The following is a 113917-nucleotide window of genomic DNA, read 5'->3' on the forward strand; positions in this document are numbered from 1 at the left end:
GGGTCCGCCGTATCCCAGAATATGCCCTTTACTCGGCGTCGGTGCGACCGGCACGGACCTCTTTCTCAAACTCGTTGTACTCGCGGATGTATTCGCTCTCGTCGTAGTGCTCACTGGCAAGGCACAGCAGCACCGAGTCGGGGCTGAAATCATACATTTCTTTCCACGCCATGCGGGGAATGTACACGCCGGTGCGGGGGCGGTTGAGGCAGAACACCACCTCATTGCCCAGACCGTCCATCACCTTGACCTTACTCTTGCCCGCCACGTTGACCAGCACAAACTCGCTGCGGCGGTTGGCATGGCGGCCCCGGATAATGTCGGGGTCGGAACCGTAAATGTAAAAGACACGCTGGATGGCAAAGGGGATGTCTTTCTCCCCCTCCACAACGACCAGGTTGCCCCGCTCGTCCCCGTGTTCGGCAAACTCGATAAAGCAGGCGCTGTTGGTGATCTCCATGGTGTGCTTCTCCTTTCTGTGGTGCGGGCGGTCAGACACAGCCCGGGCGATAGGCATTGATGGTGCGGATGACCTTCTCCTGTTCCTCCGCCGTCATGCCGTTGTACATGGGCAGGCTCAGCACCTCCCCGGCATAGCGCTCGGCAATGGGGAAATCTCCCCGGTGGTAGCCCAGGCTTGCGTAGGCCTCGCTGAGATGGGGCGGGATGGGATAGTGGATGATGGTGCCGATGTCGTTTTTGTCCAGCCAGGCAGCCAGCTCATCCCGGAAGCCGGGCAGATGCACCACATACTGGTGCCAGGAGCTGTCCGCCCCCGGACGGATACGGGGCTTGATAAGGCCGGGCAGGTTGAGCCCCGCGTCGTAGCGGGCGGCAATGCGGCAGCGCTCCTCATTGAAGTCCTGCAGATACTTGAGTTTGACCCGCAGCAGGCCCGCCTGCAGCTCGTCCAGGCGGCTGTTGGCGCCCACCACTTTATTATGATAGCGGCGGTCGCTGCCGTAATTGCGGAACACCCGGCAGCGGGCGGCAATGTCGTCGTCGTTGGTGGTGATGCAGCCTGCATCGCCAAAGGCACCGCAGCCCTTGGTGGGATAGAAGCTGAAGCAGCCGATATCACCGATGGAGCCGGTGACCTGACCTTTCCAGTGATTGCCGTGGCTCTGGGCGCAGTCCTCCACCACTTTCAGGTCGTGGCGGCGGGCAATGTCCATGATTTTGTCCATGTCGCAGCTCTGGCCGTAGAGATGCACCGCCAGGATGGCTTTGGTGCGGGGGGTGATGGCAGCCTCGATCTTGCCGGCGTCGATGTTGTCATACTGGTCCGGCTCCACAAAGACCGGCGTGGCCCCGTTGATGGTGATGCCCATGACGCAGGCAATGTAGGCGTTGGCGCTGACGATGACCTCGTCCCCCGCCCCGATGTTCAGCAGGCGGAAAGCGATCCACAGGGCATCCAGCCCCGACGCCAGGCCCACGCAGTGCTTTGCCCCCACCATGGCGGCCCATTCCTTCTCAAAGGCTTCCACCTCGCGGCCCAGGATGTACCATCCGCTGCGAAGCACTTCGATGGCTTTCGACTCATATTCGGCCGCGTGCAGGCCGTACTGCCGCCCCAGATCGTTGGGCATGATCCGCATGGCTGTGCCTCCTCAAAATTTTATGCATTCCGGGGGTCTCCCGGGGATATCTATGTGTTTTTTCATTATACCATATCCGCACCGGTATGCAAAGCGGGCGGACCAGTGCACAAAAAGTCCCCGGCCGAAGATTTTCCCGGCCGGGGACTTTGTTTTCACTGTAAATACCCAATTACAGGGCGCAGGGGGTAAAGCCGTCCTTGCCCAGCACCAGGACCTTGTCATAGCCCAGGGCCTTGAGGCCGGCGGCAGCCTGCTCATAGCCTGCGGTCAGGGCGTTGGCGGAGTGAGCGTCGGCGGTGATGATCACGTTGCCGCTCAGTGCCAGCCAGTCCTTCAGAATGGCATCGGAGGGGAAGAATTCATCCCGGAAGCCGCGGTGCACCGCGCTGGTGTTGACTTCCAGCACACAGCGGTTGCGTGCCGCCACAGCCAGGGCGTCTGCCGCTGCCTTTTTGTAGCGGGGGTCGTTCTCGTCAAAGAACTTGCCGTCGCCGTTGATCTTTTTGATGAGGTCGAAGTGGCCCAGAATGGTGGGGTGCTTTTCCGCCACCTTGGCCACGTTGGCAAAGTAGGCTTCCGCCACTGCCAGTCCGTCGCCGTCAAAGTCGTCGCGGATGCAGGCGGCCAGGTCGGACTCGCGCCAGTCGATCTCATAGTATTTGCCGGTCTTGGGGCCCCGGACATAGTGGGTGGAGCCGATCCAGTAATCGTATTTCGACGGATCATCGTCGGAATACAGATCCCATTCCAGCCCGTAGAGAATATCCATCTTGCCCTGGTATTGCTTTTTCAGCCGGGCAGCCTCGCCCTTGTACTGGGCGGTGCGGGCCGGGCTCATGCAGTATTCCAGATCGCACGGGGTGTGGCTGTGGCCCGAGAAGCCCAGGGTCTTCATCCCTGCGCGCCAGGCGGTGACCGCCAGTTCGTCCATTGTGTTTTTGCCGTCACACAGCTTGGTGTGGACATGTACCGAGCTGAGCATGTATTCGCCTGCCATTACTGCATCCTCTCCTGCTTTACTTTATGGTCGATCACATGACGTTTTTCCAGTTCTTTGGTGATATCCTCCACCGAGATGCCCAGTTCGATCATCAAAACCATCACATGGTAGGCAAGGTCGCTGATCTCATAGATCGTCTCTTCCCTGTCCTTTTTTGCCCCGGCAATGATGACCTCGGTGCTTTCCTCGCCCACCTTTTTCAGGATCTTCTCGATGCCTTTGTCAAAGAGGTAGGTGGTGTAGCTGCCCTCCTTGGGGTCGGTCTTGCGGCCCTCGATGAGCTCATACAGCCCCTGCCAGGTGAACTGCTTCAGTTCCTCCGACACGTAGACCGGGTTGAAGAAGCAGCTCTCGGCGCCGGTATGGCAGGCCGGGCCGGACTTGACCACGTCCACCACCAGGGCGTCCTTGTCGCAGTCGGCGGTGATAGACACCACACGCTGCACGTTGCCGGAGGTCTCCCCCTTGCGCCAGATCTCCTGACGGCTGCGGCTGTAAAAGACGGTGCGCCCTTCCGCAATGGTGAGGGCCAGGGTCTCGGCATTCATGTAGGCGAGGGTCAGGACCTCGCGGGAATAATGGTCCTGAACGATAACGGGGATCAGCCCGTTGGCGTCAAACTTGAGGGTTTTCTCGGTGTCAGGATATTGCATAGTTTTCGCTCCAGTCATGTGATACATATAGTTTACCTTGCCTTGCGTCATTTTGCAAGGTATAAAAGCACGGGGCGCGCGGCGGCCCTTACAGCCGCATTTCCACGCCGTTTTGCCGCAGATATTGTTTCAGGTCCCGGATATCCACCTGCCGGGTGTGGAAGATGCTGGCTGCCAGCCCCGCATCCACGGCAGGATGCTCCAAAAACAGAGTCTTGAAGTCCTCCATGCAGCCCGCGCCGCCGGAGGCAATGATGGGTACGGCGCAGCGCTTTGCCACCGCGTCCAGCAGTTCCAGGTCAAAGCCGTTCTTGACGCCGTCGGTGTCGATGGAGTTGACCACCAGTTCCCCGGCGCCGTTTTTCACGCCCCGCTCCAGCCAGTCCAGGGCATCGATGCCGGTATTTTCCCGGCCGCCCTTGGCGAACAGCATGAATTTGCCGTCCACCCGCTTGATGTCCGCCGACAGCACCACACACTGGTCGCCGTATTTCTGGGCGGCCGCCGGGATGATGTCGGGGTTGGCGATGGCCCCCGAGTTGACACTGACCTTGTCGGCGCCGCACTTGAGCACCCGGTCAAAGTCCTCCAGGGTGCGGATACCGCCGCCCACCGTCAGGGGAATGAAAATCTCCGACGCCACCCGGCGCAGGATATCGGTAAAGAGGGTGCGGCCCTCCACGCTGGCGGTGATGTCGTAAAAGACCAGCTCGTCCGCCCCCGACTGGTTGTACCAGCGGGCCATCTCCACGGGGTCGGCCATATCTTTCAGCCCTTCAAAGTTGACGCCCTTGACCACGCGGCCGTCCTTGACATCCAGACAGGGAATGATGCGTTTGGTAATCATAAAAGTCCCCTCCTTCTCTCAGTCGAAACGGCGCACGGCCTCGGCCAGGTCGATGGCACCGGTGTAGACCGATTTGCCCAGAATGGCGGCGTGGCAGCCCATGGCCTGCAGGGTATCCAGTTCCTCCATTTTGGCGATGCCGCCGGAGGCAGTGATCTCCAGCCCGGGGATGGTGAGCAGTTCCCGGTAGAGGTCCATATTGGTCCCCTGCATGGTGCCGTCCCGGGAGATATCGGTGGCGATGACCGCTTTGACCCCTGCTTCGGCCAGGCGGCGGCAGAAGGCCACCCCCGGCTCGGGGGTGACTTCCTTCCAGCCCGCCACGGCCACCAGGCCGTCCTTCATGTCCACGCCCACAGCGATCCTGTCGCCGTACTTTTGGGCCATGCGGGCGGTGAAATCAAAGTCCCGCACCGCCACGGTGCCGAGAATACAGCGGGAGACGCCCAGGTCCAGATAGCGGCGGATGCGCTCCTCGTCCCGGATGCCGCCGCCCACCTCAATGTAGAGGTCGCTCTCGGCAGCGATGCGGGCGATGGCGGGCAGGTTGGCGGTGGTGTCGTCCTTGGCGCCGTCCAGGTCCACCACGTGGAGGTATTTCGCCCCCGCGGCGGCGAAGGCACGGGCCTGATCGGCGGGGGCGGGGTTATAGACGGTCATCTGGTCGTAGTCGCCCTGATAGAGCCGCACGGCCTGTCCGCCGCGCAGGTCAATGGCAGGAAACAGTTTCATGGTTTGCCCCTCCTTACAGTTCAGCGAAGGCCCGCAGCAAACGCAGGCCGGTGTCGCCGGATTTTTCGGGGTGGAACTGGGTGCCGTAGACATGGCCGCTGCGCACAGCGCCAGTCACCGGGATGCTGTACTCGCTGGTGACAAGGGTGCTGGCGGCGCAGTCCTTGGCGTAGAAGCTGTGGACATAGTAAACGTACTCCCCGTTTTTCACGTAGCGGAAGAGGGGGTCGTCCTCCCGGCCGGGCACGATATCCATGGCATTCCAGCCGATGTGAGGCACCTTGAGGGCGGGGTCGGCCAGATCATCCGCCAGAGGGCAGACCTTGCCCGGCACCAGCCCCAGACCGGCATGGCGGCCGTACTCGTAGCTTTCCTCAAAGAGAAGCTGCATGCCCAGGCAGATGCCCAATAACGGCTTTTGGGCGGCTTCCGCCTTGATGACGGGCACCAGCCCCGTGTCGGTAAGTTTCTGCATGGCGTCGCCGAAGGCTCCCACCCCCGGCAGGATGATATGGGATGCGGCGCGCAGCCGGTCGGCGTCCCGGGTGACCTCGGTCTCAATGCCCAGGCTCTTCAGGCTGGAGGCCAGGCTGAACAGGTTGCCCACCCCGTAATCCACAATGGCGATCATCTTGGTTCCCCCTCTTGTATGATTTCAGCGCAGGATGTGGTTCAGTTCCTGCAAAAAGCGCTCCATCTGTTCCGGCGTGCCGATGGTGATGCGCAGCCAGCTGTCGATGCGCGGGGCGGAAAAATACCGGATGAGTACCCCCCGCTCCCGCAATGCCTCAAAAATCTCCTTGGCCGGTTTGGCGGCGGGTCTGGCAAACAGGAAGTTGGTGGCCGAATCCAGCACGGTGAAGCCCCGCCGGCGCAGGGCGTCGGTGGTCTCCTGCCGGGTGCGGCAGATCTTTGCCACCGTATCCCGGAAATAGGCGTCGTCCTGCATGGCGGCGGTGCCGGCGGCCTGGTTCAGCGAGCTGATGTTATAGGGACTGTAGCTGAACTTGATGCGGTTCATGTCCGCGATGAGGGCGGGCTGTGCCGCGCAGAAGCCCAGCCGGGCGCCCGCCATGCTGCGGGACTTGGAGAAGGTGCGCACCACAATGAGGTTGTCATATTTGGGCACCAGGGGCAGGCAGGAGGCTCCCTCCCCCGCAAAGTCCACGTAGGCCTCGTCCACGATGACAATGTGGTCGGGATTGCGGCGGATGACCTCCTCGATTTCCGCCACCGGAGCCAGCAGGCTGGTGGGGGCGTTGGGGTTGGCGATGACGATGGTCTCTCCCAGCCCGTAATAGGCAGTCAGGTCCAGGGTAAAGTCCTCCCGCACCGGCAGGATGTGGGCGGGCACCCCCAAAAGCTGGCAGAGCACCGGGTAAAAGCTGTAAGTAATATCCGCAAAGGCCAGGGGCGTCTGTCCGTCGCAGAAGGCCCGGATGGCCAGCAGCAGGTTTTCATCGCTGCCGTTGCCGCACAGGATATGGTCGGCGGGCAGCCCCACCTGCCGGGCAATGGCGTTGCACAGGTCGGCCTCGGTCAGGTCACAGTAGAGGCGCAGCCCGGATACCACTCCCGCCACCGCATCGGCCACCGCCGGGGAGGGCGGATAGGGGTTCTCGTTGGCGTTGAGCTTGACCAGATCGGGCATCTTGCGCTGCTCGCCGGGGGTGTAGGGCTCCAGCGCCGCCAGGGTAGGAGTAAAATAACGGCTCATGGCAGATTGCCTTCTTCCTGATTGAAATATGTCAGTGGTTTTTGCGCACCACGCGGCAGGGATTGCCGCAGGCCACGGTATCGGAGGGGATATCCTTTGTGACCACGCTGCCCGCGCCAATGACCACATTGTCTCCGATGGTCACCCCGGGCAGAAGAATGGCCCCGCCCCCGATCCAGACGTTGTTCCCGATGGTGACCGGGGCGGTCTGGGTCTTGCAGAAGGCAAAGGAGCCGTCGGCCCGGGGCTCGCCGAAGCGGTCTTTTGCGTTGGTGGGGTGAAAGGCGGTGTAGATCTGGACGTTGGGCGCGATGAGGGCGTTATCCCCGATGGTGATGCGGTTGTCGTCCAGAAAGGTGCAGTTCATGTTGACTTCGCAGTTGTTGCCGAAATGGATGTTGACGCCGTAGTCCACATAAAAGGGAGCGGTGATCCAGAGGTTTTTGCCCCGGCTGCCCAGCAGTTCATTGAGGATGCGGTCCTTGGTCCCGGCATCCGCCGAGTCGGTGCGGTTATAGTCCCGGGCCAGGTCCTTGGCCTTGTGCCACAGGGCCAGCAGTTCGGGGTCGCCGCAGTCGTACAGTTCCCCGGCAAGCATCTTTTCTTTTTCGGTCATGGGTATTCCTTTCCGGGCGGGTTCAGCCCTTGAGCCCCCGGGCCTGGCGGTCCATATCCTCCACCACAATGTCGAAGATCTCCCCCAGGGAGGCGCAGTATTCCAGCACCAGCCAGGGCTCATTGGTATGGTAGTGCAGTTTGATGAGGTCCTCATCCCCCACCACCAGCAGGCAGTCGCCCTTGAAGCGGCTCATGATCTGGTCGTGGATCTCGTCCTCATCCAGGTCGTGCCCCTCGATGAGCAGCTGGGTATCGTAGCGGTAATCCATGTCAGTTGTCCTCCTCAAAGCGGATGGTCACGCTCTTGGCGTGAGCGTGCAGGCCCTCGTGCTCGGCAAAGTCGGCGATGCGGCCCTGTACCTTGCCCAGAGCGTCCCGGGTGTAATAGATGAAGCTGGACTTCTTGACAAAGTCGTCCACCCCCAGCGGGCTGGAAAACCGCGCCGTGCCGCTGGTGGGCAGGGTGTGGTTGGGCCCGGCGAAGTAGTCGCCCAGTGCTTCCGGCACGTTGCGGCCCATAAAGATGCTGCCCGCGTTCTTGATGCGGCCCAGCACCGCGAAAGGATCGTCCAGGCAGACTTCCAGATGTTCCGGTGCGATGATGTTGGCTGCGTCGATGGCACGGTCCAGGTCGGCGGCCACCACGATCTTGCCGTTGGTGTCCACGCTCTCCCGGGCGATGGCGGCCCGGGGCAGCTGGGGGATCTGCACTTCCAGCTCCGCCTGCACCGCCTTGGCCAGCTCCATGCTGTCGGTGACGAGAACCGGGCTGGCCAACTTGTCATGCTCGGCCTGGCTGAGCAGGTCGGCGGCCACCCAGGCGGGGTTGCTCTTGCCGTCGGCCAGAACCAGAATTTCCGACGGCCCGGCGATCATGTCAATGCCCACCTTGCCGAAGACCTTGCGCTTGGCGGTGGCCACGTAGATGTTGCCGGGGCCGACGATCTTGTCCACGGCGGGGATGCTCTCGGTGCCGTAGGCCAGGGCAGCCACGGCCTGAGCGCCGCCGGTCTTGAAGATCTTGTCAATGCCCGCCGTCACCGCTGCGGCCAGAATGGCGGGGTTGACCTTGCCGTCTTTGCCCGCCGGGGTGGTCATGACGATCTCGGACACGCCCGCCACCTTGGCGGGGATGACATCCATGAGCACGGTGGAGGGATAGGCCGCCGTGCCGCCGGGGACGTAGACGCCCGCTTTCTCGATGGGGGTGTATTTCTGGCCCAGGGTGATGCCGGGGCCCCGCTCCAGCATGAAGTCCTTGTGCACCTGCTGACGATGGAAGGCCCGGATGTTGTCGGCGGCCATCTCCAGCGTCTTGAGGAAGTCCGGCTCCATGGCGGCAAAGGCCTCGTCGATCTCCTGCTGGCTGACCCGCAGATCGTCGATTTTCGCATGGTCGAACTTGAGGGCGTATTCTTTCAGGGCTTCATCTCCCCGGGCGCGGACATCGGCGATGATGGCGTCCACGGTGGCTTCCACGTCGGCCTCGGCGCGGATATCCCGATTGAGGATCTCCTCCGGCTTGAGGGCGTCAAATTCAAAAATACGGATCATTGTTCCAGTGCCTCCTTCATGCTGCCCAGCAGAGCGTCGATGGCCGCCCGCTTGAACTGATAGCTCGCCTTGTTGGCGATGAACCGCGCCGAGATGGGCATGAATTCCTCCAGCACGGCAAGATCGTTTTCTTTCAGGGTGGTTCCGGTCTCCACAATATCCACAATAACATCGGACAGGCCCAGAATGGGGGCCAGCTCGATGGAGCCGTTGAGCTTGATGATGTCGATGTCCCGGCCGGTCTGCTCATAGTGGGCCCGGGCGATGTTGACAAACTTGGTGGCCACCCGCAGGGCCCGGCTCTCGTCGTCGGTGAAGTTCTTGGGTCCTGCCACGCACATGCGGCAGCGGCCCATGCCGGTGTCCATGAGCTCATAGACATCGGCGCCGCTCTCGGCCAGGATGTCCTTGCCCACAATGCCCACGTCCGCCGCGCCGTGCTCCACATAGATGGCAACGTCGCTGGGCTTGACCAGGAAGTACCGCACCCGGGCGTCGGGGTTTTCGATGACCAGTTTGCGGGTGTCGTTGTAGTCACCCGCGCCGTAGCCCGCCCCGGCCAGAAGGGCGTAGGCCTTGTCACCCAGACGGCCTTTGGGCAGGGCGATGTTCAGCCACTGCTGACCATCGGTCTCCCCTTCCCGCACGGGAGGCAGAGGGGCTTCCAGCCGTTCCAGCTCATCCAGATAGAGGGCAAAGCCCAGGGCGCAGGCCCCCGGAGTGAACCGGCGGATGAGCAGGTCGTACTGCCCGCCCTTGAGCACCGCCCGGGGAATGCCGGACAGATACCCGCTGAAGACCAGGCCGTTGTAGTATTCCATGTCGCCGGCCAGGCTCAGGTCCAGCCGGGCGCCCCGGGCGGCCTCGCCCAGGTCATTCTGCAGGGCGGTGAGCTCATCCAGGGCCTCCCGCTGGCCGGGGTAGCGGCAGCAGGCCCGAGCGGCGGCGAGAGTCTGGGTAAGAGGGCCGTTCAAGGTCAGCAGTTCCGTGAGAGCGGCGATGCCCTCTTCCGGCAGCCCGGCCTTCTGGGCGGCCTCCCGCAGACCGTGGGGGTTTTTCTCCTGCAAAAGGGCCAGCAGGGCGGGGCGGTCGGCCTTGGCCGCGCCGATGCCGTCCAAAAGGGCCGTCACAAAGCCCATGTGGCCCAGCTCCATGACGCCGGGAGCCCCCAGCGCTGCCAGACTCTGGGCCGCCAGACGGACCACCTCTGCCTGTTCTGCCGAGCCCACCGCGCCCAGGCATTCCAGGCCCATCTGGCTGATCTCGGTGAAGGTGTGGCTTTCCCGGCTGGGACGGCAGACCTGCTCGGTGTAATAGTACTTTTTGCAGGTTCCCGGCGCGGGCTGGGCGTTTTTGGCGATGGACAGGGTCACGTCCGGCTTGATGGCCCGCAGCTTGCCGTCCAGATCGGTGAAGGTCACCACCTGGGCGTCGGGCAGAAAGCTTTCGTACTGCTGGTAGAGGGCGTACTCCTCAAAGCGGGCCATGCGATATTTGCGGTAGCCCGCCTGCTCATACAGCACCCGCAGCTGCAATGTGCTGCGCTCCGCCGGGCGAAACGCGGTCAGATCCAGTTCCATATATTTCGATCCCCTCTCTGTGTGTTGCCGTACACCGGCGGGCCGCACATGCCCGGTTCCCGTGCCGGAAAGAATAAAAAAGCAGGCGCGCTTTGCACCGGTTTGGTACAAAGCTGCGCCTGTTTGCATGCATCTTATCCCTGGCAGCCAAGGTCGTCCCAATCCGCAAAATCCTCCGGCAAAGCGATCTTTGTCGGGTCTACCTTGCCGTCCACCACCGGGGGCTTTTCGGCATGGCTTTCCACTGGGTTTGCATTGGGACCGCCGTCCTGAGGCCGCACCGGACGATAGGTCACGGTGGGACGGGCGGCCGGCTGCTCCTGCTCGGGGACCGGTTGGTCCGGGGCAGGCGTCTCCGCCGGTTGGGCGGGTGCGGGCTGCGGGGCGTCCGGCGTCTGGACCGGAACCTCGGTATCATCGCAGGCAGGCGCGGTTTTCGGGGCCTCGGCGGCGTCCATGTCAGCCTCCGGGCCCTTGGTATGTTCGTGCTCCTGCTCGCGGCTGCGCAGCCAAAGCAGTGCTGCGCCCGCGGCTGCCGCCAGAACGACGGCTTTCAGCAAACGATGTTTCCGGGCCATGCCTGTTCCTCCTTTTTGAAAACTTCCCTGAACCCTGAGACGGGCTCTATGACGGTTATTATACCACGCCGCTTTAGCGCGTGCAAGTGTGTCCGGGCAAAAAACAGGAGTTCCTTGCCGCTGGGAAGGCGGCTCAGTTGCGGTGACAGGCGGGTCCCGGCAGGGCAGCAGCCGACTGTGCCGGCGGCCCCGACCAGGGCAGACTGCCGGGGTGCGGCCCTGTCTGAGGCTGTTCAACAGGACGGACGGCCTTGGCAAATCGGCCCGTCAGTGCTCTGGGGCAGCAACGGGGCAAAACAGCGGGGTGGCGGGGCAACGGATTTTTCCCTCAACCGGCAGGAAAAGAAAGATTGACAATTACATTCTACAAGCGCAGAATATAAGCAAAGAAGATTCTACATTTGTAGAGAATGTGAGGTGATGGTATGTTCTCCCTGTTGACCGCCCTGTTTTCCGCCTATGCCGTGCAGGGTGTTTTGCTGGCCGCCGTGACCCTTGCGGTGCTGGGGCTTGGCCGCAGGCTGCAGCGGCGCTACGGCGCCCGGTGGTTCTGCCGGGTGTGGCTGGTGCTGGCGGTGCTGTTTCTTCTTCCCCTGCGGCTGCTGGCGCCCGACGCCCCCGCCGCCCGTATCACCGTACCCGATGCCCTGACCATACCCCGGACGGCTGCCGGGTCCGTTCTCACAGACGAGGCCCTCCCATTGGCAGAGGAAGCAGCGAACAGCTCTCCCTCCATGGAGGATGACGCCATTCCCCCGGCTGCGGTGGACAGGCCGTCCCCGGCAGTTCCTCTGCCCCGGGACGCGGCGGAGACCGGACGGCAGCTTCCTCCTCTGATCGAGGTTGCCGCGGGGCTGTGGCTGACGGGGGCGGCGGTGCTTCTCTGGCAGGGCCTTGCCTGGGGTCTGTGGTACCGCCGGGTGCTCCGGCTTCGGCGGACCCCCGACCCCGAGTGGCAGACCGCTCTGGAGGATGCCCAACGGCAGGTCTGCCTCCGCCGCTCTCCCAGGCTGATGGCCAGCGCAGGGGTGGGCGGGCCGCTGGTGACCGGGCTGCTGCGTCCGGTACTGCTGGTGCCGGTCCAGGCGCCGCCCCGGGAGCAGGCCGCCCTTATGCTGACCCACGAGCTGACCCATCTGCGCCGGGGAGACCTGCGCTTCAAGCTGGTGCTGGTGCTGGCGGCAGCAGTTCACTGGTATAACCCGGTGGTCTGGCTGCTTTTGCACCGGGCGGGACGGGACATCGAGGCCGCCTGTGACGAGCAGGCCGTGGCCGGGAAGGACCGCGCCTTCCGCGCCGCCTACAGCGATGCTCTCCTGCGGGCCGTCCGCATGGGACGGGCGCCCTCCCTCACCACCGGCTTTGCCCTGAGCCGGGCGGACTGGGCCGAGCGGCTGCGCCAATTGTGGGACCTGACCCCCAAGCGCCGGGGCCGAACTGCTCTGGCCGGGCTGGCTCTCTGCGCCGTGCTGGCGGGCGGGCTGGTCTCCTGCCGGATGCCTGCCGAGGACTCCTCCCTTCCCGCCGCCACCGCCTCCCCGGAGCCGGACACGCCCAAGACGCCGGAGAGCGCCCAGCCCTCCCCCGCCGCCGACCTGACCGGCAGCGAGACGGTCTGGGCGGATCTGGACGGGGGTGCTTACCTCGCCCCGGTTCCCGCCCCGCTGGAAGAAGCACCCTATCAGCTCCGGGACAGCTGGCAGGTTTCCTCCCTGGGTCTGGTGGGATGCGCCTGCGCCGACGGCAGCGGCGGGCTGGACCTCTACACCTCGAAGGATGAGGGCCAGAACTGGGACCACATCCACACCGACCTCTCCGGTCTGTTCGGGGAGGAGCCCTTCCTGGTCATGAACTTCCAGATGGTCAGCGACAGCACCGGGTTTGTGGTGCTGCGCCTGGGTTCCACCCAGGAAGAGGCCGCCCTGTGGCCCTCCACGTATTACTGGTGCAGCGACGACATGGCCGTTCTGAGCACCCGGGACGGCGGCAATACCTGGGAGCTCACCGGCCGCTACAGCCTGCCCGCCGGGACAGAGCAGGAAAACTGGCATTTGCAGCCCTTTTTGTGGGTGAATGAGAAGGTAGGCTTCTGGGCGCCCCACACCGACTACACCCACTTTGCCCTCTGGCGCACCGTGGACGGCGGCGCCAGCTGGGAGGCCCTGGACCTGAGTGCCCTGGAGGATGAGATCCCCTACGACGAGGTGCCAGGCATCCATACCTGTACGGTCAAGCTGGACCCCGCCCATCCCGGCCGGGTGAGGGTGGGCTGTTCCGCCGACCATAGTAATTCCATGGAGCACCGATTTTATATTTTCAGCGACGACCTGGGGGAAAGCTGGCAGATGGACTCCTCCACCGAGCCGATCTTCCCCGCCGCCGCTGCCGATGAGGAGAACAGCAATGCATGAAAAACGCCTGCCCGATGCCGAACTGGAGGTCATGAAAGCCCTGTGGGACGCAGGCCAGCCCCTGACCCGCACCCAGCTGGAAACACGGCTGGCCGGGCACAACTGGGCCAGCACCACCCTGCTGGCTTTGCTGGCCCGGCTGGAGGCCAAGGGCTGTGTCAGCCGCAGCCGTCAGGGCCGGGGCTATCTGTATAGTGCCGCCCTGTCCCGCCGGGAGTATCTGCCGGTGGAAAGCCGCAGCGCTCTGTCCCGCCTGTTTGAGGGCAGCGCCAAAAATCTCATTGCCGCCATGGCCGAGAGCGACGCCCTCTCCGACCGGGACATTGACGAGCTGGAGGCCTATCTTGCCCGTCTCAAGGCGGGGCGCGGCGGGGCGCACCAGGACTGACGGCCTTTCCCGTCTCCGCGGCGCGGGGCGCAGAGAGCGCCGGACCCATACAAAAACACACCGGGAGGTTCCCTGTACAGGGAACCTCCCGGTGTGTTTTGCAAAAGCCTTTATGTCAGATCAAGCGATCAGAACATCTTTTTGACAGGGACCGTCCATCCCTTGGTGTCGGGCAGCTTGCCCCACTGGATGCCGGTCAGGGTATCGTAGAGCTTCTGGGTCAGGGCGCCGATCTTGCCGTCGCCGATGAGGGCCTGCTCACCCTTCCAGTCCAGCTCCTTGACAGGGCTGACGACCGCGGCGGTACCGGTGCCGAAGACTTCCTCCAGCTTGCCTTCCCGGGCAGCCTGCATCACGTCGGCGATGGCCAGCTTGCCCTCCACGACCTCATAGCCCCAGTCACGCAGCAGTTCGATGATGCTGCGGCGGGTGACGCCGGGCAGAACGGTGCCGGTGCAGGCGGCGGTGTAGATCTTGCCGTCGATCTTGAACATGATGTTCATGCTGCCGACTTCCTCGACGTACTTCTTTTCCACGCCGTCCAGCCACAGAACCTGGCTGAAGCCCTGCTCCTCGGCCAGCTCGCCGGCCTTGATGGAAGCAGCGTAGTTGCCGCCGCACTTGGTAAAGCCGGTCAGGCCCGGAGCGGCACGGATGTATTCATCCTCGACGTAGATGCGGACGGGGTCGAGGCCCTCGGCATAGTAAGCGCCGGAGGGAGAGCAGATGATGCAGAAAATGTAATGCTTGGAAGCATGCACACCCAGGCCCACGTCGTTGGCGAAGCAGAAGGGGCGGATGTACAGCGAAGCGCCGTCGGAGTAGGGCACCCAGTCGCGGTCCACATCCACCAGAGCCTCCACAGCCTGGACGAAATCGTCGGCCGGGATTCTGGGGATGCACAGACGGTCGGCGGAATCCTGGAAGCGGTTGGCGTTGCAGTCGGGACGGAACAGCTGAACGGTGCCGTCGGCGGTGCGGTAGGCCTTCATGCCCTCAAAGATCTCCTGGGCGTAATGGAACACCACGGTGGCGGGGTCCAGCGGCAGCGGCGCATAGGGTACAATGCGCGGATCATGCCAGCCTTCGCCCTCGGTGTAGTCCATCAGGAACATATGGTCGGTGAAAATCTTGCCAAATCCCAGATGATTCTCATCGGCGGGCTTGGCTTTGGGGGTGGCGGTACGGGTGACCTTGATATCCAACATTCTCATTCTCTCCTTTGTCCGGCGGGCGGTGCCGCAAAAACGCACACAAGCGGCAGGCTGGGGCCGGAACAAAAGCTCCGGCCTGGGCGATGCCGCTTTTTCCCACCCAAAAGCAGGCGCGGCAGACTCGTCGGGTTTGTTTGATCAGCTCCGCAGACAGCCTCTGACAAAGCGGCGCGGCCCTGCCCGGCACACCCCCGTGTACCGGTCCGCCGCGCTCCCGATACCCCCGTTTTGTCCGGGGCCTCTTTTGAACGGACCTTAACTGACATTATAGCGCCGTGATACGCCAAATACAAGTGTACATTTGTAATTTCATGCTCTAAAGCGCATCTTTTCACCGATTTTTGACGACCTTATAAAAGGCGTGGTATAATACCCGCAGATTTTCTGAGGAGGAGGCATGCGACATGCCGTTCATCGCGCTGCTGGCAACCGCTGCGCTCTGTCTGGGCTTTGCCCTGCTGCCCTGTCCCGTCCAAAACCGCCCTCCCGCCCGCCGGGATCTGGGCATCGCCGCCGCGGTGCTTGCCGGTGTGTGGGTCTGGGCTTTTCTCTTTTTCGGCAGGCCGGGACTGTTTGTGGATTTCGGGCTGTTCCGGCTCTGCGCCCTGGGCGCCGCCGCGGCCTGGGTATCCGCCTGCGTCTGCGGATTCCGGCTGCGGAAAGCCCTGCCCCGCCACGTCAGAAGGCTGGGGGTCGCTGCGCTGCTGGTTTTCACCGCCCTGGGCTTTGAGATCTTTCTGGGCAATGTGCAATATTTTGCCACTCACGACTATGTTCCCATCCAGCTGTTCGACTATCTGGAAAGCGACGTGGAGCGGGGCGACAACGGCGAGGTCATCCTGTCGGGGAACAGCGCCGAGCTGCGCTTTGCCGACATCAACCAGCCGCTGTACAATCTGCAGCTGGAAGGCCTCACCTTCCTCTATGACGGAGAGTATCCCGACCGGCAGGACCCGCTGTTCACCATCCAGGTGACCGCCGCCGACGAGGCCAACGCCCAGGGTCTGGCGGGGGGCAGCTGGGATGTGGCCTGGAAGTCCTCCCGCAGCTGGTCCCGGGTGCTGGACTTTTCCGGTAAAATCAGCTGGCTGACCCTCTCCGCCGCCCCCTATGACGGGGAATATATCTGGCATTCCTTCCATTACTCCCTCACCGGCATCGCTGCCAACGCGCCCCAGCCTTTCCGCTTCTCGCTGCTGCGCTTCGCCGTGGTAGCCCTCGTTCTGCTGGCAGGGTGGGCCCTGCGGCCGTCGGGCAGCCTCTGGAACCGCCGCTACTTTGACGCGCCCGGGCGCTTTCGTCCCTGCGTGGCCGGGCTCATTCTGGCCTTCAGCCTGGCGGCAGCCCTGGTCCCCTTTGCCGACCCCATCAATTCCGGGGTGGCCACCTCCTATTATAATGTGAATAACTGGGACGGCGTCAGCAACGTCTATTTCACCAAGCACATCAACGACTGGCAGAAGGACGCCTCCAGCCAGCTGGGGGCGCTGGCCCATTCCCTGCTCAACGGCCGCCTGGACCTGGAGCTGGACCCGCCGGAAGCCCTCGTGGCCATGGACAATCCCTACGACACCGTCGCCCGGGCCGCCCAGGCCCCCGACGCCCTGTGGGATGTAGCCTACTACAACGGCCGGTACTATGTCTACTTCGGCGTGGTGCCCTGCCTGTTGTTCCAGCTGCCCTTTGAGGCCGTTACCGGCACCCGGGACCTGCCCCCCTGCATCGGCATGATCGTCATGTCCATCGCCGCGGTGTTCGCCGCCTTCGGGCTGGTGAAGCAGGCGGCCAGGCGATGGTTCCCCCGCATTTCCGCCGCCGCCTATCTGATCGCATCCTCCGCCGTGGCGGGATGCACCCAGCTGTATTATCTGCTGCTGCGTCCCTCGGTCTATGAGTACGTGATTTTGTGCGGGGCCTCCTTTGTGCTGCTGGCTTTGTGGCAGTGGATGGCCGCCGCCAACACCTCCGACGAACACCGCGGCGCCCGCCTTGCCCATCTGGTGCTGGGCAGTCTGTGCATGGCCCTGGTGGCCGGCTGCCGCCCCCAGATGGAGATCTTCGCCTTCCTGGCCCTGCCCATCTTCTGGAAGCAGTATGTCACCGATCGGCGGCTGTTCACCCGCCGGGGGGCCGTAGAGTTTGCCCTCTTCGCCCTGCCCGTCCTTCTGGTGGCCGCCGGACTTATGTGGTACAACTACGCCCGGTTCGGCTCTCCCTTTGACTTCGGCGCCAACTACAACCTTACCTCCAACGATATGACCAAGCGGGGGCTGAGTTTGGGCCGGGTGGCTCCGGCGCTGCACTATTATCTCTTTGCCGTTCCTCTTTTGAAGGCGGTATTCCCCTACATCCATGAGCTTCGGGTAAACACCAATTATATCGGCCAGACCATCTCCGAGCTTATATACGGCGGCATCATTACTACCACTCCCTTCCTGTGGGTGTTTGCCTTGCTGCCTGCCCTGCGCCGCCGGCTTTCCCGGCTGCGGCTGTGGGGCGTGGTAGGATGGTGTCTCTTCTCCGCCGTGGCCCTCAGCGCCCTGGACGCCATGATGGCCGGTATCCTCTACCGCTATCTGGCCGACTTTGCCCTGCCTCTGCTCTTTGCCGCCGCCCTCTGCTGGCTGGCCCTGGAGCAGGTGCTGGACGACCACCGCACTGAACCCGCCGCCCTCCGCCTGACTGGTCTTTACCGTGTCGCCATGCCGGTGACTGCCGCGGCGGGCATGGTGTTCTGCTTCTGCCTTCTCTTTGCCGCAGAGCCCTGGCTGCGCAGCCAGAGCCCGGCATTGTATCAGACGGTCAGCCGCCTGATCCAGTTCTGGCTGTGATGCGGCCGTATTCCCAAGGAAAGGGGTTTTCTGCGCTATGATGTTTGCTGCCGCGCTGGTGCTCACCGCCCTGGTGTGTCTCGGTTTTGCCGCGGTGCCCGACTGCTTGTTCCGGCGTAGGCTGGAGCGCCGGGACCTGGTCCCGGGTATCGCCGTTTTTGCCGCAGTCTGGCTGTGGGGTGTCTGTTTCTTTTCCCGGCCCGGGCTGACGGTGAACTTTGACGGGTTTCGTTTTATCATCTTCTGTGCTGCGGCAGGCTGGCTGTCCGCCTGCGTCTGCGGCTTTCGGCTGCTGCCCCGGATCCGGGGCAAACGCTACCGTCCTTTCGTGCTGGCCCTTCTTTTGCTGTCCGCTCTGGGTGGGGAAGTTTTTGTCTGTAATGTCACCTATTTTTCCACCCACGGCTACCAGCCCTTCCAGCTGTTTGACTATCTGGTTTTGGCCGACGGCCAGACCCGCACGACAGCTGGCGTCACCCTGACCGGAGACACCCCCTCCCTCCATTTCGAAGGCATGAACCAGCCCATCTACAATTTACAGCTGGACCGGGTGGACTACCTCAACCGGGACGGGGACTACGCCAACCCAGACCCCTGTCTGCAGTTCAATGTGTCGGCCGCCGATGACGCCAACACCACCGAATTTACCGGCGGCCGCTGGTGGTACGCCCCCGAGGCGCCCCGCACCCGCTGGCTGACGCTGGATTTCTCGGGCAGTCTCTCCTCCCTGACCCTGAATTGCTACAACTTTGACCAGAACGAGTGGGCCAGTTTTGACTGGACCATCCAGGGCATCACCGCCAACACGCCCCGGCCGCTGGATTTCTCCCTCCTTCGGTTTGCAGTGCTGTTTGCAGTGCTGTGCATCGGGTGGGCGCTGCGGCCGTCCGGCATGCTGTGGCGCACCCCCTATTTTGATGCGCCCAAACGCTTCCGTCCCTGCGTAGCGGGGCTGATCCTCTGTTTCAGTGTACTGGCCTGTCTGTGTTCCTTTGCCATCCCACGGTTTTCCGGAATCGCCACGGAACAGTACAATGCCGCCAACTGGAACGGAACGGATCCTTTCAATTTCATGACCATCGATGAACAGGACGGTTCTCTTTTCGTACAGCAGGGTGAGCTGGCACACTCCCTTTTGAACGGACGCCTGGATCTGATGATCGACCCGCCCCAGACTCTGTTGGAGATGGAAAACCCCTATGACAACGGTTCACGCAAAGCTCAGGCACCCGACGCCCTGTGGGATGTGGCATTTTATGAGGGAAGATACTACGTTTACTTCGGCGTCGTTCCCACACTGTTGTTCCAGCTTCCCTTTGAGGCACTCACTGGCATCCGGAACCTGCCGCCCGTTTTCGGTGCGATCATCATGACCATTGCCATGACGTTCGCCTGTTTCGGCCTGATCAAACAGGCGGCCATGCGCTGGTTCCCCGGCATTTCTGCCGCCGCTTACCTGATTGCCTGTACCGTGCTGGCCTCCTGCGCACAGCTCCATTTTCTGCTGCTGCGCTGTATGGTGTATGAATATGTTATTGTCTGCGGCGCCGCCTTTGTCATGCTGGCATTGTGGCAATGGATAGCTGCCGCCAACACCCCGGTGGAAAAACGCCAAACCATGATCGTCCACCTGATGCTGGGCAGTTTGTGCATGGCTCTGGCAGCCGGATGCCGCCCCCAGATGGAAATTTTCGCTTTTCTGGCCCTGCCGATTTTCTGGAATCGCTACGTTACCCGGCGGCGGTTGTTTACTCGCAAGGGAGCAGCGGAATTTGCTCTGTTTGCCCTGCCCGTCATCCTTGTGGCTGCCGGCCTGATGTGGTACAACTACGCCCGTTTCGGCTCGCTTTTCGACTTCGGAGCCAATTACAACCTGACCACAAACGACATGACCAAGCGCGGCTTCAATGCTTCCCGCATCGGTCCTGCCCTGTTTGCCTGTCTGTTTGCCCCCAGCCCCATCTCGGCAACTTTCCCCTATGTGGGCAGTATCCTGGTTTGGACAAACTCGCTGGGGCAGACCATCACCGAATTGTGCTACGGCGGTGTGATAACCACTACCCCGTTTTTATGGATCTTCACCTGTCTGCCGCTTATGCGCCGTCGTCTTTCCAAACTGCGGCTGTGGAGCATTGTGGGCTGGTGTCTTTTCTGCGCGGCAGCTTTGGCCGCCTTGGATGCCGAAATGGCCGGCATCCTTTACCGCTATCTCATGGACTACACCATGCCGCTGCTGTTTGCAGGTGTTCTGTGCTGGCTGGCTGGCGAGCAGGCACTGGGCGATCATTGCGGCGAGGCACTTGTTCCCCGGGTACAAAACGTTTTCCGCGTTTCTATGAATTTGACCGCAGCGAGCAACCTGGTTTTTGCTTTCCTGCTGTTCTTTGCTGCCGAACCTTACCTGTACAAAAATACCCCTGGCTTGTTCAACAGCGTCAGCCGTCTGGTGCAGTTCTGGCTGTAAGTGCCCCCTGAGCCACACAAAAAACCGCCGCTCCTGCACTTTTGCAGAGAGCGGCGGTCTTTGTGTGTATGAGTGAACTGTCACATTTTGTGGTCGGCAAAGATGGGGTCATCCTGCCACAGCACCACATGGCCCGCAGCACGGGTAGCGTTCATATCGATGATGCGCTGGTTGGAGGAACCCCGGAACCGCAGGGAGATGTCGTACAGATCCTGCACAAAGGCGCCGTCCACCAGCACGTCGATGCAGGAGAGCATCTCGTCGGTGACTTCACACCGGGAGGCCGAGGGCTGCAGCAGCTCGGTCTCATAGACGTTGCCGGTGTAGCACCAGATGGTCTTGTGCGGGTACAGGATCTTGACATCATGCAAAAAGCCGACCAGGGCGCGCTGGTTTTCCGGCTCAAAAGGCTCGCCGCCCAAAAGGGACAGCCCGCCGATGTAGTCCGGCTTGAGGCTGGCCAGGATCTCGTTGCGCACCGCCTTGTCAAAAGGCTTGCCGTAGTCGAAATCCCATGCCACCTTGTTGAAGCAGTTCTCACAGTGGCGGCGGCAGCCCGAGACAAACAGGCTGGTGCGCACGCCGGTGCCGTTGGCGATATCGCAGTATTTGATGTTGGCGTAATTCAATGCCGTATCCCCTTTTTCTCCAATCTATCTGGCCACTATATCTGGTTTTGCAGGCGGCGCAGGAACAAGATGCTGTGGCCGTCCGCATGGTTTGCACAATTGGCAGTATAGCAGACGCCCCGCCTTTGCGCAAGACGCCTTGCTGCGGTTCAGCGGATTTTATATCGGTATATCGTTATTTTGTTGTTTTCACTCAAATCGGCCAAAATTTAGGCTGTATTTTTGGCAGGGTTCATTTTCATCGTTCGGACGTGAATTGATTGCCTATTTAGGCATTTTAATCCGTCATTACACAATATGTTGTGGTATGCGCTATTGACTTTCCCCATCCCCCGCGGTAAGATAAATGTGCTCGCTTAAAAAATAGACCGTCGTTCTGTATCCACAAGATACAGTTTCGCCATGCGATAGATCGATATGAGACCGCGGAGGGGTATCCGCGGAGAGACAAACAGGAGGAAACCCATGAAGATCATCAAGCGCAACGGCAGCGAGGCCGTGTTTGACATTTCCAAGATCATTGCCGCCGTGACCAAGGCAAACAATGTTGTGGACGAGGGCGCGCGCCTGACCCAGGCGCAGATCCTCTCCATCGCCGATACCGTCCAGAAGACCTGCGAGTCCCGCAGCCATGCCATGGGCGTGGAGGAGATTCAGGACCTGGTGGAGGACGGCATCATGTCCGCCGGTGCCTATGAGGTTGCCCGCCATTATATCACCTACCGCTATGTGCAGGGCCTGCGCCGCACCCACAACACCACCGACGACCGCATCCTCAGCCTCATTGAGTGCAACAACGAGGAAGTCAAGCAGGAAAACTCCAACAAGAACCCCACCGTCAACTCGGTCCAGCGCGACTATATGGCGGGCGAGGTCTCCAAGGACCTGACCATGCGCATGCTGCTGCCTGCCGACATCGTCAAGGCCCACGAGGAAGGTATCATCCACTTCCATGATGCCGACTACTTTGCTCAGCACATGCACAACTGCGACCTGGTCAATCTGGACGACATGCTGCAGAACGGCACCGTCATTTCCGGCACCCTCATTGAGAAGCCCCATTCCTTCTCCACCGCCTGCAACATCGCCACCCAGATCATCGCCCAGGTGGCATCCAGCCAGTACGGCGGCCAGAGCATCAGCCTGACCCATCTGGCGCCTTTTGTGGACATCAGCCGCAAGAAGATCCGCAAGGATGTGGAGAAGGAGCTCAGCGAGCTCAACGTCAGCCCCAGCGAGGAGAAGGTCTCCCAGATCGTGGAGGACCGTCTGCGTGAGGAGATCAAGCGCGGCGTCCAGACCATCCAGTACCAGGTGGTCACCCTCATGACCACCAACGGCCAGGCTCCCTTCATCACGGTGTTCATGTATCTGGGCGAGGCCGGCGACAACCAGCGCCTCAAGTCCGACCTGGCCATCATCATTGAGGAGATGCTCCGCCAGCGCTACCAGGGCGTCAAGAACGAGGCCGGCGTCTGGATCACCCCCGCCTTCCCCAAGCTGATCTACGTGCTGGAAGAGGACAACATCCGGGAAGGCACCCCCTACTTCTACCTGACCAAGCTGGCCGCCAAGTGCACTGCCAAGCGCATGGTGCCCGACTACATCAGCGAGAAGAAGATGAAGGAATACAAGCTGTCCAAGGGCGAGACCGAAGGCCACGGCGATGTCTACACCTGCATGGGCTGCCGCAGCTTCCTGACCCCCGACCGCTCCGGCAACGGCTGGGACAACGTGGCCAATGCCCAGAACTACGACGGCAAGCCCAAGTACTACGGCCGCTTCAACCAGGGCGTGGTCACCATCAACCTGGTGGACGTTGCCCTGTCCTCTCACGGCGACTTCGACGCCTTCTGGAAGATCTTCGACGAGCGGCTGGAGCTCTGCCACAAGGCCCTCATGTGCCGTCACAACCGCCTCAAGGGCACTCTGTCCGATGCGGCGCCCATCCTGTGGCAGTACGGCGCTCTGGCCCGCCTGAAGAAGGGCGAGACCATCGACAAGCTGCTGTACGGCGGTTACTCCACCATCAGCCTGGGCTACGCAGGCCTGTACGAGTGCTGCAAGTATATGACCGGCAAGAGCCACACCGACCCCGCAGCCAAGCCCTTTGCCCTGCAGGTCATGCAGCACATGAACGACGCCTGCGCCAAGTGGAAGGCCGACTCCAACATTGATTTCAGCCTCTACGGCACCCCGCTGGAGTCCACCACCTACAAGTTTGCCAAGTGCCTGCAGAAGCGCTTCGGCATTGTGCCCGGCATCACCGACCGCAACTATATCACCAACTCCTACCACGTCCACGTGTCCGAGCAGATCGACGCCTTCACCAAGCTGAAGTTCGAGAGCGATTTCCAGAAGCTCAGCCCGGGCGGCGCCATCAGCTACGTGGAAGTGCCCAACATGCAGGATAATCTGGAGGCTGTCATCCAGGTCATGCAGTTCATCTACGACAACATCATGTACGCCGAGCTCAACACCAAGAGCGACTACTGCCAGTGCTGCGGCTACGACGGCGAGATCAGCATCGTGGAGGACGACGGCAAGCTGGTCTGGGAGTGCCCCAAGTGCGGCAACCGTGACCAGAGCAAGCTGAACGTTGCCCGCCGGACCTGCGGCTACATCGGCACCCAGTTCTGGAACCAGGGCCGTACCGCCGAGATCAAGGACCGCGTGCTGCATCTGTAATCCATCATAAACAGCAAAAAAGGAGAGGCCCCCGCGGGGTCCTCTCCTTTTTGTATTTGCTTGTATCTGCCTTTGGCGGAACAGCGATCAGAAGATCGCCTTGCCGTCCCGGATCTGGAACATGCCCAGAACCGGCTCGGTGCCGTCATAGGCAAAGGTGCAGCCCAACAGATCATCGGTGTAGGTGATATCGGCGATGTCCTGGGGGATGTCGATGCTGCCGGTATTGGTGCAGTCCTGTACCTTGACGCTCTCCTCGGTGCAGGCCACAATGCCTGCGATGACGCCCTGGGGATAGTTCCTGCCGTCGTCGGGACGGTCGATGGGGCCGTCGCAGAGCAGCTGGACGGTACCGGTATTGCTGCAGCCGGTCACTGTTGTGCTGCCGCCGTCAAAGGGCAGGTAACCGGCAATGCCGCCGGCATAGACAATGGGCATCAGACCGGTGACGGTACCGGTGTTCTCACAGCCATCCAGACGGACGGTGTTGCCGGACACGCTGGTGCCCAGAACCCCCATCTCCCGGCTGAGAATTCCGGCAGCGCCGTAGTTGCCGCCGTTGACCTGTCCGCTGTTGCGGCAGTTCTGGATGAGAACATCTGTGCCGGTGACGTCATTCTGCACAAACAGATTGCTTATCACACCGCCGGCGCAGTAGCCCGTGGAGCTGACACTGCCGGTGTTCTCGCAGCCGGTGATCTGTACCGTGGAAGCGTTGCGAAGATTCAGGGCACCGAAGATGCCCGCAGCGCCGTCGGTGCTGGTGACGGTGCCCTCGTTGCGGCAGCCAGTGACGGTCAGGCTGGTGCCCGCATCATAAAGGTTCACCTCGGCAGCAATGCCGCCCTGACTGCCCTCGCCCTGGACTGTGCCCTCGTTGACGCAGTTTTCCACCAGCACGGTGCCCGCCGTGCCGGTGCTCTGGTCCTGATGCACCGACAGGCTGGCGGCGATACCGCCGGCCTTTACATTGCCCTTGTTCACACAGCCGCGGAGGGTAATACCATCGTGGAACGACGCCAGATTGCTGACAATACCGGCACCGTTCAGGTCCATCTCGTTGACGCAGTCCTCCAGCAGCAGATCGCCCTCCGTATTGTCCATCAGTTCGCCTGCCACGCCGCCCAGCGCCAGCACCGGCTCCTGAGTAAATTCAAAACTTCCTTTTGCGGTGCACTGGGCAATGGTTCCGCCGCTGCCTTCGGACACAATGCCGCCTGCATAATAGATTTTGCCTTCGGTGCGGATGCTGCCGTCAAAGGTACAGCCCCGCAGCTCACCGCCCGAAAGCTCGCCGGCCACACCGCCGATGCCGGTTGCCGCCTGAGCCACGATGTCCACGCCGCTGGTGCAGTTTTCCACCCGGCTGCCACTGTTGACGTTGGCTACAATGCCGCCCACCGGATGCAGTTCTGCCGGGGTCAGGAAACGATAAAGGGAGTCGGTGACGGTGACATTTTCCACCACGCCGTCCACAAGGCCGAACAGACCGTAATAAGGCTGCTGACTTGCCTCGGTGTTGTAATAGGCAGAAACAATGTACAGGCCGCGGATGGTGTGTCCCTGACCGTCAAAATGACCTTCGAAGCTTGCCAGCTGGGTTGCCTGGGAGGTATCGGTCAGTGTGTAGTCATACCGCACACCCACGGGAATCCACAGATATTCCGGCGCCTGCTCGGTCCAGGTATCGAAGTCGGTCAGGTCATTCATGTCGATATCGGCGGTCAGCACATAGCTGGCAGCCGCAGCGGCTTTGACCTCCTCCCCGTTTTCCCCGAACTGGTCCTGATTGACCAGTTCGGCCAGCCGGGCCAGCTGATCGGCAGTGGCGATCTGATAGGGGTCCTCCTCGGTTCCGGTGCCGCCGGCAAAACTGTCTGCCGCCGGATGGGGCTGGGCCTGCAGTTCCTCAGGGATCTGGGTGTCGATGGTCATTTCCCATGCATCCTCAGCGCTGGCCTTGATCTCTTCATCCGTTTTGGGAACGGGAATGTTGATCCGCCGGTTTCCTCCGCATGCTGTCAGCACCAGGGATGCCGCTGCCAGCAGGGCAAGAATCTTTCGTTTCATGCTGTTTCCTCCTTTTTGTCCGGGATCTTCTTCCACTATAGCATTGCCTTCCGGCTGGAGACAGGTATTTGACAAAACTGGCAGGAAAATCCACAAAATTGACTGCGCCAACCAAAAAAGCCCGCCTCCGGTGGGGAGGCGGGCCGCTGACATGTCATATGGGAATGGAACCGATATCAGATCATCTCGATCTGACACAGCTTCATGGCATCCAGGGCGGTCTGGTGGCTCTGGGGGGTGACGCAGGCACAGCAGGAGGCCGCCACCCGGATGGGCGTTTCAGGCAGAGCCGCCTTGACCAGCAGGACGTTGCTGATGACGCAGATGCCGGTGCAGACGCCACAGAAAGTGATGCTGTCCGGCTTTTCCGTGGCCAGATAGTGGGCCAGTCGGGTGGAGCCGAAGGTGGGCTTGTCAAAGATGGGGGCATTCGCCGCCAGGTCCTGCAGTTCATCCACGATCTGCCAGCCTCTGGTGCCCTGGATGCAGTGGGGCACCGGCAGGTTGCGGCCCTCCTGAGTGTGGAGGTAGTCGGAAGTGTGGGTATCCCGGGTAAAGACCACAGGGCCTTGCCAGCTGTGGGCCAGCTCCGACAGCGCGGGCAGCATGGCCTGAGCCTCAGCGGTGCCCAGCGCATCGGTCACAAAATCGTTTTGCATGTCGATGACGACCAGCAGATCCTTGGACATTTCAGCTTCCTCCTTGATGGCAATTCACAGATGCAGGCGTTTTTGCAGTTCGGCCCAGAGGTCCCGGGCCTTGAAAATGGCCAGCCCCAGAAAGGTGATGATGCTGACGATCAGGCAGATCACCCACAGGCCGGGGGCCTGGTTGGGGGTGAGCAGAAAGACAATATAGGGTACCACCCCGATGATGATGTTGAGCAGCAGATAAACCAGGCTGTTCTCGGTAAAGCGGCGGTTGACAAAGGCAAAGATAAAGTTGAGCACCAGCGCCACGGTACACAGCACCGGGATGACCAGGTCAATGCTGAAGCGGTTCCACCCGGTGACCCAGTCGCAGAGCAGCAGCACCGCCGACACAAGGATCAGCGTCTGGAACAGCAGTTTTGGAGCATTGCGGCGGCGTTTCATCAGGGCGCGGAGCAGGATCAGGGTGCCCACCACGCCGATGAGCACCGGCAGGCTCCAGTGGAGTTCCCCGTCCACCACCAGAAAATCCACCGACATGCAGATGACCACCGCTGTCAGCAGCAGAAAAGCTATGACCTTGTATGCCAGGGAATAGCGGCGCTGTTCCGGCACCACATGGGGATAGCGGGCGGGTTCTCCCTCCCCCAAAAGCTGGCTCTGGCACAGGGGGCAGTACTCGGGGGAGCCGCCTACACGGATTTTGCAGTTGGGGCAAGTTTTCATCCGTTATTCACCTCGGTCGCATAGAGTGTGACATCCAGCCCGTCCTTTGCCATATCGCCCAGGAACCGCCGCAGCACACCGGTGCCCCGATAGGCAGACGAGATGCCCAGCACCAGATCATCGTGCCAGGAACTGACGCAGACAAACATGGTGGATGTGCTGGCCATGGCCGTAAATCCCCGCAGCCAGGGGTCCAGTTCCGGCGGCGTCTTGATGGCACCCAGGTTGGACAGGGTGGCGGTGACCCGCTGGTTTTCCCGCCAGGTGAACAGTCCCACCGTCTTGTTCTTGATGAACAGCGGCACCGGCTTGATGCCCGGCATGTGTTCCAGCTGCTCAAAGCTGTCCATGCGGGCCTTGACCCGCTCCTCCGACAGCTCATATTTCAATGTGGCGTCAAAGGCGGCGGCCAGGCTTTGCGCCGTCTCGGTGCCGTCAAAGACATGGCCCACCCGGATGCTGTTGAAAAAGTTCCGCGCCGTCTCGGAAGGATAATAGTTGCGCAGGTTCACCGGCAGGCTGATGACCACCGGACGGCGGCGCTCCAGCTGGGGCGTCTCGGCGTGGATGGCCAGCATGAGCCGGGCCCCCAGCCAGCTTGTCAGGGTGACGCCGTCCGCCCGGGCCCGGGTCAAAAGCTGTTTTACATTCAGATGTGCCTCAAAAAACTGGGTCTGGTCGTAGGGCAGTTTTGCCCCGCGCATCCGGTAGGCCCGGGGGGCCCGCTCTCCCCTGCCGCCCCGGGCGCCGTAAAACTGGCGGAAGCTGTCCTGGGCCAGGTCGGCCGCCGGGGCCACGCTCTCGGGCACCACATGGGCCAGCTTTTCCGGCTCCAGCAGCTTGAGATACTGGCAGACCAGCGCCTTGAGAAAAATCAGCCCGCCGTTGCCGTCGCTGAGGGCGTGGAACATCTCCACATGGATGCGGGGACCGTAGTAGCTCACCCGGTAGAGCAGTTCGTTGCGCAGCTCCGGCCCGTAGACCGGCGCACAGGGTGCCAGCGTCTCTGGCTCGGCATGAGGTTCCTTGCGGGTGGATTCCAGATAGTTCCAGAACAGTCCCCGGTGCAGGGTCACCTGAAAATTGGGGAACTGCCGTGCCGTCAGGCGCAGCGCCTCATCCAGGCTTGCCCCGTCAATGTCGGCGTTCAGGGTGCAGCTTACCCGGAAGACCCGGGGGTCTCGCCGGGAGTTGGTCGCAATGAAGACCTTTGCCACATTGTCGACCCGGTACCATGTATCGGCCATCTGCCGTCCCTCCTTCTTGCAGCCGGGCGGCTGCACGGCATTGCGCCGTTACAGAATCCGCTGTACAAACCGCCCGATGCTTTCCATGGCCAGGGCGGCGCGGCGGATGGGCATCTGCTGGAACACATGCCAGCAGTCGTCGTAGACTTCCAGGACCGAATAGACATTGGCTTCCTGGAGTTTATGGTGCAGAAGCTCCGAGTCGGAGCGCAGGATCTCGTTGGTGCCCACCTGGATCAGGGCCGGGGGCAGTCCCCGCAGATCGCCGAACAGCGGCGAATAGCAGGGCTGGGTCCAGTCGGCGTCGGGGCCGGTGTAGGCCGCCCGCACCGAGGCAATATATTCCGCCGACAGCATGGGGTCAATGTCGGCGCAGTCGGTGTGGGAAAGCCCCGAGCAGGTCATGTCGGTCCAGGGACTCATCAGGATCATCATACGCGGCTGACGGCGTCCCTGTTCCTTGAGCTTGAGGCAGAGTTCCAGCACCAGGTTGCCCCCTGCCGAATCTCCGGCCAGGATCACATCCCGGGCGCCCATGCCCATATACATCAGGTGATCCCACACCGCCAGGGCATCCTGGATGGCGGCGGGATAGGGATGCTCGGGGGCCAGGCGGTACTCGAAGGAGAGCACGTCGCAGCCGCTGGCCAGTGCCAGTTTGCTGGCCAGGATCCGGGCATAGCCCAGCTGGCCGCAGGTATAGCCGCCCCCGTGACAGTAGAGCACCACATGGCGCCGGTCGTGGCCCTGCTCGATGCTGATCCACTCGGCAGGGATGCTGCCGATATGGAAGGGCGACGCCTTGACCCCGATGGAGGGGGTCACCAGCCGGGCAAAGAGTTCCTGCCCGGCCCGCTGGCGTTCCAGGTCCTCGGGGTCGGTGGAGCCGCTGCCGGTGACCGAGTGCACCGCCTTGATGGCGCGCATCATGGGGCCCAGCTGGTCGCTGTCCTGCCCCCGCTGGGGAATGAGCTGTCGGATGACCGCGCTCAGCCGCGCGGCGGGGTCACGCTGCCTGTCTTCTGCCATAGTGGTGTCCTTTCTTTGCCAATGGGTTACAGTCGGGCCAGAATCCGCACCCAGATGCTGCGCAGGATGGGTGGATGAGCCGCCGGGAAGCAGCAGAGGCGGTAGACTTTTTCCCGCGCCGGGAAGGCTCCCTTCTTTGTGTACCAGCGGTAGAGCACCCGCAGCTGCCGGTTTTTGCCCCCCGGCAGGTGAAAGATGCAGACGGGGTCGTTGCAGTAGTTGGTGCCGGCAAAATAAAACCGCGCTCCCACCCAGTAGCGGAAGATGTAGGCGTTGGCAGCCCGCACCGGGCGGCCGGCCAGCAGGCTGCGGTAGGCGGCGGCACAGGTGATGAACTCGTCTCCCTCATGGGGACGGAGGCCTTTTTCATTCATGGTCCGGTAGACATCGGCGCACTCGTCCATGAAATCGGCCAGGCGCTGCCGGCTGCCGCAGATCAGCTCCCCGCCGAAGTGGGTCAGCACCGGCTCCCCGCCGTAGAGCGCCCCGTAGTTGCGGCTGATGGCCGCCGCCATGGGCTGGCCCGCCGCGTGGGGCACCTGATAGAGCAGCACCGCCTCGTCGGCCTCCCGCCAGAGGTCGGTGTAGGGATACTGGGTGTAGGTGTCCACATCCAGCAGCAGAAGGCGGCGGTAATTGGTGGTGCGCACCATCCACTCCAGAGCGCAGAGCTTGTAAAAGGCCAGGGACCACTCCAGCGCCGCGTCCACCCGGAATTGTTCAAAGGGGCACTGCAGTATCTTCACGCCGCCCGCCTCCAGCTGCCCGGCATAGGGCTGGGGCACCGGGGCGTTGGTCACCAGGGCCACGTCACAGTCGGGATTGCAGGCTTTGGCGCTGCACAGCGACACCACGATGCAGCGGTAATAGGCGTCGCTGCCCAGGTTGGCGGCGTCGCCCTCACGGTGGCCTTCCAGGGTAGCGAAGGCGCCGAAAATCAGGTTTTCCATGAGATACCCCCTGTTGTTGCGGTCAGATCAGCAGGCCCAGTGTGCCCGCCACCAGAAGCACCAGCCCGATGCGGGCGGCGCGGGGAAGTTTTTCTTTGAGGATGACGCGGGAGAAGAGGATCGTCACCACGATGGACAGCTTGTCGATGGGCGCGGCCAGAGAGGCGTTGATGAGCTGGAGGGAGGCATTCTGGCACAGCCAGCTTGCCCCCGTGGCAATGCCCGAGAGCGCCAGCAGCATCCAGCCGCTGCCGGGGATGGCTTTCATCTCCCGGGCAGCGCCTTTTCCGCCCAGTTTGATGAGCACCATGGCCCAGGCCATGACCAGCACCACGGTGGTACGCACGGCGGTGCCCAGAGTGGAGTCGATGCCGGTGACGCCCAGCTTGGTCAGGATGGAGGTCAGCGCCGCAAACACCGCGCTGGCCCAGGCTGCCGCCAGCCAGCTTCCGCCGGAGGGCTTTTCCCCCCGGGCAGGCCTGCGGATGCCCACCATGAGCAGGGTCCCTGCCCCCATGACCACCATGCAGAGGACGCCCAGCGGCGTGGGGATCTCCCCCAGAATGGGGATGGCCAGCAGCATGGTCAGAATGGTGCTGCTCTTGTCGATGGGAGCCACCCGGGCCACATCGCCCTTTTGCAGGGCTGCAAAGTAAAACAGCCAGCTGGCGCCGGTGGCCAGACCGGACAGGGTCAGAAACACCCAGCTCCGGGCCGGAATGAGGGCCAGCTCAGGTAGACGCCCGCCCAGGGCGGCAAGTCCCCAGGCAAACACCAGCACCACCACGGTGCGCAGCGCCGTGGCCAGGGTTGAGTCCACCCCCGTATATCCCAGTTTTGCCAGAATTGCCACGGCACCGGCAAACAGTGCCCCGGCAAAGGCCAGCAGAATTCCCAACGTCTCCTGCGGCATTGTCCATCAGGACCTTTCTTTTTGTATCCTGCGTCAGCGGTGGAACAAATCCTGCCTTGCACACCGCCAGTAGTAATAGAGTCCGTTTTGTGCATACCGGCTGAACTGTTTGGGCTCCCGCCAGATGCGGTAGGCCCATTCCAGTCCGGCCCTGCGCATCCACTGGGGAGCGCGGCGGACCTCCCCGGTCAGGAAGTTCATGGCGGCGCCTACCGCCAATACCCGCATGCCCGCAAGCTGGGATGCATGGTTCATGACCCAGTAGTCCTGCCGCGGCGCTCCCAGGGCCACCCACAGATAGTCGGGGTTTGTCTCCCGGATGCGGCGAATGTCCGCCCGATCCTCCTCCTCACTCAGAGGGCGGAAGGGCGGCGCACAGGTGCCCGCCACACAGAGGCCGGGAAAGTCCTGACGCAGCTTTTCCTGCAATTTTTCCAGATTTTCCGGCGTTGTGCCGTAAAAATAGTGTCGTGCCCCGGTATTTTGGGTGGCTTCCAGCACCAGCCGCATCATGTCGGGGCCGCTGCACCGCTCAATGCCGGTGAGGGTGGGGTCCAGCTTTCTGGCACGGCGCACCACCGGCATGCCGTCCATGGCGCAGATGCTCATACTGTTGAGCACCGCCCGGTAATCGGCGTCCCGGGCTGCCTGGGAAAGGCTGGTCACCGGGGCAAAAGCCACTGTCCGGCATTCCTCCGCCGCCAGCGGGGCAGTGAGTTCCCCCAGCAGTTCCGCCTTGGAACCCGCACGGTACCCCACGCCGAAGATCGTGATCTCACGCATAGCTTTCCTCTTTATTGTCCATAGTTTATTGCAGGTTGACAAGGCCCAGATCCCGCAGGATATCCGCCCGGGTCTCCAGGGCCAGGGCCGCAATGCGGCGCACCCTCTCGGGGGTCATGTAGGGGGCCAGGCCGCTGATGGAAAAGGCGCTGTCCGCCCGGCCGCCCGGCCCAGGAATGGACAGGGCCACACAGCGGATGCCCAGCTCGTTCTCCTCATCGTCCACGGCATAGCCCCGGGCACGGACTTCGTCCAGCTGGCGCAGCAGGGCGGGCAGCTCGGTGATGGTGTTGCCCGTCAGCTTGCGGGGATGGCTTTGCTTCCAGATCTCCTCCACCTCGGCAGTGGGCAGGGTGGCCAGGATCGCCTTGCCCACGCCGGTGCAGTACAGCGGGCTGCGCAGCCCCACCCGGCTGGACATGCGCATGGGACCGCTCTCGGTCTTATAAATGTAGACAATGTCCCGTGCATCCCGGATGACCAGGTGCACCGCCTCGCCGGTGCGCTGGGCCAGGCGTTCCAGATGCAGCTTGGCCACCCCCATGATGTCCATGCTGTTGACAATGCCCGACGAAAGTTCAAACATCTTCAGTGTCAGCCGGTATTTGCCGGTGACGCTGTCCTGCCGCGCATAGCCCAGCTGCAAAAGGCTGGCCAAAAGGCGATGGGTCGTGCTTTTTGCCAGGCCTGCCTCGGCCGCCAGCTTTTGCAGCCCCACCCCCGCAGGATGGGCCGCCAGCACCTCGATGATGCCGAAGATCCGCGCGACGCTCTGTACACCGCCCTGCTCTGATTTTTCCGCGGCGTTCGCCATGAAAGAGTTCCTCCCTCCCTGAAAATTTAACAAAAAATTCATAATTCCGGCGTCGGAAGGCAATTTTACCAAAGTGGTTCCGTATGATGGAACAAGTATACCAGCAAAAGCGGATTTTGGCAACCCGTCATGCCACCCTGCGGAACATGCCTTTTCACAAGGGCAAAATACTGCATTTTGCCTGCAAAAGGGCCGATTGACGCGGCCGCACGCCCTTTGCTATAATAAGGTCAAGCCAAAAGCGGAACACAGTTCCGCAATATGGAACGGTAAACCAAGTATGGCAAAAAGGAGAATGTGGTATGAATCCTGTAGTAGAGCGCGTTTACGAAATCGGTATCATCCCGGTCATCGCGTTCAACAGCGTTGACGAGGCTGTGCCTCTGTGCAAGGCGTTGGTCGCGGGTGGTCTGCCCGCCGCGGAGGTCACCTTCCGCACCGCCTGTGCCGAAGAGTGCATCAAAAAGATCCACGACGAAGTGCCTGAGATGCTGCTGGGCGCCGGCACTGTCCTGACCGAGGATCAGGCTGACCGCGCCATGGCAGCCGGCGCTTCCTTCATCGTTGCGCCGGGCTTCGACCCCAATGTCACCAAGCATGTCATCGACAAGGGCGGCCTGATGATGCCCGGCACCTGCAGCGCTGGTGAAATGCAGCAGGCCATGAACCTGGGCTGCGAGGCGCTCAAGTTCTTCCCCGCCGAGGCCAACGGCGGCGTTGCCATGCTCAAGAACATCGGCGGTGCTCTCAAGACCGCCAAGTGGATGTGCACTGGCGGCATCAACGCCAAGAATGTCAACGACTACCTGGCTTATGACCAGATCTTCGCCGTGGGCGGCACCTGGATGTGCAAGAGCGACAAGATCAAAGCCGGCGCATGGGACGAGATCACCGCCATGTGCAAGGAAGCCGTCGACACCATGCTGGGCCTGGAGCTGGGCCACATCGGCATCAACTGCGCCGACGACACCGAGGCCATGAAGACCGCCGAGACCCTGGGCAGCCTGCTGAGCATGGCCGTCAAGCCCGGCAACTCCAGCATCTTTGTGGGCAACAAAGAGTTTGAGATCATGAAGAAGCCCGGCCGCGGCACCCATGGCCACATCGCCATCAAGACCAACAACGTCGACCGCGCCATCTACCACCTGAGCAACCGCGGCGTCAAGTTTGATCTGGATTCCAAGGTCGTCAAGAACGGCAAAACCACTGCCGTCTATATGGCCGACGAACTGGCCGGCTTTGCCATCCATCTGGTCCAGAAATAATCAGTGGGGAATATTCCGCTCTGTATTAAAACAACAAATTGATACGATAAGGAGACATTTCTGATGAAAGTCGTTACTTTTGGCGAACTGATGATCCGTCTGCAGCCCTACAACTACGAGCGCTTTGTCCAGGCTGACCACCTGGAATTCAGCTTCGGCGGCGGCGAGGCCAACGTTGCTGTTTCTCTGGCCAACTACGGCGCTGACGCCGTTTTTGTGACCAAGCTGCCCGCTCACGCCATTGGCCAGGCGGCTGTCAACAGCCTGCGCCGCTACGGTGTGGACACCTCCAAGATCGTCCGCGGCGGTGACCGTGTGGGCATCTACTTCAACGAGAAGGGCGCTTCCCAGCGCGGCTCTGTCTGCATCTACGACCGTGCACACTCCGCCATCCAGGAAGCTTCCACCGCTGACTTCGATTGGGATTCCATCTTCGAGGGCGTGGACTGGTTCCACTTCACCGGCATCACTCCGGCTCTGGGCCCCAATGTGGTCGACATCTGCCGCGAGGCCTGCAAGGCTGCCAAGGCTCATGGCGTCAAGATCAGCTGCGACCTGAACTACCGCGGCAAGCTGTGGACCCGTGAGGAAGCCCGCACTGCCATGACCGATCTGTGCCAGTACGTGGATGTCTGCATCTCCAACGAGGAGGACGCCAAGGACGTTTTCGGCATCGAGGCAGAGTCCACCGACATCTACGCCGGCGAGATCAACCGCGAAGGCTACAAGAGCGTTGCCAAGCAGCTGGCCGACAAGTTCGGCTTCGAGAAGGTGGCCATCACCCTGCGTGAGAGCCATTCCGCCTTTGACAACGGCTGGAGCGCCATGCTCTACGACGTTGCTTCCAACGAGTACTGCTTCAGCAAGAAGTACGACCTGCACATCATCGACCGCGTGGGCGGCGGCGACAGCTTCGGCGGCGGCCTGATCTATGGCCTGCTGTCCGGCAAGAGCACCCAGGCTGCTGTGGAGTTTGCAGTGGCTGCTTCCGCTCTCAAGCACTCCATCGAGGGCGACTACAACATGGTCACCGTCTCCGAGGTGGAGAAGCTGGCCGGCGGCGACGGTTCCGGCCGTATCCAGCGCTGATTTTTCTCTCAACTTTCCCGTTTACGGTTTACCTTCCAAAGAAGAAAGCGACGGTTCGTCCGTCGCTTTTTTCTTTGGCCGGTTGCCCCCTGTCCCGCTACTCTTTACAGCAGCTCCCCTTGACAAAGCCCCGTCCGCGCGGTACGCTGATAATATTCCGGGTCAGCCATATCTGACACAGTTTACTGTTCCCTGCAAGGAGGAATCATGCCTATGACGCATTCGTCCAGCCACCTGCGCATTATGATGCAATGCGCTCTCCTCGCGGCTCTGACCTCGGTCTGCAGCCAGATCGCCATCCCCACCCCCTGGGGAGTCCCCGTCAACCTGGCCCTGTTCTCGGTGTACATGGCAGGTACCATGCTGGGCCCGGTGGGCGGTTTTGTGAGCCAGCTGGTCTTTGTGGCACTGGCCGCCGTGGGTCTGCCGGTGCTGGCAGGCTTTGCGGGCGGTCCTGCCGCCATCTTCGGCGTGACCGGCGGCTACATCGTGGGATTCGTTCTAGCAGCTCTCGTTGTCGGCTTTCTGGCTGCCCATGGCAGACGCACGGTTCCCTTCCTCTGCCTGTACATGGTGGCAGGCTGCGCTGCCTGCTATCTGCTGGGTACCCTGTGGTACTCCGTCCTGTCCGGCAACGGCTTCCTGGCTTCGCTGGCCGTGTGCGTCCTTCCCTATCTTCCCTGCGATGTCTGCAAGATCCTGCTAGCCGCCGTGCTGACCCGCGCCCTCGACCGCCGGCTGTCCGTCATGAAAAAATAAACAGACCTTTTTGCCGCGCCGCAAGAGCACCGCTCCTGCGGCGTTTTGTGTCTCTTGTCAGCAATCCGGACGGATGATATAATGAGGGGGATTACAGCATTTCCCAGCAAAACAGCAAAGTTTCTGATATAGAGGGAGATTCTATGGCAAGCCGAAACAACAACACTTCACCCAAAAAGAAATCCGCCCGTGCGAAAACCGGCACCTCCATTTCCCGCCGGCTGTACGCCGTGACCGTATGCATTCTGTGTGTAGCAGCCCTGGTGCTCTGCCTGGTGGCTGCCGGTGCCATGACCGGTATCACCCCGCCTGGGCTGGGTTCCCTGCCCGGTTTTGGCCTTTCTCAGACGCCGGAGCAGGCTTCCCTGACGCCGGTGACTACTACCCTGACCATTCCCTCGGTACGTGAAACCAATATTCACGCCACCGTCACCGTGCCGGAGGAGGCAGACTCCGACACCGAGATGCCCCTTGTGGTCATGTGCCACGGCTTTACCGGCAACCGGGACGGCGACGGCCATTTCCAGCCCCTGGCCGACACCCTGGCCAAAAGCGGCATTGCCAGCATCCGGGTGGATTTTGCCGGCAATGGTGAGAGCGAGGAACCCTTTACCGCCTACACCCTCACCAGCATCTATGACGACATTGAATCCGCCATCTCCTACATGCGGGACAGCTATACCATCGGCAAGATCGGCCTGGTGGGGCACAGCATGGGCGGCCGGGCGGTCTCCCTCCACCTGAGCGACGCCATCACCGCCGCAGCCCTGTGGAGCCCCGCCAACGGCAACGGACTGGACGGCCTGGAGTTCATCGACCATTCTCCCGAAGGCCGGGAGCAGCTGCGGGCCGACGCCGCCGAGACCGGTGAATATACCATCTCCGGCTGGAGCACCCCCAGCAGCCCCGACTCGGTCACCATCAGCTCGGAGTTTGTGGAGGAGATGGACACCAGTCACCCCCTCAACTACATCCGGGATTATTCCGGCGCCCTGCTGGTGGCTTTTGCCGGCGGCGACCCCGACCTGCTGAGCCAGACCACCATCGACGATACCATGCAGGCGGCCAAGGACCGGGGCACCGATTTTGTCAGCCTGTACGGTCAGTTTGACGACGCCACCCACAATTACACGGCACAGTCCGGCGACGAGGCCGAAACCGCTGAGATCAGCGCCTCGCTGGAGGGACAGACCGCCGACTTCCTGATTGCCGCTCTGCTGCCTGACCAGGCCGACTGAGCCTGCCTGAAAGGACATACCATGAAACTGATTGCCGTAGATTATGGCGAGGCCCGCACCGGCCTGGCCGAATGCGATCCCGGTGAGCTGATCGTCACGCCGATCACGCCCCAGATCGAGGAGAAAAGCATGAACAAGGCCGCCCGGGCCGCCGCCGATGCTGCTCTGGCCCGGGGAGCCGGAGCTCTGGTGGTGGGTCTGCCCAAAAACATGGACGGCACCGAGGGTGCCCGCGCCGCCAAATGCCGCCGCTTTGCCGCCCGGGTGGCCGATGCTGCCGGGCTGCCGGTCATCCTGTGGGACGAGCGCCGCACCACCGTGTCGGCGGCGGCCATCCTGTCGGACAACGATGTGTTCGGCAAAAAGCGCAAGGACCGGCTGGATTCGGTGTCGGCGGCGGTTCTGCTGGAAAGTCATCTTGCCTGGCGGCGGCAGCATCCCGGCGAGAATCCCCCTGATGTGCTGATGCCTTCCGCTCCCGAAGCCCCCTCCGAATAATCGTACCTGCATTCATCCGCTCTGCCCTGCGGTGCCTGCCGCGAGGGACTCTATTTCTTTTGAAACCGGAGGTATTTTCCATGCCCAACGAGAATATTCCCCGCCATGTGGCGATCATTGTGGACGGCAACCGCCGCTGGGCCCGCCAGCGCATGATGCCCGCCAGCCTGGGCCACAAGGCCGGGTTTGACCGCCTGAAGGAGATCACCCGCTATGCCCTGGCCGAACGGGGCGTGGAGGTTTTGAGCCTCTATGTCTTTTCCACCGAGAACTTTGCCCGGGACCCCAAGGAAGTGGGCTACCTCATGGACCTGTTCTCCAACAACTTCCGCACCATCGCCGACGAGATGAACGAGCGCAACTGCAAGGTGTTGTTCAGCGGCCGTCGGGAAGGCCTGCAGCAGCGGGTCTGCGACGCCATGGATTACATGATGGACCTGACCAAAGACAACACCAAAGGCATCGTCAACTTCTGCCTCAACTACGGCGGCCACGCCGAGCTGACCGATGCAGTGCGGGCCATTGCCGGGGAGGTCAAGTCCGGCGCCCTGGACCCCGCCGTCATCGACGAAAAGACGGTGGAATCCCATCTCTACTGCCAGCTGCCCCCGGTGGATTTCCTCATCCGCACCAGCGGCGAACAGCGCATTTCCAACTTCCTGCTGTGGCAGGCCGCCTACGCCGAGTTCTACTTCACCCCGGTGCTCTTCCCCGATTTCGACAAGGGACAGTTTGACGCTGCTCTGGCGGAGTACGCCCGCCGTGACCGCCGTATGGGCGGAGATACCAAGAAAAAATAACACACTTCTGCGGCTGTGCATCTGGTCTGCATACCAAAGGCTCCCGTTTCTTTTCTGTGAATTGCCACAAGAAAAACGGGAGCCTTTTTGTTGCGGGAAACGTCATTGACGGGTTTGACGGCCGCGAGTTATAACAATTTTTATCAAATACATGTACATGCAATGGCGGCATGAGGAAGGGCTTTATGTTTCAGACCACACAGGCAATTTATGATGAACTCAGCCAGAACAGCGGCCGCTATCACATCGAGTTTATCAACGCCAGCGATAGCAACGATACCGCCGTCCGCGCCTTTGACCTTGTCACCGTCTCGCCAAACAAACGTGTCCAACTCCTGAAGGCACTCAATACGCTCAACTGCAAATACCGCTACGTCAAATTCACTCTCAACCAGGAAAACGGCATCAACCTCGAGTACGACTATCCCCTTTCCGGCAGCCACCCGGAAGAAAGTGCCCTGGAGATGGTGATCCGACTGAACAAGGTCGTGGACGATGCCTACCCGGAACTGATGCGCGCCCTGTGGAGCTGAGGTTCCTTTCCCCGGAATCTGGTCCCTGCTGTGGGGGCCCTGTTTTCCGGCCTCATCCCCCTATACATTTTTCCCCGGCTTTGCCGTACCATGGACAGGTACCCGCAAGGACGGGGATTTTTACAGGTTTCGATGCTATGACCTTTTCTTCCTTTTGGCACTTCTCTGGCGGAGTACGCGAGCCGTGCCTGCCGCATAGGCGGAAGTGCCAAAAAAGAACGGGCTGCTTTTTGTTAAAAAAATCCGGTTTCCTGTGCAGTTTTGCGTCGGAAGCTGGATTATTAAGTATTATTGACAGAATGTTCCAAATGAATTATAATAACTTTTATCGAATATCACAGTATCCGTTCTTTGATGCGATATGGAGGTAGTCATTATGTTCAAGGCTTCTCAAATGATTTACAATGCTTTGCGGCAGCACGATGGACTGAAGGTTTTTACGGAGGAGACGAATTCTACCAGCCGTGTCTGGCTGCAGTTCGGCATCAAGAACGGCGGCAGCTATCGCATTCAGTTCATCAGCACGGACAATGATTGCGATGTAGCTGTGCGTATCTTCGATCTGATCAGCGTCGATCCCCAGAAAGTCGGGAAGATCCTGGTCGTTATCAACGGGCTGAACTGCAAATATCGCTACGCCAAGTTCACCCTTACCAAGGACAACAATATCAATGTGGAGTATGATTTTCCCGTGTCGGGCAAGCACCCGGAAGAGAGCGCACTGGAGATGGTCATTCGCCTGAACAAGCTCGTGGACGACGCCTACCCCGAACTGATGCACGCCATGTGGAGCTGATCTCCCCTTTTCCCGGAATCTGTCTACTGCTGCAGAGAACCTGCGTTCCGTCCTTTTTCCTCATACAAATTTTCCCCCGGCTTTGCCATACCATGGACAGGTATCGTCAAAGCCGGGGGATTTTTATTTTTCAGTTTTCCGGTATTTTTTCCCTTTTGCCGCCCCACCCGGCGGCCAGCATCATGGGCACAAAAACGGCGGCAAGGGTGCCGAAAAGGTTCACCGCCCAGCGCCCCCTATCCACCAGCGAACACAGTCATCAGGACGTACATACAAAAGTGGCTCCGTCAAATTCTACTTCACACTTAGACCAGGTATTCGGGATTTCAACAGCCAGATATCCCAATGCCTTTCTCCCTGGCTGAAGAATCACTTGCGGATTGATGATATCCGATGACAAAGGATTATAACTGGTACCGTTTATTGTCACCGCAAGATTGCTGTATCCAAAGCTCGTCTGCTCAACCTGATAACCATCCACATAAATGGAGAAGTCACTTACCGTTTGGATCGTCTGCGCGTCATTGCTTATATTCTCAATGTCAAACACAAGAATCAGAAAAGTATTGCCGCTGGATGCTTCGTAGTAATAATATTGCCCGTCCTCTATACGATCCTTGTATCCGCCGTCCGTCAGTTTCACCTGAAACCGATCTGTGGTACAGACATCGCCAATCGTATACGTACCGGAACCGCTCTGCGACTCATTGCTTGCAGCCTCCGGTTCTTGATCTCCCGATGCCGGCTCCTGAGTATTGTTCGATGAAGCCGATGCTGAGTCAGACGCGGCAGGCGCAGGATCTGTGGATGCTGTCTGCCCACTGGAGCAGCCATATAGAGAAACCGCCAGAATCGCTGCCAACAGGATTCCTGCTTTCCTTACAGAATATCTCAATTTCATACCCTCCTCGTAGCTTTTCCCGCGAGCTCGTGTTTTAATATCAAAAGTATATCACTTTTATGTTTAATATTCAACATATATTAGATATATTTTTTAATTTCAATTTTCCTCATAATGTATATAGGTGGTGATAGTATGGATGAATTGAAGATTTCCAAAAAGACTGAAGCCGTTATGTTTACCATCCGCGTTGATCGCAGTTTATTGGAATTTTATGATAACCTGGCCAAGAAGACAAACCGTTCCCGAAATGAACTGATTGGCATGGCCCTTGAATTCGCCAAAGATAAAATCAAAGTAAAATCTGATGACTGACCTTTTGATATTCACATAATAAAAACACACCGTTGGCAGCGCGGAGGCAGTCCCTCCCCACTGGGACAGGTGATATCTCCCGAATCTCTGCCTCGGGATTCCCATTCAAACGGCAAAAAAAATTCCCGGTTTTCCGCAATGCAAAAGCACAGTGGAAAATCGGGATTTTTTTCATGTTTTGGTGTTATAGCGTTTTCTTCCTCTTGCCGCCCCACCAGGCAGCCAGCATCATGGGCACAAAAACGGCGGCAAGGGTGCCGAAAAGATTCACCCCCCAGCGCACGTTTCCCCCATAGGCAGGGACAAAGGCCGCCAGGGCGTAGTCCGCCCCCGGGAACACCAGGCTCCACACCAGCATGCTCCAGAATCCGCACCGCTTGATGGCCCGCCAGTTGCAGTTGGAAATGCGCATCCCCATAAGCTGTATGCGGAAAAAGCCGTTGTTGTAGCCCCGGATGATGTTCTCGTCGTAGTAGGCGGGCAGGGTCTCCTCGGTCATGGCCAGGGTGATGGCCAGCCCGCATCCCAGCAGTGCCATGGCCAGGGACCCGCCCTGCTCCAGGCTGGTCAGGACAAAGCGCTCCGGGCGGCCGCTGAGCAGATACAGCACAAAAAATTCGGCACAGATGGCCGCCGTCATGGCCAGCCAGCAGATCTGATACTTGCGGCGGGCGGCGCGCTCCTGTTCGGGGCGGCCGTGGGACAGCCGCAGGGAGTCGGATACCAGGCTTTCCACTTCCCCCAGCGGCAGGGCAGTCTCCGGAGGCAGAGCCTCCCCTCGCAGCAGCTCGGTCACCGTGGCATTCAGGGCATCGGCCAGCGGTTCCAGCAGTTCGATGTCGGGCAGGCTGTGCCCCCGCTCCCATTTGCTCACCGCCTTGTCGGACACATGGAGCTGTTCCGCCAGCTGGCGCTGGGTCAGGCCCCTGCTCCGCCGCCGAGCGGCAATAAACGCCCCCACCTTGCTCTTGTCCACCATGCTCCCGCATCCTTTCCCGGCGCTGCTGCCTGCGGCGTACTGGCCCGGCAGCTGTCCTTTCTCTGTATCCAGCATACCCCATCCCGTCCAAACACGCAACCGACCGGCAGTAGAATGGCGTTTTATCGTCTTTTTTCTCTTTCGTTTCGGCGCTTTCGGGCAGTAGCACACAAAAAGCAGCCGCCGCACCGGGTGTACCGATGCGGCGGCCGCCGCTGTTTCAATGATGCTTTCGCAGCTGGAAACAACAATTAGTTCAGCTCAGCGAAGTACTTGATGGTGCGGACCATCTGGCTGGTGTAGCTGTTCTCGTTGTCGTACCAGGAGACGACCTGAACCTGATAGGTGTCGTCGTCGATCTTGGTGACCATGGTCTGGGTGGCATCGAACAGGCTGCCGTAGCGCATGCCGATGACATCGGAAGAAACGATCTGGTCCTCATTGTAGCCGAAGCTCTCGGAAGCAGCAGCCTTCATAGCGGCGTTGATGCTCTCCTTGGTGACATCCTTGCCCTTGACAACGGCAACCAGGATGGTGGTGGAGCCGGTGGGAACGGGCACACGCTGAGCGGAGCCGATCAGCTTGCCGTTCAGCTCGGGGATGACCAGGCCGATGGCCTTGGCAGCGCCGGTGGAGTTGGGAACAATGTTCTGAGCACCAGCACGAGCGCGGCGCAGGTCGCCCTTGCGCTGCGGGCCGTCCAGGATCATCTGGTCGCCGGTGTAAGCATGAACGGTGGTCATGATGCCGGAGACGATGGGGTAGGTCTTGTTCAGGGTGTCGGCCATGGGAGCCAGGCAGTTGGTGGTGCAGGAAGCAGCAGAGATAACCTGATCCTCGGTGGTCAGGGTCTTCTCGTTGACGGAGTAGACGATGGTCTTCAGGTCATTGCCGGCAGGAGCAGAGATAACGACCTTCTTGGCGCCAGCAGCGATGTGAGCCATGCTCTTCTCCTTGCTGGTGTAGAAGCCGGTGCACTCCAGAACGACATCGACGCCCAGCTCGCCCCAGGGGCAATCCTTAGCGTCCTTGATGGCGTAGATCTTGATCTCCTTGCCATCGACGATGATGGAGTCGTCGGTGGAATCGACGGTGTGCTTGTTCTCGCCGATCTTGCCCAGGAAAGAGCCCTGAGCGGTATCATACTTCAGCAGATGCGCCAGCATCTTGGGGCTGGTCAGGTCGTTGATTGCGACGACCTCGTAGCCCTCCGCCTCGAACATCTGACGGAAAGCCAGACGGCCGATGCGGCCGAAACCATTGATAGCAACTTTGACAGCCATAGTTAAATCCTCCCAAGATTTTGTATTAAGGGGTTGCCCCCACCTCGCGGTGCCAAAACACCGCGCTACGGTACGTTATTATTGTATCCCATTACGACGCAAACTGCAAGGGGGACTGTTATTCTTTTAACGCAAATTTTCAAAAAAAATGTTCCAATTTTGCCTTTTAGCGTTCCGTCGCCGCTTTTGCCCTGCAAGGAAGTACGGCTAATCGGCGCGTCACTGCATACAATAAAGGAAGCGCGGCTTTCCCGTCCCCCTCGCAGCGGCAGAATTTCTTCTGCGCGCCCTGCCGGAAAGGCCGCAGCCCGCCGCCAAAGGAGATGAACCCATGCCGAACTTTTCCGCCCTGCGGGAGGCCCTTGCCGGTCAGGCGGCCCGCCGCAGCATCCGGGGTCTGCCGCCCGGCGCCGTGCTGCCCCGTCTGCGGCTGCTGACCACGGCGGAGCTGCTCTGCCCCGCACCGCCGCCTGCCTGTGCCGCCGACCTCCGGGCCGAGGTGGAGGCCGTCTGTCTGGCCGCCCAGAGGATGCTGCGCCGTCGGGACGGCTGGCTGCGCTTTGTCTGCGGGGCGGACGCCCTGCCGGTGCTGGCCCGCCCGGCTCTGGCCCAGGCGGCGGTGCTGGCCTGGCTGCGGGGCGCCCTGTTGGCCGGCGCGGAGGAGGTCAGTCTGGTTTGTGCCGGGCAGGGAGACGGGGTACGCCTTTCTCTGTCCGGAGGAGCCGACCCCCAGGGGGACGCCGCCGCCCTGCTGGAGCATCTGGCCCGGGAGGCAGGGGGCACGGCGCTGTTTCTGGCCCACGGCGCCTTCGGTGCGGCGCTGCGCCTGCCCCGGGCCGACGGCCTGCCCCTGCGCACTGCCCCCCGGGCGGAGGAACTGCTGGCCGACCGCTATGCCCTGCCCCGCCTCTATCTGGACGGCTTTTGCGCCGAGCCGGAACTGTGACCGCCGCTTGCTTCCCTCCTGCCGATATGGTACGATATTTTGAGAAGAATGCGCAGTTTGGCGCGGGACAGGAGGACGTTTCCCTTGATGATGCTTCGGTTGGACATGATGATCCGCAGGCTGATCCAGGCGGCCATCCTCATGCTGGTGGCCCTGGTCCTTCTGGTCGTCTACGGCAGGGGATTTCTGATGCTTCTTCAGGGCCCCGCCGACCTCTACACGCTGGATGCCCGGGAGCTGGAGGGCCGCTACGTGGCCGCCCGGGTGGACATCATCTACGACTGGTACGCCGAGAGCATCCGTCACGGAGATGAGACCGAGACCCCCGTCCGGAGGGAGTACGTCATCCCTGCGGGAAGCAGTGCCTTCATAGGGGCGGACATCCCTGCCGGGCAGTTTGACGATGCTCAGTCCGTGCTGGATGCCACCCTGGCGGCGCAGCAGGGACAGACCTTCCACCCCGACGGCGCCGAGGTGGTGATCCAGGGCACCATCCAGCCCATGGATGCACAGACCCGGGAATACTATTACCGCGTCATCGGGTACGACCAGCTCTCCCCGGAAGACCAGCAGCGCTTTCTGCCGCTGGTGCTGGTCACCGACAACATCGGCGGATATCCGGCCTCCTCCCTGACGCTGGGAGCCCTGGCCATCGCCGCCTTTGCCCTGCCCAGTATTTTTCTCCTGCTCAGCGCCCGCCTGAGCAAGGGACCGCGGCAGCCGGTGGCCTATCTGGCCGCTTTTCCGCCCGCCATGCAGGACCCCGCCCAGGAGTCGCTGGATGCCTTCTACGAGGAGTCGGAGCCCTGGAACGACTGTCTCCGGGCCGGGCCCGAATGGGTCGTCTGGGAAAACGGCGCAGCCAGCTGGATTCTGGCCTCCCGGGACATTGCCTGGGTCTACCGTCAGCCCGCCCCGCCGGGGGCAAGGCACAGCCGCATTGTGGTGTGCAGCAAGTCGGAGCCACGCAGCATGGCCCGGCATTTCATCCCCATCCGGACGCCGGAGGATGCCGCCCAGGTCCTGGAACTGCTCTATGCTGCTCTGCCGGGGGCCGTTTTCGGCTACGATCCCCGCTGGGAGCCTCTCTACCGCGCCGATCCCCAGCGCTTCTGCCGGGACATCCGGTCCGCCCAGGAGACGGCTTTTCCCTCCTCCGCCGCGCCCTTTGGGAACAGGCCCCACGCCCCACTCTACGATGCTGTGCGGGATGCCCCCGACATTTTCCCGCCCAAACCCGGCGCCGAACCCCAGCCCCTGGAGGAGCCCGCCCCGCCGCAGCCTGAACCCGAGACAACGCCCGGGACAGATTCCCAGGCTGCTCCCGAACCGGATGCCGCCGGACCTGCGGAAAGCGACGCCCCGTCCTCTCCCCCGGAACCGGCGGACACCCCCGACGCCCCCGCCGGGACCTGAACCCTTACACACAACACAAAACACCCCCATCCTCCGGTATCTGCCGGAAAGACGGGGGTGTTTGTCGTTTTTTGCGGGGGAAGAACTCAGTCCTCAATCACAATGCGGGTGATGACGGGCATCTTGACCGGCTTGTTCCAAGTCTCAGCGCCGTAGGTGGGCTGGGAGGCGATGGCGTCCAGCACCTCAAAGCCGCTGTCCATCTCGCCGAAGGCCGCATACCGGCCGTCCAGCTTGGGCGCGTCCTTATGGACCACAAAGAACTGGGTGCCCGCCGTGTCGAAATCATCGTCCCGGGCCATGGAGAGGGCTCCGCGGACATGCTTGAGGGGGTTGGGCACGCCGTTCTCGGCAAATTCCCCCTTGATGTGCCACTCACTGTCGGTCATGATGTCATTGTCCGGCGAACCGCCCTGAATGACATAACCCTCGACGATGCGGCACCAGCAAAGGCCGTCGTAAAAACCGCTGCGGGCGGTCTTGACAAAGTTTTCCACCGTAATGGGGGCGTACTCGGGATAGAGGGTGAACACCATCTGCCCGAAGCCCTCGGTCTCAATGATACAGCGCATCAGGACACGACCACATGCTTGAAGTAGAGGTTGGAGGAAGCAGTCATGTAGTAGCCGCTGATGTTGTCATGCATCAGGAAGGAGTTGGACTTGTAGTACAGAGGCAGGCAGCAGTAGTCGTTGGAGGCCAGGTCAGCAGCCTGCATGGTCAGCTCGGCAGCCTTGGCGGCATCGCTCTCCTGCATGACCTGCTCCACCAGAGCGTCATACTCGGCATTGGAGTAGAAGCTGTTGTTGCTGGAATCGCCGGTCTTGAACAGAGGCAGGAAGCTCATGGGGTTCAGGTAGTCGGCGCTCCAACCCATGGCGGCCACTTCGTAGTTGCCCTGCTGCACATCCTCATAGAAGATGGCCCAGTCGTTGGAGGAGACCTCAACATTGATGTTCAGGTTGTTCTTGAGCATCTCGGCCATGGCCTCGACGATCTTCTTGACGGTGTCGTCCTGATAGTAGGACAGCTTGAGGGTGGGGAAGCCTTCGCCGTTGGGGTAGCCGGCTTCGGCCAGAGCAGCCTGGGCAGCCTCCACGTCGGCGGTGGCGGACAGGCCGTAGTCGCTGCGGCCCTCGGTGATATCCTTGCCGTCCACACTGTAGCCGGGCGCCAGGAAGCTGTAAGCGGGGGTCGCGTCAACCTGGGCGACATTGTCGATCAGGGACTGACGGTCAACAGCCAGGCAGAGGGCCTTGCGGACCAGGGGGTTGTCGTAAGGGGCAACGGAGCAGTTGATGTTGTAGTAAACGGTGCCGTAGCTGGGGTAAACCTGGACACCGGCTTTCTCGGCCTTGAGGCGGGCGTAGTCGGAGGACGGGATGCTGATGATGCCGTCCACCTCGCCGGACTCATAGGCGGTCAGAGCGGTGGAGTTGTCCAGAATGTAACGGAAGGTCAGCTTGTCCAGGGTGACGTTGTCCGCATCCCAGTAGTTCTCGTTCTTTTCCAGGATAACGTTCTCGTTCAGGCTCATGCCGGTGACCTTGAAGGGGCCGTTGCAGACGTAGGTCTCGGGAGAGTTGGTCCAGGCGTCACCGTTTGCCTCGATGGTGGCCTGCTGGACGGGATCGTAGACCCACATGCTCAGCACGTCGATGAAGTAGGAGGTGGGCTGGATCAGGGTGATCTCCAGGGTCTGGTCGTCGATGGCCTTGACGCCCAGATCGTCGGCGGTGGCGGTGCCGTCATAGAACTCCTGGGCGTTCTTGATGTAGCCGGTGACCATGCTGACATACTGGGCAGCGGTGGCCGGGGTCAGAACACGCTGGATGGAGTAGACAAAGTCGTTGGCGGTGAGGGGGGTGCCGTCGCTCCACTTCAGGCCGTCGCGGAGGTGGAAGGTGTAAACCAGGCCGTCGTCGCTCACATCCCAGCTCTCGGCGCAGCCGCCGACCAGAGAACCGCTCTCGTCGTAGGTGACGAGTCCCTCAAAGCAGTTGATCAGCACGTACTGGGCAAAGGAGTTGTTGGTGACGCCGGGGTCGAGGCCGTCGGGAATGTTGTTCAGGACGAAGGTCATCTCCTGGGCACCGGCGGGGGCAGCCTCGGCGGTTGCCGCGGTGGAGGTGTCATCGGTGGAAGCCGACACGTCGGAGATGTTCTGGGGCTCGTTGGAGCTGCACGCGCTCAGCAGCGAGACGGCCAGTGCGCCCGCAAGCAGGGCGCTCAAGGCTTTCTTTTTCATGGTAATCTCTCCTCTTGTTTATTCTGTTATCCGCAAAACGCGGCGTAACCGATATGGGTGGTACGGCTGCGGTCAGTCGTACAGATGGCAGGCCACACAGTGGCCGGGAGCCGCTTCCTTCATCTCGGGCACCTGCTCGGAGCAGATGGGCTTGGCGTAGGGGCAGCGGGTGTGGAAGCGGCAGCCCTTGGGCGGGTGGACCGGGCTGGGCAGGTCACCGGCCACGCCGGTGTTCTCCCGGGTGCGGGCCACCTTGGGGTCGGCCACGGGGATGCAGGACAAAAGGCCCTTGGTGTAGGGGTGGAGGGGATTTTTGTAGATCTCCTCCGCCTCGCAGGTCTCCACCAGCTGGCCCAGGTACATGACGCCCACGTCATCCGAGACATAGCGCACCATGGACAGGTCGTGGGCGATGAAGAGGTAGGACAGGCCTTCCTCCTGCTGATAGTCCCGCAGCAGGTTGACCACCTGGGCCTGGATGGAAACGTCCAGCGCCGAGATGGGCTCGTCGCAGATGACCAGCTCCGGTTTGAGGACCAGCGCCCGGGCAATGCCCACGCGCTGACGCTGGCCGCCGGAGAATTCGTGGGCGTAGCGGCCCGCATGCTCCCGGGTCAGGCCCACGCGCTCCAGCATGGGGTAGACGTAGTCGTCGATCTCCTTCTTGTTCTTCACCACGTGATGGGCGATGAGGGGCTCGGCGATGATGTCCCGCACCGTCATGCGGGCGTTGAGGGAGGCGTAGGGGTCCTGGAAGATCATCTGCATCTTGCGGCGAATGGGCTGCAGCTGGCGGGCGGACAGGGTGGTGATGTCCTGGCCGTCCAGAATGATCTTGCCGGAGGTGGGGTCATAGATGCGGATAATGGTGCGGGCGCAGCTGCTCTTGCCGCAGCCGGACTCCCCCACCAGGCCGAAGGTCCGGCCCTTGCGCAGGGTGAAGCTCACATCGTCCACCGCGTGGACGACGCTGCGCTTGCCTGCGGGAAAATGTTTGGTCAGGTGCTCCACCTGAAGGATGGGCTGTTCCATCACTTTGCCTCCTTTTCTGCCGCGGCAAGCTTGCCGTAGAGCGGGTTGCCCTCCGCCGGGGCATCGGGCTGGAGCAGCCAGCACATGGCCCGGTGGCCGCCCGCCTGCACATAGGGCGGGCATTCCGCCGCGCAGATGTTGCGGGCGTAGGGGCAGCGGGGGGCAAAGGGACAGCCCTTGGGCGGGTTGGTCATGTCCGGCGGGCTGCCGGGAATGGACTGCAGCCGCTCGGCCTTGTCCTTGTTGATGCCGGGAATGGAGGCCAGCAGCCCCAGGGTATAGGGGTGCAGGGGGTGCTCGAAGATCTCGTCGATGCCCGCTTCCTCCATGACCAGGCCGCCGTACATGACGACCACCCGGTCACACAGTTCCGCCACCACGCCCAGATCATGGGTGATGAAGATGATGCTGGTGTCGTACTGCTTCTGCAGCGTGCGCAGCTGCTTGAGGATCTGGTCCTGGATGGTCACATCCAGGGCAGTGGTGGGCTCGTCGGCGATGAGCAGGTCGGGATGGTTGGCCAGGGCCATGGCGATCATGACGCGCTGGCGCATACCGCCGGAAAATTCATGGGGATAGGATTTGAGCCGCTTTTCCGGCTCAGGGATACGCACCTGTTCAAACAGTTCCAGGGTGCGCTGTTTCAGCTCCTCTGGCTTGAGCTCGGGGTGATGGATCTTCATCATTTCCTCCACCTGCCTGCCCACCGGGATCAGCGGGTTGAGGGAGGACATGGGGTCCTGGAAGATCATGGCGATCTTCTGGCCCCGGATGGCGCGCATCTCCTTTTCGTTGCACTTGGTCAGGTCCTTGCCCTCAAACTGGATGGAGCCTTCTTTGATGCGGGCGGTGTCAGCCAGCAGGCGCAGGATGGTCATGGAGGTGACGCTCTTGCCGCTGCCGGACTCGCCCACGATGCCCAGGATCTCGCCCTTATGTACGGTGAAGCTGACGCCCCGCACCGCCTGGACCTCGCCCGACGAGGTCATGAAGGAGGTTTTGAGGCCCTCGACCTTGAGAATTTCTTCCATTGTCCGTGAGCCTCCTTATTTCTTGAGTTTGGGGTCCAGCGCATCCCGCAGGCCGTCGCCCACAAAGTTGAAGGCGAACATAATGGCGCAGATCATCAGCGCGGGGACGAAGAGTTCATGGGGGCTGGTGCGCAGGTTGGCGGAAGCGTCGTTGCACATGGTGCCCAGGCTGGCCAGGGGCGGCTGCAGGCCGATGCCCAGATAGCCCAGGAAGGCTTCCATAAAGATGGCCGAGGGGATCAGCATGGTCAGGGTCACCAGGATGGAGCCCATGGCGTTGGGGATGAGATGCTGGAGCAGGATGGTTTTGGGGGAGGAGCCGATGGTCTTGGCAGCCAGGACGAACTCCTGCTGTTTGAGGCTCAGCACCTGGCCGCGGACGACGCGGGCCATGTCCACCCAGTAGACGCTGCCCAGAGCCACGATGATGCTCTGGATGCCGTCGCCCATGACCTGCATGATGAGGATGACGTAAAGGGTCAGGGGAATGGTGGAGATGATGTCCACGATACGCATCATGACGGTATCCACCATGCCGCCCACATAGCCGGACACGCCGCCGTACAGGATGCCGATGACCATGTTGACGAGAGCGGCCACAAAGGCCACCACCAGGGAAATGCGGGTGCCGTACATCAGGCGGGTGAGGATATCACGGCCCAGGGCGTCGGTACCCAGCAGGTAGGAGGTGTTCCACAGGGTCTTGGTGGGATAAATGTTGCCGGTGGCTTCATCGGCCACCACGTAAGGGCTGCCGCCGTAGTATAGCGCAACTTCCTTGCCGTTTGACTCGAAAATGGTCATGGACTTGTCCGATTCTTCCCGGACGCGGGTCAGCTGGCTGCCCACCTTGCCGTCGGCGCCCACCGTGATGATGCGCAGCGACTGGGTGATGTACAGGTACTCCCCGGAGGGTCCCACATAGACCTTCATGACGGGGGGAATGTTGACCATTTCCAGGTTCTGCACCGCATAGTCGTAGGGGGTGAACAGCGGCCCCAGCAGCGAAAACAGGATCAGCACCGCGATGATGACAAATCCCGCAATGGCGGTGGGTTTGTGCCGGAACCGGAACCATACGTCCCCCGCAAAGGTTCGGCTTTTGGACCAGATCTTTTCCCGGTCCGCATCGGACGCCTGCAGCGGCGCCCACTTGTTCTGTTGTGTCAGTTCTGCCATGAATGCTTTCCCTCCCCTGTCTGTCAGGACTCAAACTTGATGCGCGGATCGATCATGCAGTAGAACACATCGACCAGCAGCACCATGGCCATCAAAAAGGCTGCGTAAAAAATCGTCACGCCCATGATGGTGGTGTAGTCGCGCTGGGATACGCTGTTGACAAAATAGTAGCCCAGGCCGGGGATGGCGAAGATCTTTTCCACAACAAAGCTTCCGGTCAGAAGGCCTGCGATGGTGGGGCCCAGCACCGTGATGACGGGGATCAGGGCATTGCGCAGAGCGTGACGGGTGACCACGGCGAACTCGGTCAGGCCCTTGGCCCGGGCGGTGCGGATGTAATCCTGTCCCATGACCTCCAGCAGGCTGGACCGCATGAGGCGGGCCAGATAGCTGATGGAGTAGCCGCCCATGGCAATGACGGGCAGGATGTAGCTCTGCCAGTTGTCCAGGCCGTAGGTGGGCAGCCAGTTGAGCTTGTAGGAGAAGGCGTAGATCAAAAGTGACGCAATGACAAAGGACGGGATGGTCACGCCGATGGTGGCCAGCGCCATGAGCATCATGTCCTGCCATTTGCCGTTTTTCAGCGCCGCCAGAATGCCCATGGGGATGGCGGCGATGAGCACAAAGATGACGGTGACGCCGCCCAGCCGGGCCGACACCGGCGCGCCCGAGGCAATGAACTCATTGACCGTCTGGCCGGTGTACTTGTAGGAGGGGCCGAAATCGCCGTGAAGGATACCGCCCAGGTAGGAGAAGAACTGGACGTAGTAGGGCTGGTCCAGTCCGAACTTTTCCTCCATGGCGGCGATGACTTCCTCCGGAACGCCCTTGGTGTTGGTAAACGGGCCGCCCGGCACTGCGTGCATGATGATGAAGGTAAACAGGATGATCATAAACATGGCGATCAGCATCATGCCCAGACGTTTCAAGATAAATTTGACCATAAGAAACAGGTTCCCCCTCCTCTTTTCTGGATACGGCGCGCGCCGGAAAAGTCCTTTGCCGGGCCTTTCCGCCGGGTCCGGCGTCGCACACCGCCCGCCGCACCGGATAAGAAAAGGCGCAACAGTGAATGGGTCACCTTTGCGCTTTCGTGTATTATACTACATCAAAACACAGTTGTCACCCAATTCAATACACTTTCGTGTTCAAAACTGCCTTTTGCCCAACTTTCAACCGTTTTTTGCCATTTACTTTTGTGAATTAATACCCATATTTCGGCACAAACTCCTGTTTTTACGGTTCAAATTTGTCTGTAACAAAAATACACACCACAGGCAGCCCGCTGAAAAAGCAGCCTGCGTGCCGAATATCATTGTATATTTTTGCATCATTATCTGCTTTTTGCTGCATAGTGATGCATGTTTATCCACGTGTTTCCAATCCGCGTACAGATCATTTGATTTTGTGCATTAAAGTGTCAAAAAACGCCCGGACGGGGCGTAAAATCCCTGTCCGGGCGATCATCGCCGGGTTGGATGTATTCCATTGGCAGACACCGCCCTCTGCGGCAGTCAGCGGGCGGGGGCGCTCTCTTCCACCCGGTTGATGAGCAGGTGATCCCCTGCCTGGAGCCGGGTACTGCCGTCGGGGATGAAGCAGTGATGTCCCCGGCGGATCAGCACAATGAGGGAGCCGGGACGGCCGGGCAGATCGGCCAGGGTGGCGCCGGGGGTCAGCTCGTCGGCCTCCACAACGCGCTCGGTCAGGCAGAAGTCGGTGCCGCCGTGCCGTTCCAGGGCGCACATGACCAGCAGGTCCCCCGCCTGCAGGCAGGTATCTCCCTGGGGGACCATCTGACGTTCTCCCCGCCGCAGGCTGACCAGAATGGTGCCCGGGGGCAGTTCAAGCTGGGATACCTTCCGCCCGCACCAGGGATGGTCCGCCTCCACCTCCAGCTGGACGAAATTGACAGGCGTCTCGTCCACATAGTCGGTGAAGGTCTTGAGGACGTTGCCGCCCGCATCGATCATGTCCAGCCTGCGGGCCACGGCGGGCAGCAGCGACCCCTGCAGGGCAATGGAGAACAGTACCACCACAAAGGCAATGTGGAAGAGGTCGTTCTCCATGACGACGGGGCTCTGCACCGCCACAATGGCAAAGACGATGGAGGCCGCTCCCCGCAGTCCCGAGAAGGAGACCAGCACCCGCCGGGCCACGCTGCCCCCAAAGGGAGTCATGAGGGCAAAGACCGCCGCCGGCCGGGCCACAAAGGCCAGAAAGAGGGCGATGGCCAGCCCCGGCAGCAGCACCGCCGCCATACGGGAGGGGAAGGCCAGCAGCCCCAGCAGGAAGAACAGTACCGCCTGCATGTTGCCGGTGACGCCGTCAAAGAAGGGCACCAGGGTGGTGCGGGAGGGCAGGCTGCTGTTGCCCAGAATGATGCCTGTAATGTAGACGCTCAGGAAACCGTTGCCGCCCAGCATGGTGGGGGCGGCGTAGGCCAGCAGGGCAGCCCCCACCATGAACAGCGTCTCCATGCCCGAGGCGTCGGGCCAGTAGCGGCGCATGAGCCAGCGCACCCCGAACCCGATGCCGAAACCGAAGGCCAGCCCCAGCAGAAGCTGTCCGGCCAGCAGCAGGATGACCCCGCCCGCCGTGACGCCGGTCTCCATAGCGGAGAGGATCACCACCGTCAGCATGTAGGCGAAGGGGTCGTTGGAGCCGCTCTCCACCTCCAGCAGGGGGGCGGTGTTTTCCTTGAGGGCCAGGCGGCGGGAACGCAGGATGGAAAAGACCGAGGCCGCGTCGGTGGAGCCCAGCACCGCCCCGCAGAGCAGGCCTTCCAGCAAGGGCATGCCCAGCACAAAGCAGCAGAACAGCCCGGTGAGCAGGGCGGTGAGAACGGTGCCTGCGCTGGACAGCACCACCGACAGGGCAGCCACCGGGCGGGCGGCCTTCCAGTTGGTGCCGAAGCCGCCGTAGAACATGATGAACACCAGCGCCACGGAACTGATCTGCTCGGCAAAGGCGTAGTCCTCAAAGGGGATTTTGAACAGGCCGTCGGAACCGAACAGCATGCCCAGCAGAATGAACATGAGCAGGGACGGGATGCCCAGCCGGCCGGACACTTTTTTGAGCAGCGAACAGGCCAGCAGCACCACCGAGACCAGCAGCAGAATGGATGTCAGGGCAGATCTCTCCTTTCCTGGGCGGATACAAACAAAGCACGTCCCGTCTCCCGGTCATGCCGGGCGGCAGGACATGCTTCACTGCATGCCGCATCTTTAACAGTATAGATATAGTATACCAGAAAAGGAAAGGCGATTGCATCAAAGTTTTGTAAACTTTGCGCTGCGGGGTTGTGTTCCTTTGCGTCGTCCGGGGGCGGATTCTGCCGGGCGGACGGCGGGCGCCGTCAGGGCGTGGCTCTCGGCGATGAGGCGGACCAGTTCCTCGTCGGGAATGGTCCCGTCCAGGATCACGCTGAACCAGTGCTCCTTGTTCATATGGTAGGCCGGCACGGCCGCCGCGTAGGTCCCCTGCCAGAAGCGCACCCACTCCGGCTGCGCCTTGAGGTTGACCCAGATGTGCCCCTGACGCTCAAAAATCAGGGCAAAGGTCTTTTTGTTGGATCTGTGCCGCATCACCGTCCAGTTGGGGTCGTGGAAGGGATAGTCCTCAAACACATCGGGCAGAGCGTTGCAGGCCGCGATGGCCTCGGCGCGGGTGAGCATGGCGGGTGCCTCCTCTCAGGTTCTGTCCCCAGTATAGCACAAAATCCTCAGAAGTCGGAGCGGATCTCGGTGAGGGAGAGGTTCCCGCTCAGCAGGGCATCCCGGTCCAGGCGGCAGAGCTGAGGCTGGTACAGAGTGGTGCGCCGGATGCTTGTTCCCATGTACTGGATACCCTCCTGGCTGCGCAGGTAGCCGTCGGTGAGGGCCCAGGCCCCTCCCGCGCTGCCGGTGGAATAGTAGGGCAGAAGATCATTCCCGGCAGCATCCACCCCCGCCGGGGTGATCCGGGTTGCCTCCCCCGTGGCCAGGTCCGCCGCCCAGAAACTGCCGTCCCAGGACAGCACCATGCGGCTGCCGTCGGTGTCGATGGGCTCGATGATATGCCCCCGGGCCTTCTCCGGCAGGGTGCAGACGGCTTCCGGCTCTCCCGTCCCGTCCAGCGGCTGCACCGAGACCTCCCCCGTGCGGGCATCTGCCGTCCAGACCCTGTCCCCCTGCAGGAGGATGCGGGTCCAGTCGCTCTCATACTCCACCACTGCCTCCGGCCGGGCCGAAAGCTCCAGCGCTGCCCGCCAGAGGGTCGCCCGCTTGGCTTCGTTGTCCCAGGTCTCGTAGTAAAAGACATTGTCCCGCACCATCTGGGGCCACTGGAACACCTCACCGGAGGAAAAGACTTCCGTCCACTGTCCCGGCTGCTGCCAGACCGTCAGGGAGAAGGCCCCGCCCTCCCGGAACGCAACCGCCCAGATGCCTGCCTCGTTTTTTCCCACCAGAAGGGAGCCATCCTCCCCGGCAGCGGGGCATTGGGCCGCCAGTGTCTTTTCGCTGCCGTCCGGCGCCACCTGCCAGACCGCATTGCCGCCGTTTTCCATGGGCTGGGCAACGAGCAGGCTGCCGTCCGCCTCCGTCCCGAACAGCTGTCCCTGCCCTACCCAGGCGGGGCAATCCTGGGTATCGTGAGTGCAGCCTTCTCTGGTGCAGAGCAGCGTCTCCCGGCAGCTGTCCCAGTCGATATAGCACAGGCGATAGCCGTCCATGCCGGTCTCGTAGCTCTCGGCGGTATTTTTGACCCGGTAAACGCCCTCCGACGTAGCCACACACTGGCCCTGCAGCCGGAATTCCTCCGGGACCGCCGGCGTCTCCCCCGCGGCGGCACAGCCGGTCATCCCCGCGGCCAGAAGAACGGCCGCCAGAGCGGCGCATTTTCTTTGATTCCTATTTCCCATTCTGTCTTTGCGCCTCCTGTAAGGTCTGTTCCCAGAGCCGGAGGTCCTCCCGCCGGTCGATGAGCATCTCCGCCAGCTCCCCCGCCTCCTGAGAGGAAAGGCTGCACACCTGCCAGAGAGCCAGGCCCTCCTCCCGGTGAAGGTAGAGGCAGAGTTCCCGGCTGGGGGAATAGGCGGTGCAGGCGTAGTCGGGACCGGGCAGGGTCTGCCAGTCTCCGGCGTCCTGCTGGCCCAGAAAAGCCGTCCATGCCTCCAGCCCCTCCGCCGGGTTGCCTCCGGGCAGAGCATCCGGGGCGTCCCACCGGACTGCAAACTCCAGGGGCAGCTCCAGGTCCGGGTGCCAGACCATGCGGACCTCCCGCCCGTCTGCCGTCCAGGCATAGGACCGGGTGCCGTCGGGGAGGCGCCGGGCTGTGGTTTCGGCGGCCTCCCCGGCCAGAATGTCCTCCGCCGCCCGGGTGACAGCCTCATCGGTCACACCTGCTGCCTGCAAAGCCTCCAGCGCATCGGAGAGCACCGCCCGGACCTCCTCCGTGCCAAAGTCGAGGGCTTCTCCCTCTCCATCGCTCTGGCTGCCGTAAAGGACCCGGCTGCGGTAGAGAGCGTCGGCCAGGGGGTCCCGGGCGATGGCTTCCGGCTCCTCATTGGCCAGGGCCGGGCGGTCCAGGGCGGTATTTTCCAGTGCCCGCCCCTCCCCCAGGCAGAGAAGGGACGGCAGCGCCAGGCAGAGCGCCGCCCCCGCAACCAGCCCCAGAGCAACGGCAGGGATATGGTACCTTTTTGCGCCCGGCAGCCGGTCAGGATTCTGTGTTTCCATGGGGTTCCTCCTTTTGGGGCAGGGCGGTCAGGCAAAAGCTCACCCGGGTGCCCTCCCCCACCTTGCTGGCAAAGGTCAGGCAGGTGCCGTGGGCCCGGGCAATGGCCTGGCAGAGGGCCAGCCCGATGCCGCTGCCGTTCTGGGCCCGGGAGCGGGACTTGTCCACCATATAAAAGGGCTCGGTCAGGCGGGGCAGTTCCTCCGCCGGAATGCCCCGTCCGGTGTCCCATACCGTGAAGCGGACTTTCTCCCCCTCCGCCGTGATGTCCAGATGGACGGCGCCGTCCCTGGGTTCCGCCCGCCGGGCGTTGCTGATGAGGTTGAGTAGCAGGGCACACAGCAGGTCGGCGTCCCCCAAAACGGTCACCGGCTCCCGGGGAGCCTGTACCAGAAGGGGCGGGGCCGTCTCCGGCAGGGCGCGGCGCAGGGCGGTGAGCAGCTCCTCCACCGGCAGGGCGGACAGGGTCACCCCCTCCTGCTCCACCTCCATCAGGCGCAGCAGCTTGCGGCTGAGAGCCTCAATGCGCCGGGCCTCGTGGGCGATGTAGGCCGCGGATTTTTCCCGCACCTCCAGGTCATCCCCCGCCGTGCGCATCATCTGGGCATAGCCCAGAATGCTGGTCATGGGGGTTTTGAGCTCATGGGTCAGGGCGGTGATGAAGTCCTCCCGCTGCCGCACCGCCAGGGCACGGCGGCCCAGTTCATCCTCCAGAGCGGCGGTCATGTCGTCAAAGCTGCGGCTGAGGGCGGCGATCTCGTCGCTGCCCCCGATGCCGGTGCGCCGGTCATAGGCCCCCGCCGCGATCTCCCGGCCCGCCTGTTCCAGGGTGTGGAGGGGCCGGGTCAGGCGGGAGATCATCCACCACACCGCGCCCCCCGCCGCCCCGAAGGCCAGCAGCTCGATCCAGAAATAGCTGGCCAGCAGGCTCTGCTGGGTGTCGTAGGCGGCGTCCATGGGGTAGACCCCCACATAGTAGACGGTGGAGCCGTAAGCGGCGGGCACGGCGTCGGCAATGAGATACCAGCGGCCCTCCTGCCCACTGCGCAGCACCCCGCGGGAGGGATCGGCCAGCAGCGCCTGCTGCCAGGTCAGAGGCACGTCCTCCGGCACGGCGGAGTAGGCCAGCACGCCCTCCCCGGTAAAGAGGGCAAAGCCCCGTTCCTCCCCCACATAGCGGGAGACCGAGGCACCGTATTCCATGAGGGAGGCGGTGACATCCTCCTCCCCCGCCCGCAGGTCCAGCTGCAGGGCGTAGAGTTCCCGCTGCTGGGCAGTCTCGGCCTGATACTGCAGCTCGGACAGCGCCCGGTGAAAGTTCTGCCGGATGAGCAGCCAGCCCCCCAGGGAGAGCACCAGCCCCAGCACCGGCAGCACCGCCAGCAGCAGTTTTTGTGAAAGCTTCATCCTGCCCCCTCCAACAGATATCCCAGCCGGTAGACCGTCTTGATATGTTTAGCCCAGCCCAGCTTGCGGCGCAGACGCTGGATGTTCAAATCCAGCACCCGGGTGTCGGTCTCGCTCTCGCCGCCCCACACCCGCTCATAGATGACATCCCGGTGGAGCACGATGCCCCGGTTGCGGATGAGAAACACCAGCAGGTCGAATTCCCGGGGCGCCAGGGCCACCGGGCTGCCGTTCTGCAGCACCGTGCGGGAGACCGGCTCCACCTGCACGTCGAAGGCCGTGAGCAGATGAGCCCCTCGGCCGGTGCGGCGCAGCACGCTCTCCACCCGGGCCAGCAGTTCCTCCGGCTCAAAAGGTTTTACAATATAGTCGTCCGCCCCCAGGCGCAGACCCTTGACCCGGTCGGTCAGCGCCCCCTTGGCGGTGAGAAAGATCACCGGGGTGCCGCTGTCGGTGAGCTGAGGCATGAGGGAAAAGCCGTCGATGCCCGGCAGCATGACATCCAAAAGCACCAGGTCATAGGTTTTTTCGTCCAGCATGCGGGATGCGGTCATGCCGTCCGGGGCGCACTCCACCTCCCGGTTGAGCGGGCGCAGGATCAGGCAGATCAGCTCCCGAATGGGCTGCTCGTCATCCACCACCAGGATAGGATTCATGGCCGTGACCTCCTCTGTGCGTTTTGGGGTTCTATCTCTACTATAATGCAACCGCACAAATGTATCAAACCCGTATCAATGCCCCGCCGCCCAAAAAGGCATAAAAAGCCCCGCCCGGCGAGCACGGGGCCGCAAGACCGGACGGGGCGTAGGGGTTCCGTTAAGACAAAACGGTCAGGCGTTGAGCAGTTCCAGCACCTGGGCGGCGTTGGTATCGGGCTTGACCTTGGGCAGGGCGTGGGTCACCACACCGTTCTCGTCAATGAGGAAGGTGGAGCGCACCACACCCATGCTGACCTTGCCGTAGAGCTTTTTCTCCTGCCAGACGCCGTAGGCCTGGATGGCCTGCAGCTCGGGGTCAGAGAGGAGCAGGAAGGGCAGGTCGTACTTGGCGGCAAACTTCTGGTGGGAGGCGGTGCTGTCCTTGCTGATGCCGATGACCACAATGTCCGCGGTGCGGAAGCGGTCATAGGCCGAGGCAAAGGCGCAGGCCTGACGGGTGCAGCCGGGGGTATTGTCCCGGGGGTAGAAGTAGACCACCACCCGCTTGCCGCGGTAGTCGGAAAGGCGGACGGTGTTGCCGTCCTTGTCGGGCAGGGCAAAGTCCGGTGCCAGATCTCCAGCTTTGAGCATATCAAACATCCTCCTTCAAAAATACATAGCAGTCGGAGCCGGATTCCTCCTGCGAAAAGCGGAAGCCCATCCGGTCAAAGCCCTGGGCTTCCTCCGGGCGGACGGCGCTGTGTTCGGCCAGGTAGCGGACCATCTCTCCCCGGGCCATCTTGCAGGGGGTGGCCTTCTCCACGATCTTGCCGCCGACCCGCTGGCCGAAAACGCACCGGATGACCCGCAGCCCCGCCGGGCGATGGTCCAGGCAGCGGCCGTACTCCCGGGAGGCCAGGTCCAGCAGGCAGTCGGTCTCCTCCCCCAGGGCGTCGACGATGCTGCTGCCCCAGAAGGCGTACAGATCCCTGGCTCCGTCCACCGAAAGCCGGGCCTGCATCTCCAGCCGGTAGGGGGTCACCCCGTCAAAGGGGCGCAGCAATCCGTAAAAGCCGGAGAGGATCCGCAGGTGTTCCTCCACATAGGCCAGCTGGGTGTCGGTAAAGACGCCGGGGGCCATGTACCGGTACTGGATGCCCTCGTAGGCCAGCAGGGCGGGGGTCAGATGCCGTTCCAGGTCCATCTGTTCCAGGCGGCGGAGGTTGAGCTCGGCCAGCTTGTCGCTGCACTGCCACAACTTCTGCAGCCGGTCGGCGGGCAGGGCACGCAGCGCCTCCAGCAGACGCCGGGTCCGGGGCAGAAAGCGGGGCAGGGCGGTGACGGCAAAGCTGTCGGTGTCCTCCACCATGGTCTTGGCCGGGGAAATCACAATGCGCATGGGTTCAGTCCTTCATCCAGCCGGCCGCGGAGGCAGCCAGTTTTTCGTTGACGGCGTCGGCAGCTGCCTCGCTGTCGCCCACGGCGGACAGATAGACCTTGATCTTGGGCTCGGTGCCGGAGGGGCGGACCATCAGCTTGGCGTCGTTTTCCATGCGGTATTCCAGCACGTCGGCTTTGGGCAGGCCGGTGTCGTCATTCTGGTAGTCCACTACCTTGTCCACGCCGTACCCCGCAATGACGAAGGGCTGCTCGGCGCGCAGGCGGGCCATGATGCCCTGCATGGTGTTCATGCCGCTCTCCCCCTCAAAGGTGAAGCTGTGCAGGGCGTTGCGGTAAAAGCCGAACTCGGCATACAGGGCGTTGACGGCATCCAGCAGGCTCATGCCCTGCCTGGCGTAGTAGGCGGCCGCCTCGCAGGCCAGCATGACGGCGTTGACGCCGTCCTTGTCCCGCACGTGGGCGCCGGACAGATACCCGTAGCTCTCCTCAAAGCCGAAGATATAGCGTTCGGGATGGCCCTCCGCCTCCAACAGGCCGATCTGCTCGCCGATGAATTTGAAGCCGGTGAGGGTGCGGCGCAGCTCCACGCCGTACTTGGCGGCGATGGGGGTTGCCATGTCGGTGGAGACGATGGTAGTGACCGCCACCGGGTCCTTGGGCATGGTGCCGTTGGCCAGGCGGACACGGCAGATATAGTCAAAGAGCAGCACACCCATCTCGTTGCCGGTGATGAGGCGGTAGCCGCCTTTGCCGTCGGGGACGGCGGCGCCCATGCGGTCACAGTCGGGGTCGGTGCCGATCATCAGGTCAGGGTGTACGGTATCGCAGAGCTTGAGGCCGGTCTCCATGGCCTCCCGGATCTCGGGGTTGGGATAGGGGCAGGTGGGGAAATTGCCGTCGGGCTTTTCCTGCTCGGGCACCACGGTGACGTTGGTCACCCCCATGCGGTCCAGCAGCAGCTTCACCGGTTCCAGGCCGGAGCCGTTCAGCGGCGTGTAGACCAGTTTCAGTTTGGAAACATCGTTGCCGGGGCGCAGGGCCAGCACGGCGTCCACAAAGTCGGACAGGCACTTGTCATCAATGAAGCGAATACGGCCGTCGGCCACGGCTTCGTCATAGTCGGCCAGTCTGGGGCTGTCGAAGTAGTCGTGCTGCTCAATGGCGGCCAGCACCTTGTCGGCAGCTTCCAGGGTGATCTGGCAGCCGTCGGCGCCGTAGACCTTGTAGCCGTTGTACTTGGCGGGGTTGTGGCTGGCCGTCACGCAGATGCCCGCCCCGCAGCCCAGATACCGGGTGGCCCAGGACAGGGCGGGGGTGGGTTCCAGCCGGGGGTACAGATATGCTGTGATGCCGTTGGCTGCCAGCACACGGGCGGCCTCCCGGCAGAACAGCTCGCCCTTGTTGCGGCTGTCGTGGGCGATGGCCACCTGTTTGGGCAGCCCCTCGGCGTTGATGTAGTCGGCCAGGCCCTGGGTGGCCCGGCGGATGGTATAGATGTTCATGCGGTTGGTGCCCGCCCCGATGACGCCCCGCAGGCCGCCGGTGCCGAATTCCAGATCCCGGTAGAAGCGGTCGGTAACGGCGTCGGCGTCATCCCGGACGCCCTCCAGCTCGGCGGTCAGGTCGGGGTCCTCCACGGCCCGGCTGAGCCAGAGGTCCAATGTCTGCTGGTATTCCATAAAAGGGTCTCCTTTCCCTGTTGTGAACAGTATCTTATAGAGAGGATACCGCCTTTTCCGGTGCGGCGGGCGGTTCTTTTGGGGTGGGCGGAGAGCTCCGCCGGGACAGACGCCCCGGCCGGGTTTTGCCGCAGCGCCTTGCCGGTCCGGCAGTGGCCGCGCTGCGCCGCCCGTTTGTATCCAGAGTATCACATCTGTCCTTCTGTGGCAAGGACAGGCCCGGCCGCCGCTGCCAGTTTTTGTTTTTGGGCGTCCGGCCGTTGACAAAATCCGCTGTACAGGGTATAGTGTTACCGTAAAATCCGCCTGTGCGGAGCCTTGTGGATCTTTTCCCGAAGCAATCTGCTTTTTCTTTTCGCCACATGATCGTCTGGTGCGTCCTGCGCCGGGTCGTGTGGTATTTTTTTTGCCCCGACGCCGGGCGTCCCCCGCTCTTATTTCAAACCACGGAGGTCAAAACACAATGGATCAGGTATTTATGAAGCAGCGTCCGGTGCTGCCCCTCGTCATCTCCATGGCGCTGCCCATGACCCTCTCCATGCTGGTCAGCTCGCTGTACAACATCGTGGACAGCTACTTTGTGGCCCGGATCAGCGAGGACGCCATGACCGCCCTCTCCCTTGTCTACCCGGTGCAGAATCTGGTCACCGCCATCACGGTGGGCTTTGCCATCGGCGTCAACGCCGTCATCGCCTTTCTGACGGGAGCCGGCAAGCAGGACCAGGCCTCCTGTGCCGCCTCCCTGGGCATGTGGCTCAACATTCTCCACGGCGTGCTGCTCACCGCCGGGTGCCTGCTGGCCATGCCCGGGTTTCTCTCCCTCTTCACCGATTCCCACACCGTCCTCTCCCTGGGCCTGCGCTACTCCAACATCGTCTTCTGGTTCTGCGTACCCATCGCCGCGGGCATGGCCTTTGAAAAAATCTTCCAGGCCGTGGGCAAAATGACCGTTTCCATGATCTGCATGCTCATCGGCTGCGCGGCCAACATTATTCTGGACCCCCTGCTCATTTTCGGCATCGGCCCCTTCCCCGCCCTGGGCATCGAGGGTGCCGCCATCGCCACCGGCCTGGGCCAGTGCCTGACCCTTGCGGCCTACCTGGTCTTTTACGCCGCCGGTTCCCTGCCTCTGCGCATCCGCCTGCGGGGACTGACCTCGGTGGGCTTTCTGGCCCGGCGCATGTATCTGGTGGGCGTGCCTGCCACCCTCAGCCTGGCGCTGGCCTCCCTGCTCATCACCGCCCTCAACGGCATCCTGTCCGCCTTTTCTCAGACCTATGTCCTCATTCTCGGCGCCTACTACAAGCTCCAGTCCTTCCTCTACCTCACCGCCAACGGGGTGGTGCAGGGCATCCGCCCCCTCATGGGCTACAACTACGGCGCCGGGGAATACGCCCGCGTCCGCCGCATCTTCCGCACCAGTCTGCTCCTTATCGCCGCCGTCATGCTGCTGGGCACCCTGCTCTGCCTGGTCGCCCCCGGCGCCCTCATCTCCCTCTTTACCGACAACGCCGAAACCATCCGCCTGGGCGCCGGCGCCCTGCGCATCATCTCCCTGGGCTTTGTGGTATCCAGCCTGTCGGTGACCGCCTCCGGTGCTCTGGAGGGTCTGGGCAAGGGTATGGAGTCCCTTGTCATCTCGTTGTGCCGGTATACCGTCCTCATTCTGCCTTTGGCCTGGGTGTTCAGCCGTTTCTGGGGTGCCGACGGCGTCTGGCACGCCTTCTGGGTCACCGAGGTCCTGACCGCGGCGCTGTCCTGGTTCATCTATCGCCGGGCCACCGCCTTTGCCCGGTGACACTGCCTTGCACCCGCCTGCCGCGTCCGGTATAATAGGGAGAAAGAATCTACCGGGAAAGGGTCGGCACACCATGCAGTTTGTCAATTTTCTCATAAAACCCGCATCCAGCCTGTGCAATATGCGCTGCCGCTATTGCTTTTATGAAGACGAGGCCGCCAACCGCACCATGCCCAGCATGGGCGTCATGACTCAGGAGACGGCCGACCTGCTGATTCAGGAGGCTCTGGACGCCGTGGACTTCAACGGCCGCATCAGCTTTGCCTTTCAGGGCGGGGAGCCCACCGTGGCGGGGCTGGACTTTTTCCGCCATTTTGTGGCCGAAGTCGCCCGCGTCAACACCCGGCACATTCCGGTAAGTTATGCCATCCAGACCAATGGGCTGGCCATCAACGAGGAATGGGCGGAGTTTCTGGCCAGGAACCGTTTTCTGGTAGGGGTCTCGCTGGACGGGGACAAGGCCCTGCACGACGAGTTCCGCATAGATGCGGCGGGCAAGGGCACCTGGAATCGGGTACGGCAGAACATCACCCTGCTGCAGCGGGCGGGGGTGGAGGTCAACCTGCTCTGCGTGGTGACCAAGCGCTGCGCCAAGAGCGCGGTGAGAGTCTATCACGCCCTGCAGAAGACCGGCGTGGAGTTTTTGCAGTTCATTCCCTGCCTGGACCCCATTGAGCAGCCCCGGGGCAGCATGCCCTACTCCCTGCTGCCGGAGGATTACGGCAATTTCCTCTGTGCTCTGTTTGACGAGTGGTACCGGGACTGGGCGGCGGGGCATTACACCAGCGTCCGCCTTTTTGACGATTATGTCCATCTGGCCATGGGGCTGCCCGCGGGCACCTGCGCCACCAGCGGAAGCTGCGGCGCCTACTTTGTGGTGGAGGGAGACGGTTCCCTTTATCCCTGCGACTTCTACGTGCTGGACGACTGGAAACTGGGCCATCTGGGAGAGCAGCCTCTGCCCGCCCTGGCAAAAAGCGACCGGGCCGTCCGGTTCCTGCAGAACGGTCTTGTCCACCCCGCCCCCTGCGCTTCCTGCCAGTGGCAGTCTCTCTGCTTCGGCGGCTGCAAGCGGGACTGGTACGATAGCCCCGACGGCGGCAAGCAGAATTACTACTGCCCGGCTTTCCGTCAGTTCTTCGCCCACGCAGCCTCCCGCCTGCAGCAGATCGCCCGGGCGGAGCTTCAGGCCCGGGGGCGCTGACTCGTTTCATCATCTGACAAAGGAGGATCTTTATGCCGTTCATTGATGCCAAACTCACTGTATCCCTGGCCGACGCCCAAAAGGAGGCCCTCAAGACCGCTTTCGGCAAGGCCATCCCCACCCTGCACAAGACCGAGACCTACCTGATGGTGGGCATTCAGGACAGCTGCGACCTGTGGATGGCCGGGCAGAAACTGACCAAAGGCGCCTATGTCTCGGTCAGCCTGTACGGCCACGCCTCCCCCGCCGACTACAACGCCATGACCGGCAAGATCTGCGCCATTCTGGAGGATCAGCTGGGCATCCCCGGCAACGGAGTCTATGTCACCTACCATCCCGTCACCGACTGGGGCTGGAACGGCAGCAATTTCTGATTGTTTTTTCACAGCAGCGATCCCCGCCGGAGCCTTCCTGAACACAGGCAGGTCCCGGCGGGGATTTGTTTGCTTTTCTGCACACAGACAAAGAAAACCGCCGGCCCGGTTCCTCCGGATCGGCGGTTTGTTTTGGATTGTCAGGTCAGCGGCCGGGGATTACTCCTCGTTCTTTTTGCCGCTGCGCTTGCGCGCAATGACCAGTGCCACAATGGCCACAGCGGCCACGACCAGAACCACGATCAGGCTGACCAGAGGCAGATTGTCGCTGGTCTGGGGGATTGCGGCGGGTTTCGGGGTCGGGGTGCCCCAGGTGCCGTTCTCGATGGCCTCGGCAATGTCGGGGTGATCGTCCGGCGTGGGGGTGGGCGGGGCGTAGGTGTTCAGGAAGCTCAGTTCCGCCACCTTGTTTTCAGGATCATCGTCGGTATTGGCATACACTTGGGCCTGCAGCGTGGTGCCTTCCTCCGTCTCCAGGTTGGTGACCCGGATGACCACAGTGTAGACAGTATCGTCGTAGGTCATGTACGCGGTGCCGGCCTTTTCCTGTTTGACGATGTACTTGTAGTCGCCCGGCTCGGTATAGCAGAATTCGGTAAAGGAAACCTTGTCTCCACCGGCGACCCAAAGACCTTCTTCCTCCTCAGCCGGCATGGGCTGGTCGGGGTCGGCGTCCTCGGCGCACTCGATGGTGATATGGAAAAGTTCCTCGTTGCTGCCATTGAGCTTCACGCTGACCGGGAGCTCCGCCGTGCATTCATACTCGACCGCGTTGGCGCGGACAGGCAACAGCAGCAGGGCCGCGAGCAGCACGGGAAGGACCAGCAATCCGCTCAGTTTCCGTATCGCTTGATTCATTGTGTCAGGTACCTCCTTCATTGGATCGGGACAGGACGGCCGCAGGGGAACGCCCTGCCGTCCGATCCGCTTTTGTCAGCTCATGCGGTCCAGCCGCCCAAAGATGACTACTCGACCGTTGGTTTCCGCCTCTGCACAGGTGGACAGACCGATCACCTTGTCCTGTGGTGTGACGCCGATGTACCGGCTCTGCACCGCGATTTCATCCACATAGTTCAGCAGCTCGCTGACATCACCGTCCTGGGCGGTGGGGTCATAGATCATGCTGTCGAAGGCATCCACCTGGACGCACGCGAAGATCTCGATGGAGTAGGTCGCGTCGGGCAGATAGAGGGTGCCGGTGGGATGGGATTCAAAGTAGTCGGTGTTGACAAACTCGACGACATCGCCGAACATACCGCCGTTGTCCATATGGTGGCCGTAGACCAGGGTATACGCATCCGAGATGTCCCGGGCGCTGTCACTGTCCAGGAAGATGGACCCGGACAGCGAGAAGTCGCCGTACACATCCTTGTTGACGTATTCCATGTCGGTTTCACCGATGACCACGGGATAGTCGATGTGGGTATCGTCGATGGTCAGCCAGCCGCACACATCGGGGTTGATGGCCTGCAGCTCCTGAAGGGTGGGATTGTCGTCCGGGTCCCCGGCAGCGGGCTTGAACTGCAGCAGGTCGCTGTCCAGGAAAGCGCCCCGGAATACCATGGCGGTATCCCACAGCGAGTATCCGCCGTACAGCAGCATGAGCAGGATCAGCGCCGCCGCGAAGATGCTGACCATTCGATCGCCGAAGCGTGCCAGTTTGGCCGCGGTGTGCAAGAGGCTTGCCTCCTTTCAGGCAGTATCCTCAGGCTTGCCAGCCTGCGTTGGGTCGAAAACGACCCCGGAAGGTGGTGAAAATGCTTGGATGAACAGTAAGTAAGGATTGTCAGCTTGCGCTGTCAGGATTCAGCAGTGTGAATCAGTCCTCACGACGCTTGCGCAGGAAGACGAAGCAGCCGGCAGCAGCGATGACGACCAGCAGAGCGTAGGGAGCAACGTTCATAACGATACCGGTGGGGGTGACAGAGTTGCGGCTGTTATTGAATTCGATGCAGTTATCTTTATCAGTGACCATGCTCTGGGCGGCAGCCGCCATAACAGTATCATCCTCGTTCGTGGGGCTCTCGCCTTCAATTGCGTCCTGAGCGCCGGTGCCACCATTCCATGCTGTGCTGACCGTGTTGACCTCATACTGTGTGGAATAGCCCTTGCTAGTAGCAAATTCTTCGCTGACAGTATAAGTAACCGGCTCACCATTGCTACCGACTGCGGGGATACCTTTAATAGTGATAGTCTGGCCATCCTGCAAAGCTTTGGTAACAACGTTAGAAGAGACCGCTGCATCACTGTCAACAGAAACCTCAACGCCAGCAGGCAGATTTTCAAAATTGACTGTGAAATCAAAAGAATCGTTCTTAGACCCCATATCACCGGTGACATACTTCTTAACAGTCAAGGTGTATGTATTATAATCAGCGGTAAAACCAGCAGACTTGGTGCCGTGATTATAAGTATCGCCAGCATCGGACGAATCGAATACAAGAGTGCCATCCGTAGTCAGCACATAGTACAGCACCTTGTAATCGTCAGTGGTATCGTCATTACCGACATATACATCAAGGTAACGAGTGGGGTTCGTATCCAAAGCGACGGCTCCGTTATTGTTACTCTGGGTCAACTTATAACGGTACACACCAACGCCATCCCACTGAACATGCGTAAAGTCGATATCAAAGGTATCGCTGACAAGATTGTTAGTCTTTGTCTCTGTGCCGTCAAATACAGCCTGTACAGTCCAGTCGCCGTCCACATCTGTAGGCTTGGTACCAGTGTGGACCGGCAAAGAAGCATTTGCACCAGTAGTGTTGCTGTTACCGTCGATTTTGTACGTAAAAATAACATGCGGGTTGTTAGCATCCTCAGCACCAGAAACATCAATCGTCTGAGTAAGAGTAATAGATGTATCAGAGGTTGCGACGACGCCATCATCATCCATTTCAGCAGCATAGGCAGGAGCTGCCAGGGACGCCAGCATGGCGGTGGCAACGAGGGTGGTCGCAACGCGACCGATGGTCTTGTTCAATTTCATGCTCGTTTTCTTCCTTTCTGAATTATGGCTTTTGCGTATTTTACACAGGATCGCTCAAACCGGGCATCCCGATGTAACAATGGTGGAAATTCGGATGTGCGGCTCACAGGTTGGAGCGCCGCACCACGGTGATCACCTTGCCCTTAACCTCGCTGGCTTTCACGGGGCCGAAATACCGGCTGTCCCGGGCGCCTTCGCGGTAGTCGCACAGGATGAAGAACTCATCCTCGGCCAGGGTGATGGGATAGGTGGGGCCGTCGTCGTACTTGGGCGTGGTGTAGTAGATGTCATTCTCCAGCACGGTGCTTCCGTTGACGACCAGCGTTGCCTGGTCGGTGACCTCGACGGTGTCGCCGCCGCGGGCTACGATGCGTCCCACGTACTGCTCCCCGTCCTTCTCAAAGACCATGACGTCGCCATTGGCCCAGTCATCGGCCAGGCGGTAGTAGAGCAGCAGGTCTCCCGCCGAGATGCGGGGGGCCATGTCGTCGTTTGCCATGGGCGTCACGCCGAAGGCAAACCCCAGCAGCAGCCCCAACAGCACCACCATGGCCACCAGCTTGGTGAAGAAGGATACGATATCCTCCCCGTCGGCACAGCGCCGGCGTTTTTTGCGGATGATGTCCTCCGGTGTGGGGGGCGTATCCTTTTTGTCCGCCTTGCCCCGCTTTTTGGGCTTTTTGGCTTTGGCGGACCGCTTTGCCGGCTTACCCGACTCTTCGGGCGGTTCCGGCATGGACGGCTCCGAGTGATCATATCGCGAGTCTGCGGTGTCAGCCGCAGCGCCGGCAACGGACGGAGCGTTGAGCGAGTCCGTTCCTCTGTCCCCCGCCGCCGCACCGGCGGCTTTGGGGGAGGCGGAACTGTGGTAGACCTTGCGGGGGGTATCAGCCATGGGCATCACCACCGCCCCTGCGGCCCATCATGCGGGCCAGTGCCTGGTCGCGCTCGTCGATCAGCGCCTGATAGTAGGCGGCCTGCTCGTCGTAGACCAGCTGATAGGTGCGCTGCAGGGCTTCCAGCTGCTTCCATACGTCAGCTTCGTCCACCCCGCCGAACACCTTTTTGCGAAATTTCATGGCGGACAGTGCATCCGCGATGTCCTGCATGGTGCGCATAGGCGATTACTCCATCCGGCGGCGACGACGGCGGACTACAATGCCGCCGATCAGCGCCAGCCCGGCAATGCCGGCCGCCGTGATCATCAGCACATACGGCGTGGTGTGGTTGGATTCCAAGCCAGTGGGGGCGACAGCTTCGCGATGGTTGGTAAAAATCACCGTGCCAAGATTCGCCGCATTGCCTTCGGGAATCGTGATCGTCACAGAGGTCGTTGTCTGATTAGAGAAAGCCTTCTCGGTCAGGGCAGAGCCTTCCGCAATGGTGATGCCCTGCGCTGTGTAGCCATTCGCTGTCGTCTCGCTGATAGTGACTGTATCGCCGGGTTTGAGACCGGTCAGCGTGACGGTGCTGCCATTATTCAGCTTAAAGTTTGCGTCTTCGGACTCTTGGTCTTGCTCCAGCTTATATTGGTCACTGTCAACACCGGTCAGCGTGAAATCGAAGTAATCTTCACTGCTGCCCATCTCGCCGGTAACAGACTTCGTAATGTCAAGTGTTAGATAAGGCTTGTAGGTGTTTGTAATGGTGACCGTCTGGTCAAGTTGACCCTCCATCGCGTTACTGATCGTACTGCTTTGGGACGAGGTCGGCAGTTCGCAATAGAAATCGCCAATATCGGGGGCGCTGGTCTCCTGCACAGTGTAGGTGCCAAGCGGCAGGCCGTTGATTTTAAGCGAACCCTCGCCTGTGATGGTCACCGTAGCGGTGGGGGTGCCATCGCTGCCATTGTTGAACGTAACCCCGCCAGCAGGCGCTCCCGCTGCATTCACAGCATCAAACGTCTTGCTGGTTTCCGCGCCCGTGAACATCGTCTCCGGGCCGGTGATCGTGAACCGGAATTGCGTATTGTTTGCGGCAGCGCTGTCCGTCAGGCCATTGACCACTTTCTTGATGGTCAGGCTGCCGGTGTAGGGCTTGTACTTATTGGTGACGGTGACATTGGTCGTTTCGTTTGCCACAACGGAAACGGTTTTCTGCAAGCCCGTCGAGGCCTGCTCGCCGTCAACGGCAATCTGCGTACTATCGTATTGATATGTACCATTTTGGCCGGGCTGCTTCTCGACAACCGTATAGCTGCCCGCCGGGAGGGTCAATTCTTTTGTCCAAACGGGGGTTGCTCCGCTATTATCCGGCAGGGCAAAGGTTTCAACAGGGTCGCCCGTGGTGGCGTCCCCGGCGTAAACCTTGAATTTAAACGAACCGCTGGGCATCTGATTCGGGTCGCCCCAACCTTCCACCTGCTTGGTGACAGCCAGCGTGCCGGTAGTCGGCGTGTAGGTGTTGGTGAATTCAACCACTACCGTAGTGTTTTGGCTTAGCAGGAATTCTTTCGTTTCCCGCGTTTCCGTAGTAGCCCCTTCGACATCAGTGCTTGTACTCTCGTACTGGTACTCTTTAACGGAATCTGCCGGCTGTTGTTCCACTACCTTGTAGGTGTTGCTCGTCAGGTTTTCGACAGCGACTCTCCATGCCGCTGTATTCGACGGTGCTGCATCTTCCGTAGGCAACGTTACATCTTCTAGTTTCGTTCCGTCTTCATAAATCGTAAAGGTGTATGTATTTTCCGGGATCGTAACGTTCTGCTCAAAACCCTCAACATTTTTTTCGATGTAAATCGTGCCTTTACCCGGCTCTGTCGGAACACGATACTGCGAGAAGGAAACTTTATCGATCAGGTTGCCTTGGGTTTTGTCCCCGCTTCGCACATCGCCTGCGCCAAAGAAGAAACGGGTCAGGTATTGGCCTTCCGGCACACGATATGTTTCATTTACAATTTTCGTCCAATCGTTGCCAGACTGAACACGCCAAATCGTGATCTGCGTATTATACTTGGTGATCGTCGCCTGATTGTCGTGCCACTGTCCGACATCGTTCACGATATCGTCAATGTCATTTTGCGTCGTCACATTTTCAGCCGCAACAGCCGCATCCATAATGATGACATACATCGTGTCTTTCCCGTTGCGGTTTCCGCGGGCACGGTGCGACGCGCTCCAATACAAATCACGATCGGGAATCGTCATAACATCCTGGTACAGCGCACCTGCGGCTTCGCAGTTCAGCTCAGCACATTGGTCGCCATGTGGAACGGATGTGATTCCATAATTACTCTCTGCACTCGACGCTCTTGCATTTACAATCTCAATGTCAAGGCCAGGTCGATTAACATTTGCGCCCAGGCCGGTGGTCTGCCAAACCATTTCCGGATATAGACCGCTCGTGACCTGCAAGTTAGAAGATTCCCCCTGAACTTTTACATCCTCGAAGCTTCCGTTTTGCAGCTGGTTGTAATAAGGCACTTGGAAGGGAAGTGACTCGGCGATTGGGATTTCGTTGCCAACTTCGTACAGGCGCACCATATAGGTTTCACGCGCACCGTCCTCGTATACGCTAATCGTGTCGTTGAGTTCACCGGAGATTTCCTGGTAGGTTCCGTCTGCCGCCTGCTGATACCAGCGATAATAATATTGCTTGCTGGGATCCAGCGTTTTGCTATAATTTGCCCGCAGCGAGCCCGTATCGGATATATCATCCTCGATAACAAGGTCACTGGTGGGTGAAGGGCTTACTTGTCTATAATACAGGTTAAAATAAACGTTGTCGCGCTCGTCATCAATCGTAATGGTCTGTTCTTGGCTACTTTCCGTAGTCTTATAACGGTATGTCCATGCACCATTATCCCAGTTGTTGGAAGTGTTGAAGCTGTAAACGTCGCTGCTTCCCTCGTCTATCAGCTTCCAACTGCCTACCCATTGCCACCACTCTTTTTCGTACTCCCATAATTCGTAAACCATCTCAGCACGGACGATTTGATAGCCGGGAATCTCCAGCGTTGGGTTATCCGCCGTAAAGATGTACTCGTTAGCAACACCGACCGTGAAGTTTTCCGGCGCAGCATTCAAAGAGGTACCATTTTCCAGGTATGTATGTATGGTAAAATCTTTTTTCGTGGTTCCATTCGCATAACGGGCCGACCAAGTCAGCGTAAACGTCGAGAACCCCTCCACCTCAAACTCGGCCGTGATCTCAGCATCCTGGGGCATGGGGGCTTCCTCGGGCGCAGCGGCCAGCACCGCGGGCGCGGCGTCGACGGCAATGGTGCCGTCGGTGGCGTCAGCTGCGTCGGCCACCGTCTCCACGGCCTCGACCGCGCCGGTCTCGTCCTCGGCCAGGTGCTGCACAGTCAGGCTCTCGGGGTCGGCGTCCTCGGGCAGCATCTCGCTGGGCAGACTGAAATTGACCGCAACCGGCTGCAGCGGCTCGACCTTGGCGCCGCCGGCGTCCACAAAGCTGATGTCCAGCGCCACAAAGCCGTCGTATTCCACCTCGGCGGCGTCCAGTTCGGCGGCCACGTCGGCCACCGCCTGATCGTCCGCGGCATCCTCGCTGGAACCAACCAGAGAGGCAGTCAGGGTGACATCCTCAGGCAACGCACCTTCGGGTGCACTGACGCTGACCGTCACATCGGAGCTTTCCACCGTCGTCTCAAACTCCTTGGCGGGGTAGGAAGCCGCATCCTCCTGGAGCTCTTCCTCCTGATCGGCAGACTCCTCCCCGGAGGTCTCCTCCTGGGAAGCAGTGGTCTCGTCCTGCTGTTCTTCTTCCTCGTTGAGCACTACGGCAGAGGTATCGGCTTCCGCCGTTTCCGGCGTGGCCTGATCTCCTGCCGCCCACGCTGTGCTTGCCAGACTGCCTGCCAGGCAGAGCGCCAACAGCACGCTGAGTACACGTTTTTTCATTTGCATGTTCAACTCCTCATTACCAGGTGGTTGCCCGGACTTGACTCAACCGGGTTCGGTCTGTTTGGGTTACGATGCCGGTCGGTTCCGGTTCGAGGACGCATCCTCCTGCCAGCCGATCATGTTCTGCTCGGTTTCCAGCAGCTGATCGTAGGCCTGCAGCAGCAGGTTGTCCATGGTTTGACGGATCTTGTCCTGGGTTTCCTTGTACAGCTTGCGCAGGCTGCGGGGATTGCCTTTTTCCTCCGGCACATGGGCCTGACGGCAAAGCTCCTGCAGGCTGCGGCACAGATTGGAGCGATCAAGGGGCTGCCCGCTGCGTGTGATGAACACCGGCCCCCGATAGATGCCGTTGTCCTGCATATAGGCCAGCAGCTCCTCCTGCAGGCTGGGCGGGCACCGGAACCGGTACGGGCTGCCCCGCAGGTCCAGGGTTCCCTCCCCTGCCTGAATCAGCTCCGCTGTGACCTGATCCAGGCACTGCAGCGGAAGGCCGGTGGTGGCAAACAGCTTGACCAGCAGATAACTTCGGCGCTGGTCCAGCACCCGGGCCGCCCCCAGCAGCCGAAGATACTCGGCACGGGTGAGAGACTGGGGCGGCTGCTCCTGCGCGGGGCGGCAATGCCTTTGCACCAGATCGGGACGGCCGCACCATCGGAAATAGTTATTGGCCGCCGCCAGATGCAGGTTGACGCCATGCCAACCGTAGCTTTTCTGCAGTTCCTGACGCCAGAGCTCCAGGCTGCCGGCATCGGGAGGACCGTGGGAAGCTACAAACTCCAGCAGGTTGTACAGGCAATTTCGGTAGCTGCGCCGGGTCTCGGCATTCCAGCCATTGCTTTTCTCGTCCTCTAGGAACGCTGTCACGGCGAATCCTGGCAGAATTTCGTCGTTTTCCTTCATGGCTGGACCCCCTTTCCGGCAATCAGCGAGACATTTGGAAACAGAATCATGGTTCTGTTTCCAAAAGGGGGAAAAAAAAATCGCCTGTGCAAAAATTTGCACAGGCTGACTAAAAATGAATAGGGTTTATCAGTTGGGAAATCCGGAAAATGGACTGCCCAACTGATTTCTTCTGCTTATTTTTAGGAAAAACTCACAAAAGTTAACGTATGCACTTGATTTCGGGGTACCCCCATGATAAGATTATTTACAATTTGATGGGAATTGCTGCCGATATGTGTGTGCAAACTCGATTGCATATGCCCATCTTTCAACACTATGTAAACAGAACCATGATTCTGTTTACAACAGCAAATGCATGCTGTTGAGCAGGCGTTCGTGTTCGGCGCCGGATTCCATGATATAAATTCTTGTTGTCTCGATGCTGGAATGACCCAGTACGTCTGCAAGCTTTGAAAGATTTTTCTCAATACTATAAAAGGTTCTGGCAAACAGATGCCTCAGGTTGTGCGGAAATACTTTTTTCCACGCCACATCGGCTCTGCTGCACAGGGCCTTTAATATTTTCCATACCGTGACACGGCTCAGCGGCTTACCGGTCCTGCCCACAAAAGCCGCTCCTGTATGAATGCGCTGACGCATGCACCATTTCAGCAGCCGTTTGCAAAGTTCGGCGGGAAGTAGAATTTCTCTGCACTTGCCCTTGCACCGAATGCTCGCCTTATGCCTGTGCAGAGCCTCCACCGTGATATACTGCAGCTCCGATACACGAATGCCCGTGGAGCAGATGGTCTGCAGCAAAAGCAGTGCCCGCCGGTTGCCGCCGTCCCGGGCGGCATTGAGCAGGCGGAAGTATTCCTCCCGGCTCAGCTCCCGGTCCGGGTCACAAAACACCTTGCGCTGTCTCTTGAGGGGTTTGGCTTTGCCCTGCGGATTGTCACAGAATTCCTGATAGTCATTGATCGCTGCCAGCATGGCGTTGATCCCCGACGGCGCATAGCCCTGCTCCACCAGGGAATCCCGCCAGGCTGCCACTTCCTCCCGGGAAGGCCGCCGGGATGCACCGCTTTCCCGAAAAAAACGGGCCAGGGCACGGATATATTTTTCAATGGTAGCCGCGCTGTACTCCCGTGAGAGCAGCCAGCTCCTGTACTGCTGCAGCGTGGTACGGATATCACTGGGTTTCATGGATCGCATACTCCTTCCTGTTCCTGTACTTTGCCGTTAGTATGCCCATCCCCGCTGATTTTCAGGCGGAAGAGATCTTGACGGCGCGTCAGGGTCGCCGCGTATATGCCACATATCAAAAAATACGTAGTATATAAAAAGTGCAAGGAAGTCTGTTTTTTGTTGATTTATCTAGTTTTTATGTCTATATATTAACACTTTACGATGATCTTGTATATACTTAATAATAATTTTGTTGATTATCGGATGCAGTTTTCATTCTGACAGAAAAAGCCGGGGCGCAGATGCTTTTCAGCATTTACGCCCCGGCTTCGGGATTGTGACGGAATGTCCGGATTACAGTGCACCGGCCTGATGCAGCAGCTGCATCACCGCTGCCTTGGGCTTGGCGCCCAGGCTCTGGGTGACCGCACGGCCGCCCTTGAAGACAATGAGCGTGGGGATGCTTTGCACCGCAAAGCGGGCGGCGAGCTCCGGCTCATTGTCCACGTTGACCTTGCCCACCTTGATGGCGGACTCGCTCTCGGCGATTTCGTCCACCACAGGGCTCATCATACGGCAGGGGCCACACCAGCCTGCCCAGAAGTCCAACAGCACCGGCTTGTCGCTGCCCAGCACCTCGGCCTCAAAATTCTGTTTCGTAACGGTAAGGACTGCCATATTATTTCTCTCCTTTGCATTGCAATTATAATGTCGCCATTATAATAAGGTAGGTCCGACGGCTTGCCGCAAGGACGGCCATGACGGTAGGAAATCGCCTGCGCCGAACTTTTTTAGTATAGCACATTTCACCTTTTTTGGCGAGCCGCGGCGCATTGTCCTTGCAGTGCGCACAATCGAAGCAAAAATACGGACATTTTTTGTGATTTTCTCTTGCGCAGGGCTCGATCCGGTGGTAACATAGAAACTGGCGTAAGCAAATAGCAAATCAAGTGCGGTGCAGCCCCCATTAACGGGAAGGTGCATCGCCGAAAAAGGGAGAGTGTGTTACTATGTCGATCAAGAACGCTTACCTGGCCGGTGTGTATGAGGGCCTGGCCGCGCGCAACGCTGAGCAGAAGGAATTCCTGCAGGCGGTGGATGAAGTTCTGGAAAGCCTGGAGCCGGTCGTTGAGGCCCGCCCTGAGCTGGAGAAAAACGGCCTGATTGAGCGCATTGTAGAGCCGGAGCGCGTCGTCATGTTCCGCGTGCCCTGGGTGGATGACAATGGCAAGGTCCAGGTCAACCGCGGTTACCGTGTTCAGTTCAACTCGGCCATCGGTCCCTACAAGGGCGGCCTGCGTTTCCACAAGAGCGTCAACCTGTCGGTCATCAAGTTCCTTGGTTTCGAGCAGGTCTTCAAGAACAGCCTGACCGGTCTGCCCATGGGCGGCGGCAAGGGCGGCAGCGACTTTGACCCCCACGGCAAGAGCGACGCCGAGGTCATGCGTTTCTGCCAGAGCTTCATGACCGAGCTGTACCGTCACATCGGCCCCGACTGCGACGTGCCCGCCGGTGATATCGGCGTGGGCGGCCGCGAGATCGGCTACCTGTTCGGCCAGTACAAGCGCATCACCAACAGCTTTGTGGGCGTTCTGACCGGCAAGGGCATCCCCTACGGCGGCTCCCTGGCCCGCACCGAGGCTACCGGCTACGGCCTGTGCTACTTCGCCGACGAGATGCTCAAGGCCAACGGCAAGAGCTTCGACGGCGCCAAGGTGGTCATCTCCGGTTCCGGCAACGTGGCCATCTACGCCAACCAGAAGGCTACCCAGCTGGGCGGCAAGGTCATCGCCATGAGCGACTCCAACGGTTACATTGTGGACGAGAACGGCATCGACTACAAGGTCATGAAGGAGATCAAGGAAGTCAAGCGCGCCCGCATCAAGACCTACCTGGATTACGTTCCTTCCGCCAAGTACGTGGAGGGCAGCGCCGGCATCTGGACTGTCCCCTGCGACATCGCCCTGCCCTGCGCCACCCAGAACGAGCTGCCTCTCGAGGGTGCCAAGGCTCTGGTGGCCAACGGCTGCTATGCAGTGGCCGAGGGCGCCAACATGCCTTCCACTCCCGACGCTGTGGCTTACCTGCAGGCCAACAACGTGCTGTTTGCTCCCGCCAAGGCTTCCAACGCCGGCGGTGTCGCCACCAGCGGCCTGGAAATGAGCCAGAACTCCCAGCGTCTTGCCTGGACCTTTGACGAGGTGGACGGCAAGCTGCACGGCATCATGAAGAACATCTACGCCAACGCCGCGGCCGCCGCCGAGGCTTACGGCATGAAGGGCAACCTGGTTGCCGGTGCCAACATCGCCGGCTTCACCAAGGTAGCCGACGCCATGCTGTCCCAGGGTATCGTCTGATCTGCCCTGCCTGAGATGAATCCATAAAACAAACCGCCGCACCGGGCTGTGCCGGGGCGGCGGTTTTCTGTTTGCCGGATCGAAAACCCGCAAAAAACTCTCGGGGCGCCCGGCCTTTTGGCCGGACGCCCCGAAAGCGGTATCTGGAAAATAAGAGGATGGTATGTTCAGTGCGGGCGCGCGGGGAATGCCCCGCCGTCCCCGCAAAAACCGACTGTCAGACGATCTGCTGAGATTTGTGAACGCCGGTTTTGAGGAACTCGACCCACTCGGCCACGTTGACGGCGTGGTCGCCCAGACGTTCCAGGTACTTGGTGATCATGAACAGATCCAAAGCAGTGGTTGCATCCTGAGGATGGGCGGCAATGTAGGAAGCGATCTCGTCGCTGATGCGGCTGAAGAAGGCATCGGCCTTGTCATCCTTGCGGATGACCTTGGCGGCGGCGTCCAGATCCACCTGGACGTATGCGCCGATGGCGTCCTTGACCATGCGGTGGACCAGGTCCCCCATCTCATAGATGTCCTCCAGAACGCCCACAGCCTGGGCGCGGTCCAGCTTGAGATGGAGCACGATCTCGGCAATGTCGGAAGCCTGGTCGGCGATGCGCTCAATGTCGGTGACCATTTTCAGTGCAGTTGACACCTTGCGCAGGTCGCTGGCCACCGGCTGCTGACGCAGGAAAAGCGTCAGGCAGCGATGCTCGATCTCCCGCTCCACGGCGTTGATCTCGCTGTCCCGGGCAACCACGCTGCGGGCCAGCTCCACATCGCCCTCCCGCAGAGCACGCAGGGCGTTGCCGATAGCGCCGCCCGCTGCATGGCCCATGCGAGCCAGCATGGTGTCCAGCTCAAGCAGCTCTGCGTCGTAAACCTTGCGGCTGCTGTATCCCATAGTTCAAAACTCCCTTCTGTATCAGCCGAAACGGCCGGAGATGTAATCCTCGGTGCGCTTGTCGGAAGGGTTGGCAAACAGGCGCTCGGTGGGGCCCATCTCGACCAGCTCTCCCAGCAGGAAGAATGCCGTCTTGTCCGAGATACGGGCGGCCTGCTGCATATTGTGGGTGACGATGACGATGGTGTAGTCCTTTTTCAGGTCCATGGCCAGCTCCTCCACACGGGAGGTGGAGATGGGGTCCAGGGCGGAGGTAGGTTCATCCATGAGCAGCACCTCCGGCTCCACGGCCAGAGCGCGGGCGATGCACAGACGCTGCTGCTGACCGCCGGACAGGCCCAGAGCCGACTTTTTCAGCCGGTCCTTGACCTCATCCCAGATGGCTGCGCCCCGCAGAGACTTTTCCACGATCTCATCCAGCTCGGCCTTGCCGTGGATGCCGTGGGTTCGGGGGCCGTAGGCGATGTTGTCGTAGATGCTCATGGGGAAGGGATTGGGCTTCTGGAACACCATGCCCACCCGCTTGCGCAGGACGTTGACGTCCAGCTTGTCCTTGTAGATGTCCACGCCGTCCAGCTTGACGTCGCCGGTGATGCGGCAGCCCTCCACCAGGTCGTTCATGCGGTTGAGGGTCTTGAGGAAGGTGGACTTGCCGCAGCCGGAAGGTCCGATGAATGCGGTGATCTCTTTTTCGGGAATATCCATGCTGACGCCCTTCAGTGCATGGAAGGCGCCGTAATACAGGTTCAGGTCCTTGACTTCAAACTTATCCATCGTTCTGAGTTCCTTTCGTCAATGTTCTGGCAATCAGGCTGGAGACGGCATTGATGGCCAGCACCAGCACCAGCAGGACCACTGCGGTGCCAAATGCCTCGCCCACATGCAGACCCTCGCTGGAAAGGACGTACATATGCACCGCCAGGGTACGGGTGGAGTCAAACAGGAAATCCGCGCCCGACGCGATCTTGGTGGCGGAGCCGGCGGTGTACAGCAGCGCGGCGGTCTCGCCCACGATACGGCCGGTGCCCAGGATGACACCGGACAGGATGCCGGGCATAGCCGGGGGCAGCACAATGGCAAAGACGGTGCGCAGCTTGCCCGCGCCCAGGCCGAAGCTGCCCTCCCGGTAGGAATCCGGCACCGACATGAGAGATTCCTCGGTGGTGCGCATGATGAGGGGCAGGATCATGATGGCCAGCGTCAGCGAGCCGGACAGAAGGGACAGGCCGAAGTGCAGCTGGGTGACAAAGAACAGCATGCCGAACAGGCCGTAGACGATGGAGGGGATGCCCTGCAGCGTCTCGGCGGTCAGACGGACCACCTTGACCAGCTTGCTGCCGCGGGGGGCGTACTCCACCAGATAGATGGCCGCAAAGACGCCCAAAGGGGTGGCAACCAGCAGTGCCAGCAGCGTCATCAGCAGGGTGTTGATGAGCGACGGCATAAGAGAAACGTTGTCGGAGTTGTAGGTCCATTCAAACAGGGAGGGCTTGAGGTTGGGGATGCCCCGCACCAGAATATAGCCCACCAGGAAGATCAGGATACCGGCAGTGAACAGGGCCGCCAGACGGACCAGCCAGCGCATGGCTGTGGAAAAGACCCGGGCGCCGGTGCGGTTGCGGTAGGGGTCCCTGCCGCGTCCGCTGCGATTGAGGGTAGTAGGATGGCTGGCGGTCAGATCACTGCCTGTGGTGACGCGCCCGTTTGCATTGATGCTGAGTTCAGGCATGTTCTTTTCCTCCCTTGACGAGGCTGAAGCAGAAGTTGATCAGCAGAATGAAGACGAACAGCACAACACCGGTGGCGATGAGAGCTTCACGGTGAAGGTCGGCAGCATAGCCCATTTCCATGACAATGTTGCTGGTCATGGTGCGCAGGCCCTCAAACAGGCCCTGAGGCATACGGGGCTGGTTGCCGGCCACCATGATGACGGCCATGGTCTCGCCGATGGAACGGCCCACACCCAGAATAACGCCGGACAGCACGCCGGACTTGGCGGCGGGCAGCAGGATGCAGAAAACGCTGCGCTCATGGGTAGCGCCGAGAGCCAGACTGCCTTCGTAGTAGCTCTCGGGCACTGCGTCCAGGGAGGTTTTGGAAACGGTGATGATGGTGGGCAGGATCATAATGCCCAAAAGCAGGCTGGCAGTGAAAAGGCTCATGCCGCTGCCGTCAAAAGGCTTGGCAAGCTGTGCCACCCAGGGCACCAGCACCATGACGCCGAAGAAGCCGTAGACCACCGACGGAATGCCGGCCAGCAGCTGGATGGCGGGCATCAGCAGCGCCTTGGTCCTCTTGCCGGCGAAACGGGAGAGATATACCGCCGTCAGGATACCAACCGGCACGCCGACGACCAGGGAACCGGCCGTGACGTAGATGCTGCCGATGATCATGGGGAAGATGCCGTAAATGTCCGCGGAGGGTTTCCACTCGGTCCCCAGCAGGAAGTTGAGGGGCCCGATCTTGAAGATGGTGGGCAAACCGTTTGCGAACAGGAAAATACAGATCAGCGCAACTGCGCAGATGGACACGCACGCACATGCCAGAAACAGGATCCGCATGCCGTTTTCTTTCCATTTGGACGTTCCGCCTGCCTTTACCGCGGCGGCCGCAGCATTGTTTTCCATACCGATACCTCGCTAAGATTGAAGAACATACAGGTGCGATTTTTAATGATTTTTTGCGCAGCAAACCGGGCAGCTCCGTAACCCGTGATCGAGAAAGCGGCGCGCGCCCGGCATCATTTCACTGCAGCTCCCTGGAAAGGAGCGATTTTCTGTTACTGAACGTCAGCCCAGGTGGTCAGCTCGCCGGTGTAGACAGCGCGCAGATTGTCCATGGTGATGTTGGTGATGGGGTTGGCGTTGTTGACGACCACTGCGATGCCGTCCATGGCGAGCACGGTAGCCACAGCGCCGGCCTCGACCTCGCTGTCCTTCAGCTCGCGGCTGGCCATACCGATGGTGTAGGTGCCGTCCAGAGCGAAGTTGACGCCGTTGGTGGAGTCAGAGGTCTGCAGTTCCACAGTGGCGTTGGGGTTGACCTCGGCGTAAGCCTCGATCAGCTTCTCCATGACAGGAGAGACAGAGGAGGAACCGCCGACCACGATGTTGCCGGAAGGCTGGGTGCTGGTGTAGCTCTCAGCGGCGTCGTCGCCGATGTAGCCTTCCTCAGTGATCAGAGCCTGGCCCTCAGCGGACATCACGTAGCTGATGAAGTCCTGAGAAACTTCGTCCAGAGTGCTGACTTCGCCGTTGGTGACGATGTTGAAGGGACGGGCGATGGTGTAAGTACCGTTCTTGACATTCTCAACCGTGGGCTCAACGCCGTCCACCGCGATCCCCTTGACGGTCTCGTTCAGAGAGCCCAGGGAGATGTATCCGATGGCGCCTTCCTCGGCGGCAACAGAGGTCATGACGTTGTTGGTGGAGTTGGCCTGCTGGGCATCGACGGTGGTCATGTCGCCCTCGTCGGTCTCAACGCCGGTCAGCTCGATGAACGCGCCGCGGGTGCCGGAGCCATCCTCACGGGTAACGACCGAGATCTTCTGGCTGTTGTCGAAGTCGCTGTCGGCGGATTCCTCGGTAGCAGCAGAGCTGGAGGTGGAAGCGGAGCTGCTCTGGTCAGCAGTGGAAGCGGAAGAGCTGCTGTCGGTGGTGCTGCAGGCAGCCAGGCTCAGAGCCATAGCCGCAGCGCAGATAGTCGCAACGATACGTTTCATAAGTAATTTCTTCTCCCTTTTTTCGCCGTTGTACGGCTGTTTTGTGTAGACTCGGCGGCCACCCGGCCGCCCCTGTTCCTTTCGCTCGGAACGGTTCTATTGTATCGCGGCAAAGCCCCGTTATCGACCATGCGCCGGTACAATCGATGTAAAATTGCGGTAATCCACAGCCGCAAAGTGTAAAGACCGTGCAAAATTTGCCCCGCCGGGCGCACAGGAATTTTACATTTCCGGCATTTGACAGTTTCAAAAGCCGGGTTCCGCCTTGCAACACAGGGACAGTTGTGGTATAGTCTTATAAAGAATCCGGCAGCGCGCCGGTCACAAGAGCGGAGGGACAGGCCATGCACGAAATCCGGACTATGCTGCGGCAGCATTTTCTGGACGCATTGTCTTTTTTCTTTGCTATTGCAACGGCTTTCGGCCCTGCTTTTCCGTTTTCAGGATGCAGGGCTTCTTTTTTTGCCATGGCGCGCCGCCGGGGAAAAAGGTTAGGAGGTAATTTTTTGTGAGTGAGAAATCCAAAAACACCGCGCCCATCGATTACTCCAAGGGTATTTACGACGCGCGCACGCTGGGCACGCCCCGCGTTCTGGTGCTGGGCATCCAGCATATGTTCGCCATGTTCGGCGCGACGGTCCTTGTCCCGCTGATCACCGGTCTGAGCGTCTCCACCACCCTGCTGTGCGCCGGTCTGGGCACGCTTCTGTTCCACTTCCTGTGCAAGGGCAAGGTCCCCGCGTTCCTGGGTTCGTCCTTTGCCTACCTGGGCGGCTTTGCCATCGTGGCCCCCATGCTGCCCGACGCCAACGGTGAAGCCACCATCGCCAACACCGAAATGCTGTCCTACGCCTGCGCCGGCGTGGCTTTTTCGGGCCTTTTGTATGTACTGGTCAGCGGCCTGATCTCGGTGTTCGGTATCCGCCGCATCATGCGGTTCTTCCCGCCCATCGTCACCGGTCCCATCATCATCTCCATCGGCCTGATCCTGGCCCCCAGCGCTATCTCCAACTGTGAGACCAACTGGCTGCTGGCCATTGTGGCTCTGGGCGTCGTCATCATCTGCAACATCTGGGGCAAGGGCATGATCAAGATCCTGCCCATCCTGCTGGGTGTCATCGCGTCCTATATCGTCGCCCTCATCACCGGCCAGATCGACTTCACCGCCATTTCGTCGGCCAGCTGGTTCGGCTTCCCCATCAAGGCCGAGGCCACCGGTCTGCTGGCCATTGACGGCAGCCCCGAGTTCATCAGCGCCCTGTTCACCATCATGCCCATCGCCCTGGCCACCATGATGGAGCACATCGGCGACATTGCCGCCATCAGCGCCACCACCGGCAAGAACTATATCCGTGACCCCGGCATCAACCGCACCCTGCTGGGTGACGGCCTGGCCACCACCATGGCCGGCCTGCTGGGCGGCCCCGCCAACACCACCTACGGCGAGAACACCGGCGTTCTGGCCCTGACCAAGATCTACGATCCCCTGGTCATCCGCCTGGCCGCCTGCTTCGCCATTCTGCTCAGCTTCTGCCCCAAGTTTGAGGCCATCATCAACACCATCCCCGCTGGCATCATCGGCGGCATCAGCTTTGTTCTGTACGGCATGATCTCCGCCATCGGCGTCCGCAACGTGGTGGAGAACAAGGTGGATCTGACCAACTCCCGCAACCTCATCATTGCGGCGGTCATCCTGGTCAGCGCCCTGGGCTTCAACTCTCTGGGCGGCCTGACCTTCTCGGTCCTGGGCATTTCCGTCAACCTGTCCGGTCTGGCCATTGCCGCCATCCTGGGCATCCTGCTCAATGCCATCCTGCCCGGCAATGACTACGAGTTCGACGACGGAGACGGCACCGGTGAGGGCGCCAGCCTGCGCATCTGACCGTTCCCCCTGCAAAAACAAAAAGGCCTCCCGGCTTTGGGACATTGCGTCCGGCCGGGAGGCCTTCCTTATTATAATAAGGTATCAGATGCTGTTATTTGCGGCAGGCCGCGTCGATGCAGCCCAGAGCATTGAGAGTGCGGGGGAAGCCGATGAAGGGCAGGCACTGGGTCACTGCGTCGATGAGCAGCTCCCGCCCGTTGCCGATGCCCAGGTTGGCCGCCGCATGGCTGGTGGCCTGGGGCTCGCAGCCCCCCAGGCAGCTGATGGCGCAGAAGGTGATGAGCTCCCGGGTGGCCAGGTCCAGCCCGCCCCGGGTATAGAAATCCCCGAAGCAGTGGGCCGACAGATAGTCCTGGATGTGGCGCAGTTCATCGGGCGCGGCGACGCGCATCTTGTTGATGTTCTCCGCCCCGAACAGCTGCTGCTGCACCGCCAGCCCCTTTTCAAAGCGGTCGCTTTCGGTGACACGGGTGTTGGGCTCCGCCTCGCCGGTGCACTCCATCAGCACCGGGGAGGCCGCCTCCAGAGCACAGAGGGCCCGCTCCAGTCCCACATAGGGCGCACACTGGTAGATGGTCTCCCGCAGCTGTTCCGCCGTGGCTCCCATCCTAAGCCCGGCCCGCAGATACTGCTCCATGTGCTGCAGTGACTGGGTGGCCGTCAGGGCCGCCACCGTCACCAGCGCCCGCTGTACGTCGGTCAGGCAGCCGCGGTTTTCCACGTCTCCCAGCAAAAACGTTTTGGCGATCTGTTCAAACTCCGGGTCCAGGCCGCAGCCGTGAAAAGCCTCTCCCCCAAACCAGGCATCGTCCTTCTCGTGTGCCGTTTCGCTCCGTGTCATATACAAGCACTCTCCTTTGTTTCGGCGGGACAGCGTTTCTTCCGCCGTTTTTCTGTCTTTATTGTACCGCCCCGCCCCACCATTGTAAAATGCCCGCTTTCCATATCCTGTCATGCGCAAAAGGCATGGTTTGCTTTGACAGCGGCCCCGGCGGCATCTATAATAAGAATAAGCAACCGGCTGTGAGGAGGTCCTGCACCATGGAACTGCGTGTCCTGCAATATTTTCTGGCCGTCGCCCGGGAGGAGAGCATCACCCGGGCTGCGGAGGTGCTGCACATCACCCAGCCCACCCTCAGCCGGCAGCTGTCCCAACTGGAGGAGGAGCTGGGCACCCGCCTGTTTGAGCGGGGCACCCGGCATATCACTCTGACCCCGGACGGTCTTCTGCTCCGCCGCCGGGCCGAGGAGATTTCCGAGCTGGTGGACAAGACCCGGCAGGAGCTGGCCTTGCAGGATGAGACGCTGGCAGGCACCGTAGCCCTGGGCAGCGGCGAGCTGGAGGCGGTGCGGGTTCTGCCCCGGCTGTTTCAGGCCTTCCGGCTGCGGTATCCCCTGGTGGACTACACTCTCTACAGCGGCACCGCCGACGATGTGAAGGAGCGGATGGACCGCGGGCTTCTGGATGCAGGCATTTTGCTGGAGCCGGTGGATGTGGAGAAATACGAGTTCATCCGGCTGCCGGTTCGGGAACAATGGATCGCCCTCATGCCCGCCGACGACCCGCTGGCGGCAAAATCCGCCGTGACGGTGGAAGATCTGGCCGCCCGGCCGCTGATTCTGCCCCAGCGTCCCCGGGTCCGCAGCGAGGTGGCCAGATGGTTTGGGGAACGCCACGACGGGCTGGATGTCCCCTTTACCAGCAACATGAGCACCAACGCCGCCGTTCTGGTGGCGGGGGGCATGGGCATTGCCGTCACCATCGAAGGTTCGCTGCCTTTTCTGGACCGCACCCAGCTCTGTGTCCGGCCCCTGGACCCGCCCATGACTGCCTCCACCGTTTTTGCCTGGAAGCGGCATCAGCCTTTTGGTCCCGCCGCCGCCAAATTTCTGGAATTTGCCCGGAGCTTCTGGGCTGAATTTCCGCCCCAAAACTGACAAAAAGCGCCCCGGAACCTCACAGGGAGGCCGGGGCGCTTTCTTTATGATTTCGGGAAAGTCCTTCACAGGCTTTCGTGTTTGACGCTGGGCAGCTGGCGCCCGGTGGAGTAGGCCGCGCAGACCAGACCGCACAGCCCCAGCATGGCCAGGGCTCCGGCCTGCACCAGATCCAGCAGGTCCGCCGTGCCGGCAGCAAACTCCAGCACCACCTGGGGAAAGCCCAGGCAGGTGCAGAGCAGAAAGGCCGTAAGCCCGTAAAAGAACATGCTGCGGCCCATGGGAGACTTGGGGGCAAACACCACCTTGAGCAGGAGGTCGGCCATACACAGGGCCCCCACCGCGGACAGCACGCCGAAGATGTGGTTCATGCGCGCCACCGAGGCCGGTTCCATGGCGAAGCGCTCCACCGTCAGCCAGAAGGGCGCCGCCAGCATGGGCAGGCCGAACACCACCGGCAGCGGCTTTTTGGGCGGTTCCAGAAAGGACTGCAGGCCAAACACCGCCAACCAGGCCCCGCTGATCACCAGCGAAATTCCTCTGGGCATGACGAAAGCGTCGGAGCGTGCCAGCAGTGTGCTGACGCCGCTTTCCACCATCAGGCCTCCGGCCAGCAGCATACAGCTGCCCAGCGCCGCCTTGCTCCGCAGCAGGGCCGCCGGCTTGGCATGCGCCCGCCGGGACATGACAAACAGAACCACAACCCCGGCCAGCACCGCCAGATAGCGGTACCAGGCCTCCCCCACCTGCGCAAAGCCGGTGGCGGGGTCCACAAAAAAGATCAGATCCGCAGTCCGGATAGCCCCCAGCACCATGCAGAGGACGGCTCCAACCACGGCTGTAATGGAATCGCTCATAGTTTCCTCCCAACGCCGGGGACTCCCGGGAGTCCGGCGGCATAATCGCGGCGGACGGCGCATACATTGATAGCAAGAGGACACGCCCTGCCGTCCGTTCGCCCGGCAGTCAGGGGGAGGTTCCGTCTGCGGCCCCTTGCCGCGAGCGAAAATCTCCCTTGCCGGGGGTATTCTATTATTCTACCTGTGCGGGCGGCAAATTGCAAGACCGGCCTGTCCCGGAGGCTGCCATGAAAACCGCCGTCAAGCGTACTCTTTTTCTTTCCGTTGTACTGTTGATTCTTTGCGCCGCAGCACCCCTGCTGTGCCTGCTGCCCGTCTTTGCTCCCCCGGAGGAGGCAGAAAATTTCACAGACGCTTCGTCCTCCGAAGCAGAGGCCGAAGAGGACGCCCCCGCCCCGGAGGACACGCCTCACGCCGAGCCCCAGGCCATCCTTTTGTGGGATGACGCCGCCGGGGAGGCCGTCAGTGTTCCCGCCGCCGAGTACCTGATCGGCGCCGCCGCCTGCGAGATGCCCCCCGACTGGCCCGACGACGCCATCCTGGCCCAGATGGTGGCCAGCCACAGCTGGGCGCTCTACCAGCTGGAGCACAGCGACCAGAGCGACGCCGCCATCACCGTGAACAGCGCCCAGTGCAGCGGCTGGACCACGGACGAGGTGCTGCGAAGCCGCTGGGGGGAGGACTTCCAGACCCGGTGGGAACATCTCTCTCAACTGGCGGAGGAGGTACTGTACGATCTGGTGCTCTACGACGGCGCGCCCGCCGCCGCCTGCTACCATGCCATCAGTGCCGGGCACACCCAGGCCAGCCAGCGGGTGTGGGTGGAAACTCTGCCCTACTTACAGGGGGTGGACTCTTCCTGGGACAAAAACGCCCAGGACTTTGAGGTCTCCGTCCAGTACGACGCCCAGCAGGTATCCGACGCCATGTATGCCTATCTGGGCATCGATGTGACCGGCAATCCCGACACCTGGGTGGGCGACACCGTCTGGGATGAGGCAGGCTATGTGGATACCATCCAGATCTGCGGGCAGAGTGTCTCCGGCACCGACATGCGCTCCGCCCTGAGCCTGCGGTCCGCCTGCTTTGCCATTGCCTGGCAGGACGGGGAGTTCACCGTCACCACCCGGGGCTACGGACACGGGGTGGGCATGAGTCAGGAGGGCGCCCGGGCCATGGCCGCCGGGGGCGCCTCCTGGAAGGAGATCCTCTCCTATTATTTCCCCGGCACCCAGCTGGGCTCCACCGACGACCTGGCCTGAAAGAGAGGGGTTTTCTTTCTGCTGCAAGCTTTCACTTGACAACTGTCCCCGCACGGACTACCATTGATTTTGTGACTCTTTTTTCAACTCTATAAATAAGGTGTGGATGGATAGGATGTTCAAAGGACAGGTCTCCCTGACCGAAGGCAGTGTAGCCAGGGGAATGCTGGTGTTTGCCATTCCCATTTTCTTCAGCAATCTGTTCCAGCAGCTGTACAATGCGGTGGACTCCCTCATTGTGGGCAACTTTCTGGGCGGCAACGCTCTGGCGGCGGTGGGTTCCTCCGGCAGCCTGATTTTCCTGCTGACAGGTTTCGTCAACGGCGTCAGCCTGGGCGCCGGCGTGCTCATTGCCCGCCATTACGGCGCCAAGGACTCGGAAGCTCTCAAGCGGACGGTGCACACCACCGTGGCGCTGGGCATCGCCGCCAGCGTGGCGCTGACCGTGCTGGGCGTCATTCTGACCCCCCAGATCCTGCGCTGGATGGGCACCCCGGAAGATGTCTTTGTCAACTCGGTGGTCTATTTCCGGGTCTACTTCCTGGGCTCCACGGCGGTGGTGCTTTACAACATCGGCGCCAGCATCCTGCAGTCGGTGGGCAACAGCCGCAGCCCCATGTATTACCTCATCGCGGCCTCTCTGCTCAATGTGGTGCTGGACCTGCTCTTCGTCGGCGTATTCCACTACGGCGTGGGGGCCGCTGCCCTGGCCACCATCATCTCCCAGGCGGCCAGCGCCTTTCTGGCTTTCCGCAAGCTGACCCTCTCCCAGGAGGATTACGGCGTCCGCTGGAGGCAGGTACGCTTCCACGCCGCCACCCTTCGGGCGGTGGTGGCCCAGGGCGTGCCCTCCGGCGTGCAGAACTCGGTCATCTCCCTGGCCAACGTCATTGTGCAGGCCAACATCAACTCTTTCGGCGCTCAGGCCATGGCAGGCTGCGGCGCTTACAGCAAGATCGAGGGCTTCGCCTTTCTGCCGGTGACCTGCTTCTCCATGGCGCTGGCCACCTTCGTCAGCCAGAACATCGGCGCCGCCAAGCTGGACCGGGTGCGCAAGGGTATGCGCTTCGGCCTCATCACCTCTCCCCTGCTGGCGGAGGGCATCGGTCTGGCCATCTTCGGTCTGGCTCCCCTGCTCATCGGCGCCTTCAACAACGAGCCGGACGTGGTTGCCTTCGGTGTGCAGCAGGCCCGCACCGTCGCCCTTTTCTACTGCCTGCTTGCCTTCAGCCACTGCTGCGCGGGCATCCTCCGCGGTCTGGGCCGTCCCACCGTTCCCATGGTCGTCATGCTGGCTGTCTGGTGCGCCCTGCGCATCACCTACATCACTGTGGTGCTGCGCCTGATCCCCGACATCGGCGTCATCTTCTGGGCTTATCCCCTGACCTGGAGCATCAGTTCCGCCCTGTTTGCCTGGTATCTGGCCCATTGTCCCTTGCCGGTCCCCGGCGGCGGAGCCCAGGCAAGGCAGAATCTCCATTGATCTTCCTGCCGGTAACAGCAATTTAAAGTAGATTTCAAATTGAAAAATACCGTCCGTTTTATACAGAGCGTATTATACGGACGGTATTTTTCTGTGTTTTTTGACAAAATGCTATTTTCGCAAACGCAGGGGCAGCCCCGCCGGTCAAAGCGGGACTGCCCCTGCGTGTATGATTCAGGAGACGATCAATCAGTTGAGGATGGTCAGTTCGGTCTCGGGATCGAACAGGTGGATCTTGTGGGCATCCAGCGCAACGGTGACCTTGTCGCCGCGGCGAGCCTTGGAGGTGGGAGCCACGCGAGCCATCATGTTCTGGCCCTTGTAGGTCAGGTAGAGGTAAATCTCAGCGCCCATCAGCTCGGAGACCTCGACCTCAGCTTCCAGCTTGGTGTCGGGATGCTTGGCCAGGAACTCCTCGTCGTCCTTCATATCCTCGGGACGGATGCCGACCTTGAGGGTCTTGCCCACGTAAGCGTCCAGCTTGCCGTCGGCGGTCTTCTCAGCGGGCAGAGGCAGCTTGGTGCCGGCCAGATCGATGGTGTAGGTGCTGCCGTTCTTCTCCAGGGTGCCGTCCATGAAGTTCATCTGGGGGCTGCCGATGAAGCCGGCGACAAAGATGTTGCAGGGGTAATCGTACAGGTTCTGCGGGGTATCGACCTGCTGGATGACGCCGTCCTTCATGACAACGATGCGGTCGCCCATGGTCATGGCCTCGGTCTGGTCATGGGTAACGTAGATGAAGGTGGTGGCCAGGCGCTTGTGCAGCTTGATGATCTCGGTACGCATGCTGGTACGGAGCTTGGCGTCCAGGTTGGACAGAGGCTCGTCCAGGAGGAAGACCGCCGGGTTACGAACCATGGCGCGGCCCAGAGCAACACGCTGACGCTGGCCGCCGGACAGAGCCTTGGGCTTACGGTCGAGGAGGTGCTCGATCTCCAGAATCTTGGCAGCCTCACGGACGCGCTTGTCGATCTCGTCCTTGGGCATCTTGCGCAGTTCCAGACCGAAAGCCATGTTCTTGTAGACGGTCATATGGGGGTACAGAGCGTAGTTCTGGAAGACCATGGCGATGTCGCGGTCCTTCGGGGGGACATCGTTGATCAGGCGGTCACCGATGTACATCTCGCCCTTGGAGATTTCCTCCAGGCCGGCGACCATGCGCAGGGTGGTGGACTTGCCGCAGCCGGAAGGTCCGACGAAAACGACGAACTCCTTGTCCTGGATCTCCAGGTTGAAGTCCTTGACGGCGGTGACGTTGCCCGGGTAGATCTTGTAAATATGACGGCAGCTGATACTTGCCATTGCGATGTACCTCCATTGCAATTTATTGATGCCCTTGTGGGCTGTTTTTCTTGACAAATCTATAATAACAGCTTATTCTTGAAAAAGATATAGCACTTTATTGATATGGAGGGCCAGAAATTGATTTTTGATTGGAACCGCTGCTGCGCCGTGGCCGAGGTGCGGGAACTTTCCGGGGACAGCGCCGTCACCCTGCCCGGACCCGGCCTGTGGGCGGGCATCCTGTCCAGCGGGCGGTGCCAGGCAGAAGGTACCGGCGGCTACGACGCAGCAGGTGCCTCGGGGGATCTGCTGCTCTGCGGCGGCGCCGTCACCCTGTCCCCCATCGAGGACTGCCACCTGCTGGCGGTGCGCCTCACCGGGCTGGCCGCCGATGCTTTCGCCGCCAACCTGGATCGTCCCCGCTTTGCCGACGGCGCCCTCTGCCCCGGGGCCGCCGAGCTGCTGGCCCGCCTGTGCGACGCCCACCCCGCCGATACCGCCGAGCAGAGCCAGCGGGCCTACGCCCTGCTGTGTGAGCTTTCCCACGCCGACGAGGCCATCCGCCGCCTCAGCCCTCTGGTGGCCGAGGCGGTGGCCGCCATCCGGGACAACTACATCGGCCTGTACGGGGTGGAAGAGCTCAGCCGTCAGCTGGGGGTCTCCAAGTGCCATCTGGTGCGCACCTTCTCGGCGGAGATGGGAGTCTCCCCCGGCAAATACCTCACCGCCACCCGCATCGAGGCGGCCAAGCTGCTTCTGCTGGAACGGGAGTACAGCCTGGACATGATCGCCGCCCTCTGCGGCTTTTCCAGCGCCAACTATCTCTGCCGGGTCTTCAGGCGGGAGACCGGCCAGAGCCCCGCCGCCTGGCGGGATTCCAACGCCCCCGGCCCCTCCGTCCGTCTGCCCAACCGCTCCAACGAAATCTACCTCTGACCCGGACTCTGCCAAAAAAGCACAAGGCGGCCCCGGCACATCCCACTCAGGGATGCACCGGAGCCGCCTTGTTTTGCTGTGTTTTTGCCTGTTACCAGAACAGAACCATGAGCAGAATGATGAGACCCAGCCCCACCAGGTAGACACTGCCGATAAGCAGTGCCGCCTTCAGTGCGCCCAGGATGACCCAGAATTTCTGTCCTGCGGTCAGCTCCTCCTGTTCCTCCCAGGGGCGGTCCTGGCCGGAAGTTTCCCGGGGGGTATTGTCCTGACCGGGCTGCCGGGGTTTGCGGGGAAGGAACAGAGAGGGCATCTCCACGCCGCTCATGTCGGCGATGGTTCGTCCATCGTCCTCAAAGGGTTCATGCTTTTTCATTTGTTGTCATACAGATGGCAGACCACATAATGGCCGGGCTCAATCTCACGCTGAACAGGAGCTTCCTCCTTGCAGCGCTGGGTGCAGTACTTGCAGCGGGTATGGAACTTGCAGCCCTTGGGCGGGTTGGCCGGAGAAGGCAGGGTGCCTTCCAGCGCAATGCGCTCCCGCTTGACGGTGGGATCGGGAATGGGAATGGCCGAGAACAGAGCCTTGGTGTAGGGATGCAGCGGGTTGCGGAAGATATCCTCCGTCTCGCCGTATTCCACCAGGTTGCCCAGGTACATGACGCCCACCGTATCGGAGATGTGCTCGACCACGCTCAGGTCGTGGGAGATGAACAGGTAAGTCAGGTTGAACTGCTCCTGCAGATCCTTGAGCAGGTTGATGATCTGGGCCTGAATGGACACGTCCAGAGCAGAGACCGGCTCGTCGCAGACGACGAACTCGGGGTTGAGGGCCAGAGCGCGGGCGATGCAGATACGCTGGCGCTGGCCGCCGGAGAACTCGTGGGGGTAGCGGTCCTTGTGGAAGGGCTGCAGGCCGCACTTGTCCATGATCTGGTCAATATAGTCGTTGAACTCCGCCTTGGGCACCAGCTTGTGCTCGCGGACGGCCTCGCCGATGATCTCACCCACAGGCAGACGGGGAGACAGGCTGGAGAAGGGGTCCTGGAAGATGATCTGCATCTTGGGACGCAGGGCATGCATGGCCTTGGCGTCCAGATCGTAGATCTCCTGGCCGTTGAACAGCACCTGGCCGCCGGTCTTTTCGCCGTTCAGGCGCAGGATGGTGCGGCCGGTGGTGGACTTGCCGCAGCCGGACTCGCCCACCAGGCCCATGGTGGAGCCGCGGCGCAGGTTGAAGGTAACGCCGTCCACCGCCTTGACCTGGCCCACCGTGCGGCTGACCAGTCCGCCCTTGATGGGGAAGTACTTGCGCAGGTGGTTGACCATCAGGATATACTGCGGGTCATAGGTGACCGGGGTGTAATCCAGATTGCTGCCCTTCTTGTACATGGAAGCGTAATCCTGGTCGTTGCCCTTCTGGTACTTGGGGGCATTTTCCTTGGTGTTGTTGGTGCTCATTTATTCTGCCCCCTTTTTGTCGTAATAACGGTAGCAGCTGACCTTGTGGGTGGGCGACAGGCTGACTTCGCAGGGATATGCGCCGTCGCAGCCTTCCACGCACATTTCGCAGCGGTCCTTGAAATAGCAGTAGTTGGGCATGTCGATGGGGTTGGGGACCTTGCCCGGGATGGAGTAGAGCTTGTCCACCTGCTTGCCCACCACAGGCTTGGATGCCATCAGACCGATGGTGTAGGGGTGAGCGGGATGGGCAAAGATCTCTTCCACGGTGCCCTTTTCCACCACGCGGCCGGCGTACATGACGACGACGTAGTCCGCCGTCTCGGCAATGACGCCCAGGTCATGGGTGATGAGCATGATGGAGGAGTTGATGCGGTCCTTCAGGTTGCGCAGCAGGTCCAGGATCTGGGCCTGGATGGTCACGTCCAGGGCAGTGGTGGGCTCGTCCGCAATGATGATGCGGGGGTTGCAGGCCAGGGCCATGGCGATCATGACACGCTGGCGCATACCGCCGGAAAGCTCATGGGGGTACATGGCGTAGACGCCCTCGCTGTTGGCAATGCCGACGGTCTTGAGCATCTCGATGGTGCGGGCCTTGATCTCATCCTTGGTCTTGCCCTCGCCCTCGTGCAGGGCGATGACCTCGTCCACCTGCTGGCCGATGCGGAACACCGGGTTCAGGCTGGTCATGGGCTCCTGGAAGATCATGGAGATGTAGTTGCCGCGCAGCTTCTGCATCTTCTCGGCGGGGATCTTGGCGATGTCGTAGGCCTTGCCGTCACCCAGGTTGAGGCGGATCTCGCCCTCCACCACCTGACCCTGGGGCCGCTGCAGCAGCTGCATCAGGGACAGGCTGGTGACCGACTTGCCGCAGCCGGACTCACCCACAACACCCACCGTCTTGCCGATGGGCACGTCGAAGGTGACGCCGTCCACGCTCTTGACGGTACCGGCATCGGTATAGAAATAGGTGTGCAGATTGTCAAACTCCACCGCGTTGTTTTCATTGTGCATCCGGGTGGTGTACTCCTCCTCGGGCACGTTCTTGCGCTTGCGTTTTTTCTCCAGCTCATTGGTGATGCGGCGGTTTTCCTTGGAAATGCGCCGCGATTCCTTGGCGGAAAGATATCCTTCGTGTTTTGCCATGATTCGTGGGCCTCCTTTATCGCTTCATTTTGGGGTCAAAGGCATCGCGCAGGCCGTCGCCGACGAAGTTGAAGCCCAGCACCGTGACCAGCAGGCAGATACCTGCGGGAATCCAGATGAACAGGTAGTTCGTCATGACAAAGGCGTCGTTGACATCGTTGATGATGTTGCCCCAGGAGGCGAAGGGGAACTTGACGCCCAGGCCCAGGAAGGACAGCGTCGCCTCGGTGATGATGGTGGAGCCCAGGCTCATGGTGCAGGTGACGATGAGCTGAGGGATGACGTTGGGGATCAGGTGGCGAACAATGCGGTGCCATGCGCTGATGCCGCAGGCCTCGGCAGCGGTCATGAACTCCTGCTCACGCAGGGAGAGGATCTGGCCGCGGACCAGACGGGCGATGGAAGGCCAGCTCAGGAAGCCGAGGATGAGCATCAGGTAGAGCATACGCAGCTGCGGGTCCACCTGCAGGGCGTCCATGGTAGAGCCCAGGATGATGATGACGGGCATGGACGGGATGCAGTAGAAGACATCCACGATACGCATGATGAGGTTGTCCACCCAGCCGCCGAAGTAGCCGGCCACACCGCCCAGCAGCACGCCCAGCACACCGGCGATGATAACAACGATGAAGCCGATGACCAGGGACACACGGCCGCCGTACATCAGACGGGTGAGCATGTCCATGCCGTTGGTATCGGTACCCAGCCAGTGCTCGGCAGAGGGGCTGGAGTAGCGGTCATAGATCTGGGTCTCGGTCATCTGGGTGATCTTCCAGCTGTCGATGGAGGGATCGTAGGTGATGAAGTATTCCGCCTCGGTACCGTTGGCATCGGTGTAGGTGAACTCCTCCTGGTCGGCCTCGATGGCCTCCACCAGCTGCTCGCGGAAGTCCTTGGTGATGGCGGTGTTGTTGCCGCTGGAGGCAGACACCACGTAGCGGCCGATATAGCCGATCTCGGTGCCGGCCTGCATGACGTTGCCGTCCTCATCGATGGTGTAGTCGGTGCCGTCGGAGGTGAACTCCGTCTCACCGTTGGCATTGGCGCGGATGGCGTCCAGACGCAGCTGGAAACCGGGGTCCGCACTGCCGTCGGCCACGGTGAAGGTGTCCTTGGCGGCCAGCACCAGCAGGGTGCTGCCCTGATAGACGGTGTAGACCTCGGGGGCCTCCTCCACCACGGTATAAGTGACATCCTTGTAGGTGAACTCCTCAGCGCCGTCATTGATGGCGCCGATCAGCTGGGCCTGCAGCAGAGCACCGAACTCCTGGCCGTCCGCCACGGTATAACGGTAGCTCTTGTTCTCGGTAACACCGGCATAGTCCATTTTCAGGGTAGTGGTGGTGTAGAACTGCTGGTCCTGACCGTAGGGGCTGATAAGGCCGCCCACAAAGGAGAAGAGGAACATGATGACCAGCATGGTCAGGCCGACCACGGCCAGACGGTTGCGGAAGAACCGCTTGGCGACCATCGCGCCGGGAGAAAGGACCTTGACGCGGCGGTCATCGTTCAAAGAATACTGCTGCTCCGGCTCATTGGCGGAGTTTTTCTTGATGGCTTCGCTCATGATTGATTACTCCTTTCGTCAGGAAATGCGCACGCGGGGATCGACCACGGCGTACAGAATATCGGAAAGGAGGTTGCTCGCCAGGGTCATGATGGCGAGAAACGCCAGATAGAACATGGTGAAGGGAATATCACCGGCGATCATCGACTGGTAGGAGTTATAACCGATGCCGGGCAGAGAGAACAGTGTCTCGGTGATCAGTGCACCGGTGAAGAGTCCGGGCAGCGAGCCGCCCACGATGGTAACCAGGGGGATCAGGGTGTTGCGGAAGGCATGCTTGTAGATGACCACATGCTCCGACAGGCCCTTGGCCCGGGCGGTGCGGATGTAGTCGGCGTTAAGGACTTCCAGCATGTTGGTACGGGTGTAACGCACCAGCGAGCCTACCGACACAATGACCAGGGTAGCGATGGGCAGGACCAGATGGTTGGCCATGTCCAGGAACTTGCCCATGGAGTCCAGCTGAGCGTAATTGCGCCCCACCAGGCCGTACAGGTCAAACCAGCCCAGCTTGACCGAGAAGAGCAGCTTGAGCAGGGTGGCGAAGAAGAAGGTGGGCAGAGAGATGCCGACCAGAGCAGCGGCGGTGATGGTATAGTCCACCCGGCTGTTCTGACGGGTAGCGGCCACAATGCCCAGAGGGATGGCAATGACCAGCTCCAGAATGAAGCTGATGCCGCCCATGACGATGGACAGGCCGATGCTGTTCTTGAACTCGGTGATGACGGGGACGTTCCACTTCCAGCTGTCGCCGAAGTTGCCTGTCAGCGCATCGCCCAGCCAGGTGACATAACCCACGGGAATGCTCTGATCCAGGCCGTACTGGGCATTGAGCTGGGCAAGCAGTTCCTCATAGGGTTTGGCACCCTGCAGCTGGGAAAGCTGCATGGCCATGGTCTCCACGTAAGATGCCGGCAGACTGCGCATCAGCACATAAATGATGAAGGTGACGCAGAACAGGATCAGGATGGAGAGCAGGACACGTTTGATGATGTAATTTCGCACTGGGGGTTCCCTTCCCTTCCTTGGCGCTGCGAAGGCGCACTTTGGTTTTTTTCAGAGGCTTTGGCCGGGGAGGCCGCAACCACCGCAAAGGGGCAGCCGTGGTTTTGCCGCGGTTCCCCCTCTGGATTTCCTTGTTTTTGGCGGTTTTTCCGCCCGAATATGGTCATCCCTTTTCCCCGGCGACGGCATGCCGCCGCCGGGGCAATGGGATAACCACATTCACACGGCGGTGTAGAATGTGGCAAAGGCAGTCATGAAATGACCGCCCCCATGTTTTCCACAAACAAAGGGGCGGTCATCTGCCTTTTACATCGGCTCTAACAGCCCGTTGGGGCAAGGCAGCGTGGGGACACGCGATGCCTGCCATCGGTCACGGGCGTCTTTGCCCAAATTTTTGTATCCTCTGTGCGGATCAGGCGAGCTCCATGGTCTGGATATCGCTGTACCACTTCCAGTACGGGGTCATATCCGGGGTCAGGGTAGCGGTGTTGATGCGCTCGGAAGAGAAGATGTTGCACTCGCTGCGCTGATAGACGGGCAACTCAACGCCCCAATCCAGGATGATATTCATGGCCTCCTTGTACATGGCACGGCGGCTCTCGGTATCGGTGGTCTGGCGGGCAGCCTCGATCAGGGCATCCAGATCAGAATCGTTGATCTTGTAGTAGTTGGTGGAACCCTGGCTGTGGTACAGCTGGTACATATCCGGGTCGGGAGTGGCCTGCCATGCGGCAACCCAGCCCTCGGCAGCGCCGGACTGATAGGAGCTGAACAGCTCAGCGGTGTTGGCGATATCGTTGACGGTCAGGGTGATGCCGATCTCAGCCAGAGCCTTGGAGGCGTTGGTCAGAACCAGGAAGCTGGGATGGTCGCCCAGGCCGCCGCCGCCGATGTTGACGGTGTACTCAAGCTTGGCGCCATCGGGAGCAGCAGTGACCTTGCCGTCGGTGACGGTGTAGCCGGCAGCCTGCAGGTAGCCCAGAGCAGCCTGCTTGGCAGCAGCGTAACGGTCGTCAGCGGTCATGCCGTCGGTGTAGATGGGGTTGCCGTCCACGTCGACAGAGTATGCAACCTGGTAACCGTCATCGGTGACGGTGGGAGCTGCCCAGGAAGTGCTGGAGATGGGGTAGTTGATGATGGAAGCGGTGGTGCCGTAGTAAGAGGTGATGCCCTCCTCACGGTAAGCGGAGATGACGGTCATGATGGCCTTGCGCAGATCCTTGGAAGCCTCGGATGCGGGGTCATCGCCGACCTTGACGTTCTCGGCGTCCAGAGCAACGTAGCCGTAGCCCAGGAAGTCATGCAGACGGGTGGTGATGATGGAGCCGTCCAGGCTGTCGTCGCCGCCGTTGATCTGAGCGATCTGCTTCTCAACCTCGAGAGAGTAGTCGGGATCAGCCACGTCGATGGTGCCGGCCTGAATACCGGTGATCTTATCGGCTTCCTGAGTCTCGATAGCGTTCAGATGAGCGATCTTGGGCTCGCCCAGGTAGTACAGCGGGTTGGCATCCATGTAAACGGTGCCGTTCTCGTAGCTGTTGAAGGTGTAGGCGCCGCCGCCCAGAGGAGCGGAGGTGACAGAGCGGACATGGCTCAGGTCGCCCTTGGTGAAGCCGAACATGTTGTTGTCATAGTCGTACAGGCTCTCCTCGCCGTAGTAGTGCAGAGGAGCAACGGGGATCTGCAGCTGGTAGACCATAGAGTTGGACAGCTCGGTGGTGGTGATGGTCATGCTGTAGTCACCGGTCTTGACGATGCCGCTGACGTTGGGAGCAGACTCACCGGTGGTGACGCCCTCGGTGCCCATGTTGTAGACATCCTCGGGGATCAGGTCGGACAGAGCGGAACCGGCGGTCTCAGCCTCCATCTGGCTGAAGTTCCAGTTGTAGTTGTTGCCGATGGCCATGAAGAAGTCCTTGGCGGTAGCGTCGGCAGCCAGGCCCTCGTAAGCCCAGTTGGCGGCAGCGGTGGCAACGTCGTTGGAGTCGGCAGCCAGGCCGTTGGCAACACAGTAGTCAACAATCTCCTGAGCGAACTTCACGCCGCCGTCGTTGACAGCAGCCCAGAAAGCGGTCTGCTCGTCCTGAGTCCAGTAGGTGAAGTCGGTGTTGTCCTCGCCGGCAGCAGCGATCAGAGAGGACTTGGTGGACATACCGCTGCGGTATGCTTCCACACCCTCGATGGGCAGGCTGTACCAGGTGGTAGCGCCGTCGTAGGTGGGATCCAGGTAGACGTAGATGCTGAAGATCACGTCGTCGATGGTGACGGGCTCGCCGTCGGAGAAGACCAGGTCATCACGCATGGTGATGTCATAGGTAACGGTGCCGTCGGCGTTCTCAGTCACGACGCAGTCGGCGGGGCCGTAGTAGGTATAGTCGGTGCCGTTGTACTCACGGGTCTCGCCCTCAATGCCGTTGAGGACCATCTCGCCCATACGGTCGGTCTGGAACAGGGCCAGCTGGTTCAGGTTCATGATGTCGTTGTCCTGAGCAGAAGTGGCGAAGAAGGGCGAGAACTTGCCCTCCAGGCCGGTCATGGCAACAACCAGGGTGTCGTCGGCGTGGCCTGCGGTCTCGGCAGTTGCGGCTTCGCTGGTAGAGCCGGTGCTGGTGGACGCATCAGACGAGGTCTTGTTGCATCCGGCCAGGACACCAAGGCACATCGCAGCTGCCGTCAGCAGTGCAAGCACTTGTTTGGCCTTTTTCATGTGTTTGTAATACCTCCCTTTTTATCTACCGGCCAGTGGCGGATCATTCCTGCGGAGGGTCCGCAGGAACAGAAAAGGGCATGCCCTTTTCCCTGGCCCACCATGTTCGATGTTCCCTCATCGCGCACAGTTGTAGCTGGCCGATTCTTTAATTATATAAGCAGGTTTCCCATATGTCAATATAACCGCGTCATTTTCACACCATTTAGCTGGGCTATTTGAAAATTTATACACACAGACAGATTTTGGCGTTCTTTTTACGCGTGCTTTTGTCTTTCTGTGACGGTCAGTCGGCATTTTTTTCTTCCGGGGCGCTTTCGCCGGCGGACTCTTCCGGATTCCGGCAGGCGGTCTCCTCCAGTTTCTGCCAGTCCATCCGCCCCGTCAGACGGCGCAGAATGACCTGAGCTGCCAGGGCCGCGGCGCACAGCGCCACAAACACTGCCCGCTGCCAGTTCAGCCCATTGAGCGCCAGATACACCACACCGCCCGCCGCCGACAGCGCCGAAAAGGCAAGTGTCACCGCACTGCGGACAGGGAGTTTGCGCACGGTCTGCTCCAGCACGTACTCCCGCAGAGGGTCCTCGTTGAAAGACAGCCGCCCCACCGTGTAGACCACGCTGATGGACGCCACAAAGGCCGCGGCATAGGGGATGATCACATAGAAGCAGCGCCCCAGCCCGGGGCCGTCCATCATTCCGGCGGCCAGCAGCGCCGCCAGCGTTCCCAGGGAAAGTCCCCACAGCCCCGCCAGCGCCCTGCTCCGGGGCAGGCTGCCCGCATAGCGGTAGTGACTGCCCCGGTAGCGGTAGCTGCCGGTGAGATCCCGTTCAAAGTCGTTGAGGTAGGCGCGGCGGCCGCGTTTTTTGGTATCCTTTGCCATTACACGATTCCTGTCAGGTCATAGTTGTCCAGCCAGCGGCCAGCTTCCTCGCAGACGCCGCGCAGGCAGTTTTCGTCAAAGGGATTGTCCAGACCGGCGTTCTTCAGCAGCTCGGTGAAGACACAGGTGCCGCCCTGACGGGTGTACGCCATATAGTGTGCCCAGGCATCCCCCTGATCTTTCTGAAGGCGGGCCCAGAACTGCAGCGACACCGTCTGTGCCAGGCAGTAATCGATGTAGTAGAAGGGGCTGGAATAGATGTGATGCTGACGCTGCCAGCCCTGGCCCTCACTGTAGAAGGGGATCTCGCCGTCCAGGCGCATCCAGGGCATATAGACGCCCAGCAGTTCCTTCCAGACGCCGTGACGCTCCGCCGGGGTCAGGTCGGGCTTCTCGTAGACGATGTGCTGGAAGTGGTCCACCATGGTGCCGTAGGGGATGAAAGTCAGCGCCCCGGCCAGATGGGTGTAGCGGAACTTGCGGGCATCCTTGCCGAAGAAGCCCTCAGCCCAGGGCCAGGCGAAGAACTCCATGGACATGGAGTGGACCTCACAGGCCTCCAGAGAGGGCCAGACATACTGCATGGGGATGCGGTCCCGGTTGGTGTAGGCGGCGAAGGCATGGCCGGCCTCGTGGGTGACCACCTCCACGTCGTGCTGGGTGCCGTTGAAGTTGGCGAAGATGAAGGGCACGCGGTAGTCGGCGATGGACGTGCAGTAACCGCCGCTCTCCTTGCCGGGGGTGGACAGCACATCCAGCAGCTTGCCGTCCAGCATGGTGTTGAAGAACTCGCTGGTCTCGGGGGACAGCTCATCGTAGAAGCGCTTGCCCTGGGCCAGGATGGCGTCGGCGTCGCCCGCCGGGCGGGGATTGCCGGAACGGAAGGCCAGGGCCTCATCGGCAAAGCTCAGGGGATACTGCACGCCCAGCCGCTCGGCCTGGGCGCGGTAGATGCGGTCCGCCAGGGGCACCAGATACTTGACCACGGCGGCGCGGAACTTCTCAATGTCCTCCTTGGTGTAGCAGTTGCGCTGCATGCGGGCGTAGCCCAGGGTGGTGTAGCCGTCGTAGCCCAGCTTGCGGCCCATGGCGTCCCGCAGATGGACCAGCTTGTCGTAGATCTCGTCCATGGCGGGCTGGTTTTCCTTGTACCAGCGGCCTTCCGCCTGCCAGGCAGCCAGACGGCGGGCGTCGTCGGCGTCGGTCTTGAAGGGAGACAGCTGGGACAGAGTGTAGATGCCGCCCTCAAAGGGGATCTGGGCGCTGGCCAGCAGCTTCTCGTATTCCTGGGTCAGGTCGTTCTCCTGCTGCATCTCGGGGACGATGTCGGGAGAAAATGCCTTGCGGGCCAGCTCGGCATTGACGAACATCAGGGTGCCGTACTCCTTCTCAAAATCGGGGCGGAAGGCAGACTCCAGCATGGCCTGGGTGAAGGCGTCCCGGCAGGTCTCGATCTCGGGGATGGCGGTGTTCCAGAACTTCTTCTCGGCATTGTAGAACGCATCCCGGGTGTCGATGCTGTGGCGGACGCTGGCCAGGGTAGCCTGGGTGTCGATGTGCTTTTCCAGCGTTTCCTTGTCCAGGAAGGCTGCCCTGGCGGCGGCGTAGTCGGCCGCACCGCGCAGGCGTTCGGTCAGGGCATTGTATTGGGTTTTGAGCGCATCCAGGTCGGGGCGCTGATAAGGCATTTCGGAAAAAGTCATGTCCATGTCTCCTTTGCTTGCATTTTATCAAGGATAAATAACAGTATACCACAGTGGTCAAAAAGGGGCATCTTCAGATAAAAAGATCTTTTCTGTCAAACACTGCCACCGCCAGGGCGTACAGCAGGATACCGGCCCCCAGCAGGATGCCCGCCCCCGCCCGGGCCGCCGTCTCTCCCGCCGCAATGCCGGAGGGGTCAAACAGGGTGAAGAAGGTGAAATACTTTGCCTTTTCGGCATCTCCGCCCACATTGGCCAGCATGTTCAGCACATAGGCCAGCACCGGGAGCCCTGCGCCGAAGCCAAGGCTGTACCGTGTGTCGGAGAAGACGCAGGACGCCAGCAGGCAGATGCCGCCGATGAAAAACTGCAGGCAGAACAGCGCCCCGTTGACCTGCAGCAGATCGCCGGGCGCAACCTCCCCGGGGAACATCACGGCAATGCTCACCAGCTCCACCGCCGTGGCATAGACCAGCAGGATCACCGTGCCCGAGACAAGCACCGCCGCCTGGGTCAGAGCGATAGTGGTGCGGCGCACCGGAGCCGCCACCAGCGAAGCCATGGAGCCGTCCTCCGCAGATTTGGCCACAAGGCCGTTGCCCCGCAGGATGGCAAACAGCATGGGGAAGATCAGCAGAATAAAGCCGTACAGGTAGGAGATCATGAACTCCAGCAGATTGTTTGCCCCGGCATCCATGCCCACAGCAGCCATCAGCTCCGGCATCAGTTCCACAAAGCCGTCCAGCGTCGCCATCAGTTCCGGGTCGTACATGCTGATAATGATGGTGACGTACATGGTGATAACTGCGCCCAGCACCGCCAGCAGCCGGAGGCTGCCTTTCATGCCGCGCAGGTAAAGGGTCGTGTTAATCATGTTCGCCGCCTCCGTAATAATGCAGGAAAATTTCTTCCAGGCTCTGCCGGGCGGTGACGGTAACCCGGCAGCCGTCCTGCTGCCCGCCGAAGTCCCGCGCAAAGCTCTCCGCCCGTTCCGGCGTGTCCAGCGTCACGGTATAACTCCGGAGATGGCGTTTGCGCAGGGCCTCCACCGAGTCCACCGCAGCCAGACGCCCCGCCCGGATGATGCCCACCCGCTGGCAGGTGCGCTCCACCTCCTCAAACATGTGGCTGGACAGAAGAATCGTCTTGCCCCGGGCCGTCTCCTCCCGCAAAAGCTCCACAAAACGGTTCTGCATCAGGGGATCCAGGCCGCTGGTGGGCTCGTCCAGGATCAGCACCGCCGGGTCGTGCTGGAATGCCGCCACAATGCCCAGCTTCTGTTTCATACCTTTGCTCATCTTTTTGATGCCGCCCCGGGGGTCCAGCTCAAAGCGGTCCAGCAGCTCCTTCTGCCGCACCGGCTTCTGGCCCCGGTATCCCGCCAGAAAGCGCAGGAACTCCGCTCCCGTCATGTCGTTGAAAAAACTGATCTCTCCGGGGATGTAGCCCAGATCCCGCTGGATGTTCTCCCGCTCCCGCCAGCAGTCCCGGCCGCCGATGGCACAGCTGCCCGCTCTGGGGCGCAGAAAGCCCATCAAGTGACGGATCGTCGTTGTTTTTCCCGCACCGTTGGGTCCCAAAAAGCCGAAGGTCTCTCCCTCCCCCACCGAGAATGTCAGGTCAAAAATGCCCTTTCCTCCGCCGTAGTCCCGGGTCAGGCCTTTGGTTGAGATCGCATCCATCCCAATGCCTCCTTTGTCTGCGAGCTGCCGCTGTATGGGCACAATATAGCACCCCTCCCCGGCCACGTCAAGCCGGGATGCCGGGACGGCCGGATTCCGGCGGAAAATTCAGGAAATCCCCTGGATTTTTGTTTGCCGAAGGCGGTTTTGCTGCATCTTTGCAACATTTTTGTGGTATCCTGCACAGGATAGGAAAGAATTCAGTTTTTCCGCGCGTCATGTTATAATGAAGTGGAATATTGGATTTTTTGCGGTTTTCCCCTGCTGTGCCGCTTCATTATTATAAAGAGGAGGTTCTCCGCCTTGCCCGCTGCCATCCCTGTCCTTGACCGTCCCGCTGCCCCGGGGCTTCGTGCTCCTTCCCTGCCCGTTCTTCTGCCCTGGGTCCTGACCGGCCTCTGCTTTGCCGCTTATCTGGCCGTCATCACCCTGTCGGGAGCCTCGCTGTTTGGGGCGGTGCGGTTTTTCTGTGCCGCCGCCCTCTATCTGGTTCTGCCAGGCTGGCTGATGGCCCGGCGTCTGGGGCCCCGTGCCCCCGGACTGCGCCCTCTGCTCACTGCCGTCTACGGCTGCGCCCTGCTGGGGGTCTGCTTCTGTGCGGGGGTACGGCTGAACGCCGGGTGGCTGGTGCATGTTGTGCCGCTGCTGGCTGCCGCCGGGCTGGCAATCTGGGAACGGCGCGCCCCCATTGACGGGGTCGTGCCCCTTTTCCGACGGCCGGGGCTTTCCGCCCTGCCTGCGGCCCTGCCCCTGCTGGCGGTTTTGTGGGGAATGCTCTGCCTGTTCTTTGCCCTGTCCTTCGGCGCCCGCAACGCCCATCCCCTGGCGGCGGGCAGCGTGGTGCTGGACAAGGACCTTTTATGGAACATCGGCAACGCCGAGGCCTTTCTGGACGCCTTTCCGCCCCAGGACATCCGCTTTTCCGGGGTGCGCTTTTCCTACCACTATCTCACCGAGCTGATGGCCGCCGCTCTGGCTGCCGTGGCCGGGGTCCCCTGCTACGATGTTTTCACCTTCTTTTCGGGCCCCCTGTTTTTGCTGGGAGAGCTGGCCGCCCTTTATTCCCTGGGCCTGATCCTGTATGAAGGCCAGGGCAAAAAGGCGGCGGTGCTGCCCGTGCTGCTCTTCGGCTTTCAGTCCGCCTCCATGTGGAAGGCCCTGCCCACCGGCGACGGTATCTTCGGCAACACCCTGCTGCGCCACCTGACCACCAACATCAACGCACAGGCCACCGCCGTCATTTTCTTTGCGGCTTTTCTGGGACTGTTCGCCCTCATCTCCCGGCAAAAGTTTGCCGTGGGGCCGGTGTGGTGGGCCGCTTACTTTGTGACCTTTGCCCTTTTCACTCTGGCAAAAGGCCCCCAGGCGGGCATCGCTCTCTGTGCCCTGGCGGTGGCCATGGTCTTTGTGCTGCTCTTCCAGAAGCCCAGATACGGCCGTGCACTGCTCTGCCTGGCAGGCACTGCGGCAGTGTTCGCCGGCATGTACCGGCTGCTCTACTCCGCCGGGGCTAACACCAGCATGATCTTCTCCATCTTTGCCATGGAAAAGACCCGGGCTTACCAGTGGCTGTCCCCCCTCACCGACTGGCTCTGCGCCCATCTGCCCATCTCCGGCTATGTGTGGCTGGTGGGCATCGGCATTGTGGATGCCTTTTTCATGATGCCCTTCCAGTTTGTACTGTGGCTGCGCAGCGTGCCCGGAGCCCTGCGGCACCTGCCCAAACTGGACCCCGCCCATATTTTCCTCCATGCCGGAACGGTGGGCGGCTTTCTGGCCTATCACATCTTCTGGCATGAGAGTTCCAGCCAGGTCTACTTTGCCCTGTTTGCCATGATCTGCATGACGCTGCCGGCGGTGGAACAGCTGCCCAAGCTGCGCAAACCCGGCCTCATGACTGCCGCCGGGTGGGTGTGCGGGGCGGCGGGCCTTTTGACCACCCTGTGCATGGCGCTGGCCCTCTGCCGCATCGGCGGGGCGCAGTTGGCCCGCACCACTGGGCTGACCGAAGCAGTGTCCGCCCCCAACGCCGCCACCGCCAGCGACGAGGAAGCCGCTCTGTGGATGAAAGAGAATCTCCCCGCCGGGACGGTCTTTGCCACCAACCGCACCAGCAGCACCCCCGCCACTGCCGAGGAGGACGGCATCTCCAACCTGTACACCGCCTTCTCGGGGGTACAGTGCTATATGGAGGGCTGGACCTATGCCATGAGCAACATGGGCGTGGAGCAGAGCATCGTGGAGCACCGCCGGGATGTGACGGCCCAACTTTTTGGCGGTTCCGCCGACGCCGACACGATCTCCGCCCTGTGTGAGGAGGAGGGCATCGACTGTCTGGTCTGGTCCAAACGGTTCGGCGGCAGCGCCCCCGCCCTCTCCCCCGCCTTTGAGAACGCCGACGTGGCCATCTATCTGCTGGAGTGACCCGCGGCGTGCCCTCCGGTCAAACAGTGAAATAAAACAAAAAGGCTCCCGCCTTTCCTTCCGTGCTGCTGCACGGGGAAGGGCGGGAACCTTTGCTTTTGGGGGCAGAAAACTTATTTCATGGTGACGAGGTCGTACTCCCGGGTGCCGATGCCGATCTTTTCGGCATGCTCCAGGCAGGTCTTGTACTCGGACTCGGGGGTGCAGTTCTCGAAGTGGTCGTGATGGTCGCAGAAGTCCGGTTTGGCCATCTGCTCGGTAAGCTGGGTGCCGGGCAGGGGCTGCTGCTTGAGGCAGGCATCCACGCAGGCCTGGTCGAGAGCCAGGGGGTCAAAGGAGGCAAACATGCCGATATCCGGCAGGATGGGCACGTCGTTCTCGGCGTGGCAGTCGCAGTTGGGGGAGATGTCCTGTACCAGCGACACATGGAAGTTGGGACGGCCGTCCACCACCGCCTTGGCGTACTCGGCCATGCGGCAGTTCAGGTCCTTGACCGCCGCCCAGTTGGCGAACTCGATGGCGTCGAAGTTGCAGGCGCCGATGCAGCGGCCGCAGCCCACGCAGTTGTCGGTGTTGATGTGCATCTTGCGGGTGGTCTCGTCAAAGGTCAGGCCGTTGTTGGCGCACTCATGCTGGCAGCAGCGGCAGCCGCGGCACTTGTCCTCATGGATGATGGGCTGACCGTTGTTGTGCTGGGCTTTCTTGCCGGCGCGGCTGCCGCAGCCCATGCCCAGGTTCTTGATGGCGCCGCCGAAGCCCGCCGTCTCGTGGCCCTTGAAGTGGTTCAGGCTGATGATGATGTCGGCGTCCATGACGGCGCGGCCGATGTAGGCCTCCTGGATGTACTCGCCGCCGTTGACGGGGACGGCAATGTCGTCGGTGCCCTTGAGGCCGTCGCCGATGAGGATGGGGCAGCCCACCGTCATGGGGGTGAAGCCGTTCTCCCAGGCGCAGTAAAGGTGCTCCAGGGCATTCTTGCGGCTGCCCGGATACAGGGTGTTGCAGTCGGTCAGGAAGGGCTTGCCGCCCAGCTCCTTGACCACATCGGCCACAGCCTTGGCGTAGTTGGGACGCAGGAAACCCAGGTTGCCCAGCTCGCCGAAGTGCATCTTGATGGCAACGAACTTGCCGTCCATATCGATCTGGTCAATGCCGGCCTTCTTCATCAGCCGCTTGAGCTTGGTGGGCAGACCCTCCCCCAGTCTGGTGCGGAAGTCGGTAAAATAGACTTTCGATTTCTCCATGTTTGTTATCCTCCCTTGCGCGGCGGCGGGCGCCGCGCTCTCCTGCGTGTCCGGCAATCACAGACAAAAAGCCGGACCGGTGATTCCAGTTACTAGGATACCACCGGACCGGCCAATGTGCAAATACTTATCCCGAATGCGCTTCCATACGCCCGGGCTATGGTTTTGCCCTCAGCAGAAATGCTCCTTGAGGAAATCGGTGAGGGCCTGTTCATCCACCTTGCGGTTGTTGTCAAAGTCGGCGGAGTTTTCCACATACTGGTTGAAACTCTTGACGGTGTAGACAGGCAGATTGCGGGGAATGGCCAGCTCCGCCTTGGCGGAGGTCATAACCACCCGGGCATCCACCATAAAGGGCCGGAACTTGCCCTGGCCGATGACCTCCCGCAGGGCGCGGCGGGCGTTTTCCGCCGAGAGCTGGGGATTTTCAAAGGTGCGGCGGACGCCGTCGTTGACCTGGGCCCAGCTGGGGTCGCTGCTGCCGTAGACGGTGCCGGTGTAGTCGGCGCCGTAGACTGCCGTCACCCCGTGGGGACCGACGATCATGGCACAGAAGGGGGTCTTTTCCGGGTCGGGCTGCACCAGGGTCAGGCCCCGGACTGCCACAGCCCGGCGCAGCTTGCGCACAAAGGCAGCGTTGGCGCCCTTGTCCCGCAGGGGGGCGGTGTCCTCCGGCCCGGCGTTGACCGCGCCTCCGTGGCGCTTGTTCTCGCCGCCGACAGCCCGATAATACAGCACAATGGCCACAATGCCGGCCAAAACCACAATCGCCAGTGCAATATACATCCCGATATCCATGGTGTTTTCCTCTCTTTGTTCGGTATTGATGAGCCGGGTCAGACCGCGCCGTACACGCCGCGGACGCTGACCTCTCCGGTAAAGATCCGGCGTTCCCCTGTGGCGTCGTCACACACCACCAGGCGGCCGTCGGTGTCCACATCCAGCGCCGTGCCCTCCCCGCCGTCATAGCTCACATGGCGGCCCAGGTTGACACAGTGGGTGCGGTAGTCGGACAGGAAAGGTGCGATGCCCTCCCGGGCAAAGCGGGGGATCACCGCCGAGAAGCCCGGCTCGGTAAGCCCGGCAGCCAGCACATCGGCGTCCCGCTCGGCACAGACCGGCACCCCGCTGGTCAGCAGGCTGGCGCCGTTGGGCAGACCCGCCGCGTCAAAATAGGACTGGGGCTGGGCCAGATTGATGCCGATGCCCAGGATCCAGGCGCCCTTGTCGGGCACACCCTCGCACAGAATGCCCACGATCTTTTTGCCGTCCAGCAGCAGGTCGTTGGGCCACTTGATGCGGCAGTCGATGCCGTAGAGGCCGTGGAGCACCTTGGCGGTGACCAGGCAGGACAAAAGGGGCAGCGTCTCGGGCTGGACCAGGTCCTCATGGACGACGCAGGAGTAATACAGCGCCTGTCCCGCGGCATTCACCCAGGTGCGTCCCAGGCGGCCCCGGCCGGCGGTCTGGCTGGTGGAGTACACCGCCCCCAGCGCCCCGAAGCGGTCCAGATGTTCCTTGGCCCAGGTGTTGGTGTTGTCCACACTGGGCAGGTAGATCAGCGGATGGTTCATGTTTCCACCCACTTCCAGTCATAGCTGCATTTGCCGTCCTCCACCGTGATGACGCCGTAGCAGCCGCTGTCCCGCAGGCTGCCGGGGTTGAACAGGGTGGGGACCCCCGGCACATCGGCGTTGAGCAGCCCCCGGTGATGGGTATGTCCGAAGAGGGCCACATCGGCCCCCCGGGCCTGGGCGGCGTCGGCCAGCTCTCCGTAGTCGCTCTTGACGTAGTAGAGATGGCCGTGAGTATAGAAGAAGAGCACCCCCGCAATGGGGGCCAACCCCTCCGCCGGGTCGGGGAAGCCGATGTCACAGTTGCCCCGCACCCGGTAGACCGGATAGGGCAGCGGGTCCCGCAGCAGATTGACGGCGCCGTCCAGATCAAACAGCCCGTCCCCCAGGAAGAACATTGCATCGGCCGTCTCGTTTTTCAAAATCCATCGCAGCGCGGGCAGACGCCCGTGTACGTCGCTGACCACCAGTATTTTCGCCTGGTCCATGTCGCACCTCACTCATCCGCCGGGGCAGCCTCATCGCTGTCCCGGTCGGCAATCAATTCCTTGTAGATCTCCCCGCGGGAGAAGGGCGTCCCCGCCGCGGCCTGTTTTGCCGCCGCCGAGGGGGGCGTTCCGGCCCGCAGAAGCGCTCTGGCCGCCGCCACCACCTCCGCCCTGGTCAGCTCCGGGGTGTCGGCGCCCTGTCCGGGCTGTGCCCCGGCCACCACCAGCACGTACTCCCCCCGGGGGTCGTTGGCCCGGTAGTAGGCCACCGCCGCCCCCAGCGTCGTCTTGACGATCTCCTCGTGGAGTTTGGTCAGCTCCCGGCAGAGGGTGACCGACCGGTCCTCCCCCAGCGCCGCCGTCAGGTCGTCCAGGGTGCCCCGCAGCTTGTGGGGGGCCTCATAGAGAAGGATGGTGCGCTCTTCCCCCCGCAATGCATCCAGCCGGGCCCGGCGCTCCTTTTTGGGCACCGGCAGAAAGCCCTCAAAAACAAACCGGGAGGTATCCTGTCCCGACACCGCCAGCGCCGTGATGCAGGCCGAGGCCCCCGGCACCGGCACCACCCGGATGCCCCGGTCCAGGGCGTCTTTCACCAGCACGGCGCCGGGGTCGCTGATGCAGGGCATGCCTGCGTCGGAGCAGAGGGCACAGGCCTCCCCCGCCTCGATGCGGGCCAGGATGGCATCCCCGTGGTGCAGGGCGTGCTCGTAGTAGCTGACCATGGGCTTTTTCAGCCCCAGATGGTTGAGCAGTTTCAGGGTGACGCGGGTGTCCTCCGCCGCGATGAAATCGGCCGCCTCAAAGGTTCTGGCCACCCGGGGGGGCATGTCCTCCAGGTTGCCGATGGGCGTCGCCACAAGATACAGCGTGCCTGCCATGGCAGCGCCTCCTTCCATTGGTTCTGCGGGGCGGAGAAGCACTCCTCCCCGAAAAGCCCCGGCGGCACCGGCCGGAAAGCACCGGGGGTGCCGAGCCGCGGCCGTGCCGGGAACGTTTTTTCGTCCCTTGGGGCAAATTTCGTCATTTTAGTTATTATATCGCCTCCCTGCGGGCAGGTCAACCGGCCTTTTGCACCAAAACAAAAGGCCGCCCGCCGAAGAGCGATTCTCCGGCAGGCGGCACATAACTGTCAGTTCATAAAAATGTCACTGGAAACGGCAGAGGCAAAGGGACTCAGGCGTCGGCCTTGACCTCGTTGACCAGCTTTTCGCCCCGGGCAAAGGCGCGGGCGTTTTCCATGGTGACGATGGCGATGCTCTGCAGCGCGGTACGGGTGAAGAAGGCCTGATGGCTGGTGATGACCACATTGGGGAAGCTGAGCAGCACCGGCACCACCTCGTTCTGGAGCACTTCGTCGGAGAAGTCCTCGAACACCTGTCCGTCCTCATCCTCGTAGACATCCAGGCCCACGCCGGCAAACTTGCGGGCGCGCAGGGCCTCGATGAGAGCCTCAGTGTCGATGAGGGCGCCCCGGCTGGTGTTGACCAGAATGGCAGAGTCCCGGATCATGCCGATGGTCTCCCGGTTGATGAGGTGATGGGTCTCGGCGGTGAGGGGGCAGTGGAGGCTGATGAGGTCGGAACCCCGCAGCAGTTCCTCCAGCGAGACATAGCGGACGATGCCCTCCAGAGAGGGGTTCTTGTACTGGTCGTAAGCCAGCACCGTCATGCCGTAGCCGTGGCAGATGCGGGCCATAGCAGCGCCGATGCGTCCGGTGCCGATGATGCCCGCCGAGGAACCGTAGAGATTGTAGCCCAGCAGGCCGTCCAGAGCGAAGTTGTTGTTGCGCACCTTGACGTAAGCCTTGCACAGACGGCGGTTGGCCGCCTGGGCCAGGGCCATGGCGTGCTCGGCCACGGCCTCGGGGCTGTAGCCCGGCACACGCAGCACCGTGATGCCCAGCCGCTTGGCCGCCGCCAGGTCCACGTTGTTGAAGCCGGCGCAGCGCATGAGCAGCAGCCGGATGCCGTTTTGGGCCAGCACTTCCAGCACCGGGGCGGAGCAGTCGGAGTTGACAAAGGCGCAGACGGCGTCGCCGCCCCTGGCCAGGGGAGCGGTGTCCACGTCCAGGTTGGCGGTCAAAAACTTGATCTCGCAGCCGTAGTCGGGGTCGGCGGCCAGGACATCGAAATAGTAATGGTCGTACTCTCTTGTGCCGAAAAACACGATCTTCATACAGGGGTCCTCCTTTTTGGTCGGGATCGATACGGGCGGGAATCTATATCATACTATTTTGGTGTGTTATCCCGTTTCCCATTATAGCATGCCCAATCGGTAAAAGGAAGCATTCCCGGCGCCAAGATTTTCTCCAGAGCCCAGGGGGATTTTATGGGTTTTGCCTGACTTTTCACGTCTTTTCCGGGGCGGTGCTCTCCACCTCTATACAGACGATCTCGGTGCGGCCCTGGGTGCGGAAGCGGTAGCCCCAGGTTCCCGTACCTCCCGACACGATGGCCGTGCAGCCGGGCGTCACTTGTTTTTTGCCGTAGTTGCGTTCGTTGCGGGCAGCCATGCCCACCGCACCGGCGGGCCAGACCTGTCCGCCGTGGGTGTGGCCGCTGAGGATCAGGTCGGCCCCCGCCGCCGCGGCGCGTTTGAAGTCCCGGGGCTCGTGGTCCAGCCAGAGGGTATAGTGGTCATCGGGGCCGCCGGGCAGCAGTTCCCCGGCGGAACAGCGGCGGCCCTGGGTGTAGAGGTAATCCTTGCGGCCCACCACCCGGATGCCGCCGGTGAGTACCGAGGCATCCTCCAGCAGGGTCACCCCGGCTTCGGCCAGGGCGGTCTGGAGGGCGGCGCGGTCAAAGCTGGGCTCCCGCCAGTGATGGAAGAGATCGTGGTTGCCCAGCACATAGTATTTGCCCAGGGGCGCCTTGAGCTCTGCAAACAGCCGGGCAAAGGCCTCAAATTCCTCCGGCTCGGTAAACTCATCAAAAATGTCCCCGGTAAGGACCAGCAGGTCAGGCTTGCAAGCCTCAATTTTCTGGCGCAGCTCGGGGATGCGGCCCCGGTGCATGGCGGCTTTGGGGTTGGGGTGGATGTCGCTGATCTGTACAATGGTCAGCCTGCCCCCGGGCAGGGCCTTGGATGTGGTCAGCCGGTAGCGGGTGGTGCGCAGGTTCAGCGCCTGCCGCCGCCCCCACCACCAGATGAGGGCGGTGAGCAGCCAGGGGGTCAGCCCCTCCAGCCAGAGGACCTGCCACGCCGTCCACACCGGACCGCCCAGCAGCCGGGCGGTCAGACCCAGCAGGTTCCCCGCGCAGTAGAGGGCCGTCAGGTAGCCCGCCAGCACCACGCCCAGCCCCAGGGGGTCCCGGGCCAGCCAGGCCAGCACCGCCACCAGGGCCAGGGGCGCGCCGTAGTAGAGCAGCGGCCAGGGTGCCAGCCATTGCAGGGGCGGCAGCTGCAGAAAGTTCCAGTACAGCAGCCCGGCCAGCGCCGCCTGCCCCACCCGGGGCAAAAAGAACTGAAAAAACGGATGATACATGTGACGTTCCCTCCTGCGGGGCGGGAAATCTTTGCCGCCCCGGTATCAGTATGTGCAGCGGGGGCGGTGGCCGTGCCTGCCATGCAAAAACCGGGCCGGCCGCCGCATGACGCGGGGCCGGCCCGGGCAATTACCGGATGTTCGGGGTGTCTCGGTCAGGCTTCGCCGTTTTTCTCACGGATGGCCTTGTCGATGGCCTTGGCAGCTTCCTTGCCGGCGCCCATGGCCAGGATAACGGTAGCCGCGCCGGTGACAGCGTCGCCGCCCGCGTAGACGAAGGGGCGGCTGGTCAGGCCGTCGGGACCGTCGGTGATGATGCAGCCGTGCTTGTCGGCGTCCAGGCCGGGGGTGGTGGAGCGGATCAGGGGGTTGGGGCTGGTGCCCAGGGCCATGATCATGGTGTCCACATCCAGTTCGAACTCGCTGCCCTGCTTGACGATGGGACGGCGGCGGCCGGAGGCATCCGGCTCACCCAGCTCCATCTCCACGCAGGTCATGCCGCGAACGCAGCCGTTCTCGTCGCTCAGAACCTCCACCGGGTTGGTGAGGGTCTTGAAGATGATGCCTTCCTCCTCGGCGTGCTCCACCTCTTCCTTACGGGCAGGCAGCTCGGCCATGCCCCGGCGGTAGACGATGTACACATTCTCGGCGCCCAGGCGCTTGGCGCAGCGGGCGGCGTCCATGGCCACGTTGCCGCCGCCCACAACGGCCACGGCATGGCTCTTCTGGATGGGAGTGCGGCTGTCGGGCAGGTAAGCCTTCATCAGGTTGACGCGGGTCAGGTACT

At 61.3% G+C, this 113917-nt stretch carries 104 protein-coding genes (1 of these 104 only partly in view); 26 read left to right on the plus strand and 78 right to left on the minus strand.

Going from position 1 to position 113917, the window contains the following annotated elements; translation table 11 throughout:
* Positions 1-28 precede the first annotated feature (28 nt).
* The 13 genes from INF35_RS11840 to INF35_RS11900 all read right to left on the minus strand — a co-directional run bounded on the left by INF35_RS11840 (position 29) and on the right by INF35_RS11900 (position 10883).
* On the minus strand, positions 29-460 hold the full coding sequence (locus tag INF35_RS11840; RefSeq protein ID WP_193502679.1) for a sugar 3,4-ketoisomerase: 432 nt from the start codon (positions 458-460) through the stop codon (positions 29-31).
* Positions 461-491: 31 nt separating this feature from the next.
* Positions 492-1601: a DegT/DnrJ/EryC1/StrS family aminotransferase gene (locus tag INF35_RS11845; protein WP_193502681.1), complete on the minus strand. Its 1110-nt coding sequence runs from the start codon at positions 1599-1601 to the stop codon at positions 492-494.
* 172 nt (positions 1602-1773) lie between these two features.
* Entirely contained in the window at positions 1774-2601 is an 828-nt protein-coding gene (locus INF35_RS11850; RefSeq protein WP_193502683.1) for a PHP domain-containing protein, read from the minus strand.
* Positions 2601-3257, minus strand: coding sequence for a bifunctional phosphoribosyl-AMP cyclohydrolase/phosphoribosyl-ATP diphosphatase HisIE (gene hisIE / locus INF35_RS11855; protein WP_193502685.1), 657 nt, complete (start codon positions 3255-3257; stop codon positions 2601-2603). Before hisIE ends, INF35_RS11850 begins: the two co-directional genes overlap by 1 nt.
* Positions 3258-3345: 88 nt before the next feature.
* Positions 3346-4104, minus strand: a complete 759-nt coding sequence (gene hisF, locus INF35_RS11860; protein WP_193502687.1) for an imidazole glycerol phosphate synthase subunit HisF — start codon at positions 4102-4104, stop codon at positions 3346-3348.
* Between the two features lie 18 nt (positions 4105-4122).
* Entirely contained in the window at positions 4123-4836 is a 714-nt protein-coding gene (hisA, locus tag INF35_RS11865; RefSeq protein ID WP_193502689.1) for a 1-(5-phosphoribosyl)-5-[(5-phosphoribosylamino)methylideneamino]imidazole-4-carboxamide isomerase, read from the minus strand.
* Between the two features lie 13 nt (positions 4837-4849).
* Complete coding sequence (gene hisH, locus INF35_RS11870) at positions 4850-5467, minus strand: imidazole glycerol phosphate synthase subunit HisH (RefSeq protein WP_193502691.1); 618 nt, start codon at positions 5465-5467, stop codon at positions 4850-4852.
* Between the two features lie 24 nt (positions 5468-5491).
* Positions 5492-6553: a histidinol-phosphate transaminase gene (gene hisC / locus INF35_RS11875; protein ID WP_193502693.1), complete on the minus strand. Its 1062-nt coding sequence runs from the start codon at positions 6551-6553 to the stop codon at positions 5492-5494.
* Between the two features lie 31 nt (positions 6554-6584).
* Positions 6585-7169 carry a sugar O-acetyltransferase gene (locus tag INF35_RS11880; RefSeq protein WP_193502695.1) on the minus strand — a complete coding sequence of 195 codons (585 nt, stop codon included), beginning with the start codon at positions 7167-7169 and terminating at the stop codon, positions 6585-6587.
* Between the two features lie 22 nt (positions 7170-7191).
* Entirely contained in the window at positions 7192-7440 is a 249-nt protein-coding gene (locus INF35_RS11885) for a kinase to dihydroxyacetone kinase (RefSeq protein ID WP_193502697.1), read from the minus strand.
* 1 nt (position 7441) lies between these two features.
* The gene (hisD, locus tag INF35_RS11890; protein WP_193502699.1) at positions 7442-8725 is read right to left on the minus strand and encodes a histidinol dehydrogenase; all 1284 of its coding nucleotides are present in this window, start codon (positions 8723-8725) and stop codon (positions 7442-7444) included.
* A complete protein-coding gene (hisG, locus tag INF35_RS11895; protein ID WP_193502701.1) occupies positions 8722-10305 on the minus strand; it encodes an ATP phosphoribosyltransferase in 1584 nt (527 codons plus the stop codon). The genes hisD and hisG overlap by 4 nt, the downstream gene beginning before the upstream one ends.
* Positions 10306-10439: 134 nt before the next feature.
* The gene (locus tag INF35_RS11900) at positions 10440-10883 is read right to left on the minus strand and encodes a hypothetical protein (RefSeq protein WP_193502703.1); all 444 of its coding nucleotides are present in this window, start codon (positions 10881-10883) and stop codon (positions 10440-10442) included.
* Between the two features lie 425 nt (positions 10884-11308).
* On the opposite strand from INF35_RS11900, the gene INF35_RS11905 reads away from it, so the two are divergent.
* Together INF35_RS11905 and INF35_RS11910 are read left to right on the plus strand one after the other, a co-directional pair.
* A complete protein-coding gene (locus INF35_RS11905) occupies positions 11309-13294 on the plus strand; it encodes a M56 family metallopeptidase (protein WP_193502705.1) in 1986 nt (661 codons plus the stop codon).
* Positions 13287-13682: a BlaI/MecI/CopY family transcriptional regulator gene (locus INF35_RS11910; protein WP_235983216.1), complete on the plus strand. Its 396-nt coding sequence runs from the start codon at positions 13287-13289 to the stop codon at positions 13680-13682. Before INF35_RS11905 ends, INF35_RS11910 begins: the two co-directional genes overlap by 8 nt.
* Positions 13683-13810: 128 nt before the next feature.
* Here the strand turns inward: INF35_RS11910 and INF35_RS11915 are convergent, their stop codons facing one another.
* Positions 13811-14890: a branched-chain amino acid aminotransferase gene (locus INF35_RS11915; RefSeq protein ID WP_193502710.1), complete on the minus strand. Its 1080-nt coding sequence runs from the start codon at positions 14888-14890 to the stop codon at positions 13811-13813.
* A 410-nt stretch (positions 14891-15300) separates the two neighbouring features.
* Between INF35_RS11915 and INF35_RS11920 the strand changes: the two genes are divergently transcribed.
* Positions 15301-17727: a hypothetical protein gene (locus tag INF35_RS11920; RefSeq protein ID WP_193502712.1), complete on the plus strand. Its 2427-nt coding sequence runs from the start codon at positions 15301-15303 to the stop codon at positions 17725-17727.
* A 37-nt stretch (positions 17728-17764) separates the two neighbouring features.
* Positions 17765-20191, plus strand: a complete 2427-nt coding sequence (locus INF35_RS11925; RefSeq protein WP_193502714.1) for a hypothetical protein — start codon at positions 17765-17767, stop codon at positions 20189-20191.
* Between the two features lie 80 nt (positions 20192-20271).
* Here INF35_RS11925 and nrdG read toward each other — a convergent pair whose 3' ends face one another.
* Positions 20272-20820, minus strand: a complete 549-nt coding sequence (gene nrdG, locus INF35_RS11930) for an anaerobic ribonucleoside-triphosphate reductase activating protein (RefSeq protein WP_193502716.1) — start codon at positions 20818-20820, stop codon at positions 20272-20274.
* 465 nt (positions 20821-21285) lie between these two features.
* On the opposite strand from nrdG, the gene nrdD reads away from it, so the two are divergent.
* The gene (nrdD, locus tag INF35_RS11935; RefSeq protein ID WP_193502718.1) at positions 21286-23508 is read left to right on the plus strand and encodes an anaerobic ribonucleoside-triphosphate reductase; all 2223 of its coding nucleotides are present in this window, start codon (positions 21286-21288) and stop codon (positions 23506-23508) included.
* A gap of 87 nt (positions 23509-23595) precedes the next feature.
* On the opposite strand, the gene INF35_RS11940 is transcribed toward nrdD, so the two are convergent.
* From INF35_RS11940 to INF35_RS11980, 9 genes are all read right to left on the minus strand, one after another.
* Complete coding sequence (locus tag INF35_RS11940; RefSeq protein ID WP_193502720.1) at positions 23596-25578, minus strand: hypothetical protein; 1983 nt, start codon at positions 25576-25578, stop codon at positions 23596-23598.
* A 176-nt stretch (positions 25579-25754) separates the two neighbouring features.
* Positions 25755-26267: a cysteine hydrolase family protein gene (locus tag INF35_RS11945; protein WP_193502722.1), complete on the minus strand. Its 513-nt coding sequence runs from the start codon at positions 26265-26267 to the stop codon at positions 25755-25757.
* A 24-nt stretch (positions 26268-26291) separates the two neighbouring features.
* On the minus strand, positions 26292-26954 hold the full coding sequence (locus INF35_RS11950; protein WP_193502724.1) for a DUF6320 domain-containing protein: 663 nt from the start codon (positions 26952-26954) through the stop codon (positions 26292-26294).
* The gene (locus INF35_RS11955; RefSeq protein WP_193502726.1) at positions 26951-28201 is read right to left on the minus strand and encodes a condensation domain-containing protein; all 1251 of its coding nucleotides are present in this window, start codon (positions 28199-28201) and stop codon (positions 26951-26953) included. Before INF35_RS11955 ends, INF35_RS11950 begins: the two co-directional genes overlap by 4 nt.
* 48 nt (positions 28202-28249) lie before the next feature.
* Positions 28250-29230: an alpha/beta hydrolase gene (locus INF35_RS11960; RefSeq protein ID WP_193502728.1), complete on the minus strand. Its 981-nt coding sequence runs from the start codon at positions 29228-29230 to the stop codon at positions 28250-28252.
* A gap of 26 nt (positions 29231-29256) precedes the next feature.
* Positions 29257-30180, minus strand: coding sequence for a hypothetical protein (locus INF35_RS11965; protein WP_193502730.1), 924 nt, complete (start codon positions 30178-30180; stop codon positions 29257-29259).
* Between the two features lie 22 nt (positions 30181-30202).
* Positions 30203-31078 (minus strand): EamA family transporter, encoded by an 876-nt coding sequence (locus tag INF35_RS11970; RefSeq protein WP_407925646.1) that lies wholly within the window; start codon positions 31076-31078, stop codon positions 30203-30205.
* A gap of 48 nt (positions 31079-31126) precedes the next feature.
* The gene (locus INF35_RS11975) at positions 31127-31876 is read right to left on the minus strand and encodes a WecB/TagA/CpsF family glycosyltransferase (RefSeq protein WP_193502733.1); all 750 of its coding nucleotides are present in this window, start codon (positions 31874-31876) and stop codon (positions 31127-31129) included.
* A 25-nt stretch (positions 31877-31901) separates the two neighbouring features.
* Positions 31902-32690 (minus strand): IclR family transcriptional regulator, encoded by a 789-nt coding sequence (locus tag INF35_RS11980; protein ID WP_193502735.1) that lies wholly within the window; start codon positions 32688-32690, stop codon positions 31902-31904.
* A 302-nt stretch (positions 32691-32992) separates the two neighbouring features.
* Between INF35_RS11980 and eda the strand changes: the two genes are divergently transcribed.
* From eda to INF35_RS12020, 8 genes are all read left to right on the plus strand, one after another.
* Complete coding sequence (eda, locus tag INF35_RS11985; RefSeq protein ID WP_193502738.1) at positions 32993-33955, plus strand: bifunctional 4-hydroxy-2-oxoglutarate aldolase/2-dehydro-3-deoxy-phosphogluconate aldolase; 963 nt, start codon at positions 32993-32995, stop codon at positions 33953-33955.
* A 63-nt stretch (positions 33956-34018) separates the two neighbouring features.
* A complete protein-coding gene (locus INF35_RS11990; protein WP_193502740.1) occupies positions 34019-35044 on the plus strand; it encodes a sugar kinase in 1026 nt (341 codons plus the stop codon).
* 213 nt (positions 35045-35257) lie between these two features.
* Complete coding sequence (locus INF35_RS11995) at positions 35258-35803, plus strand: biotin transporter BioY (RefSeq protein ID WP_193502742.1); 546 nt, start codon at positions 35258-35260, stop codon at positions 35801-35803.
* A gap of 143 nt (positions 35804-35946) precedes the next feature.
* Positions 35947-37041 (plus strand): alpha/beta hydrolase family protein, encoded by a 1095-nt coding sequence (locus INF35_RS12000; RefSeq protein WP_193502744.1) that lies wholly within the window; start codon positions 35947-35949, stop codon positions 37039-37041.
* A 21-nt stretch (positions 37042-37062) separates the two neighbouring features.
* On the plus strand, positions 37063-37539 hold the full coding sequence (gene ruvX, locus INF35_RS12005) for a Holliday junction resolvase RuvX (RefSeq protein WP_193502746.1): 477 nt from the start codon (positions 37063-37065) through the stop codon (positions 37537-37539).
* Positions 37540-37619: 80 nt separating this feature from the next.
* Positions 37620-38339 carry a polyprenyl diphosphate synthase gene (gene uppS / locus INF35_RS12010; protein ID WP_193502748.1) on the plus strand — a complete coding sequence of 240 codons (720 nt, stop codon included), beginning with the start codon at positions 37620-37622 and terminating at the stop codon, positions 38337-38339.
* 185 nt (positions 38340-38524) lie between these two features.
* Complete coding sequence (locus INF35_RS12015; protein WP_193502750.1) at positions 38525-38872, plus strand: YbjN domain-containing protein; 348 nt, start codon at positions 38525-38527, stop codon at positions 38870-38872.
* Between the two features lie 376 nt (positions 38873-39248).
* Positions 39249-39668 (plus strand): YbjN domain-containing protein, encoded by a 420-nt coding sequence (locus INF35_RS12020; RefSeq protein WP_193502752.1) that lies wholly within the window; start codon positions 39249-39251, stop codon positions 39666-39668.
* Between the two features lie 259 nt (positions 39669-39927).
* On the opposite strand, the gene INF35_RS12025 is transcribed toward INF35_RS12020, so the two are convergent.
* A complete protein-coding gene (locus INF35_RS12025; RefSeq protein ID WP_193502754.1) occupies positions 39928-40563 on the minus strand; it encodes a DUF5067 domain-containing protein in 636 nt (211 codons plus the stop codon).
* A gap of 141 nt (positions 40564-40704) precedes the next feature.
* Here INF35_RS12025 and INF35_RS12030 point away from each other — a divergent pair, with 141 nt between their 5' ends.
* Positions 40705-40884, plus strand: a complete 180-nt coding sequence (locus tag INF35_RS12030; protein ID WP_235983217.1) for a ribbon-helix-helix domain-containing protein — start codon at positions 40705-40707, stop codon at positions 40882-40884.
* 184 nt (positions 40885-41068) lie between these two features.
* Here the strand turns inward: INF35_RS12030 and INF35_RS12035 are convergent, their stop codons facing one another.
* A complete protein-coding gene (locus INF35_RS12035) occupies positions 41069-41938 on the minus strand; it encodes a helix-turn-helix domain-containing protein (RefSeq protein WP_193502758.1) in 870 nt (289 codons plus the stop codon).
* Between the two features lie 176 nt (positions 41939-42114).
* Positions 42115-43146, minus strand: coding sequence for a type I glyceraldehyde-3-phosphate dehydrogenase (gap, locus tag INF35_RS12040; RefSeq protein ID WP_193502760.1), 1032 nt, complete (start codon positions 43144-43146; stop codon positions 42115-42117).
* Positions 43147-43477: 331 nt separating this feature from the next.
* Between gap and INF35_RS12045 the strand changes: the two genes are divergently transcribed.
* On the plus strand, positions 43478-44092 hold the full coding sequence (locus INF35_RS12045; RefSeq protein ID WP_193502762.1) for a hypothetical protein: 615 nt from the start codon (positions 43478-43480) through the stop codon (positions 44090-44092).
* A gap of 87 nt (positions 44093-44179) precedes the next feature.
* Entirely contained in the window at positions 44180-45508 is a 1329-nt protein-coding gene (locus tag INF35_RS12050; protein ID WP_193502764.1) for a DUF6709 family protein, read from the plus strand.
* Positions 45509-45594: 86 nt separating this feature from the next.
* Here INF35_RS12050 and INF35_RS12055 read toward each other — a convergent pair whose 3' ends face one another.
* From INF35_RS12055 to INF35_RS12125, 15 genes are all read right to left on the minus strand, one after another.
* Positions 45595-46080, minus strand: a complete 486-nt coding sequence (locus INF35_RS12055) for a peptidylprolyl isomerase (RefSeq protein ID WP_193502766.1) — start codon at positions 46078-46080, stop codon at positions 45595-45597.
* Positions 46080-47756 carry a peptide ABC transporter substrate-binding protein gene (locus INF35_RS12060; RefSeq protein WP_193502768.1) on the minus strand — a complete coding sequence of 559 codons (1677 nt, stop codon included), beginning with the start codon at positions 47754-47756 and terminating at the stop codon, positions 46080-46082. The genes INF35_RS12055 and INF35_RS12060 overlap by 1 nt, the downstream gene beginning before the upstream one ends.
* Before the next feature lie 72 nt (positions 47757-47828).
* Positions 47829-48788 (minus strand): ABC transporter ATP-binding protein, encoded by a 960-nt coding sequence (locus INF35_RS12065; RefSeq protein ID WP_193502770.1) that lies wholly within the window; start codon positions 48786-48788, stop codon positions 47829-47831.
* The gene (locus tag INF35_RS12070; RefSeq protein WP_193502772.1) at positions 48788-49819 is read right to left on the minus strand and encodes an ABC transporter ATP-binding protein; all 1032 of its coding nucleotides are present in this window, start codon (positions 49817-49819) and stop codon (positions 48788-48790) included. Before INF35_RS12070 ends, INF35_RS12065 begins: the two co-directional genes overlap by 1 nt.
* A gap of 15 nt (positions 49820-49834) precedes the next feature.
* Entirely contained in the window at positions 49835-50998 is a 1164-nt protein-coding gene (locus INF35_RS12075; RefSeq protein WP_193502774.1) for an ABC transporter permease, read from the minus strand.
* 23 nt (positions 50999-51021) lie between these two features.
* Entirely contained in the window at positions 51022-51942 is a 921-nt protein-coding gene (locus tag INF35_RS12080) for an ABC transporter permease (RefSeq protein ID WP_193502776.1), read from the minus strand.
* A gap of 570 nt (positions 51943-52512) precedes the next feature.
* Entirely contained in the window at positions 52513-54156 is a 1644-nt protein-coding gene (locus tag INF35_RS12085; protein ID WP_328740897.1) for a potassium/proton antiporter, read from the minus strand.
* A 114-nt stretch (positions 54157-54270) separates the two neighbouring features.
* Positions 54271-54675, minus strand: a complete 405-nt coding sequence (locus tag INF35_RS12090; RefSeq protein ID WP_193502778.1) for an MmcQ/YjbR family DNA-binding protein — start codon at positions 54673-54675, stop codon at positions 54271-54273.
* Positions 54676-54722: 47 nt separating this feature from the next.
* Complete coding sequence (locus INF35_RS12095; RefSeq protein ID WP_193502780.1) at positions 54723-55901, minus strand: hypothetical protein; 1179 nt, start codon at positions 55899-55901, stop codon at positions 54723-54725.
* Positions 55891-56718 carry a hypothetical protein gene (locus INF35_RS12100; protein WP_193502782.1) on the minus strand — a complete coding sequence of 276 codons (828 nt, stop codon included), beginning with the start codon at positions 56716-56718 and terminating at the stop codon, positions 55891-55893. Before INF35_RS12100 ends, INF35_RS12095 begins: the two co-directional genes overlap by 11 nt.
* A complete protein-coding gene (locus tag INF35_RS12105; RefSeq protein WP_193502784.1) occupies positions 56699-58123 on the minus strand; it encodes a sensor histidine kinase in 1425 nt (474 codons plus the stop codon). Before INF35_RS12105 ends, INF35_RS12100 begins: the two co-directional genes overlap by 20 nt.
* A complete protein-coding gene (locus INF35_RS12110; protein WP_193502786.1) occupies positions 58120-58779 on the minus strand; it encodes a response regulator transcription factor in 660 nt (219 codons plus the stop codon). The genes INF35_RS12105 and INF35_RS12110 overlap by 4 nt, the downstream gene beginning before the upstream one ends.
* 174 nt (positions 58780-58953) lie before the next feature.
* Positions 58954-59412, minus strand: coding sequence for a thioredoxin-dependent thiol peroxidase (gene bcp, locus INF35_RS12115; protein ID WP_193502788.1), 459 nt, complete (start codon positions 59410-59412; stop codon positions 58954-58956).
* 1 nt (position 59413) lies between these two features.
* Positions 59414-60160: a peroxide stress protein YaaA gene (yaaA, locus tag INF35_RS12120; RefSeq protein ID WP_193502790.1), complete on the minus strand. Its 747-nt coding sequence runs from the start codon at positions 60158-60160 to the stop codon at positions 59414-59416.
* A 4-nt stretch (positions 60161-60164) separates the two neighbouring features.
* On the minus strand, positions 60165-61841 hold the full coding sequence (locus INF35_RS12125; RefSeq protein WP_193502792.1) for a phospho-sugar mutase: 1677 nt from the start codon (positions 61839-61841) through the stop codon (positions 60165-60167).
* A 463-nt stretch (positions 61842-62304) separates the two neighbouring features.
* On the opposite strand from INF35_RS12125, the gene INF35_RS12130 reads away from it, so the two are divergent.
* The 3 genes from INF35_RS12130 (at position 62305) to INF35_RS12140 (ending at position 65217) form a co-directional block, all read left to right on the plus strand.
* Entirely contained in the window at positions 62305-63639 is a 1335-nt protein-coding gene (locus INF35_RS12130) for an MATE family efflux transporter (RefSeq protein WP_193502794.1), read from the plus strand.
* A gap of 73 nt (positions 63640-63712) precedes the next feature.
* Positions 63713-64843 (plus strand): anaerobic sulfatase maturase, encoded by a 1131-nt coding sequence (locus INF35_RS12135; RefSeq protein ID WP_193502796.1) that lies wholly within the window; start codon positions 63713-63715, stop codon positions 64841-64843.
* A gap of 32 nt (positions 64844-64875) precedes the next feature.
* Positions 64876-65217 (plus strand): phenylpyruvate tautomerase MIF-related protein, encoded by a 342-nt coding sequence (locus INF35_RS12140; RefSeq protein WP_193502798.1) that lies wholly within the window; start codon positions 64876-64878, stop codon positions 65215-65217.
* A gap of 159 nt (positions 65218-65376) precedes the next feature.
* Here the strand turns inward: INF35_RS12140 and INF35_RS12145 are convergent, their stop codons facing one another.
* The 9 genes from INF35_RS12145 to trxA all read right to left on the minus strand — a co-directional run bounded on the left by INF35_RS12145 (position 65377) and on the right by trxA (position 75819).
* Positions 65377-66075 carry a Spy0128 family protein gene (locus tag INF35_RS12145; protein WP_193502800.1) on the minus strand — a complete coding sequence of 233 codons (699 nt, stop codon included), beginning with the start codon at positions 66073-66075 and terminating at the stop codon, positions 65377-65379.
* A 75-nt stretch (positions 66076-66150) separates the two neighbouring features.
* On the minus strand, positions 66151-66894 hold the full coding sequence (srtB, locus tag INF35_RS12150) for a class B sortase (protein WP_235983218.1): 744 nt from the start codon (positions 66892-66894) through the stop codon (positions 66151-66153).
* 142 nt (positions 66895-67036) lie between these two features.
* Positions 67037-68206: a QVPTGV class sortase B protein-sorting domain-containing protein gene (locus INF35_RS12155; protein ID WP_193502802.1), complete on the minus strand. Its 1170-nt coding sequence runs from the start codon at positions 68204-68206 to the stop codon at positions 67037-67039.
* A gap of 103 nt (positions 68207-68309) precedes the next feature.
* Positions 68310-69101, minus strand: coding sequence for a signal peptidase I (gene lepB, locus INF35_RS13890; RefSeq protein ID WP_235983219.1), 792 nt, complete (start codon positions 69099-69101; stop codon positions 68310-68312).
* The gene (locus INF35_RS12165) at positions 69094-69324 is read right to left on the minus strand and encodes a hypothetical protein (RefSeq protein WP_193502804.1); all 231 of its coding nucleotides are present in this window, start codon (positions 69322-69324) and stop codon (positions 69094-69096) included. The genes lepB and INF35_RS12165 overlap by 8 nt, the downstream gene beginning before the upstream one ends.
* 6 nt (positions 69325-69330) lie before the next feature.
* Positions 69331-73068, minus strand: a complete 3738-nt coding sequence (locus INF35_RS12170; protein ID WP_193502806.1) for a DUF5979 domain-containing protein — start codon at positions 73066-73068, stop codon at positions 69331-69333.
* A 69-nt stretch (positions 73069-73137) separates the two neighbouring features.
* Positions 73138-73971, minus strand: coding sequence for a tyrosine-type recombinase/integrase (locus INF35_RS12175; RefSeq protein ID WP_193502808.1), 834 nt, complete (start codon positions 73969-73971; stop codon positions 73138-73140).
* A gap of 342 nt (positions 73972-74313) precedes the next feature.
* Entirely contained in the window at positions 74314-75159 is an 846-nt protein-coding gene (locus INF35_RS12180) for a tyrosine-type recombinase/integrase (RefSeq protein ID WP_193502810.1), read from the minus strand.
* Positions 75160-75495: 336 nt separating this feature from the next.
* Positions 75496-75819, minus strand: coding sequence for a thioredoxin (trxA, locus tag INF35_RS12185; RefSeq protein ID WP_193502812.1), 324 nt, complete (start codon positions 75817-75819; stop codon positions 75496-75498).
* A 332-nt stretch (positions 75820-76151) separates the two neighbouring features.
* On the opposite strand from trxA, the gene gdhA reads away from it, so the two are divergent.
* On the plus strand, positions 76152-77498 hold the full coding sequence (gene gdhA / locus INF35_RS12190) for an NADP-specific glutamate dehydrogenase (protein ID WP_193502814.1): 1347 nt from the start codon (positions 76152-76154) through the stop codon (positions 77496-77498).
* Positions 77499-77715: 217 nt separating this feature from the next.
* Here gdhA and phoU read toward each other — a convergent pair whose 3' ends face one another.
* The 6 genes from phoU to INF35_RS12220 form a co-directional block, all read right to left on the minus strand.
* Positions 77716-78390 carry a phosphate signaling complex protein PhoU gene (gene phoU / locus INF35_RS12195; RefSeq protein WP_193502816.1) on the minus strand — a complete coding sequence of 225 codons (675 nt, stop codon included), beginning with the start codon at positions 78388-78390 and terminating at the stop codon, positions 77716-77718.
* A gap of 21 nt (positions 78391-78411) precedes the next feature.
* Entirely contained in the window at positions 78412-79164 is a 753-nt protein-coding gene (gene pstB, locus INF35_RS12200) for a phosphate ABC transporter ATP-binding protein PstB (protein ID WP_193502818.1), read from the minus strand.
* Positions 79157-79975: a phosphate ABC transporter permease PstA gene (gene pstA / locus INF35_RS12205; RefSeq protein WP_193503011.1), complete on the minus strand. Its 819-nt coding sequence runs from the start codon at positions 79973-79975 to the stop codon at positions 79157-79159. The genes pstB and pstA overlap by 8 nt, the downstream gene beginning before the upstream one ends.
* A gap of 136 nt (positions 79976-80111) precedes the next feature.
* Entirely contained in the window at positions 80112-81017 is a 906-nt protein-coding gene (pstC, locus tag INF35_RS12210; RefSeq protein WP_193502820.1) for a phosphate ABC transporter permease subunit PstC, read from the minus strand.
* A gap of 152 nt (positions 81018-81169) precedes the next feature.
* On the minus strand, positions 81170-82111 hold the full coding sequence (locus tag INF35_RS12215) for a substrate-binding domain-containing protein (RefSeq protein ID WP_193502822.1): 942 nt from the start codon (positions 82109-82111) through the stop codon (positions 81170-81172).
* A 295-nt stretch (positions 82112-82406) separates the two neighbouring features.
* Positions 82407-82580 carry a hypothetical protein gene (locus INF35_RS12220; protein WP_193502824.1) on the minus strand — a complete coding sequence of 58 codons (174 nt, stop codon included), beginning with the start codon at positions 82578-82580 and terminating at the stop codon, positions 82407-82409.
* A gap of 39 nt (positions 82581-82619) precedes the next feature.
* On the opposite strand from INF35_RS12220, the gene INF35_RS12225 reads away from it, so the two are divergent.
* On the plus strand, positions 82620-83993 hold the full coding sequence (locus INF35_RS12225) for a uracil-xanthine permease family protein (RefSeq protein WP_193502826.1): 1374 nt from the start codon (positions 82620-82622) through the stop codon (positions 83991-83993).
* Between the two features lie 94 nt (positions 83994-84087).
* Here the strand turns inward: INF35_RS12225 and INF35_RS12230 are convergent, their stop codons facing one another.
* The gene (locus tag INF35_RS12230) at positions 84088-84837 is read right to left on the minus strand and encodes a carboxymuconolactone decarboxylase family protein (RefSeq protein ID WP_193502828.1); all 750 of its coding nucleotides are present in this window, start codon (positions 84835-84837) and stop codon (positions 84088-84090) included.
* Positions 84838-85037: 200 nt separating this feature from the next.
* On the opposite strand from INF35_RS12230, the gene INF35_RS12235 reads away from it, so the two are divergent.
* A complete protein-coding gene (locus INF35_RS12235; RefSeq protein WP_193502830.1) occupies positions 85038-85934 on the plus strand; it encodes a LysR family transcriptional regulator in 897 nt (298 codons plus the stop codon).
* 65 nt (positions 85935-85999) lie between these two features.
* On the opposite strand, the gene INF35_RS12240 is transcribed toward INF35_RS12235, so the two are convergent.
* Complete coding sequence (locus tag INF35_RS12240; RefSeq protein WP_193502832.1) at positions 86000-86791, minus strand: hypothetical protein; 792 nt, start codon at positions 86789-86791, stop codon at positions 86000-86002.
* A 230-nt stretch (positions 86792-87021) separates the two neighbouring features.
* Between INF35_RS12240 and INF35_RS12245 the strand changes: the two genes are divergently transcribed.
* Both INF35_RS12245 and INF35_RS12250 read left to right on the plus strand, forming a co-directional pair.
* Entirely contained in the window at positions 87022-88056 is a 1035-nt protein-coding gene (locus INF35_RS12245) for a SpoIID/LytB domain-containing protein (RefSeq protein ID WP_193502834.1), read from the plus strand.
* 115 nt (positions 88057-88171) lie between these two features.
* Positions 88172-89539, plus strand: coding sequence for an MATE family efflux transporter (locus INF35_RS12250; RefSeq protein WP_407925644.1), 1368 nt, complete (start codon positions 88172-88174; stop codon positions 89537-89539).
* 189 nt (positions 89540-89728) lie between these two features.
* Here INF35_RS12250 and INF35_RS12255 read toward each other — a convergent pair whose 3' ends face one another.
* Positions 89729-90841, minus strand: coding sequence for an ABC transporter ATP-binding protein (locus tag INF35_RS12255; RefSeq protein ID WP_193502836.1), 1113 nt, complete (start codon positions 90839-90841; stop codon positions 89729-89731).
* 120 nt (positions 90842-90961) lie between these two features.
* Between INF35_RS12255 and INF35_RS12260 the strand changes: the two genes are divergently transcribed.
* Positions 90962-91759 (plus strand): helix-turn-helix domain-containing protein, encoded by a 798-nt coding sequence (locus INF35_RS12260; protein WP_193502838.1) that lies wholly within the window; start codon positions 90962-90964, stop codon positions 91757-91759.
* A 91-nt stretch (positions 91760-91850) separates the two neighbouring features.
* On the opposite strand, the gene INF35_RS12265 is transcribed toward INF35_RS12260, so the two are convergent.
* The 10 genes from INF35_RS12265 to INF35_RS12310 form a co-directional block, all read right to left on the minus strand.
* On the minus strand, positions 91851-92135 hold the full coding sequence (locus INF35_RS12265) for a hypothetical protein (protein ID WP_193502840.1): 285 nt from the start codon (positions 92133-92135) through the stop codon (positions 91851-91853).
* Positions 92132-93154 carry an ABC transporter ATP-binding protein gene (locus INF35_RS12270; RefSeq protein WP_193503015.1) on the minus strand — a complete coding sequence of 341 codons (1023 nt, stop codon included), beginning with the start codon at positions 93152-93154 and terminating at the stop codon, positions 92132-92134. Before INF35_RS12270 ends, INF35_RS12265 begins: the two co-directional genes overlap by 4 nt.
* A gap of 69 nt (positions 93155-93223) precedes the next feature.
* A complete protein-coding gene (locus tag INF35_RS12275; RefSeq protein WP_407925647.1) occupies positions 93224-94237 on the minus strand; it encodes an ABC transporter ATP-binding protein in 1014 nt (337 codons plus the stop codon).
* 148 nt (positions 94238-94385) lie between these two features.
* Entirely contained in the window at positions 94386-95936 is a 1551-nt protein-coding gene (locus INF35_RS12280; protein ID WP_193502844.1) for an ABC transporter permease, read from the minus strand.
* Positions 95937-95954: 18 nt separating this feature from the next.
* Positions 95955-96941: an ABC transporter permease gene (locus INF35_RS12285; RefSeq protein WP_193502846.1), complete on the minus strand. Its 987-nt coding sequence runs from the start codon at positions 96939-96941 to the stop codon at positions 95955-95957.
* 412 nt (positions 96942-97353) lie between these two features.
* Positions 97354-99648: an ABC transporter substrate-binding protein gene (locus tag INF35_RS12290; protein WP_193502848.1), complete on the minus strand. Its 2295-nt coding sequence runs from the start codon at positions 99646-99648 to the stop codon at positions 97354-97356.
* 286 nt (positions 99649-99934) lie between these two features.
* Positions 99935-100531 (minus strand): hypothetical protein, encoded by a 597-nt coding sequence (locus INF35_RS12295; protein WP_193502849.1) that lies wholly within the window; start codon positions 100529-100531, stop codon positions 99935-99937.
* On the minus strand, positions 100531-102234 hold the full coding sequence (locus INF35_RS12300) for a M3 family oligoendopeptidase (protein WP_193502850.1): 1704 nt from the start codon (positions 102232-102234) through the stop codon (positions 100531-100533). Before INF35_RS12300 ends, INF35_RS12295 begins: the two co-directional genes overlap by 1 nt.
* A gap of 73 nt (positions 102235-102307) precedes the next feature.
* Positions 102308-103108 carry an ABC transporter permease subunit gene (locus INF35_RS12305; RefSeq protein ID WP_193502851.1) on the minus strand — a complete coding sequence of 267 codons (801 nt, stop codon included), beginning with the start codon at positions 103106-103108 and terminating at the stop codon, positions 102308-102310.
* Positions 103101-103916: an ABC transporter ATP-binding protein gene (locus INF35_RS12310; RefSeq protein WP_193502852.1), complete on the minus strand. Its 816-nt coding sequence runs from the start codon at positions 103914-103916 to the stop codon at positions 103101-103103. Before INF35_RS12310 ends, INF35_RS12305 begins: the two co-directional genes overlap by 8 nt.
* A 303-nt stretch (positions 103917-104219) precedes the next feature.
* Here INF35_RS12310 and INF35_RS12315 point away from each other — a divergent pair, with 303 nt between their 5' ends.
* Positions 104220-106340, plus strand: coding sequence for a hypothetical protein (locus INF35_RS12315; RefSeq protein WP_193502853.1), 2121 nt, complete (start codon positions 104220-104222; stop codon positions 106338-106340).
* 113 nt (positions 106341-106453) lie between these two features.
* Here INF35_RS12315 and INF35_RS12320 read toward each other — a convergent pair whose 3' ends face one another.
* The 8 genes from INF35_RS12320 to gltA form a co-directional block, all read right to left on the minus strand.
* Positions 106454-107584: a DUF362 domain-containing protein gene (locus INF35_RS12320; protein ID WP_193502854.1), complete on the minus strand. Its 1131-nt coding sequence runs from the start codon at positions 107582-107584 to the stop codon at positions 106454-106456.
* Between the two features lie 171 nt (positions 107585-107755).
* Positions 107756-108382, minus strand: a complete 627-nt coding sequence (locus INF35_RS12325) for a nuclease-related domain-containing protein (RefSeq protein ID WP_193502855.1) — start codon at positions 108380-108382, stop codon at positions 107756-107758.
* 38 nt (positions 108383-108420) lie between these two features.
* Entirely contained in the window at positions 108421-109158 is a 738-nt protein-coding gene (locus tag INF35_RS12330; RefSeq protein WP_193502856.1) for a biotin--[acetyl-CoA-carboxylase] ligase, read from the minus strand.
* Positions 109155-109646: a metallophosphoesterase family protein gene (locus INF35_RS12335; protein ID WP_193502858.1), complete on the minus strand. Its 492-nt coding sequence runs from the start codon at positions 109644-109646 to the stop codon at positions 109155-109157. Before INF35_RS12335 ends, INF35_RS12330 begins: the two co-directional genes overlap by 4 nt.
* 8 nt (positions 109647-109654) lie before the next feature.
* On the minus strand, positions 109655-110524 hold the full coding sequence (gene rsmI, locus INF35_RS12340) for a 16S rRNA (cytidine(1402)-2'-O)-methyltransferase (protein ID WP_193502860.1): 870 nt from the start codon (positions 110522-110524) through the stop codon (positions 109655-109657).
* 295 nt (positions 110525-110819) lie between these two features.
* Positions 110820-111821 (minus strand): 2-hydroxyacid dehydrogenase, encoded by a 1002-nt coding sequence (locus tag INF35_RS12345; protein ID WP_193502862.1) that lies wholly within the window; start codon positions 111819-111821, stop codon positions 110820-110822.
* Positions 111822-111993: 172 nt separating this feature from the next.
* Positions 111994-113130: a metallophosphoesterase gene (locus tag INF35_RS12350; RefSeq protein ID WP_193502864.1), complete on the minus strand. Its 1137-nt coding sequence runs from the start codon at positions 113128-113130 to the stop codon at positions 111994-111996.
* A 155-nt stretch (positions 113131-113285) separates the two neighbouring features.
* Positions 113286-113917, minus strand: the end of a protein-coding gene (gene gltA / locus INF35_RS12355) for an NADPH-dependent glutamate synthase (RefSeq protein ID WP_193502866.1). 772 nt of this gene lie beyond the right edge of the window; the window shows 632 of its 1404 coding nt (coding positions 773-1404); its start codon lies beyond the right edge, outside the window; the stop codon is at positions 113286-113288.

Source organism: Gemmiger gallinarum, from assembly GCF_014982805.1.
Lineage (GTDB): Bacteria > Bacillota > Clostridia > Oscillospirales > Ruminococcaceae > Gemmiger > Gemmiger gallinarum.

What these genes read in the sequence shown, in the direction of transcription:
- INF35_RS11920 (WP_193502712.1), top strand. Translation starts at nt 15,301, where the DNA reads ATGCCGTTCATCGCGCTGCTGGCAACCGCTGCGCTCTGTCTGGGCTTT.
- hisD (WP_193502699.1), bottom strand. Translation starts at nt 8,725, where the DNA reads ATGATCCGTATTTTTGAATTTGACGCCCTCAAGCCGGAGGAGATCCTC.
- INF35_RS11960 (WP_193502728.1), bottom strand. Translation starts at nt 29,230, where the DNA reads ATGGCAGAAGACAGGCAGCGTGACCCCGCCGCGCGGCTGAGCGCGGTC.
- pstC (WP_193502820.1), bottom strand. Translation starts at nt 81,017, where the DNA reads ATGGAAAACAATGCTGCGGCCGCCGCGGTAAAGGCAGGCGGAACGTCC.
- INF35_RS12130 (WP_193502794.1), top strand. Translation starts at nt 62,305, where the DNA reads ATGGATCAGGTATTTATGAAGCAGCGTCCGGTGCTGCCCCTCGTCATC.
- INF35_RS12000 (WP_193502744.1), top strand. Translation starts at nt 35,947, where the DNA reads ATGGCAAGCCGAAACAACAACACTTCACCCAAAAAGAAATCCGCCCGT.
- INF35_RS11885 (WP_193502697.1), bottom strand. Translation starts at nt 7,440, where the DNA reads ATGGATTACCGCTACGATACCCAGCTGCTCATCGAGGGGCACGACCTG.
- phoU (WP_193502816.1), bottom strand. Translation starts at nt 78,390, where the DNA reads ATGGGATACAGCAGCCGCAAGGTTTACGACGCAGAGCTGCTTGAGCTG.
- gdhA (WP_193502814.1), top strand. Translation starts at nt 76,152, where the DNA reads ATGTCGATCAAGAACGCTTACCTGGCCGGTGTGTATGAGGGCCTGGCC.
- ruvX (WP_193502746.1), top strand. Translation starts at nt 37,063, where the DNA reads ATGAAACTGATTGCCGTAGATTATGGCGAGGCCCGCACCGGCCTGGCC.
- INF35_RS12290 (WP_193502848.1), bottom strand. Translation starts at nt 99,648, where the DNA reads ATGAAAAAGGCCAAACAAGTGCTTGCACTGCTGACGGCAGCTGCGATG.
- INF35_RS12330 (WP_193502856.1), bottom strand. Translation starts at nt 109,158, where the DNA reads ATGAACCATCCGCTGATCTACCTGCCCAGTGTGGACAACACCAACACC.
- hisG (WP_193502701.1), bottom strand. Translation starts at nt 10,305, where the DNA reads ATGGAACTGGATCTGACCGCGTTTCGCCCGGCGGAGCGCAGCACATTG.
- INF35_RS12320 (WP_193502854.1), bottom strand. Translation starts at nt 107,584, where the DNA reads ATGGAGAAATCGAAAGTCTATTTTACCGACTTCCGCACCAGACTGGGG.
- INF35_RS12335 (WP_193502858.1), bottom strand. Translation starts at nt 109,646, where the DNA reads ATGGACCAGGCGAAAATACTGGTGGTCAGCGACGTACACGGGCGTCTG.
- INF35_RS12075 (WP_193502774.1), bottom strand. Translation starts at nt 50,998, where the DNA reads ATGGCAGAACTGACACAACAGAACAAGTGGGCGCCGCTGCAGGCGTCC.
- INF35_RS12070 (WP_193502772.1), bottom strand. Translation starts at nt 49,819, where the DNA reads ATGGAAGAAATTCTCAAGGTCGAGGGCCTCAAAACCTCCTTCATGACC.
- INF35_RS12135 (WP_193502796.1), top strand. Translation starts at nt 63,713, where the DNA reads ATGCAGTTTGTCAATTTTCTCATAAAACCCGCATCCAGCCTGTGCAAT.
- INF35_RS12325 (WP_193502855.1), bottom strand. Translation starts at nt 108,382, where the DNA reads ATGGATATCGGGATGTATATTGCACTGGCGATTGTGGTTTTGGCCGGC.
- INF35_RS11995 (WP_193502742.1), top strand. Translation starts at nt 35,258, where the DNA reads ATGACGCATTCGTCCAGCCACCTGCGCATTATGATGCAATGCGCTCTC.
- INF35_RS12175 (WP_193502808.1), bottom strand. Translation starts at nt 73,971, where the DNA reads ATGAAGGAAAACGACGAAATTCTGCCAGGATTCGCCGTGACAGCGTTC.
- INF35_RS12270 (WP_193503015.1), bottom strand. Translation starts at nt 93,154, where the DNA reads ATGTACAAGAAGGGCAGCAATCTGGATTACACCCCGGTCACCTATGAC.
- INF35_RS12100 (WP_193502782.1), bottom strand. Translation starts at nt 56,718, where the DNA reads ATGGAAACACAGAATCCTGACCGGCTGCCGGGCGCAAAAAGGTACCAT.
- INF35_RS12295 (WP_193502849.1), bottom strand. Translation starts at nt 100,531, where the DNA reads ATGGCAAAGGATACCAAAAAACGCGGCCGCCGCGCCTACCTCAACGAC.
- INF35_RS12165 (WP_193502804.1), bottom strand. Translation starts at nt 69,324, where the DNA reads ATGCGCACCATGCAGGACATCGCGGATGCACTGTCCGCCATGAAATTT.
- hisC (WP_193502693.1), bottom strand. Translation starts at nt 6,553, where the DNA reads ATGAGCCGTTATTTTACTCCTACCCTGGCGGCGCTGGAGCCCTACACC.
- INF35_RS11955 (WP_193502726.1), bottom strand. Translation starts at nt 28,201, where the DNA reads ATGGCCGATACATGGTACCGGGTCGACAATGTGGCAAAGGTCTTCATT.
- uppS (WP_193502748.1), top strand. Translation starts at nt 37,620, where the DNA reads ATGCCCAACGAGAATATTCCCCGCCATGTGGCGATCATTGTGGACGGC.
- INF35_RS11900 (WP_193502703.1), bottom strand. Translation starts at nt 10,883, where the DNA reads ATGGCCCGGAAACATCGTTTGCTGAAAGCCGTCGTTCTGGCGGCAGCC.
- INF35_RS12080 (WP_193502776.1), bottom strand. Translation starts at nt 51,942, where the DNA reads ATGGTCAAATTTATCTTGAAACGTCTGGGCATGATGCTGATCGCCATG.
- hisF (WP_193502687.1), bottom strand. Translation starts at nt 4,104, where the DNA reads ATGATTACCAAACGCATCATTCCCTGTCTGGATGTCAAGGACGGCCGC.
- INF35_RS12015 (WP_193502750.1), top strand. Translation starts at nt 38,525, where the DNA reads ATGTTTCAGACCACACAGGCAATTTATGATGAACTCAGCCAGAACAGC.
- INF35_RS12140 (WP_193502798.1), top strand. Translation starts at nt 64,876, where the DNA reads ATGCCGTTCATTGATGCCAAACTCACTGTATCCCTGGCCGACGCCCAA.
- INF35_RS11845 (WP_193502681.1), bottom strand. Translation starts at nt 1,601, where the DNA reads ATGCGGATCATGCCCAACGATCTGGGGCGGCAGTACGGCCTGCACGCG.
- INF35_RS12215 (WP_193502822.1), bottom strand. Translation starts at nt 82,111, where the DNA reads ATGAAACGTATCGTTGCGACTATCTGCGCTGCGGCTATGGCTCTGAGC.
- INF35_RS12055 (WP_193502766.1), bottom strand. Translation starts at nt 46,080, where the DNA reads ATGCGCTGTATCATTGAGACCGAGGGCTTCGGGCAGATGGTGTTCACC.
- INF35_RS11880 (WP_193502695.1), bottom strand. Translation starts at nt 7,169, where the DNA reads ATGACCGAAAAAGAAAAGATGCTTGCCGGGGAACTGTACGACTGCGGC.
- INF35_RS12095 (WP_193502780.1), bottom strand. Translation starts at nt 55,901, where the DNA reads ATGGGAAATAGGAATCAAAGAAAATGCGCCGCTCTGGCGGCCGTTCTT.
- eda (WP_193502738.1), top strand. Translation starts at nt 32,993, where the DNA reads ATGAATCCTGTAGTAGAGCGCGTTTACGAAATCGGTATCATCCCGGTC.
- INF35_RS12305 (WP_193502851.1), bottom strand. Translation starts at nt 103,108, where the DNA reads ATGATTAACACGACCCTTTACCTGCGCGGCATGAAAGGCAGCCTCCGG.
- INF35_RS12275 (WP_407925647.1), bottom strand. Translation starts at nt 94,237, where the DNA reads ATGCACAATGAAAACAACGCGGTGGAGTTTGACAATCTGCACACCTAT.
- INF35_RS11915 (WP_193502710.1), bottom strand. Translation starts at nt 14,890, where the DNA reads ATGTTGGATATCAAGGTCACCCGTACCGCCACCCCCAAAGCCAAGCCC.
- INF35_RS12255 (WP_193502836.1), bottom strand. Translation starts at nt 90,841, where the DNA reads ATGGCAAGTATCAGCTGCCGTCATATTTACAAGATCTACCCGGGCAAC.
- INF35_RS12265 (WP_193502840.1), bottom strand. Translation starts at nt 92,135, where the DNA reads ATGAAAAAGCATGAACCCTTTGAGGACGATGGACGAACCATCGCCGAC.
- INF35_RS11840 (WP_193502679.1), bottom strand. Translation starts at nt 460, where the DNA reads ATGGAGATCACCAACAGCGCCTGCTTTATCGAGTTTGCCGAACACGGG.
- INF35_RS12035 (WP_193502758.1), bottom strand. Translation starts at nt 41,938, where the DNA reads ATGCTGGATACAGAGAAAGGACAGCTGCCGGGCCAGTACGCCGCAGGC.
- INF35_RS12020 (WP_193502752.1), top strand. Translation starts at nt 39,249, where the DNA reads ATGTTCAAGGCTTCTCAAATGATTTACAATGCTTTGCGGCAGCACGAT.
- INF35_RS12350 (WP_193502864.1), bottom strand. Translation starts at nt 113,130, where the DNA reads ATGTATCATCCGTTTTTTCAGTTCTTTTTGCCCCGGGTGGGGCAGGCG.
- INF35_RS12105 (WP_193502784.1), bottom strand. Translation starts at nt 58,123, where the DNA reads ATGAAGCTTTCACAAAAACTGCTGCTGGCGGTGCTGCCGGTGCTGGGG.
- INF35_RS12045 (WP_193502762.1), top strand. Translation starts at nt 43,478, where the DNA reads ATGCCGAACTTTTCCGCCCTGCGGGAGGCCCTTGCCGGTCAGGCGGCC.
- INF35_RS11905 (WP_193502705.1), top strand. Translation starts at nt 11,309, where the DNA reads ATGTTCTCCCTGTTGACCGCCCTGTTTTCCGCCTATGCCGTGCAGGGT.
- INF35_RS12145 (WP_193502800.1), bottom strand. Translation starts at nt 66,075, where the DNA reads ATGAATCAAGCGATACGGAAACTGAGCGGATTGCTGGTCCTTCCCGTG.
- INF35_RS12300 (WP_193502850.1), bottom strand. Translation starts at nt 102,234, where the DNA reads ATGACTTTTTCCGAAATGCCTTATCAGCGCCCCGACCTGGATGCGCTC.
- rsmI (WP_193502860.1), bottom strand. Translation starts at nt 110,524, where the DNA reads ATGGCAGGCACGCTGTATCTTGTGGCGACGCCCATCGGCAACCTGGAG.
- hisA (WP_193502689.1), bottom strand. Translation starts at nt 4,836, where the DNA reads ATGAAACTGTTTCCTGCCATTGACCTGCGCGGCGGACAGGCCGTGCGG.
- INF35_RS12065 (WP_193502770.1), bottom strand. Translation starts at nt 48,788, where the DNA reads ATGGAACAGCCCATCCTTCAGGTGGAGCACCTGACCAAACATTTTCCC.
- trxA (WP_193502812.1), bottom strand. Translation starts at nt 75,819, where the DNA reads ATGGCAGTCCTTACCGTTACGAAACAGAATTTTGAGGCCGAGGTGCTG.
- INF35_RS12110 (WP_193502786.1), bottom strand. Translation starts at nt 58,779, where the DNA reads ATGAATCCTATCCTGGTGGTGGATGACGAGCAGCCCATTCGGGAGCTG.
- INF35_RS11850 (WP_193502683.1), bottom strand. Translation starts at nt 2,601, where the DNA reads ATGGCAGGCGAATACATGCTCAGCTCGGTACATGTCCACACCAAGCTG.
- INF35_RS12030 (WP_235983217.1), top strand. Translation starts at nt 40,705, where the DNA reads ATGGATGAATTGAAGATTTCCAAAAAGACTGAAGCCGTTATGTTTACC.
- INF35_RS12345 (WP_193502862.1), bottom strand. Translation starts at nt 111,821, where the DNA reads ATGAAGATCGTGTTTTTCGGCACAAGAGAGTACGACCATTACTATTTC.
- nrdD (WP_193502718.1), top strand. Translation starts at nt 21,286, where the DNA reads ATGAAGATCATCAAGCGCAACGGCAGCGAGGCCGTGTTTGACATTTCC.
- INF35_RS11940 (WP_193502720.1), bottom strand. Translation starts at nt 25,578, where the DNA reads ATGAAACGAAAGATTCTTGCCCTGCTGGCAGCGGCATCCCTGGTGCTG.
- INF35_RS11990 (WP_193502740.1), top strand. Translation starts at nt 34,019, where the DNA reads ATGAAAGTCGTTACTTTTGGCGAACTGATGATCCGTCTGCAGCCCTAC.
- hisIE (WP_193502685.1), bottom strand. Translation starts at nt 3,257, where the DNA reads ATGCAATATCCTGACACCGAGAAAACCCTCAAGTTTGACGCCAACGGG.
- INF35_RS12250 (WP_407925644.1), top strand. Translation starts at nt 88,172, where the DNA reads ATGTTCAAAGGACAGGTCTCCCTGACCGAAGGCAGTGTAGCCAGGGGA.
- INF35_RS12125 (WP_193502792.1), bottom strand. Translation starts at nt 61,841, where the DNA reads ATGGAATACCAGCAGACATTGGACCTCTGGCTCAGCCGGGCCGTGGAG.
- INF35_RS12180 (WP_193502810.1), bottom strand. Translation starts at nt 75,159, where the DNA reads ATGAAACCCAGTGATATCCGTACCACGCTGCAGCAGTACAGGAGCTGG.
- INF35_RS12280 (WP_193502844.1), bottom strand. Translation starts at nt 95,936, where the DNA reads ATGAGCGAAGCCATCAAGAAAAACTCCGCCAATGAGCCGGAGCAGCAG.
- hisH (WP_193502691.1), bottom strand. Translation starts at nt 5,467, where the DNA reads ATGATCGCCATTGTGGATTACGGGGTGGGCAACCTGTTCAGCCTGGCC.
- INF35_RS11945 (WP_193502722.1), bottom strand. Translation starts at nt 26,267, where the DNA reads ATGTCCAAGGATCTGCTGGTCGTCATCGACATGCAAAACGATTTTGTG.
- pstB (WP_193502818.1), bottom strand. Translation starts at nt 79,164, where the DNA reads ATGGATAAGTTTGAAGTCAAGGACCTGAACCTGTATTACGGCGCCTTC.
- INF35_RS12230 (WP_193502828.1), bottom strand. Translation starts at nt 84,837, where the DNA reads ATGACACGGAGCGAAACGGCACACGAGAAGGACGATGCCTGGTTTGGG.
- lepB (WP_235983219.1), bottom strand. Translation starts at nt 69,101, where the DNA reads ATGGCTGATACCCCCCGCAAGGTCTACCACAGTTCCGCCTCCCCCAAA.
- INF35_RS11980 (WP_193502735.1), bottom strand. Translation starts at nt 32,690, where the DNA reads ATGGCGAACGCCGCGGAAAAATCAGAGCAGGGCGGTGTACAGAGCGTC.
- yaaA (WP_193502790.1), bottom strand. Translation starts at nt 60,160, where the DNA reads ATGCGCATTGTGATTTCCCCGGCCAAGACCATGGTGGAGGACACCGAC.
- INF35_RS12060 (WP_193502768.1), bottom strand. Translation starts at nt 47,756, where the DNA reads ATGAAAAAGAAAGCCTTGAGCGCCCTGCTTGCGGGCGCACTGGCCGTC.
- INF35_RS12235 (WP_193502830.1), top strand. Translation starts at nt 85,038, where the DNA reads ATGGAACTGCGTGTCCTGCAATATTTTCTGGCCGTCGCCCGGGAGGAG.
- INF35_RS12220 (WP_193502824.1), bottom strand. Translation starts at nt 82,580, where the DNA reads ATGGCAAAAAAAGAAGCCCTGCATCCTGAAAACGGAAAAGCAGGGCCG.
- INF35_RS11925 (WP_193502714.1), top strand. Translation starts at nt 17,765, where the DNA reads ATGATGTTTGCTGCCGCGCTGGTGCTCACCGCCCTGGTGTGTCTCGGT.
- INF35_RS11950 (WP_193502724.1), bottom strand. Translation starts at nt 26,954, where the DNA reads ATGAAAACTTGCCCCAACTGCAAAATCCGTGTAGGCGGCTCCCCCGAG.
- INF35_RS12050 (WP_193502764.1), top strand. Translation starts at nt 44,180, where the DNA reads ATGATGCTTCGGTTGGACATGATGATCCGCAGGCTGATCCAGGCGGCC.
- INF35_RS11910 (WP_235983216.1), top strand. Translation starts at nt 13,287, where the DNA reads ATGCATGAAAAACGCCTGCCCGATGCCGAACTGGAGGTCATGAAAGCC.
- INF35_RS11975 (WP_193502733.1), bottom strand. Translation starts at nt 31,876, where the DNA reads ATGCGTGAGATCACGATCTTCGGCGTGGGGTACCGTGCGGGTTCCAAG.
- INF35_RS11965 (WP_193502730.1), bottom strand. Translation starts at nt 30,180, where the DNA reads ATGGAAAACCTGATTTTCGGCGCCTTCGCTACCCTGGAAGGCCACCGT.
- INF35_RS12245 (WP_193502834.1), top strand. Translation starts at nt 87,022, where the DNA reads ATGAAAACCGCCGTCAAGCGTACTCTTTTTCTTTCCGTTGTACTGTTG.
- INF35_RS12090 (WP_193502778.1), bottom strand. Translation starts at nt 54,675, where the DNA reads ATGCTCACCCGCGCCGAGGCCATCGCGGCCTGCAACGCTCTGCCCGAT.
- pstA (WP_193503011.1), bottom strand. Translation starts at nt 79,975, where the DNA reads ATGCGCTGGCTGGTCCGTCTGGCGGCCCTGTTCACTGCCGGTATCCTG.
- INF35_RS12310 (WP_193502852.1), bottom strand. Translation starts at nt 103,916, where the DNA reads ATGGATGCGATCTCAACCAAAGGCCTGACCCGGGACTACGGCGGAGGA.
- bcp (WP_193502788.1), bottom strand. Translation starts at nt 59,412, where the DNA reads ATGCTCAAAGCTGGAGATCTGGCACCGGACTTTGCCCTGCCCGACAAG.
- INF35_RS12240 (WP_193502832.1), bottom strand. Translation starts at nt 86,791, where the DNA reads ATGAGCGATTCCATTACAGCCGTGGTTGGAGCCGTCCTCTGCATGGTG.
- gap (WP_193502760.1), bottom strand. Translation starts at nt 43,146, where the DNA reads ATGGCTGTCAAAGTTGCTATCAATGGTTTCGGCCGCATCGGCCGTCTG.
- INF35_RS12170 (WP_193502806.1), bottom strand. Translation starts at nt 73,068, where the DNA reads ATGAAAAAACGTGTACTCAGCGTGCTGTTGGCGCTCTGCCTGGCAGGC.
- INF35_RS12155 (WP_193502802.1), bottom strand. Translation starts at nt 68,206, where the DNA reads ATGAAATTGAACAAGACCATCGGTCGCGTTGCGACCACCCTCGTTGCC.